Origin of the sequence: Croceibacter atlanticus HTCC2559, assembly GCF_000196315.1 — a bacterium.
Taxonomy (GTDB): domain Bacteria; phylum Bacteroidota; class Bacteroidia; order Flavobacteriales; family Flavobacteriaceae; genus Croceibacter; species Croceibacter atlanticus.
This window is the reverse complement of sequence record NC_014230.1, coordinates 1,260,001-1,375,343: the sequence shown is the minus strand read 5'-3', so window position 1 is coordinate 1,375,343 and position 115,343 is coordinate 1,260,001. Positions and strand designations below refer to the sequence as shown.

The following is a 115,343-nucleotide window of genomic DNA, read 5'->3' as shown; positions in this document are numbered from 1 at the left end:
TAATTTATTAATCTCTAATAAAGAAAATAAAAAGATTAAATACCTTGTATTAGATGTAGATGGTGTTTTTACAGATGGCGGTGTTTACTATGATGAAAATGGAGAAATGGCAAAACGTTTTGATATGCGAGATGGTATGGGATTAGAGATAATGAGAGAACACAATATTCAAGTTGTCATTATGACTAGCGAAGACTCTAAACTTGTAAGAAAGCGTATGGAAAAATTAAAACTTAAACATCTCTTTTTAGGTGCAAAAGACAAATACTCTTTATTAGAAAATTTTATACAAACACAACAAATAAGCAGATCTGAGATAGCCTATGTAGGAGATGATGTAAACGATCTAGCAAACCTATGTTCTGTAGGTTGGTCTTTTGCACCTAAAAATGCAACAAACCAAGTATTACCTTTGGTAGATGTTGTCCTTTCTAAAGATTCTGGAAACGGTGCAATTAGAGAAGCTACAGAATTTTTATTACAATATAACAACCGTCAATTTAAAGCCTAAAGGCCCAACTATGAAAGAAGAACTAAATAAATGCCTTAACGTATTAAAAAAAGGAGGACTTATACTTTATCCTACAGATACTATTTGGGGAATTGGTTGCGATGCTACTAACTACGATGCTGTTCAAAAAGTGTTTGAACTAAAAAAGCGCGCAGAAAGCAAGGCTTTAGTATGTCTGGTTCATGACTATAAAATGCTTAACCAGTATATTGAGAATATTCCAGAAGTGGCTTATGACATTTTAAAATATGCTCAAAAGCCGACTACCATAATTTATGACAAAGCTAAATTAGTTGCAGAAAATGTTGTGGGAGAAGATGAAAGTTTAGCAGTAAGAGTTGCAAAAGATAAGTTTTGTAATGATTTGGTTAAGAAATTTAAACGCCCACTAGTATCTACTTCTGCAAATATTAGCGGCAAACCATCTCCAAAAAACTTTAAAGAGATAAGCGATGAAATTTTAAAAGGCGTTGACTATGTCGTAAATTTGCATCAGAATAAAAATATGGCGAAACCTTCTGCTATCATTAAGCTTGGTAGTGATGGTATGGTAAAAGTTTTACGTAAATAAGCTTTTCAAATTGCTATATGAATAGCTTGACTTAATGCCTGATACACTTCAAAAAAATTATAAAGACGCCTTAACACATCCCGTTTTTAAAACTATTGCAACAGCTTCTGAAGAATTGGGGCTTTCCTCTTATGTTATTGGAGGATTTGTAAGAGATTTTCTTTTAAAACGAGGTAATGCAAAAGATATAGATGTTGTAACCATTGGTAACGGCATAGCATTAGCTAAAAAAGTAGCTAACCTGCTACCCAACAAACCTAAGGTAAAAGTCTTTAAAACTTACGGTACCGCTATGTTAGAAACTGGCGATATAGAAGTTGAATTTGTTGGCGCAAGGAAAGAAAGTTATTCTGAAGATAGTAGAAATCCAAGTGTTGAGCCTGGCACTCTAGAAGACGACCAGAACCGAAGAGATTTTACCATAAACGCCTTGGCCTTAAGTTTAAACAAAGAGAACTTTGGTGACATTCTAGACCCATTTAATGGTATTGAAGATCTTGCTAATGGCGTTATTAAGACACCTTTAAATCCAGACATTACATATAGTGACGATCCTTTACGAATGTTACGAGCTATTAGGTTTGCCTCACAGTTAGACTTTTTCATTCAAGAAGACTCTTTAAATGCAATTACCAGAAATAATGAGCGTATAAAAATAATTACCAAAGAACGTGTTGTTACTGAGATTAATAAAATATTATTATCCACCACACCTTCTAAAGGTTTTGCTCTTCTTAGAAAAACAGAATTGCTACCACATATACTTCCTGAGCTAACAGCGTTACAAGGTATAGATGAGAAAGAAGGCCAACGCCATAAAGATAATTTTTGGCATACCTTGGAAGTTGTAGACAATATTGCTAAACATACCGACAACCTTTGGTTACGTTGGGCTGCTTTATTGCACGATATAGGAAAAGCACCTACAAAGAAATTTCATAAGAAAATTGGATGGACATTTCACGGTCACGAGTTTGTAGGCAGTAAAATGGTATACAAGCTATTTAAGCGCTTAAAGATGCCATTAAATGACAAAATGAAATTTGTCCAGAAAATGGTATTAATGAGCTCTCGTCCTATAGTAATTTCTGAAGACCATGTTACAGACAGTGCTGTTAGGCGTTTAATTTTTGATGCTGGAGACTACATTGAAGATTTAATGACATTATGTGAAGCAGATATTACAACCAAAAACCCTAAACGCTACAGGCGTTATCATAGGAATTTTGAAGTTGTACGAACTAAAATAAAAGAAGTAGAAGAACGTGACCATATTCGTAATTTTCAGCCTCCTGTTTCTGGAGAAGAAATTATGGAAACCTTTAAGATTAAGCCAGGTCGCGAAATAGGACAGATCAAGGAATCTATAAAGCAAGCCATTTTAGATGGTAAAATTCCTAATGAATATGAAGCTGCTAAAGCTTATATGATTGAAAAAGGCGAAAGCTTAGGACTTAAGGCACACTAGTAGCTATGTACAGAACATTTCTCAAAATATCACTTATTCTTGTTTACCTTGTAATTATTGCTGGAGCAGTAGTTCGTATGACTGGAAGCGGAATGGGTTGCCCAGATTGGCCAAAATGCTTTGGGTATTATATACCACCAACTGAAGAGGCAGAACTTCAGTTTCAACCAAACAGACTATACGAAGAAGGTCAGGTTATAATTGTCGATGAAAGCTTAAGGGTTGCCAGCTCAGATTTCACATCTGGAACTACTTACAACGAGGAGAACTGGTCTACTTACGATCGTCATGACTATGCTATTTTTAATCCTTGGCACACATGGATAGAGTATGTAAATCGACTTTTAGGTGCATTAGCAGGTCTTGCAATGCTTATTATGACTGCTTTATCCTTTAAGTATTGGAAATCTGAAAAGCACATTACCATAGTTACCATAGTATCACTAATCCTAATGTGCATACAAGGTTATTTAGGAGCAAAAGTTGTTTACTCATTATTAGCTCCAGTAAAAATTACCATCCATATGGTTATGGCATTAGTAATTGTTGCTGTTCTTAATTACCTGGTACACGCTACAAGCACTAAACGCATTGCTCATTTTAAAAGACCATTTTTTCAAAATTTACTAATTATTAGTATTGTATTCACTTTAATCCAAATCATCCTTGGCACACAAGTAAGACAATTTGTTGACAATCAAATAGACATAGTTGGCTATACAGCAAAGGGACTTTGGCTAAAAGATCCTACTGTTAGTTTTTATATACATCGTACATTTTCTATTCTTGTAGTTCTTGTAAATGGTATGTTATGGTGGCAAAATAGAAAACTAGGTTATGGTTTTCAAAAACTAAACTGGGTATTGATTTTAATTGGGATTGAGATTATATCTGGAATTGCAATGTATTATATAGATTTTCCATTTGGAACTCAGCCATTACACTTAATTATAGCAACTGTATTATTTGGAGTACAGAGTTATATCCTAATGGAGTCTTTAAAAGCCACTAAGCTTCCTAAGATTGCAAAGTCTTAAATACCTAAAAGACTAAAAAAGGTTTAAAATCTTAATATAAGTTTTAGGCTTTCAATTTATTAATGATTTAAAAAAGGTTTAATTTTACTAAAAATTACAAACTGACTATGAGCACAAAAACTGAAAAAACAATTTTGTTGTCTGATATGATTCGCTTTAGAAAAAGTAAAGAAGCATTAGACGATTTAGACTTTACGTTTTTTGAAGATGTTGCAGAAGCACTAGAAATCTCTAAAGACGAATTAGAAGTTATATACGAAGGTACAAACTCTCCTACTCACCGTAAGGTATCAACAGAGCGTATCACACATTTTCATAGACTTTTATTAGCTATGGATATTGACAAAGAACCATCTACTAAAGATCTTGAAAAAGCTAAAAACTTTGGTTTTAGAATGGGCTTCCACGAATCTGCTATCGAACTTGTGATGGATAGTATGGGAGATTACCCAAACAAAGTACATACGCCAGGTGCGTTTCTTGAGATTTTCTCAGATTATTATGATAACGAGGAAGAGGAATAGTCTTTCTTTAAAAAAACAAAAAGCCTCCAAAATTGGAGGCTTTTTTTATGATTTAAATTTTTCTGCAAGTTTATTTAAATGTGCAATATCTCGTTCATTAACAATAGCACGTTGGGAGTCTTCCAATAGCGTTAAAGCTTCTTTATTAATAATCTCATCATAATCCTTATGTGGTGTTGGCTGAATTTTTAAATACTCAAACATTAAAAATAGCTTTTGCACTACAGTAATATCTTGTTTGCAATACGTTCTTATAGATGCCATAACTTGATACAACAACTCTTCTAAATCAATAGTATTTAACTTTACGAGTGGTGTTTCATCTTTTGTTATTATTGTTTCATCTCGCTTTCGCATACGTAATGCAAACAACTCAGTAAGATAATCTATAGCATTAAGTGCTGTTCCAGGATCATTAATTCCAGGAGACATTGCTTTTACAATAATCTCTGTAATTTGTTTAAACGCCAAGGCATAATTATCTGCAATTAACTCTCCTCTAGAAAAATTAAAATTCGCTCTTATATCATCTGCCTCTTCATCGGTAAGTTCATTTTTACTTTTAAAAGCTGGAATGTTATTTAACACAAAAATACCTTTAACAGGAAGAATATGAAGCCGGTTATCGTTCTCTTCACAGTGATCTAGTAGATTATTCATTGCTATGTTTTGAAAATAACCACTTTCCTTAATATTATATTCATACCAGTCTTCTGTGTCTTCAAAATCTGGTAGTTCCCCTTTATCATGTTCTGCATCAATCAGTTTTAATATTCTGCCTTTAGCTAGGATGAAGATGTTTTCAAGTATATTATTTATTTGAATACTTTGAGAGATATTGTGAATAAAGAAGATAAATGCGCAGATACAAACAATAGTAAATATGATGGACAACAAAATAGCTATTCCAGGCAAATCATATTTATCTCCAGAAGGCTCTATGGCAAACAAAATAAAGATGCTATACAGAATGGTTGCCAAGTAAATACCTAAAATTATCTGATGAACTTTATCTGAGATTAGTCCTGGCAATAAACGTGGCGAAAAATTACTAGAAGCCTGACTAAGCAAAAGCATAACCATTGAAAAGCTAAACACCATCATAGAAATTAATCCACCAATACACGCACTTATAATAGTTAATGCGGTATCTCCATCTTCAACTAATAACTGTGGGATTTTCTCAATTAGTGTTCTTGAAATTCCTTTCTTTTCTAGGAATAACATTAGGAAGGCAAAGTTAAAACCAAAGAAGGCTAACAATGTGGGATAAAAAGCAATCTTACTTTCAATAGTATTAAAGAAAGAAATTAGCCGGTTAAAGAGTTGTTTCATTCTTTAAATGTCTCACTATATACATAGAAAACGAAACACATTAACCTTTTTACAACAATTTTAGACAAAATGTCACCTTGTTTGTGTTCAAAACTGCCGTAATGTCATAATAATTGAGTTGGTATCTATATTGCTATATACCTACTGAATTTAGATTACAAATTTTTAAAACACATATATTATGACACTTACAAAAAGAACAGTAGACAACAATTGGTTACCATCTATGATAGATGATATGTTTAAAACAGATTGGCTAGGTGGCACAAGCAATGTAAATAACATTGGTGTAAGCATTCCTGCAGTAAACATTATGGAGAGCGATGACGATTTTTCTGTATTAGTTGCTGCGCCAGGAAAAACTAAGGAAGATTTTAATATTGAGTTAGATAATGATGTTCTAACCATTTCTTCTGAAGCCAAAGAAGTTAAAGACAACACTAGTGAAGATGGCAAGTTTACCAGAAAAGAATTTAGCTACAACAGTTTTAAAAGAGCATTTAGCCTACCAGAGACTATAAATAATCAAAACATCTCTGCTACTTACGAGCAAGGCGTTTTAACGATTACATTACCTAAAAAAGAGGAGTCTAAGGTACAGGCAAAACGTATGATAGAGATATCATAAGTTGAAAAGCTTCCCAATTATGCGAGCCGTTTCATCTCGCGGGAAGAATTGGTTTAGTTAGTTACGAGAACGGCATCAAATAATTTGGTGCCGTTCTTTTTTTATTTAACGGTTACCAAGTGGGCTCCAAACATAAATGAGTCCTGCAAGCGCTCTAGCTTGTCATGAAATAGAGTTGAACTCATAATATATTGACATTTGGGAATACTTTCTGGTATGCGGTTTACCAAAGACAATTGAGTTCCTCTTGTCAAGAACTCAGCATCATCTATAATGTACATTTGCAATTGCGTAACATTTATTCCTGTTCTCTGAAAAAGCTCTGTAAGTCTTTTTGGAGTAGCAATAACAATATCTACACCATCATAAATTTCATCTTTTTGATGATCAAAACGCTGCTCATCATAAGCCAAATACAATCTTAAATCTGTTGGTTTTAAAAAAGGAAGAAATTGTGATTCTAGCTCTAAAGCTTTCTCTTTGTTCTCCACAATTATTAATGCTCTAGGCGCATCTTCAAAAGCTGATTTTAGTTTTTGAATAACTCCTATAATTAATGCAGTGGTTTTACCGCAACCTTCTGGACCAATTCCAAACAGATTTACACCACTTTTAATTTTAGAAATAGCTTGTTTCTGAAATTTTGTAGGCGCTATAAATTCCTTTTCTGTAAGGACTTGCTTAATTGAAGGTTCTAATTTTTTAAATGACAAGTTGTATGTTTTAATGAGTAAGGTACAAACCTAAACTTTTTGATTCTCTTTTTTCTGCTGTAGCATTTTAATTTCATCTCTAAACCTAGCGGCTTCAATAAAATCTAATTCTTTAGCAGCTTTTTCCATTGCTTTCCTAACCTCTCTTATGCGCTTGTCTAGCTGATCTTCTGTAAAGTAAGCCACTTCTTCTTCCGCAGCTTTTAAAGTCGGTGCTTTTTCAAATTTATAAGGTTCTACTTTTTTGCCTGCCAATGCACTATCTATACCTTTTTTAAGAGCAGTTGGTGTAATGTTGTGCTTGGTGTTGTAGTTTATTTGTTTGGTTCTGCGGTATTCGGTTTCATCTATTGTTTTTTGCATACTGTCTGTAATCTTATCTGCATACATAATAGCTTTACCTTCTAAGTGTCTTGCAGCACGACCAATAGTTTGGGTAAGCGATCTGTTGCTACGCAAAAACCCTTCTTTGTCTGCATCTAAAATTGCTACTAAAGATACTTCTGGCAAGTCTAATCCTTCTCTAAGAAGATTAACACCTACAAGAACATCAAAAATACCCTTTCGTAAATCCTGCATTATTTCTACTCGCTCCAAGGTATCTACATCACTATGTATATACCTGCAGCGTATATCTATTCGAGTTAAATATTTTACTAACTCTTCTGCCATACGCTTAGTAAGCGTGGTTACCAATGTACGCTGATCTTTATCTACACGAGTTTGAATCTCCTCTATTAAATCATCTATTTGATTTAAGCTTGGGCGCACTTCAATAATTGGATCTAATAATCCTGTTGGCCTAATAACTTGCTCAACATAAACACCATCTGTTTTCTGTAGTTCATAATCTGCTGGCGTAGCACTCACATATATTACCTGATTTTGTAATGCCTCAAACTCTTCAAATTTTAAAGGTCTGTTATCCAAAGCAGCAGGCAACCTAAAACCATAATCTACTAGGTTTTCCTTTCGGCTACGGTCACCTCCATACATTGCATGTACTTGCGGAATAGTAACGTGACTTTCATCTACAACCATTAAATAATCTTCCGGAAAATAATCTAACAAACAGAATGGTCGTGTTCCGGGTTCTCTGCCATCTAAATATCTCGAATAATTTTCTATACCAGAGCAGTAGCCTAATTCCTTAATCATTTCAAGATCAAAATTAGTACGTTCCTCAAGACGTTTTGCCTCTAGGTGTTTCCCTATGTCTTTAAAATATTCGGTTTGTTTTCCTAAGTCTAACGCTATGTTGTCTATTGCTTTATGTAACACATCTGGCGAGGTCACAAACATATTGGCAGGATATATATTTAAGCGTTCATACTTTTCTATAACAGTATTTGTCTGCACATCAAACTGCTCAATATCTTCTATTTCATCTCCAAAGAAATGTATTCGAAACGCATCATCTGCGTAACTTGGATAAACATCTAATGTGTCTCCTTTAATTCTGAAGTTACCGTGATTAAATTCTCCAGTTGTTCTACTATAAAGACTTTGTACTAACTTCTTGAGCAATTCTGTTCTAGAAATTTGCTGATCCCTTTTAATAGAAATAACATTTTTCTGAAACTCAACCGGATTACCAATACCATATAGACAAGAAACTGAAGCTACCACAAGCACATCTCTCCTACCAGATAATAATGAAGAGGTTGTACTTAGTCTTAACTTTTCAATTTCTTCATTAATTGAAAGGTCTTTTTCTATATACGTTCCAGATGTTGGTATAAAAGCTTCTGGTTGGTAGTAATCATAATACGAAACAAAGTACTCAATTGCATTATGCGGAAAAAAGCTTTTAAACTCTGAATATAATTGTGCTGCCAATGTCTTATTGTGCGCCAATACTAATGTTGGGCGTTGCACTTCCTTAATAACATTTGCAACCGTAAATGTTTTACCCGAACCTGTTACACCAAGCAATGTAGAATATTGTTCATTTTCTTCAATATTAGACACTAATTGTTTTATTGCACCAGGTTGATCTCCTGTTGGCTTGTACTCAGATTCTATTGTAAACTTCATATCTTAAAATTACAGAAAAGATTATCTAATCAAGCTAAAATGACTGCGGTATTGGAAGCCATCTATAAATTCTGCTAAAAACCAGTAATCTGAAGCAGGCAAAGCCTTGCCATTAAACGTACCGTCCCAAGCAGATGCTGCAGAGTTTAGGGTAGTTAACAATTTACCATATCTATCAAAAATATAGATATGCTTCACTACTGGATTATTTCTATCTGCATTTAGCACACTCCATACATCGTTAAAACCATCACCATTTGGCGAGAAGAATTTTGGAAAATTAAGCACTCCAAAAGTAAACGGTGTGGTTCCACAAAACTCACTTCTCACAAATACGGTATGTTGTCCAGGTTCAACATTTTCAAAAACATTAGATTCCTGATACGGTCCACTACTATTATCCAATGCATAGGTATAATTTCCTTGCCCTTGTGCGTTAACCGTCACCGTTTGATTTGGGAAACCTCCACTTAAAGAAATTGAGATTTGTGCAGTAGAACCTTCTACAACTGATATTGTACGCGTTGCAGCACAACTTAATCCACTAGCATATGTATTTGTTACCGTAACAGTATAATCTCCAGCATTTGTTACAGATATCGTTGGTGTTGTAGCACCGTTAGACCATTGGTATGTTGCGTTTGCATTTGCCTGTACAACTCCAGCATCTAACATTACACTTGGTGTTTGACCGTCTGCACATAACGGCAAAATTTCATCATCCATTAAGATAGGTGTATCTCTTGAGAATAAGGTGACTTGTGAATTTTCGTAACACTCACTTGCATTTTCTATTACAACAATTAAAGTTTGCTGGTTTACAGTTTCATTTATAAATGTTGTCGTAGTTATCTCGTTTGTACCACTTGCAGCATCATCTGTCGTCCTAAAATAACTATAGGTAGAGTTTGGCATTGTTTCGGCATCAAACAACGCGTCTATCTCGGATATCTGAAACTCAGAAAAACCGTTTTCTCCACATATTTCATAGTCTTGTGGCGGCACTGTTGTTGCTGGTGTTGTGGTTAGTAATACTTCTGCAATAGACACACAACCAGATTGATTTCTTACACGAGCATATACAATTTCGTTTGGTGTAGAGTTTTCGTATTGTGACGGATTTGTAATTTGATCACTATTCATTTCTGCAGTTTCCAATGTTGGAAAAAACATTGTGATTTGAAGGCTATTATCTCCATTTATAACTTGTGGCTCTGAGCTAAACAAACTGTATACAGCAATACCATTTGCATTAACATCACACTCTGTAAGTGTAGCATTTTCAACGTTTGGAGGCGTATCATACTCAACTATAATTTCGTCTTCTTGTGAACACCCATTACCAATACTAACCTCAACACGATAGGTACCAGGTTGCGATACCAAAAATTCATTAGAGACTTCTGGTTGTAATATATTATCCTGAAACCATCTGTATGTATAAGTTTCTCCTGGTGGCGCCTCAATAGCAGTTAAAGTTGTTTCTTCATCTGTACACAATGCCATATTGTTAGAAATTAACAAGTCTGGTCCTAAATTTACGTTTAACCCAAAGCTGTTAGCTTCAAGAAATACAGCAGAATCAAACCTAAAGTTACCTTCGTCTGCAATTACTAATTTTATGTGGTATTGTGTATTTGGCACAACATCTGTTTCTGCAGTAAGTACAGCTGTTTGTCCATTAAAATTTATAGGCGCATTGTTGCCATTAAAACTTCCAAAAAACTGTTCATTAATTGCAGGACAGGCTTGTTCTCCATTTTCTATAATCTCTGGTCTTACAGTAGTCACTAGGACAGGTGTGTTTGTTCCAGGAATTAACGCAATGTTTTCATATTGACCGCCAACAGGTCTTATTAAGAATCCGAAAGCATCTGAAAAATTACATGTTGATGAATTGTTTGCTCTGTATTCTTCTGAAGCAAAAATATACCTAAAGCTTAAGCTACTTGACAATGGCGTAAAGTCAAACTCTATTACAGTGGCATTAATTGTATTGTTAATGTTAAGGGCATCTTCTAGGTCTTGATCACCATTCCAGCCGTTTGCGTCATCATCGCTTAATGTGGTATTTGGACCTGGCACATTATTTAACCTGCCTGTACTTAAAACTACACCTTCCTCAAAAGGAAAACTGCCACCATTATTTTGAAAATAACCGTAGCTTAAATCTTGTGAAAATTGACCACTTACCGTATTGGTTACCTGAACATTTTCCACACAACCCATACCTACCAACACATCTTCAATTAACTGTTGCGATGTAAAAGACTGAGCATCTACACTAATATTTTGCGCATTGGCATAACCTAGACACCACATGGCACAAATAAAAAGAAATAATTTATTGGGCACTTTCAATTTTTTTTTGCAAAAATACAACCTAGAACGTAGATTCTATGCAATTTAACAGGAGATTATAATCATTAATCATCGGGTTAAATACACCCAACCAACTTTAATATCTGTTTTTTCTGGGTCTAATTGTAGCCAATAAAAATAGGTGCCAACTGGTAAGCTCTTTTTGCCTATTGATGGCTGATTGCTAAAACCGTCCCAATCTGCTGTGTTTTTATTTCCTATATACACCAACGTTCCCCAACGGTTATAAATTCTTAGCTCATAGTTTTCGTAGAAATTGTCTAATCCGGCTATCGTAAACGTATCATTGGTTTGGTCTCCATTTGGAGAAAATCCTGTAGGCACTTCTATATCGCAGTTTTCTGTAGTAACCCTAAAAGTTTCAATAACAGAGCAATTCTCAAAACTAGGATTACTAATGTTAACATATACTGTACGTGGCAATGTTTCTGTTTGAAACGTTGGATTAAGACCTATAGCATTTTCTGCCTGTTCTGCGTCTTCTAGTGAAGTATAAAAAGACACAACTGCATTGGGATTATCATTCTCTATTTGCATTTGAATTACACTAAAATTAAAAGCCACACTATTAACATTCTCAAAATCACAACTTGTTACATCTTGTATTGCAACAGGTACTGGTGGCTCCACAACAGACACTTGAAAGCTTGAAGTAACGGCACACGTTGGGTCACTAATTGAAAAAACACTATAGAAAATGGTTTGCAAAGATTCTGTTATTTCGAGATCTGAAGGGTTTAAAATAGCATTAGTAGAAGCTTCAGCATCTTCTAAAGTTAAATAATAAGCTACCTCAACATTGCTTTGATTTCCTATCACATCTATTTCTTGTTGTGTAATATCTAAAAACACAGTTTGTCCTGAATCACATAACTCTACATCTAATGCTTCTGTAACTATTGCAGGTAGCAATAACTCATAAGGTGCTTCATCTATATTATTTAGCTCATTACTTTCTGTAACTGTACCTTCACCAAAACCATTATCATCAACAGATGCAATTACAGTAGCAGTGTTTGGGCTATTTTCAGGAATCATAACAGAAATTGAATATGTTTCACTACCACCAATAGGAATGTTATTTTGGGTTTCAGATGTTGCCACCAACTCATCTTCTATATAAAAAGCAATTGGCGTGAAGGCAGGCAGAACATCTGTACTATTGCTGTTAAAAACCGTGTAATTAAGATTCACAACTCTAGAAAAACAGTCTCGACTAATAGCATTTATTGCTATTGTAGCTTCTGGCAGTTGACTGTTTAATACTGTAATAACATTATTAATCATCACAAAATCTTGACCACTAGTAAGAGAAATCTCAGCACTTTGATCCCCTATTTCTATATTGTTCTGCAGGTCATATACATCTATATCCATATTATATAGATCTTGGTTTCCCGTAAAACTATTAGTGCCATTAAAAGCATTTGTACTAGGGTTTAGTGGTGGATTACCTATTACATTTCCATTTATCCTTAAAGATTCATTTACCGCTAAAGCCGAGTCACCTTCCCAAGCTACAAAACCTATTTTTGCACCTTCGTTATCTAAAACATTTAAATTATTAAGTGTTATGGTGAGCTCGTCTGGGACACTTTGTAATCCGTCATAGATATTTACTTGATTTAATGGCAATACATCATTTTCATACACTACAACTATTGCCCAACCTGCAAAATTTGTTCCTGAGGAACAGTATGGTCCTATAGCATCAGTAAGATCTAATTGACTTAATGTATAGTTTCCTGTTCCTGTATTAATTATTTGACCTGATACATCTGCAAATGCAGCAAAAAACTCCCGAGTAGCATCTAGGGAATCACTAAACGTACGCTCTGCAGTTATCTCAATATCGTTAAGCATTACATTAAAATCACCACTACCAGAACCAGCCCAATATAAGTACGCCGCTATTATTTGAGAAGAATCATTTATTGTTAGAGTTGCAGAAGATTCTGTATTAATAACACAAACACCATTAGCTCCATTTTCAAATTGGTTCATGGTATTTCCTATAGCTAAATAGTCATAACGCCCATTAAGTTGCTGCAACAAGGATATATCTTGCGCATTGGACATTAAAGAAACTAATACTAAGAAAGTTAAGATGTACCTCATAGACCAAATTGGTCTATAAAGTTAACGTTTTAGAGTAAAATTAGATCTGTATTGCGTGCCATCTTCTAAAATAATTTGAAACCAATAATCTCCGGATGGCATAGGATTACCATTAAAATTACCGTTCCAGGAACCTGTTCCTGCAGCAAAAGATTTTAGCAATTTACCGTAGCGATCAAAAATATTTACTCTGGCATTGGCTTCGCGTTGTCTTGACACACCTACTAGTCTCCACACATCATTAAAACCATCTGCATTAGGCGTAAAGAATGTCATAAAACCTAGTACTCCTATATCTAACCGAGCGCTAACACCACAACCATTTTTATCTCTCACAAAGATGTCATAAAAACCTGGTGGCACATTTGTAAATGTTGGGTCATCTTGAAATGGACCACTTTCAGAGTTTAGTGCAAACTCATAGTCTCCTATACTTTCTGTTCCCAAGTTGACCATAATTGTATTTTGCTCACTAAAATCTGAAATCTCGAACGTGATGTTTTGCGCTTGGTTTGAAGCGGTAATAGTAAATGATTTTTCATAACTACATCCAGTAATCGTGTTAGTAATTGTAACTGTATGAGTTACCAACTCTGTTGTAGAAATAGAAGGTGTTGTTTCATTACTTGGCTGCCATACAAATGAATAATCTTGTATCTCGGAAACTGGTATACCTGAGTTAAGTTGCACTGTTTCTGGTAAATCTTCTAAACAATAGATTATCTCTTCGTCATCTCCAAACTGAGAAATTGAGAATAGTTCAATTTCAAAACTTGTAGTATCAAAACAGTTTCTGTTATTAGTGTTTTCTACTCTTGCATAAATAGTTTGTAAGGTTTCTGATACTGTATAATTTATATTAATAGGGTTTAAACCATTTTCTGCATCTGCTTGATTACTGTGATAAGTCACCAAGAAGTTAGGATTTGTTTGTCCCGTTAAAATCTCTGCATTTTGAGCACCTAAATTATATTGTTCCTGGCCATCATTATCCTCATCACACAAACTTATATCCATAGGCATAGTAGCTTCAGGAGTTTCATAATAGGTAACTTCTGCAACACCAAACAATGGGCAATCTCCATTATTTAAGTCTATCTCTAATCTGTAATTTTCTGTATAAGGTAAGGTTTCGCCATTATTTGGTCTGGAAATTTGTAAAGTATTATCTGTTTCTCCAGCAATTAAAACATCGTCTTTATACCAGACATAATTAACACCAGGAATATTTTCTGTTACAAGTGTGTAGTTATCACTTTCACATAACTCTAAATGCTCCTCAGTATCATCTGTTGAGGCTGTGTTGTTAATTATATTTACTTTGCTCGTTAAAAAAGACTGTATAAACGGAGGCAGTCCTAGCCTAGCTTCACCACCTTGAAGGTTAATTGCGCCACCAGACACATCTGTTGCAAAATTTACATCGTTCCCTAATTCTTCAGGGTTATTAATTACCATTAAATTGTTTGAGCCGAATGAAGACACATAAATTTTCCCGTTTGGCGCTAATTGCATAGAAAACAAAGAACCACCACCAGAAGGTCCAAACAACTCAACTCTTGAATTCGGAATATTAGCCGCTGATAAATCCCATTGGTGTAAGGTTGAAAATAATTCTGGTGAGCTCATTGAGGCAAAAAGTCGTTCTGAGTTTGCTGAAAACTCAACACCATATGCTGAAGCACCTTGATATAACTCCTGATTATTAGAAACTACACCTGTATTTCTATCAAAATCATATAAATACACACCACCATCACCTTCATCTGAAACATTTGGAGGAAAATAAGTAAATGTATTATGTGCAACTGCTATACGGTTTCCATCTGGAGAAGCTTTCATATACCCCAAAGCTGCTCTTCTGTAATTTGATGTTGTAACAGCTGGACCTACTTCTGAAATTACTGGAGTAGTATCCAGACCACTTGAGTCTACCTTAAAAGCGTAAAACTTATTTATAAAATGTGTAATTACCCAAACCTCACCACAAACTGCACCTCTTACTGCAGTGACTTTTTCTGAACATTTAAATTTGGCTTGATTATTAAAATTTGGATTGAAGGTTTCTAACTGAATATTTTTTTCTGAAGCTACAACATCTCCCAATCCATTATTTAAAGACATATCTACTACAGAATATGTAAATCCATTATTAAACCCATCATCTATATTTGGAACACCATCATTTACATCTGTATAGTTTCCGTCTCCAGTAGGGTTACCATTTTGGAGTGCTGGACCTTGTCCTGGAAATGCAGCTGCGTTGTCGTGATGAGGCTCATCTACAGCAAAAATGTAATAAATACCATCTAAACCTGGATGCGGTACTATTAAGGCACTCGAGGTACTAGAAGGATCTCCTAATAAACCTTGTCCAGTGTTGTAGTCTCCATTAGACATCTTTTGGTGGTTTCTGTTCCATACAGAACGCCCATCAGAATAAAATTGAAGATTTCCATTAACATCTGATATGGTTGAGCACCCTTCGGTGGTTACCAATCTTCCATCTGTTAGTGCACTTGGTGGTGTAGTATTAAATGTAACTCCAGCATTACCACCAAAGTACCAGTTATTTGCCTCACCTTGGGCATGAAGAGTTACCCCTAAAAATAAGGAGCATAAAATTAAGATATATTTTTTCATAGCAAGTTTCCAAATATATCAAATAATTACGTTTATAGGTCTCGCTTTTTAAGTAATCCTAAAGACATCCATACAAATAAGAATATCCAAACAGATACTATAATAATTTGATACCAGTGAATATCATAATCTTTGGTAAACGCTTCTCCTAACTGGTTGGCTGCAGATTGAACTGCTCCTAGTCTCGAGAATGGCTCTTTTATTAGATTAGACATTGCCTCTAAAGGAAAAAACTGAACTATAGACTCTGCTGTGTTTGAACCTTTAAAAACCTGAAATTTCAATAAAGCATAGATAATACTTTCTGCTATCCACCACACAAAAAGAAACCCTAATGCAAAAGCAGAACGTTTAACCAACACACCTAAAAACATACAAAAAGAAAAGAATGCAGTGAGTTTAAAGAAATATGCCAGTAGGTAATCCATATCTCTTATAACGATGCTAAACTCTGTATAGTCTGAAAAGAAAGTTCCTAAAACAACAGATACCAAGAAAACAAATACAGTTGAAATTAAGGCAAACACCAAAACTGTATAAAATTTAGACAGCACAAATTCCTTTTTGCTCAACCCATCAATAAGGTTTTGTTTTAAGGTACGGTTACTATACTCATTACTCATCATAGATACAATTACAATTGCTAAAAACAATTTGAGCAATGCAGCTATGTAAGTGTTAAAATGCCATATAAATGGAAAATTGAAAATTCCTTGATCTGCAATTCTAAAATTTACATTCCCGAAATTAAACTCAATTGAAGCTATTAATGCTATAAAGGTGATTAATATAAAATAGATGATACTTAAGACACGTGCACTTTTGCTATATCTTAATTTTTGAAATTCAATATTTAAAAGTCGTAACATGTGGTTTAGCTAATTTGGTTTGTCAATTGTAGGAATTGTTCTTCTAGGCTTTCTTTTCTTTTATTTAAGTGAGATAACACTATACCATTCTCAAAGCATAATTTATTAAACTCAAATGACTCCATCGGTTCATTTAGGAATGCTATAAGCAATCCTTCTTCTTTCTTTATTGAGCCGAAAGCTGTGTTAGTTTTTAAGAAAGTTTCAAGCTTTGTAGTATCTTCTGCTTTAAGTTCGAAAAATCCGTGACTTGCATTCATTTCATCTACTCGTCCAGAGTAAAGTTTTACGCCTTTTCTAATTATAACCACGTGAGAGCATACTTTTTCAACCTCGTCTAATAAATGAGACGCTAGTAAAATGGTAGTGCCCATAGATGCTATTTTTCTTATAATCTCTCGTATTTGATGAATTCCTTGAGGATCTAATCCATTAGTTGGCTCATCTAAAATTAAAATTTCAGGATTATTTAATAACGCAGATGCAATTGCAAGACGTTGTTTCATACCTAAAGAAAAGGTACTAAACTTACTGTTCTTTCTATCTAGAAGGCCAACAATTTCAAGCTTCTCATCAATATTTGCGTGCTCTACATTTTTAATCTTACAAACCAGCTCTAAATTTTGTTTTGCAGTCATGTAAGGGTAAAAGTTAGGGCGCTCTATAATTGCTCCAACTTTCTTCAAGGCATTATGTGTTGTCATGTTACCATCAAACCACTGAAACTCTCCAGAAGTCTTATTAACAACATTTAGCACGATACCCAAAGTAGTAGATTTTCCGCTTCCGTTTGGGCCTAGTATACCATACACATTACCTTTTTCAATTGTAAAAGATAAATCGTTTACTGCTTTTACAGGTCCAAAATGCTTGGTGAGATTGTTAAGTTTAAGAATTGTTTCCAAAATAATATAGGTTGGTTTAACTGTATGACGTCCTACTTGTTAAATTGTTACAAGTAAGGTTTTAGGTAAAACTACAAGAAATTATAACGCCTCAGCAAAATTATAATCAGAGATTCCGCACAAGATTATTAGCATTAGTTTATTATTTAAGTATTGATATTTAAAAGAATTAATCGTATTATTTCAAGATGGTAGAGGAAAAATTAATGTCTAAGAAAAAGCCTACGTTTCCTATAAACGAAAAGCTACAGGCGTATTTAGAAAAGTATAGCAGAAGCATAAAGATTCCTGTGTTTTATGATGATCTTTTAAGGTTTCAAGGGAGTGTTGTCGTCTATGACCAACACGACGAAGACACCTATTGGGTACGTTGCTATTACGCAGATTATGAACGTGATAGCATAGATGAAAGTTTAAAGAAAATTTACACCATCTTACATTCTGATGGTAGTGACGACTCCTTTCAATATTTAAATATTGATGCTATAGATTATTGTACGTTTGGAAACTCTAAGCCATTTAGAATTAAGATTAGAAATGTTTTAAATGATAGTTTTACATACTTTTATGTAAAGAAGGCAGATGCCTCTAGAATTTACGGGCTAGAGTTTGAACACCTTCTATCTCCTCATCGAATTACATTTTTAGTTTATAAGGATACCTTAATTGAAGAACACATTGCAGGAATTCCTGGAGATGTTTTTATACAGAATGAGCTTCCGGAATGTGATGATCGCGCAAAAACACAAATTGCAAAACAGTTTGTAAAATTTAATGAGCGCTGCATGATTAGATTGCTTGGTGATATGAGAAGTTATAATTATGTAATTGTACCAACTCACGATTTTGATCACGTAGAATACCAAATTCGCGCTATAGATTTTGACCAACAATGCTTTGAAGGCAAACTTAAAGTGTATAGACCACAGTTTTTCAAAGAAAATTTCACAATGGTTGAACTGGTGACAGACCATCTTGAAAACACATCTATAGAGCAATATATTAAGGAAGAACGTTCCCTTATAGCAAAACGAATCATCTTATCTAAAGGCCGCTATAGAGAGCTTATGAGATGTATAAACAGTGATAACATTTCTAACAAAGAACATGTACATAAACTTAGAAAAGAGCTTTTAGATTTCACAAAGGATGTTAAGTTTAAACGAGCAAGATCTATGGGGCAAATATTAAAAACAGCTTTAGAGTTTGTGAAACGCAATTACGAAGATGTAAATATGCGCACTAAAATAAATTAATAGTTTAAGCTAATCTGCTTTTAAAATAGCATCACAGATAATAACGTTATCTTTACCGCTTCAAAAAATAAAACATAATACATGATTGCTTCCCAAATTACCTGGAATCCTTCTGAAGGTATCGACCTTGGTTTCTTCGTTATACGCTACTATAGCTTAATGTTTGTTATTGCCTTTACTATTGGCTGGTACTTAATGAAACGTATATATAACAGAGAAAATGTATCTCAAGAAAAATTAGACTCTATATTTATATATACAGTAATAGCCACCTTAATTGGTGCTCGATTAGGACATGTTTTATTTTACCAAACAGAATTACTTTGGGAAGACCCTTTAGCAGTTATACTACCAATACAAACACAACCTGAGTTTAGCTTTACAGGCTTTAGAGGCTTAGCAAGTCACGGTGCAGCCATTGCGGTAATTATAGCTATGTATTTTTATGCTAAGAATGTTCTTAAAAAACATGTGTTATGGGTGTTAGACCGTATTGTTATGCCTGTAGCAATTGGTGGTGTTTTTGTTAGATTAGGAAACTTCTTTAATTCAGAAATGATAGGTAAGCCAACCAATGGCGATTATGGTGTTATATTTGCTAAGTATGGTGAAACCTTTGCGCGTCATCCAGGTCAACTATATGAAGCAGCTGGTTATGTTATTGTGTTCATCATTCTAATGTTAGTATATTGGAAAACAGAAAAGCGCAAGCAAACTGGTTTTATCTTTGGTCTCTTTTTAACCTTACTTTGGTCTGTAAGATTTATTGTTGAATATATAAAAGTAGAACAAGTTACAGGTCGTGAAGATTGGGTCTTAGGATTAAACACTGGCCAACTGTTAAGTATACCGTTTATAATTGCTGGTATTTATTTTATGTTTTTTTATACACCTAAACACAAAACTACGGTCTAATGAAGTTTGCATATATATGCCTTTTAAGCTTAGTACTTATAGCTTGCAAAGATGAGCCAAAACCAAGTATAAGTGTTGAAGAACCACAATTTAAAAAAGAAGCTGAAGCATATTTAGTAAAAGCTACAGGTGATACTCTTACATCTTTAGATCTTGAGATTGCAGATGATGAGTACCAACGCCAAACTGGCTTAATGTACAGAAACTCGATGCAAGACAACCAAGGTATGCTCTTTGTTTTTCCTGATGAACAGTTGCGCAGCTTTTATATGAAGAACACACGAATACCTCTTGATTTACTTTTTCTAGATGAAAACTATAAAATTGTAGATTTTCAGGAAGATGTAAAACCTATGAGTGAAGCTTCATTACCTTCTAAAGTTCCTGCTAAGTTTGTTTTAGAGTTAAATGCAAAACAATCTGAAGCATTACAACTAGAAATTGGAGATTATCTTTTATTGAAAGATTAAACGCCCTGTAAAAAACTCTTCAACCTCAACAATAGGTGGTTGGTTTACAGAAATAACATCTCCTGTACTTCGTATTTCTCCACGTATAGACTGTTGTGGGTTTACAATAAATTTATTTGTACCTCTATGCAGAACACTTAAGTCTTGCACTATAAGGTTTGGTGCATCTAAACGACCATCACCACCATAAAAATTGGCCTGCATAGTAATTACAGTTCCAGACAGAAAGTAGTTTGTAATATTGTTGTTAACGAGTATGACTGTATCAGATTCAAGCTGCAATATAAAATCGCCATCTGTATTAAATTCATCTTCATTATTACCATCTTCAGATAACAAGACAAGGTTAGGGTAATCTAGAACACCTATACTTTCTAATGCATAACCACTACCGTTTCTAATACTTACTAAATTTGGAGAGGTTACAATAATTTTAACCTGCTCAAAATCTCTGAAAATATTACAACCATTTTCATTTTCTAAAAACAAAGTATTATCTACAACACTAACTTTTACATCATCAATTAAGTTTTCTCCCGTTTGAATTAAAACTTGTTGTTCTGGCCCGCTTTTCACAAAGACTTTAGTTCTGCTATTAGAAATAAGTTTGTCAAAAAACGGCACTTCGACTATTTGCTCAACAGCATCACCTTCAGACTTAAGACAATCATCTATGTTCTTAGGATTACACCCTAAAACAGTAATTGCTATAATAATTAATAGGAAGTGTTTTTTCATAATCTGTAACCTATTGAAAATTCTGCTGCTTCAGCTTTAGCACCATGAGAATGTACACTTACGCCTGCAAAAATGTGTTTTCCAAATTCACGCTGTAACCCTAATCTATTATAAACTCTGCCTTCAAAATCGTAAGGGTAATAAGCATAATATCCTAATTGAGATATAAATGACACTTTATTAAATGTTAGTAAGTGTCCTACAAAAACTCCAACTCTATTGGAGTCTTCATCTCCTTGAACACCTAGTTCTGGATAAGCTACAGATCTAAATTTTATTAAACTTTTAAGCATAGGAGATATAAATACTTCTGCTCCTGCTTGAAATGTACTTTTTCTATTAATCTTTTTATCTGCATAAGCAGAAATAGTGTAATGCATAAATTGGCCTAAACCTATAACATCACTAGAGTTTACACCAGTCCTAAATGCAAGGTTATAATGTATAGGCTCTGTATATTTTTCTTTTTCACCTTGTGGTATGTATTCCGGAAGCTCTTCGTAATCTAAATTGTAATTAGCACCTACATTAAACACCCAAGTATTTGTGCTGTTATTTGGTGCCTTAAGATTAGCGTTTGAATAATGAATTATTGAAAACCCTGCTTGTAGTCCTAAGCCTTTATAAATGTTTTCCTTTTTATAATTACCCATGATGTAGGTAGAGCTTAAAATAGATGATCCGTAGGCATTATTCCTAAAGTTAGATTCTTGGTCGTACGGGTTTGTGTTATAAGCAGCACCTTGACCAATACGCATCATTAAATGCCTATTAAAAAAATAAAAGTTAAAGTGTGCGTACACACCGTAGCTTTCCCCTAAAAACGTGTTTCCTAAATCTTGATAAATAAATGAGTAACCGTAATCTGGACTGTTATAACGTCTAGACCAATCTTCTAAACCAAATGTTTTAGTGTTATAACTTAAAATAACACCTTTTTGATGCTCTGTAATAAGATGTTGAATATCTGGATTATGCTCTAAGATTGTACCGTAAAAATAATTTACATCAAAAGAATGGTACTTTTTTGGGGTGTCTTGTGCATTTACAAAACTTACACAAAACAACACGATTACTAAAAGATACCTATACTGCATAATTGGGTTTACTCTAACAGTTACGAAGAAACAAAAATTAGGGTTTTAACCAACTGAGATTTCTGTATTTATTTTAACTAGTCTATAAAAATTACACGACCGGTATACAGTTCCTGAATATCCTGAATATCTGGACTATTATAACTATACACATTACCACTGCCTCTTAACTCGGCTGTTAAGCTTTCCTGAGGGTTTATGTACATATGATTGCTGCTTACATGTCTTATCGAAACATTTTGAGCTATTAAGTCTCTAGCTTCGAGTCTTGGTAACTCATCTGAGAAGCTAACATTTAAATTAGAAGTGGTTCCGTTTAAATAAAATACACTTGATCCGTTTGCGACAATAGAGACATCTTGCGCATTAAGTGTTAAATGAAAATCTCCATTCTTACGAAGATCAAATCCTGGTATTACTAAACTTCTTAAACGTAGTGTTGGGTAATTTAATGTACCTTCACTTCTTATTTCATAAGAGGATCCATTTATAATGTCCTCAATATTTGGAGAAGTTACTATGAGTTTGGTAACACCATAATCTCTAAATAAATTACACCCGTTGTTATCTCTAGCCACTAAAGTTTCATTATCTAAAAACACCTCAACGTCTGACCTAAGGTTTGCTCCTGTTTCTAAAATAACCTGTTGAGATTGCCCTTGTCTTAGTAATAATTGTACACCTTCTTCTATCCTAATTTTATTAAATCCTGCCAGAATAATTTCCTCTTGTTGCAATTGTCCTTCGGTTTGAAAACAATCATTTGCATCTTCAGAACTACAACTATTTAATAAAACAGTTGATGAGCCTAGTATTATAAATGATATTAAATGTTTTACAATCTGCTTCATAATCTATATCCTAAACTAAATTCTAATGCTTCTGCTTTTGCACCGTGAGATTTTACAGAGACAACACCAAATATGTGTTTGCCAAATGTTCTCTTTAAGCCTAACCTGAAATAAACTGGACCTTCAAAATCATATGGGTAATAATAGTAATATCCTGCATGTGTAATTGCAGAATACCGTGCAAATTTTAATTCGTGACCAATAAATACGCCTGCACGTTTATAATCTTCATCTCCTGTTGCTTGGTTTGGAAATGCTATAGATTGGTATTTAATTTCCTCTTCTAAAAATTTAGAAATAAAGAGTTCTGTACCTAAAACCAGCCTACTTTTTCTATTTAAAACTTTATCTACATATGCAGAAAAAATATAAAACGGATAGGTGCCGTGACCAACTTCGTCTCCTTCATTAAATCCGGTTCTAAACGCAAAATTTAGTTTTAGAGGTTCTGTATATTTCTCTTTAACCTTAGGCACAAAGTTTGGCACGTCTTCTTCATTAAACGTATATGTTGCCCCAACATTAAAAGTTAATGAATTTGTGCTTGTATTTGGTGATTTTACTGAAGCATTAGAATAGTGAATTACTGCTATTCCCGATTGTATACCAAAACCGCCCCAAAATGGTTTTGACTTATAATTGAGCATTAAATATGTTGAACTTAATAAATGAGAACCATAAGCTCTATTTCTAAAATTATCTTCTAAATTAAAGGGATTAGTATTATAGGCTATTCCTTGCCCTACCCTAAGCATGAGGTTACGTTTTAAAAAGTAAAAGTTATAATGACCATATACTCCAAAATTATTACCAAGCTCTTCACTTTTCATATCTTGATAAGCAAATGAAAATCCCCAATCTGGATAGTTGTAACGTGACTCCCAAGAATTAGCTCCAAAAGTCTTTCTATTATAACTTAATATTACGCCTGTAGGATGACCTTTTATAAGATGACTTATATCTTTATTGTGCAGAAGTATTGAGCCATAAAACACATTTGCATCAATCTCATGTACAGGTTTGTCCTGAGAAAAAACGTGGAGCCCACAAATAAGAAACACTAAAAGTAATAGATTTTTCACGTGACAAAAGTAACCCAAAATGATGGTATGTTTAGAAGGAGTTACTCAATAAAACCAACTGCTGCAGTATTATTTGTATGTTGATTTATTAATATAAACGCACCATTTTGTTTGTGTTCTGTGTAAGCATCACTATAAATAGGCTTATTTAACTGAAGACTAACTGAAGCTAAATCATTCATTTTTAAGGATTTCACTGTATTATCTTGGCCAGAAAAATCTGGTTCAATTTTATGGTTTATTTGTTTCACCTTAGCAAGTACTTTATTTACACCATGTTGTAACACATACTTAGAACCTTCTTGTAATGTATTGGCATCCATCCAAGAAAGTGTTGCGCTTAACTGCTTTTCTACCTTCGGTGCTTTATTTACTTTTACTAACATATCTCCTCGGCTAATATTTATATCGTCCTGAAGTGTTATAGAAACAGATGCTCCAGATAAAGCCTCTTCATATTGAGTATCATATTGATTTATGCCTTCTATTTTAGAAATTGTTCCTGAAGGCATGACCATAACAGAATCTCCTACCCTAAAAGATCCACCTTTTACTTTTCCTGCATAACCTCTATAATCATGATAGGCTTCTGTTTTCGGTCTAATAACGTACTGAACTGGAAAACGAGGTTGAACATGAGAACCTTCATTATTAGGCTGTAATTTCTCTAAGGCATTTAAAACAGTTTCACCTTTATACCAAGACATAGCCTCTGAAGGTTTAGCAACATTATCTCCTTTTAAAGCACTTATAGGCACAAAATTAATTTGCTGACTTTTAAAACTACTTTTCTCAATTATATCATTAAAAGATTGTTTAATCTCTGTAAAAACAGACTCAGAATAATTTACTAAATCCATTTTATTAACTGCTACAATAACATTAGAAACCCTAAGTAAATTATTAATGAAGAAATGCCTGTATGTTTGTTCACTCACACCATGTCTAGCATCTATAAGTATTATTGAAGCTTGAGAAGTAGAAGCACCAGTAACCATATTTCTAGTATACTCAATATGTCCAGGTGTATCTGCTATAATGTAACTTCGGTTTTCTGTTGAAAAATAAATATGAGCAACATCAATAGTAATACCTTGTTCTCGCTCTGCAACCAAACCATCTGTAGCAAGAGAAAAGTCTAAATAATCGTAACCATTTGTTTTACTTTTTTCCTCGATGGCCGCTAGCTTGTCTGTTGTAAGAGATTTTGTATCGTATAACAACCTACCTATTAACGTACTCTTACCATCATCTACACTTCCTGCTGTTGCTATTTTTAATACATCCATAGTATATTGGCTCATTACTAATGAGTTTTTTAAAGTTGATTTGATTTTTTTTAGAAGTAACCTTGCTGCTTGCGTTTTTCCATTGCAGCTTCAGAACGTTTATCATCTATTCTAGCGCCACGTTCTGAAATTGTTGACGCTTTTATCTCTTCAATAACAGACGTTATTGTTGTAGCCTCAGAAGCTACTGCTGCCGTACAGCTCATATCGCCTACAGTTCTAAAGCGAACCATACGTTTCTCTACTGTTTCATCTTTATCTCGAAAAACAACATCATCATCAACAGACCAAATAAGGCCGTCTCTAACAAATGTTTCTCGCATATGTGCAAAGTAAATAGTAGGAATGTCTATTTGTTCTTTAGCTATGTAGTTCCACACATCTAACTCTGTCCAATTTGAAATAGGAAATACACGTACATTTTGACCATGGTCTATCTGTCCATTAAGCATATCAAACACTTCAGGTCTTTGGTTTTTTTCATCCCATTGTCCAAAATCATCTCTCACAGAAAATATACGTTCTTTAGCTCTTGCTTTTTCTTCATCTCGCCTTGCGCCACCGATACATGCATCAAATTTATAGTCTTCTATAGCTTCTAAAAGAGTATTGGTTTGCAAGCTGTTTCTACTAGCATAACGACCTTGTTCTTCTTTTACTTTTCCTGCATCTATATCATCTTGAACGTGTCTTACTATTAGTTCGACACCTAGTTCCTTAACCAGGTTATCTCTAAATGTTATGGTCTCTGGGAAGTTATGACCCGTATCTATATGCATTAATGGAAATGGAATTTTCCCAGGATAAAATGCTTTTTGAGCTAATCTTACTAAAGTAATACTGTCTTTACCTCCAGAAAACAACAATACAGGTTTTTCAAACTGCGCAACCACTTCTCTAAAAATATAAATGGCTTCGTTTTCTAAAGGGTTTATTTGCGATGTATCTTTTATCATCTCTTAAGATTATTTATGAAGACCACATTCTCTATTTTCCAAAACCTTTGTAGGATCGTAATAAATGTGTTCATTGGGTAGATTGTGAAGATTTAAATAAGTGTCTAAATCTTCATCAGAAAAATTATAAAATGGACTCACTTTTACAATACCATTTGCATCTTGAGACACCATATCTATACTGTCTCTAAATGCTGTTTGACCTTTTCGTAAGTTGGTAAACCAAACATCTGGCTGGTGTTCTTGCATTGCTCTTGCAAAAGGCTCTAGCTTAACTTGCTGCGTAAAAAGCTTATGATTAGGGTCTGAAATATCTGGAATTCCCATAACTATATTTCTATAGCCAACTGTTTGTTTAGGAACATAAAGCTTGATATTTAGGTTTAACCTATTTATTAAATAATCTGCGTGCCTATATGTGTCTGGAGTATTATAACCCGTATCACACCATATAACATTAATATCTGGCTTTACAGTTGTTACAGCATGTAATATAGCAACCTCATATGGTCTAAAATTGGTTGTAATTACTGGGTTTCTTGAGTTACCTATAACGTAAGAAATAATTTCTTCTGTAGTTTTCCCTATTAAAAACTCATTTATTTCTTCAATAGTCTTATTCATTTTTTCCCCATTTTATTTGATTCCACGCACGTTCATGAAAGAAATACAACACCAGTTTAGAGATTAACTCTATGCCTCCTATTGAAAATGCAAGAGCTAATGTTCCTGTAATTATATAGGAAACCACAACCGTAGTTATAGTTCCTAGAGCACGCCAACTAAACGTTTTTAAAATACTTCTTTTTATATTTTCCTTTGGTAAGCTAGAAGCGTTTTCTACTTCATAAACATCTGCTTCTCCTGTTGTATAGTCTACAGTTTGACTCATTTTAATCTATTTTTACTATTACCCTATAGGATTAGTAGAGTATTATGCAAACTTAGTATTTTTATGTAGAACAGAAAACAAATAACTCTCTTTAAACTATTAGGTCTGCTAAAGATTTATTGTTGAAGATATCTAGAGTACTATCTCTAACTTCAATCATGAGTTTATGTACAGAACACGCGTGTTCATCTGGGCAATCATCACATTTTTCATAGTAATTTAAGCTTACACAAGGCACCATTGCTATTGGACCTTCTAACACTCTCATTACATTCACCATAGATATATCTTTGGCTTCTTTAAGTAAATAATAACCGCCACCTTTTCCTTTTTTTGAGCTTAGGATGCCGTTTTTCTTTAAGGTAAGTAATATACTTTCTAAAAATTTCTGAGAAATATTTTCTGCTTCAGAAATAGTAGCGATTTGAACTGGCGCCTGATTTTCTTGTCTTGCCAAGTGTGTTAGCGCCTTTATCCCATATTTAGTTTTCTTAGAAAGCATATTACAAAAGTACACAATTCTTACACTAAGCTTCAACCAATTTAAAAGTGTTAAGCTGCTTAGCTATTTTTAATATATCTGTTAAGATACCTCTAGCTGTAACCGCACTTCCAGCGCCAGCACCTTGTATAACTAATGGTTGTTCTTTATAAGATTCAGAAAAAATTTCGATGGCTGCATCTGCTCCTCTTAGTTGCCCAATTGCACTTGTTTTTGGCTCTAATACAAGTTTGGTTTGCAAGGTGCCATTTAAAACATCTAACTCTCCAATATATCTAAAGACATGGTTTGCTGATTTTTTTACTTTTAAATCTGAATAGTAACGATCTAATTCATTCAGCTTTAAATTGAAGTCATTCAAATAGTGAATTTCTTCTAATGAAGAAGGTATCAGAGACTCAACAGCTATGTCTGAAAGTTCCTTTTGTAGTCCTATTTCCCTAGCTAAGATTAGTAATTTTCTGGCTACATCTTTTCCAGAAAGATCTTCCCTAATGTCTGGTTCTGTAAAACCTTTTTGCTGTGCGCTTTGCAGCACCTCAGAAAACAACAGTTGCTTCTCTGAAAATGTATTGAATATATAACTTAACGATCCAGAAAACACACCTCTTATTTTATGGATTTGCTCGCCACTGTCTGAAAGCCTTCTTAAGGTTTCGATTATTGGCAAACCTGCACCAACATTAGTTTCATAGTTAAAATGTGTCCAATTATTTAAGATTGTTGTCCTAAGAGAATTGTAATAGTCTAATGATAATGTATTAGCAATTTTATTTGCTGTTACAATATGGTAGCCTTGTTGAAAAAATGCTTTGTAATGTTTTACAAATTTTCTGCTTGCTGTAGCATCTACAATTATAATATTACCAAGCTCCTCTTTTTGGATATAGCGTATAATATCATTTATTTTATAAGGAAAACCAAAAATCTCAAAATCGGTTTGCCAATTGTTTTTAATGCCATTTGTTTTAAAAAAAGCTGTGGTAGAGTTTGCTATAATTGGAATCTCTAAATTTAATCCTTGCTTTAAAGATATCGTAGCGTTTGTAGCTAGAACTTGCTTAATTAAAGTGCTACCAACATTACCTATTCCAAACAATATGATGTTTATGGTTGTGTTCATGAGTTTTAGTTTCAAAAATTGGTTTTAATATGTTTTGAAGTTGTGCTGTTTCAATTAAAAATGCATCGTGACCGTGAATGCTCTTTATTTCAGAAATAAACACATTATCCTTTTCTGTACAGAGATCTATATAGGTTTCCCAAATGTCTTCTGCCAAGAAAAACAAATCAGAATCTACACTTACAAGATGAATATCTGCTGAAATAACTTGAGCAAAGTCTTTAATCGAAGTGTAATTTCTAAGCACATTAGCGGTAGTTAACAGGTGATTCATTAATTTGTAACTGGCTAGTTGAAATCGGTTTTGCAATAGGTTTCCATGATACGAGAGCCAATTCTCTACTTTAAAAATTGAATCTTCATCTCTTTCTCTTTCAAACTTTTGTTTTAATGATCTTGGTGTTCTATAAAGTGTCATAGCATGCAACCGAGCATCATAAATTGGATTGGTTGAGTTATTAAGAATACTGTCCTGTATCTTACAGTTTGCAAGCAACCAATCTGTGGCTTTCCAATCTGTTGCAATAGGTATTATATGCGCAATTTTTATTGCTTTTAAAGCTGCCAACTCCCAAACCAGTTGGCCTCCTAAAGAACCACCAACCACTGCAAATAACTCATTAACACCCAAATACTCTAAAATCCTAACTTGTATTTTAGCAACATCTACAAGTTGCCAATCCTTATAGTTTTTAATAGTATAATCACTGTTTACATTAAAGCCATTACCTGGAACATCTATACTTAAAATGGTAAACCTTTGTGTGTCTATAACTTTGTTATCACCCACTATTGCAGACCACCAACCTTGTGCTCCTGTTACATTTGAGTTGCCTGTTAATGCATGATTAATTAATACAATAGGTGCTGTTCCTAAAGCTTTACCAAATTGTTGATAGGTGGTTTTCACTAAAGTTTTCGACCCAGATGTAAGCTTAAAATCTTCTATTATAAATTCTGATATCATTTTCCTAGAGTTTCAAAAATTGTAAAGCAACCTCAACCAACACAAATGATGGTTGAGGCATTTATAGCTTTAAAGAATTTTAAATTAAATGGTATTGTTAGTCTTAGTGTCCATTTAGACTAAATGCTTCAGCAGAAACCTTGGTGTCTAATTTTTGAAAAGCTTGAATTAAATCAGATTTCAAATCATCTAAATGCTCTAAACCTACACTTAATCTTATTAGATCTTTTGTAACTCCAGTAGACTCTTGCTCTTCATCTGTTAGCTGTTGATGAGTAGTACTTGCTGGATGTATTATTAAAGATTTAGAGTCGCCAATATTAGCTAACAATGAAAATATTTCAGTTTCATTTGCTATAATTTTAGCACTGTTATAACCACCTTTTACTCCAAAAGTTACAACGCCACTTTGGCCATCTGGCAAATATTTTTTTGCTAACGAATTGTATTTGCTAGACTTAAGTCCTGGATAGTTAACCCAAGTTACCTCTTCCTGTTCTTGAAGCCAAGTTGCAAGATTTAGTGCATTTTTGCTATGCTTTTCAAGCCTTATCTCTAAAGTTTCTAATCCTTGTAAAATTTGAAAAGCGTTAAATGGACTTAATGCTGCACCGTGATCACGCAAACCTTCTATTCTTACTTTTGCTATAAATGCTGCTTCCTGCAATGCATCGTGATACACCAAACCGTGATAACCTGGTGATGGCTCTGTAAACTCTGGAAACTTCCCACTAGACCAGTCAAAAGTTCCGGCATCTATAATAACGCCTCCTAATGCAGTACCATTTCCGTTTATGTATTTTGTAAGCGAGTGAATAACAATATTAGCACCATAATTTATAGGGTTTAATAATGCTGGAGTTGCCACAGTGTTATCTACAATTAGTGGTACTTTATAAGCTTTTGCTTCAATAGAAATTGCTTCAATATCTAAAACATCTAGTTTTGGATTTCCTAAAGATTCAATAAAATAAGCTCGTGTGTTTTCCTTGGAAGCTTTCTTAAAATTCTCAGGATTTTGAGGATCTACAAAAGTTGTCGTGATACCAAATCTTGGCAAGGTGACTTTAAGTAAATTGTAAGTGCCTCCGTATAACGAATTTGAAGCTACAATATGATCTCCAGCTTTTAAAAGTGTAAGCAATGTTGTATTAATTGCTGCTGTACCAGATGCTGTGGAGACTGCAGCAATACCACCTTCAATATCTGCTAGTCGTTTTTCAAGAATGTCATTTGTCGGGTTATTTATACGTGTATAAATAAAGCCTTCTTCAGATAGGTTAAACAAATTTGCAGCGTGGTCTGCATCTTTAAAAACATAACTTGAAGATTGGTAAATAGGAACCGCACGAGTGTTTCCGTTTGTTGCTGTGTCGTGCCCTGCGTGCAACGCTTTGGTTGCTAAAGATTGTGTACTCATTTTTCTAATTTTTGAGTTAAAAATAAATTGAACCCAAAGCCAAAAAGCTCTCGAGAGCGCCTTGATAGAAAAATGTTAAAAAGAAAAAATAGCCACATCCCAGAAAGGGATTGGTTGTGGGTTATCTATCTGTACAAACCAGAAATGATTGGCTGTACTGTAGAATGTAGCACCTTCTTTCTAAGTGAAAGGGTTGCTAAGGCTTCATAGGGTCTATTCCCTCAGCCTTTCTTGATAACATCTTCAATAAAAGTTTGAACTTTGAGCTACAAAGATGAAACGCAAACACGACATAACAAAATTTTTTTGAACTTATTTTCGTTTTTGAAAATGTATATACTACGTATATAAAGTTTAATTTTAATCGAGAAGGCTTATAACTATCGCTGCATCATTCATTTCTATTAAGACAATTAAAGAGATTAAATCTTATTTCATACTTTTGCATCTCAAAACGAGGAAAGATTTGACTGATTGCAACCTCGACTTCTGTTTTCAAAAACAGTAACACTTTGATTTTTAAGTGTTTTAAAATGCTAAAGCAGTATACTTCAAAATCCTATTAAATTAATAGGATTTAATGTAAACTCCTTACGGCAATCTCGTCAAATCTTCTGTAATATAATTTAAAACTAAGATTACGTTTATGGCGTATTTATTTACTTCAGAAAGTGTTTCTGAAGGACACCCAGATAAAGTGGCAGACCAGATTAGTGATGCCTTATTAGATAATTTTTTAGCTTTTGATCCAGACTCTAAAGTAGCTTGTGAAACCCTAGTTACAACAGGGCAAGTTGTACTTGCTGGCGAAGTAAAAAGCGACACATACTTAGATGTGCAGCATATTGCACGTGAGGTTATTAACAATATTGGTTACACCAAAGGTGCATATCAATTTAGCGGTGACTCTTGTGGCGTTATCTCATTAATACACGAACAATCTCAAGACATTAATCAAGGTGTCGATAGAGCTAACAAAGAAGAGCAAGGTGCAGGTGACCAAGGAATGATGTTTGGTTATGCTACCAAGGAAACAGAAAACTACATGCCTTTAGCATTAGATATTTCTCATAAAATCCTTATTGAACTTGCAGCACTAAGACGTGAAGAAAAAGACATTACTTACCTAAGACCAGATGCGAAATCTCAGGTTACTATTGAGTATAGTGATGATAATATTCCGCAACGTATTGATGCTATTGTTGTTTCTACACAGCACGATCAATTTGATGAAGATGAAGTAATGCTTTCTAAAATAAAGGAAGACATTATAAACATCTTAATACCTAGAGTTAAAGCTCAAATGCCAGAATATGTGCAACAGCTTTTTAATGATGATATTACCTACCATATTAACCCCACTGGAAAGTTTGTAATAGGTGGTCCTCACGGAGATAGTGGCCTAACAGGTCGTAAAATTATTGTAGACACATATGGTGGTAAAGGTGCTCACGGTGGCGGTGCTTTTTCTGGGAAAGATCCTAGTAAAGTAGACCGAAGTGCAGCTTACGCAGCAAGACATATTGCTAAAAACCTTGTGGCTGCAGGCGTTGCAGATGAAATACTCGTACAAGTTTCTTATGCTATTGGTGTTGTAGAGCCAACATCTATTTATGTTGATACTTATGGCTCTAAAAATGTAGCGCTTACAGATGGTGAAATTGCCAAGAAAGCTGCCGAAATATTTGATATGCGTCCAGCTGCAATCGAAAAACGTTTAAAACTTCGTAATCCTATTTATTTAGAAACTGCAGCTTACGGTCATATGGGTAAAGAACCAAAAACTGTAACAAAAGTATTTGAGTCTCCTTACTCTGGAAAAATTACTAAAGAAGTAGAGTTATTTACTTGGGAAAAATTGGATTTTGTTGATAACGTAAAGAAAGCGTTTAACCTTTAAGTTCAATTTTATTTAGACTTTTAAAAACCATCTGTATAAACAGATGGTTTTTTCTATTTTTATACAAATCATTTATCATGAAATTTACCTACTCATTTTTATTCCTATCAACATTCTTCTTAATTATTTCTTGTAAAACAAATTCTGAAGAAAAAGAGCAGGAAATACTTTGGACAGCCTATGATGAAACTTTAGAGCTTGAAATGCAACAGGAGCACCAAAACAGCCGCATGCAGTTTGAGTTAATACAATCAAAAGTTTTAGATAAAAATGAAGTATACCAACCGCTAAACAAGGAAGTTTCATCATTTACTAATGAAAGATATGAAGCCTTAAAGCCACTAATTTTAGAACAGGACATTCCTACAATTCAAAACCATATTAAAGAAAGGTCTTTAACTTATGAAGACCTTACACTGTTTTACCTAAAACGTATTTATAAATTCGAATTGGATTCAACCAAAACTTTAAATGCAATAATTGCTTTAAACGATGAGGTTTTAAATGAAGCCAGAGCTAAAGACAAAGACACTACCACCAACAAGCATCCTATATTCGGAATGCCAATTTTATTAAAAGATAATGTAAATACTAAAGGAATGGCCACTACTGCTGGTGCGGTAGCTTTAAAAGATAATTACACAACAGAAGATGCCAAGTTAGTTGAAAATTTAAAAGCAAACGGTGCTTTAATTTTAGGAAAATTAAACCTGAGTGAATGGGCATATTATTTTTGCGATGGCTGTCCTCTGGGCTATAGTGCAATTGGAGGACAAACACTTAACCCTTACGGAAGAAAAGCATTTGAAACTGGCGGAAGTAGCGCAGGAAGTGGTGTTGCAACTGCTGCTAATTATGCGGTTGCCACAGTTGGTTCTGAAACTGCAGGATCTATCATATCACCTAGTAGCCAAAACTCTGTAGTAGGATTAAAACCCACAATAGGCGTAATTTCTGGAGATGGTATTATCCCTATTTCACATACTTTGGACACTGCAGGACCTATGACCAAAAACGTAACTGATAATGCTATTGTTTTAGATGCTATGACCTCTGTTAATTATAAAAGCATTTTAGAGGAAAACGTATCCCTAACCACTAAAACATTCGGAGTATACAAACGCTTACTAAATGATTCAATTTATAAATCTACAGTTAAATTTATTGAAGATAGCGGTGCAACTATTGTCGAGCTTGATGAACCAGAGCTTCCATTAGATGGATTCCTAACTCTACTTAACCTTGAAATGAAAGATGATGTTCCTTCTTACTTAAGTTCATATGCATCTAAAGATATAACTGTTACATCTCTTGAGGATGTTATGGCGTTTAATAAGAAAGATAGTGTTTTACACATGCCATACAACCAAGAACTTTTTGATGGTATTATAGCAGATTCTACTTCTGTAGAAGAATTTGAAGCAATAAAATCCACTCTTTTAAGTAATGGGAACGCGTTTTTTCAAAATGATATGAAGGCACATCAATTAGACGCAATTCTATCTATTAATAATTACCATTCTGCTTATGCAGCTGTAGGATTTCATCCTTGTTTGGCAATGCCTATGGGTTATAAAGATACTGGAGAACCAATTGCATTAACTTTTATTGGAGCGCCAAATACAGAGCGAGAGTTATTAAAAATGGGCCTTGCGTTTGAAACTGCAAGACCCATTAGAGTGCTTCCTAAAAATTACAAGGACTAGTTAGTCGCTGAAATTGCTAAATTATTCAAGGCGTTAGTAATATCTTCTAATGTACTGTTTTGAGAATTAGAAATTAAGTGTCTAGATTTTAAAAAGTTTGGATTGTTGTAAGAAACTTTTACCTCTCCATTTTCATCTTCCCACACTAAGAATTTTTGTGGCAAATCTAATGCTGTAGTTTGAGAATCTTGCATTAGCGGTGTACCTAAATTTGGGTTGCCAAAAACTATAACACTTGTAGGCCTTAAGCTTAACCCTGCATTTTGGGCATTCTCTTGGTGGTTAAGTTCAAAAACCAATGATAAATTGGTATTATCTATGATAGAGTTTCTCAAATTATTATACGTGGTAGAAAAATTGTTTTGACTTACCAATGTAATAACACCTTGACCACTGTTTATACTCGCACTGGAGTTAGTAAGTACTTCATTTTGCGTAGTTGTATTAACAATACTCTCTAAAGCAGATTCAATTTGTGGTAAAGTATTAGCACTTTGCACTCCATATCTTGTAGACAAATAATTAACAGAGTTATATGAAGCAATAACCTCATTACTCGCATTTTCATACACTAAAATATGTTGAGGCAGATCTAAACCTGCTAATTGGTTTTCTTGCATTACTGGTGTACCTAAGATAGGATTTCCGAAAAAGATAATTCTTGTATTACGCAATGACTGGTTAACGCTTTGTGCATTTGCTGTATGGTTAACTTCTGCTAAAACAGAAATATTACTATTACTTTGTAACGTGGCTCTTATACCATTGTAAGTAGTAATAAAATCGCTTTGACTGTTAGAATATGACAAGCCAGCAGTTGTGGGCTCATTAAATGCATTAGGATCTCCATTATCGTCATCTCCACCACAGGAAACAAGTACAAAACAAAGACTTAAAATAGATAGGATTGATTTCATTTTTTTATTTAAATTTTGGATAAATGTAACGTAGTAGCTACTACTTTTAATAGTATTTAACCGCCTTTAACAAGCCGATGTTAAGGAACTATAAAATATCATTAAAGTATTGGCCTAGAATTTGTATTTTCAACTCCTATATGAGACTATTTATTCTATTATTTTTAGCGTTTTGCTTTTCTACTTATGCTCAAGACATTGCTGTAAAAGCAATTAGCAAAACTACCGTAGAGACAGATACTTTTGTTGGTGTAGATGAGTACAAGAGTTTATACCACATTAAGGATAATATTTTTTACAAAAAAGAAAGCGGAAAAACATACCAGTTTAATGATTTTCAATTGGGTGATCTTACACACGCAGATATATTAAACCCTCTTAAAATTGTATTGTTTTATGAGGATACAAACACCGCTGTAATTTTAGACAATACACTGTCTGAAATTAAACGAATTAATTTTAATCAGATTAATGAATTTAGAAACATACAATTTGCAACAACAGGCATAGATAGAAATCTTTGGCTATTTAATCTTGACTTACAACAGTTAGAACTTTATGATTATAATAGAGATGAGATTGTAGCTAATACACAACCAATTTCTGAAACTATAGAACTCCAAAAATCTAATTATAATTTTTGCTGGTTACTCACAAAATCTGGAATCCAGAAATATAACATTTATGGCAGCTTGATGAGCGATTTTAAATTGCAGGACGTCATCACCTTTAATGAAAAAAATGGAAACCTAGTAATTGCAAATACTACGTCTTTATATTATCTAAAAAAAGGGAACACAGAATTTCAGCTCATAAAGCTCCCAAAAATTGATGTTAAACAGTTGTTTTTGGATATTGAAAACCTCTATCTTTACGATGGTGAAACACTTCATCATTACCAATTACAACTACCAAAAAACTAGACCATTATGCACGTTGCCATTGCCGGAAACATTGGTGCTGGAAAGACCACGCTCACAAAACTACTTGCCAAACACTATAATTGGGAACCAGAGTTTGAAGATGTTTTAGACAATCCTTACTTAGAGGATTTTTATAACAAAATGGCCAGATGGTCTTTTAACCTTCAGATCTATTTTTTAAACAGTAGGTTTAGACAGGTTTTAGATATAAGAAAACATGGTAAAGATGTAATTCAGGATCGTACAATTTATGAAGACGCTTACATTTTTGCTCCCAACTTACATGCCATGGGATTAATGACAAATCGTGATTTTGAAAACTACAAATCACTTTTTGAGTTAATGGAGAGTGTTACAAAGGCACCAGATTTATTAATTTATCTGCGTAGTAGCATCCCTAATTTAGTAGGTCAAATACATAAACGTGGTCGTGATTACGAGAACACCATTTCAATAGACTATCTAAGCAGACTTAATGAGCGCTATGAAGCTTGGATACACGATTATGACAAAGGGAACCTACTTGTTATAGATGTAGATGATATTGACTTTGTTAATAGTCCTGAAGATTTAGGTGGCATCATAAATAAAATAGACGCACAAATTAATGGCTTATTTTAAGCTATTAATTTTAGTTGTTTTGCGTGTTCTAATACTTCTTCTGAATCTTTAAACAAGAGTACTGGTACGTTAGTGTAATCTTTAATTAGACGTTGTATACGCAACATTCTTTTTTTGTGATTTACCGTTCTTATATAAATAGCTTTTATCCTATTTGGAAAGTGCTTGACAATATCTAGGTAAATATCGATGTCATGTTCTCCAGCGTCACCAATTAAAACAAACTTTTTGTTAGGATAAGTTTTAATTATATTTTTTATCTCGTGTTCTTTATGAGATAATTTTCGTTTTTTAGTTTTATCAAATGGTGTTCTAAAATCTCTTAAAAGTATTGGCCCTTTAGGGAAGTTATTATGCTTTAAGAAATACTCTAAATACCTATAAAGATTCCAAGGGCTGTTACTTACATAAAAAATTGGATTTGCCTCTTCTCCACTTATACCTTGATGTAGTTTAGAATAAATAGTAGCTGCACCAGCAAATGCCATTCGGTTTTCTGCGTGCTTAAATAATGAATTTACAAGCACTTTCCATTTTAACTTTGAAACTACACCAGTTTCTAACAGTGTATCATCTATATCACTTATAACACCAAATTTTGATGATTCTGATGGTATGAGCATCTCTCCTGGAAATCTATTTTCAAGATTAATGAGCTTATCCTTAAACACATCATACGCTATTTCATAGTTTAACCAACCTTCTTCATTAATGCTATCTGTAAGATCATTTGTCTGCTCATCTACCAAATAATAACCTTCGCTATTGGTATCTGAGTACAACACCTGTTCGTTTGGTAGTTGAATTTTTAATGTCTCATGCCTTACCTCATCAGTTTCAAAACGTTTCCAAGTATTTCTTAAGAGACTGAAAAATCCTTTTTTAGATAAATCTATAGATTCGTCTTCGAGTGCTCTTCCTCTTAAATATAAATGAGTTTTAGTACCGTAACTCTGAAACGCTATAATTTGAAGTGGGTCTTTTTTAAACATGCAATGAAGATAGTTAGTCTATAGCATTACCAGCGAGTCTTTAAGAAAGCTATAATACAACTTTGATAAATTTTTTACATTTTACTACTAAAAAAACCGGTTGTTACATACAGTAACAACCGGCTATTAATTTAATTATAACGTGTAATTACTCTTTATCTTTCACCTTAATTTTAATACCATCTACATCTTTTAACTGAGAGCGTACTTCTTCTTCTGTACCTCTAAAAGACTTCTCTTCGATAGTTGTTTCGCCATTTACTGTTCTTCTAATTTCAACGTTAGCAACAACTTCTCCGGTAGCGTCATTTTTTACCATCTCCACTACAGTTTCAGTTTTGTTATTAAGGTCTTGAGTGCCTTCAATAATAACGTTTTCACTAACCTCAATAGTTTCAACTTCATCTATATCAGTTTCAGCTGAATGACCGCCTAATATAGGTGCTATCACTAATCCTATAAGACAAGTTAGCTTTATTAATATGTTCATTGAAGGACCAGAAGTATCTTTGAAAGGATCTCCAACAGTATCTCCAGTAACTGCTGCTTTATGAGCATCACTACCTTTATAGGTCATTTTTCCATTAATCATCACACCAGCTTCAAAAGATTTCTTAGCATTATCCCAAGCACCACCAGCATTGTTTTGGAAAATTGCCCAAAGCACGCCACTAACTGTAACACCTGCCATATAACCTCCAAGCATTTCTGCAATTGCTAAAGTGCTCATTCCAAAAAGCATTGGCACAAAAGCAATAATAAGTGGAAAGCCTATAGTTAATAAACCTGGCAACATCATTTCTTTTAAAGAAGCCTGAGTAGAAATTTCGACACATTTATCATATTGTGGTTTTCCTGTACCTTCCATAATTCCTGGAATATCTCTAAACTGTCTGCGTACTTCTTGTACCATTTGCATAGCTGCTTTTCCTACGGCATTCATAGCCAAGGCAGAAAATACAACTGGAACCATACCTCCTACAAACAACATTGCTAAAACCGGAGCTTTAAAAATGTTTATACCATCTATTCCTGTAAAAGTAACATAGGCCGCAAAAAGTGCTAATGAAGTTAATGCTGCAGAAGCAATAGCAAAACCTTTTCCTGTTGCTGCCGTTGTATTACCAACAGAGTCTAAAATGTCTGTACGCTCACGTACTATTGGTTCTTGCTCACTCATCTCTGCAATACCACCAGCATTGTCTGATATTGGTCCAAATGCATCAATTGCTAATTGCATAGCCGTTGTTGCCATCATTGCTGAAGCGGCTAATGCCACACCATAAAATCCTGCAAATGCATATGAAGCCCAAATGGCACCAGCAAATAACAATACAGATGGGAATGTAGAAATCATACCCGTTGCTAATCCTGCAATAATATTTGTTCCTGCACCTGTGCTAGACTGTTGTACTATTTTTAATATTGGTTTTTTACCAAGACCTGTATAAAATTCGGTTACAGAAGAGATAACTGCTCCTACAAAAAGACCTACTAAGGTTGCATAAAACACACGCATAGACGAAATATCTTGAAGGCCTTCACCAAAGAATTCCATTTTCATAGTTTCTGGCAACATCCAAGTCACTAATGCAAAACAAGAAATAGCCACCAATATAATTGACACCCAATTTCCTAAGTTTAACGCACCCATAACTTTATCTTCTTTAGCCTCATTGCTGTTAATTTTAACCAGCATAGTACCAATGATAGAAATGATAATACCAACACCTGCAATTGCCATTGGTAAAAGAATTGGGCCAATACCGCCAAAAGCATCTGTAATAGCGCCACCCATATCTTTTATCACATAGTTACCAAGAACCATTGCTGCTAGAACTGTTGCTACGTAAGACCCGAATAAATCTGCTCCCATTCCTGCAACATCTCCAACATTATCTCCAACGTTATCTGCTATTGTAGCAGGATTACGAGGATCATCTTCTGGAATACCAGCTTCTACCTTACCAACTAAATCTGCGCCAACATCTGCTGCTTTAGTATAGATACCACCACCAACACGAGCAAAAAGTGCAATAGACTCTGCACCTAATGAAAATCCTGCTAAGGTTTCTAATACTATTGTCATATCCATAGTATTGGTCCAAGAAGCGCCCATAAACGTATGGAAGAAAATGATAAAAAATGCTGTTAACCCTAACACTGCTAAACCGGCTACACCTAATCCCATTACAGTACCGCCACCAAAAGATATCTTAAGGGCTTGCGGCAAACTTGTTTTTGCTGCCTGCGTAGTTCTTACATTGGTTTTAGTAGCGATTTTCATACCTATATTTCCTGCGAAAGCAGAAAAGACTGCTCCAAATATAAATGCAACTACAATTAACCAATGGGTAGTAGGTACAACAATTGAAACTATAGCGAGCAGAACACTTACTACAACAACAAAAATTGTAAGTAATTTGTACTCTGCGCTAAGAAATGCTAGTGCACCTTCGTAGATATGGTCTGAAATTTCTTTCATCTTACCATCTCCAGCGTTTTGTTTCATTACCCAAGATTGTTTAACCCACATGTAGATTAAACCTAAAACTGCCATTGCAATTGGCATGTAAATCATAAATGACTCCATAATATATTTGATTAGTTATTTTTAAGAAAATCAAATGTAAGACAATGACATAAATAAAAAAAGCAATAATTTTTTGAGAATTATTGCTTTTTTTAACCGGTAATAAATGAATTATTTATTTTATACTAACTTCCTCTGCAGGAATATCACTTTCTTGATATCTTATGATACATTTAGAAACAATTTCTTTTGCTTCATTAACGTCTCCCCAACCACCAACATCTACTTTCTTCTCTTCTAAATCTTTATATACTTGGAAAAAATGCTCAATCTCCTTTATTAAGTGAGGATTAAGTTCATTTAGATCATTTACATTGTTTGCAATAGGATCACTTATTGGAACACAGATAACTTTCTCATCTGGTCCTTTTTCATCTGCCATATGAAAAACTCCAATTGGCTTAACCTCTATAACACAACCAGGAAATGTTGGCTCTGTTACAAGCACCAATACATCTAAAGGATCTCCATCTAATGCTAATGTTTCTGGCATAAAACCGTAATCTGCAGGATACATCATAGATGAAAATATCATACGATCGTAACGAATTTTCTTTAATTGAAAATCGTATTCATATTTGTTTCTGCTTCCTTTTGGAATTTCGATAAGCACATCGAAAGTTTTAATCTTACTTGCTGTCATTATGTTTTGTTTATAAACTTCGTCATTTTTGGGGGTGCAAAAATACGCATTTGTTTCAGAAGTAAAATCATACTTACACTTTATTATTAGGTTAAATAATATCTAAGTTGCAGTATGGCAAGTGTATTGAGATGTTTTAGTTATGAAACTTCATATAATTTAGAAGACAATGCAAAGTTTATAAGTTCAGACATTGTATTCATATGTAGTTTCTTTTTAATATTCTTTTTATGAACCTCAACTGTATGAGCAGAGATATTTAGATTATCTCCTGTTTCTTTTGCAGTTTTCCCAGACGCTAATACAATTAGCACTTGTTTTTCTCGCTTAGTAAGCTCCTCTATTTGTTCTGAATAACGAGCCACTTCCTCAATGCCTTCGACTTCTTTCTTGTAGTTAAGCATAGCAAGATCTATAGTTACTTTTAGCTGTACCTCATCAAACGGTTTAAGGAGGTATGCGAATGGCAGTACTTTTTTTGCTTTATTTATAATGTCCTGATCGCTATATGCTGTTAGGAACACCACAGGAATGCTTTTTATTTCTTTTAGTTGTGACGCTACATCTATTCCATCTTTTTCCTCATTCAAGTTTATATCTGTAAGTAAAAGTTGATAGTCGTTGACAGAGAACAACTCATAGGCTTGCTTAAAATTCTTAGCAGTATCTACCTTAATCTTGGCATACTTCTCTAAGGTTATCTTAATATCCTTTGCTATAATAAACTCATCTTCAACCAGAAGAATTCTTTTAATGTTTTCCATTATTTACAATCTATTTTAATGCTATTTACAACACCGTTATCGGTATTGGTTTCTAGGGCTCCATCCAATTGCGATACCATATCTGAAACCAATCCTACGCCCAAAGAGCTCGATTTAATTTCATCTAAGGTATATCCGCAACCATTATCTTCTAGTGTAATGAGTAATGTATGGTTTATTTTTTCACAAGAAATTTTCAAGTAGTTATCCTTATTATATGTTTTAAAGGCATATTTAAAGGTATTTGTAACCAGCTCGTTGAGAATTAACCCCAATAAGGTGGTATTAACTTCACAAAATCCTGTTCGCTTTAAGTTATAAATTATTTCGAACTTCATCAAACCGTCATCTGCTAAAAGCTGAAGTATTCTTGGCACAAACTCTTCAATAAACTTTTTAACGTTTATCTTTTTCTGGTCTATTTGAATTTCATTCTGAATATAAGCAATAGCTAAAATTCTATTTTTGGCTATTAACAAACTATCCTTTGCCTGGCTATCAACCGTGGCAGATTGTATATTTAACAAACTGGAAATTATCTGAAGATTGTTTTTTACTCTATGATTTAGCTCCTTCATAAGAAAGCTAATATTATCCTTTTGTTGAGAGGTTTTTTTATTGGCTTTTTCTAAAGCTTTATTTTTAAGCAATAAGTCTTGAGTGCGCTGATCTACCAACCTAGAAAGTTTTTCCTTATCTCTCTTTAAAGCATTAGTTTCTCTTAATACTATACACACCCCCATTGCAAAAATGCATAAGACAAGCAGTATTTTAAAAACTATAGTTTGGTACCATAATGGCTTAACAACTATGTTTAACACCTTAGGATCGCTCCATTGCCCTGTCATTTGTGAAGCAGATACATAAAATGTATACTCTCCAGGATTTAAATTTGTATACGTAGCGTTTTGACGTTGCGTAGACGGACTCCAACTTTCATCAAAATTATCAAGCTTGTACCTGTAAAATGTTTTTTCTGGGTTTAAATAACTTAATGATGAAAAATTAAGTGTGATTACATTTTCATCACTTTTAAAATATAAGGTGTCATTATTTCGCAGAGTAGATTCTATTGGAGCGTTAAACAACTCGACAGATTCAAAATATACTTTAGGTTGGTATGGATAATCCTTAATTTTAGATGGCTGAAACTTATTAAAACCATCTATACCTCCAAAGTAAAAATAGCCGTCTTTATCCTTATAGCCAGACTTCCCATTAAACTCATTATTTTGCAAACCATCCTCACTCGTATAGTTTTTAAACTCTTTAGTTTTGGAGTTTAAAACTGATATTCCCTTATTAGTAGAAACCCAAACATTATTAGCCTCATCGATTAACAAGCTATAAACAAAATCATTAGGAAACCCTTTTTGCTTTATAAACTTTTCTGTCTGTAAGGTGGTTGTGTTTAACTTAGTGATTCCAGAACTGGTACCTATCCAAATAAAACCGTTATTATCTTCATTAATTGCAAAGATTCTATTACTAGTCAAGCTCTTTTCCTTAGCAGCAGTTTCGGTAAAATGATGCTCAAACTCTAAGCTACTATTTAATTTATAAAGACCTTCATCTGTACCTAACCATAAATTACCTTTACTATCCTTAAGTGAAATTCTTGCTCTGTTTATTCGCTTACCATTTATTAATATAGGTGTAAATGTTTCTGTCTCCGTATTAAATTCAGAAATTCCGCCAGTCCAGGTACATAGCCATAACTTGTTATCTGGCATTGGTATTATTTCTAATACCTCATTATCGGGCAACGTGTTTTCTTTATAAGGATGTTTTAAATACTGCTTAAACCTATCTTCTGAAGGTATGTACTTTAAAAGTCCATCAAAAATACCTCCAGCCCAAAGTGTATTATTTTCATCTTTGGCAAACGCATAAATTATATTTGCATTTTTATGTTTATATAGTTTATAAGTGTTCTTGTAGGTGTTATGTTTTACAACTCCAAATGAGCTTCCCAACCATAATAATGAATCTGTATCCTTATAAAAAGGAAAAATATTAATGTTAGTAGACTTTAATACATCATTTAAACGAACTCTATTGGTTTCAAATTTTTTCTGAAAACTATTATAATGTACTACACCATCTCCTTCTGTACCAAACCAAGTATTTCCATTTTCATCTGAAACAATCTCATTGGCTGTAAAAGGCTTATAAATCTTTTTTGAAGTGTCTTTTACGATATAGGAAGTTACGCCATCAACTTCATTGAACTCTAACAACTTAACCTGAGTTGCTATAAAGAATGTGCCTTCAGATTTTTTCGAGATATGGTTTACAGAAACACCATCTACATATTTCTTTAGTGATTTAAATTGCTTGTCTACTGTATAAATTCCCGTTATGGTACCAATTAAAAAACCATCGACTAGGGCTTCAATTTGAGTGATAAGTTCTAAACCTTCAATTTTAAATGGTTTAACAATACCTGTTTTTATATTAAATACCAGTGGACCAGAAGCCGATGTCGTAAAGATGTACTCTGTCTCATTAATAGCATCTACATCTAGTACTCGACTTTCTCGGGAGTTAGTTGGCAGCTTTACTATTACCTCGCGTTTAGTTTTAGTATTGTAAACAGTTGCATAATTTTTAAATGAAAACAGTAAGAAGTCTTCATTTAACGGAAAGATACCATAGCTTATACCTAGGTTAAGGTTTTTATTATTTTTCTTTAAAGCAAAGAATGTATTTTTTGAGAGTTGGTACCCTAAAATACCTTTGGTGTTAGAGGCTATCCAAAGCGTATCTCCTTTTGCGTATAAACCTCTTATGTGATCGTCTTGAATAGAGTTAGAATCATTAGGGCTTGCAGTGAACAGTTTAAATTCATAGCCATTAAATCTATGAAGACCATCTTCTGTTCCTACCCATAAAAATCCGTTTTCATCTTGAGTAAGTGCGTTAGCATTTAATTGCACCAAGCCTTTATCTTGACCTAAGTGATTAACCATTAAAGTATCACTTAATATTTGAGAGACTCCTGTTTGGCAATGCATAAAAACACAAAGGCCAACTACAATTATTTTAAATATGCTGTAAGGAAACTTCAACTAAATTAAGGTAATGCTTAACATCATCGCTAATATAGTTGATTTATAAGTAATTATCTTCTAAATGCTGAAATTATAGCCCTATACAAGGCCTCTGTGACGCTCTCTTGCTAAAAGAGTGTTTTTCAACAACATAGCAATCGTCATTGGTCCTACACCACCAGGAACAGGTGTAATAAAGCTTGCTTTTTTGCTAACATTTTCAAAATCTACATCGCCAGTAAGGTAATATCCACGTTTTTTTGTTTCATCTGGAACACGTGTAATCCCTACATCAATTACCACAGCATCGTCTTTTACCATTTCTGCTTTTAAGAAGCCAGGCACGCCTAATGCTGTAATTATGATATCTGCTTGAGATGTAATTTGAGTAATATTTTTTGTGCGGCTATGTGTTAATGTTACAGTTGAGTTTCCTGGAAATCCTTTTCTACCCATTAAGATACTCATAGGTCTTCCAACAATATGACTACGACCAATAACAACGGTATGTTTTCCGCTTGTCTCTACCTCATAACGCTCTAACAGCTCTAAGATACCAAATGGCGTTGCAGGAATAAACGTTGTCATATCCAGCGCCATACGTCCAAAGTTTGTAGGGTGAAAACCATCTACATCTTTATCTGGATCTACCGCCATTAGCACTTTTTGTGTGTCTATTTGTTTTGGTAACGGTAATTGCACTATAAACCCATCTATATCTGAGTTTTCGTTAAGTTCTTTTATCTTTTTAAGCAATTCTGTCTCACTAGTTGTGGACGGCATTCTTACCATTGTTGACTCAAATCCTACACGCTCACAAGATTTTACCTTGCTATTTACATACGTTAAACTTGCACCATCGTTACCAACAATAATAGCTGCCAAATGAGGGACTTTCTCATTATTAGCCTTCATTTTATTAACTTCTTCAGTTATCTCTAACTTAATTTTTTCTGAAGTTGCTTTACCGTCTAGTATGGTCATTATATTTGGTTTATGTAGTAACTATGTGTGAACAATAACTCTTATTAATAGTACTTATTTAGGTTATTAATGAAACAACTGTAGGATAAGCTTAACGCATTTTACCCATCATTTGCATCATTTTCTTTCCGCCACCACCTTGCATCATCTTCATCATTTTACTCATTTGAGTAAACTGCTTTAACAGTTGATTTACTTCCTGAACACTAGTTCCGGAACCTTTAGCAACACGCTTTTTTCTACTAGAGTTTATAATACTTGGGTTTGATCGTTCTTCAGGTGTCATAGAATGTATTATAGCTTCAATACCTTTAAAAGCATCATCATCTATATCTATATCCTTCATCATTTTTCCAGCTCCAGGAATCATTCCCATAAGATCTTTCATAGACCCCATTTTCTTAACCTGTTGTATTTGCTTTAGGAAATCATCGAATCCAAATTGATTTTTAGCAATTTTCTTCTGTAGCTTTCTAGCTTCTTCTTCGTCATATTGTTCTTGAGCACGTTCAACAAGAGACACAACATCTCCCATTCCCAAGATACGATCTGCCATACGAGATGGATAGAAAACATCGATAGCATCCATCTTTTCTCCTGTACCAATAAATTTTATTGGTTTATCTACAACAGATTTAATTGAGATTGCAGCACCACCACGAGTATCACCATCTAATTTAGTAAGGATTACACCATCAAAATTTAAGGTATCATTAAACGCTTTTGCAGTATTTACAGCATCTTGACCTGTCATAGAGTCGACCACAAATAATGTTTCTTGCGGCTGTATAGCTTTATGAATGTTAGAGATTTCTGTCATCATCGCTTCATCTACAGCTAAACGACCTGCGGTATCAATAATCACAACATTATGACCATTTTGTTTAGCGTGCGCTATTGCAGCTTTAGAAATAGCAACAGGATCTTGGTTTCCCTCATCACTAAACACCTCAACACCAATTTGCTCACCTACGACGTGTAATTGATTTATTGCTGCTGGACGATAAATATCACAAGCAACTAATAAAGGTTTCTTTGTCTTTTTATTCTTAAGGAAGTTTGCTAGCTTACCGGAAAAGGTGGTTTTACCAGAACCTTGTAAACCAGACATAAGAATTATGCTTGGATTACCAGAAAGGTTTATACCTTCTACCTCACCACCCATAAGTTCAGTTAGCTCATCTTTTACAAGCTTAACCATTAATTGGCCTGGCTTAAGGTCTTTTAATACACCTTGTCCTAATGCCTTTTCTTTTACCGTAGAGGTAAATTCTTTGGCTATTTTATAGTTAACATCGGCATCAACTAAAGCACGACGTACTTCTTTTAATGTTTCTGCAACGTTTACTTCTGTAATTTGGCCGTGTCCTTTTAGGACGTGAAGGGCTTTATCTAACTTATCACTTAAACTATCGAACATATTCGGTCTTCCTTGAAATTTTTAGAGTGCAAATTTAGGGAAACCCATTAAGATTGTAAAGTTTTTAAGTCGTCATATTATTGACAAACATTAAACTATAGCCATTTAATTGAAAAATTAATATGCTTTAGCAAAAGTTACCAATTCTTAAACCTTTTTAATTTGAAATAAACTAATAAAAAAAGGAGACTACATTCTTACAGGAACCTGTATTCCCAATAAGCTAAAAGCATCTTTAATTAGTTCAGAAACTTTAAAAGACAATGCTACCCTAAAGGTTTTTAGCACCTCATCATCTGTTCCTAAAATTGTAACATTTTGATAGAAGGAATTAAACTCTTTAACCAAATCGTAAGTGTAATTTGCAATTAATGCAGGACTGTGTTGTTGCGCCGCCTGCTGAATAACTTCAGGGAATTGTAACATTATTTTTAACAACTCCTTTTCCTTTGGGTGTAAGCTCTTAGGTGTTTCTGCTACTGGAGCGTTTGTATCTAACTTAGATTTTCTTAGGATAGATTGTATTCTGGCATAGGTGTATTGTATAAACGGACCTGTATTACCTTGAAAATCGACTGATTCTTCTGGGTTAAATAAAATTCGTTTTTTAGGATCTACCTTTAAGATGTAATATTTTAATGCACCTAAGCCTATTGTTTTATAAAGTTCTTCTTTTTCTTCTGCAGAGTAACCATCTAGCTTTCCTAAATCTTCAGATAAGGTTTTAGCAGTTTGCGTCATATCTACCATAAGATCATCTGCATCTACAACAGTACCTTCACGAGATTTCATCTTTCCGCTAGGCAAATCGACCATACCATAGCTTAGGTGGTACAGATACTCTGCCCAAGAATATCCTAATTTCTGTAAGATTAAAAAGAGAACCTTAAAGTGATAATCTTGCTCATTACCTACTGTATAAATCATACCTCCTACATCTGGGTAATCTTTAACACGCTGTACTGCTGTTCCCAAGTCTTGAGTCATATAAACTGCAGTACCATCACTTCGTAATACAAGCTTTTCATCCAAACCATCTTCCGTAAGGTCACACCATACAGAACCATCTTCTTTCTTAAAAAACACACCTTTCTCTAGGCCTGTTTCTATAATATCTTTACCTAAAAGGTAAGTGTCACTTTCATAATAATACGTGTCAAAATCTACACCTAAATTAGTATAGGTTTCCTCGAAGCCTTTGTACACCCAACCGTTCATCATTTTCCAAAGATTTACTACATCTTCATCTCCTGCTTCCCACTGTTTAAGCATAGCTTGTGCTTCCAACAACAACGGTGCTTGTGTTTTTGCTTCTTTTTCTTCAGTGCCAGATGCTACAATCTCAGCTACTTGTTTCTTATATTCTTTATCGAACCTCACATAATAATTTCCAACTAGCTTGTCTCCCTTAAGGCCTGTACTTTCTGGCGTTTCTCCTTTACCAAATTTCTGCCAAGCCAACATACTTTTACAAATGTGTATGCCACGATCGTTTATAATTTGAGTTTTATAAACGTTCTTACCAGAAGCTTTTAATATTTCAGACACAGAATATCCTAACAGATTATTTCTTATGTGCCCTAAATGAAGTGGTTTATTTGTATTAGGTGAAGAATACTCTACCATTACAGCATCTCCTTCAGCTTTCTTAAATCCAAAATGTTTTTCTGAAAGTATCTCTTGAAAAGCAGCATTGTAATATAAATCTGATATTACAATATTTAAAAACCCTTTTACAACATTAAATGCCGAAACCTCTTCAACGTGTTCAACTAAATAGTCTCCAATTTGATTACCAATTTGGACAGGATTGCCTTTTACAACACGTAACATAGGAAACACCACAACAGTAATATCACCTTCAAACTCCTTTCTGGTAGCCTGAAATTCAACTGATTCTAATCTTGCATCATATAAAGATGATACTGCGTTTGTAACGTGAAGGTTTAAAGTCTCTTGAAGTGTCATTTACTTAGGGTTTTTCCGTTTGCAAAGATAGTATTTTCAGAAGGTTGAAAATATAAAGCTTAAACAGATTTTAAGAATTGGTAGATAATAGAAACTTTAGTTCAACTTTAAAATTTGTTTCATCATAATTAACGTGTTACTAATTATCTTTACGAGACTATGCTAAGAAACATTTCGTATAACAATCCTAAGATTAAAAAGGAAATTGAAGCCGCTATTGGTAAAACATTTACATTATCACAACGCTTTAAAATGAACGGTATAGGTTCTTCTAAACTATGGATTACAGCGACCAGCATTGAAATTCACAATTTACTCATATTAGACAAATACAATAATGCATGTAATATAGAGATGAGACCTAACGGTATTATTATTGGATTTAGAAGCTTGTTAGAATCTTACGGCTTAATTATACCGTATTGGAAACTTAAGATTTACAAAGGCAAAGCAGAAGAATACAGTTTATACTGCGACAAACATTTTATAAAAATTAGAGCCAAGAAGGACGACAAAAGCACCCATAAGTTTATTAAGAAAGTCATTAACTACAAAGCAGATCACCTACCTTCACAGATAGACGATTTATAGTTAGCGTTTTCTAAATGCAATACCACCAATTAGTGCTAAAATACCTAAGCCAATCATAGCATAAGATTGTGTATTATCTCCTTGTGCCTGAACTTGCAATGGACCAGCATCTAAAGAAACTTCTGGAGTTATGGCTGTATATAAACCGTATCCTATTAAAACGACTCCAGCAATTAAAAGCACAAATTTAAGCGTATTATTCATTATAAAAATCTTAGGTATTGTTTTATACCAAGATACGTATTTATTGTGTAACTTCTTTTAAAATTATCACTATGAAAATATTATTAACAGGCGCCAACGGCTACATTGGTATGCGATTGCTACCTCTACTATTAGAAAAAGGACATGATATTACGTGTGCCGTAAGAGACAAAAGCAGGTTGTCTGTTGATAAAGAGACGCTTAAACAAATTAAGATTGTAGAAGTAGATTTTTTAGAAGAGGTTAACACGTCAGAATTTCCACAAAATTTTGATGCTGCCTACTATTTAATACACTCTATGTCTGCCTCTACCTCAGATTTTGATGAACAAGAAGCTAAATCTGCAGAGCATTTTAATGCATATATGGCTTACGCAAATGTTACGCAAGTAATTTATTTAAGTGGAATTGTTAATGAGGAAAACTTATCCAAACACCTAGAGTCTAGAAAACAGGTTGAAAATACATTATATAAAGGTGATTTTAACCTAACTGTTTTGAGAGCTGCAATTATTGTTGGCTCAGGTAGTTCTTCGTTTGAGATTATAAGAGATTTATGTGAAAAACTTCCTCTAATGGTAACACCTAGTTGGGTAAAAACTAAAACGCAACCTATTGCTATTAGAGATGTACTTTCATTTTTAACTGGTGTTTTAGGCAATACTAAATGCTATAATGATTCTTTTGATATTGGCGGTCCAGATGTGTTGACTTACAAAACCATGATGAAACAATACACAGAAGTAAGAGGACTTAGCCTTACTATTATAGACACACCGTTTTTATCTCCAAAACTATCATCATATTGGCTATACTTTGTCACCTCTACATCTTATAAACTAGCTTTAAACCTAGTAGATAGTATGAAAATAGAAGTTATTACTAAAGACACAAGATTACAGGAACTATTAGATATACAGCCTATAAATTACAAAGAAGCCATACGCCTTGCTTTTGAAAAGATTGAACAAAATCAGGTTGTTTCTAGCTGGAAAGACTCTATGATTAGCGGTAGATTTTCTAAAAGCTTAAATAAATATGTACAGGTTCCTAAATACGGTTGCCTTAAGGATGCCCAGCAACAAGAAACAGATCATCCAGAAAGAGCTTTAGAACGCATTTGGTCTATTGGTGGAAAAACGGGTTGGTATTACGGCAATTGGCTTTGGAAAGTAAGAGGATATATTGACAAGCTTTTTGGAGGTGTTGGCTTAAGGCGTGGACGTACTCACGACACTCAAATATTTACTGGTGACTCGTTAGATTTTTGGCGAGTACTTTTTGCAGATAAAGACGAGAAACGTTTATTACTATTTGCCGAAATGAAAATACCTGGAGAAGCTTGGCTAGAATTCTGTATAGATGAAAATAACATAGTACACCAAACTGCGACATTTAGACCAAAAGGCCTTTGGGGCAGATTATATTGGTATGCTATGTTACCTTTTCATTTTTTTATCTTCAAAAATATGCTGAATAAGATTGTGAGGTAAATTAAGCTTGAGGCAAGAATACTTCTGCCATCATACAACGCGCACTTCCACCACCACACGTTTCTATTGTTGTTAAGTCGCTACTTAAAATTTGGCAGTGAGCTTCTATTTTTGAAATTTGATCTGCATTTAAACTATCATGAGCAGCTTTACTCATTACTAAGTACTTAGCATCCTTACCTTGTACTTGTAACATATTACCAGCAAACTGATGCATTTGAGCTTCTGAAATAGCAATGACTTCTTTACCGTCTTTTCTTAAGTGATCTAACACATTTTTACGCTCCTTCTTATCATCAATAGTATCTAAACATATTACTGAAAAGTTTTCAGCAAGACACATCATTACGTTGGTATGGTAAATTGCTTTTCGCTCACCATCTACAGTTTGGTTAGCAGTAAATATTACTGGAAATAATTCAAAATCTTCACAAAACTCTATTACTAAATTTTCATCTGCTCTATCTGAAAGAGCACAGTATACTTTCTCATTAACACGATCTATTAATAGGCTTCCTGTACCTTCTAAGTAAAGCGCTTCGTCTTCTGCAGAAGTATAGTCTACAATATTGTTAATCTTAAACCCTTCAGACTCTAATCGCGCAATAATATCTTCGCGACGTTCTCTACGTCTATTTTCAGCAAACATTGGGTAAAGTGCAACATCTCCGTTTTTATGAAATGACACCCAATTGTTAGGAAAAATTGAATCTGGTGTATCTAACTCTAATTTATCATCTTCAACAATAACATTTACACCTACAGCTCTTAATTTTTCTGCAAAAGCATCAAACTCGTCTTGAGCTTTTTTATTTATTTCAGCATTCTTAATGTCTAAGCTTTCCTGAAAGTAATTGTTTACTGCAGTTTCCTCATTCATTCTAAATTGAACAGGACGAATCATTAATATTGTATTGGTAATTTGTGACATAGTCTTTTATTTAATCTCTTATCAACGGCATTGTACTACAACGCAATAAACCTTCTTGTTTTGCTATTTCTGCATAGGGCACTTCTTCAACAGTAATTCCTTGTGCCCTTAGCCACGTATTTAATCTTGTAAAGTTTTTTTCTGAAATAACCACATCTTCTGAAATGCTGAAAATGTTGCTGTACATATGAAACATTTCATCTTTGGTTATTTCAAAAATATTGTCTTTTCCGAAGAAATTTACCAACCATTCATATTCTTCTGCTTCTAAAAACCCATTTTTATGAATAATCGCTTTTCCCTTTCCTACTGGCTGAAAGCAACAATCTAAATGCAGGGCATTATCTTGAGGAATGGTGTTAGATTTTCTTAGGTTAAACGATTTTACTGTTTTATTAGGAAATAACTCTGTTAGTGCCTTAACAGCTTTCATGTTTGTACGCGCTGTGATATAATTAGGATAGTCTTCTCCTCTATATGTTCCTATAAATATATAATCATCATACAACATAACATCACCGCCTTCGACATGAGCATCTTCAGGAAGTGTTATTCTATTTTCTTTTGGTACCTGAGACCATACATGCTCAATAGCTTCAATTTCTTTAGCCCTATCTGGTAAGATATTAGCTTTTACCATTTTATCATCAATTACAAATGCAATGTCTCGAGAAAATATTTGATTGTAATCTGTTATCACTGTAGGACGATAAACCTTTACATCGTATTTCTCAAATACGCTTGCTACAGCACTCATCTCCTCTACCATATCTTCTACCTTAGGGTAAGTGCCTGCCTTTATATGTAGTTTAGATTTAGGATCATAAGCTTCCTCAAGTGTTGGCGCAGGTCCATTACTTTTAGCTCTTCCTAATACAACTGCTCTTAACCGAGAGGTTTCATTTGTAACATGTAGTTTAAGCATAGATAAATTTTTTGCAAATATAATTAAATGAAAAAGCGTGCCGTTAAAAAAACAACACGCTATATGATTTTTTTTGAGAACTAATTAACGCTCATTTACAGCCTTAAACTCTCTATGGTTTTCACCAATGTATACCTGTCTTGGTCTTCCTATTGGCTCTTTACGCAAACGCATTTCACGCCATTGCGCTATCCAACCTGGTAAACGTCCTAAAGCAAACATTGCAGTAAACATTTCAGTAGGTATTCCTAATGCTCTGTAAATAATACCAGAGTAAAAGTCTACGTTAGGATATAATTTACGGTCTACAAAGTAACTATCTTCTAAAGCTTCTTTTTCTAAACCTTTAGCTATATCTAATACAGGATCCTCAATTCCTAAAGCACCTAATACATCATCTGCAGATTTCTTGATAATCTTAGCTCTTGGGTCGAAGTTTTTATAAACTCTATGCCCAAAGCCCATAAGACGAAAAGGATCTTCCTTGTCTTTAGCTTTCTCCATGAACTTATGAGTATCGCCACCATCTTCTTTAATAGCCTCAAGCATTTCGATTACAGCTTGGTTAGCACCACCGTGAAGTGGCCCCCAAAGCGCATTAATTCCTGCTGAAATAGAAGCAAATAATCCTGCATGAGAAGAACCTACTATACGTACAGTAGATGTAGAGCAGTTTTGCTCGTGATCTGCGTGTAGTATTAATAATTTATCTAACGCTTCAACTACTGTAGAAGACGCATTATATTCTCCATTAGGTTTCTTAAACATCATCTTTAAGAAATTCTCTACATACCCTAAAGAGTCATCACCATAATCTAATGGCTTACCAACTCGTTTTCTGTAGGCCCAAGCTGTAAGTACTGGAAATTTACCTAAAATCTTCACTATTGCGTTATACATTTCCTCTTCAGAATCTACATTAACTGAAGATGGATTAAATGCAATTAATGCATTTGTAAGTGAAGACAACACGCCCATTGGGTGTGCAGACTTTGGAAAACCGTCTAATATTTTCTTAATATCCTCATCTACGTGAGAGTGAGATTTAATATCTGTATGAAACTTTTCGAATTGTTCTTTAGTAGGAAGTTCTCCAAAAATTAACAGGTAAGCTGTTTCTAAAAAACTTGCTTTTTCAGCTAAATCTTCAATAGAGTATCCTCTGTAACGAAGAATTCCTTCTTCACCATTTAAAAATGTAATTGCACTTTCACAAGAGCCTGTATTTTTGTAACCTGGATCTATTGTAGTTAAGCCACCTGTAACACCTCTTAAGGTCTTAATGTCTATGGCAGATTCGTTTTCTGTTCCCGTAATTACTGGGAATTCGTACTTTTTTCCTTCGTATTCTAAAGTCGCATTCTTGGACATTCTTCTTCTAAATTTTATTGTTTTTCTGAATTCGCTAAGTTACGAAATCTACTGTTAAGAAACCATTAAACCATATCTTGAAAACATGGTTTTTTAATAAAATTATCATAAACATTTAGATCTGTATTATCATACTCTTATAAAAACCCTTGTTACATTACTTAATCCCGATGTTAGAATGATTTTCAATTATTGAAAAACTAATAATATATAGACTCATATAAAACATATATTTTCAGTAATAATGCTATCGAAAATAGATGCTTTTGGAAAAAGAACCCATATCACCAAACTTCAATTCGAGGTCTCCAGTACAATATATGTCTAAACCTACATAAGCTGATTAACAACCTTTAATACAGCTACTTATAATATTTAAAATGCCATTACAACATCGAATAAAAAAAGCCATTTATAAAAATTTGAATTCACACTTTATATTAACTACGAGACCTAAGCCTAAAAAAATTCAATTTTTTAAGTTAAAATACTGTTAATGAATTGATTGAATTTAAATGTTTAAACTATAATTACTAAAGATTTTATTTATTCTTTAGAAATAAAACAGTAAGAATAAGGCCCTGTTAAATCATATATAATTAATTTTTATTAAACCAACCATAAAATTTATCACTATATGAAATACTTTACACAAGCACACAAGCACACAAGCACACAAGCACACTAAAATTAAGTTTTTCTTTCTCATTGTTTTGCTTAGCCTAAGCACAACCCTGTTATCGCAAGAATATAAAAGCTTTTATTTAGAACTAGCTTCTGGCATTGGCGTGGATTTACTCGATGGGAGCCAAATAGTTATACAACCCGACCAAACCATAAAACTAGTTACAAATCAAACACATCCTATTTTTGATTTCCTAAATTCGAAACCTTTCTATTCTATAGAAAAAGCATTTCCAATGACTTCACTTCCTCGACTTAAAAAAGTATATATAATATCTATAAAAGATGATACTTTAGTGACTGACTTTGTTAATAACACAGGAATCACTTACTTTAAAGAGATAGATGATGATAATAATATATTAACTAGCACTACAACAGCAGTTAACAACACACAAATTTCGATACCAAATGATTACGAAGACTTACTTTATGGCGGCAATAATGCTTCTTTAGAATTAATTAATGCGCCATTAGCTTGGGCAATTACAACTGGTGATTCGAACATTTTGGTAGGAGTAGTAGACTCATCCTACGAGTTAAATCATCCCGATTTGACCGGGCAAATAGTTAACAATATTGAAGTCGTGCCAAGTAATTTTTCTCACGGAACAGCTGTAGCGAGCATCATAGCAGCAAATACCGATAACAATGAAGGACTATCAAGTCTTGGTAGAGATTTAAAGTTAGTAACTGCTACCTGTGGAGGTGGAGGTAACAATCTAGTTTCGGGTTTGGAAGAATTGGCAGATTATCCTGGTGTAAGAGTAATTAACTGTAGTTGGCGTATTTGCGAAGGCTCTCCTGTCAAAACTTATCTGGACGATGTTATGGATTATGTCCGTACAAAAGACATTTTAGTTGTAGCAAGTGCAGGCAATGGTGTTCAGGGAGATGGTACTGTAAAGGGTTGCGATTCAGACGGCAATGGTTATGGATATCCTGGCTCCTATGATGATGCGATTTCTGTTACAGGCGTTGGCCATAGATTTTCTATAGGCACTTTACAGGACAATATTCCTGGCCAAACTAAATCTTGGATTGACGTTCATAGGCAGCTACCTGACAACCCTAACAATTTTGCATCTCATACGCACAATGACAAAGTCAATGTTTCAGCTCCTGGTATTTACGTGCTATCTGCCACGGAAACATCCAACAATCAAACTGGATATACTGCAGGTATCGGTACGTCGTCATCAACGCCACTTGCTTCAGCACTGGCTGGATTAATTTTCTCCATTAATCCAAATTTCACAGCAACACAAGTTAAAGATATTATTGAATCTACGACAGATAACATATATGACATAGATTTAAATCAACCCTATATTGGCGAATTAGGAACAGGTCGCATCAATGCCTATGCTGCTGTTTTAAAAGCGCAATGTTTAACCAACCCTGAAAGCGGACTCGATCTTGCAATGCAAAATTCTCAACTCGACAATTTTGAAGAACCCGACACCTTAACAACACAACCATACCGAAGCAAGGATATATGGGTACGCAATCAAGATGATGGATTATTAGTAAAGGAGCATCAGAATCCTGAATATGACTCTAACAACCCCAATTACGTTTACGTAAGAGTAACCAATAGCAGTTGCGATAGCTCTACAGGATCAGATCCCTTAAAGCTCTATTGGGCTAAAGCCAACACAGCTTTATCTTGGCCAGACCATTGGGATGGCAGTTTAACAATGACAGATCCTATTACAGGAGAAGATATTCTTATGGGTGACCAGATTGGAACAGTTAACATTCCACCTTTAGATATTGGGCAGGAAGCCATATTGACTTTTGAATGGCTAGTGCCTAATCCCGAAGATTATGAAAATATCAACCCCAATCCCTGGCATTTTTGCCTTTTGGCTCGCATAGATACGCCTAACGACCCTATGACTACCCCTGAAAACGACAATATTGTCTTGAATGTGTGGAACAACAATAATATTGTATGGAAAAACACTACTGTTGTAGATGTCGTTGAAAATAGTTCTAATTATGGTGGTGTAGTCGCTGTGGGTAATTACAGTAATCAACAACAATCATTTGATCTCGTTTTTGTTAAAGATGCCAACGAAAAAGGGAAAGCTATTTATGAAGAAGCAGAAGTAGGTTTAGAAATGGACACCACCTTATATAATGCTTGGCAAGATGGTGGAAAAAGCCAATCGCAACTAAAATCTACCAAAGATGATTATAAGAAAATTCTCACCACCAACAATTCTAAACTAGGCAACATTATATTAGACGCTGGAGAAATTGGGACGTTATACGTTTCCTTCAACTTTTTTACTAACCAATCTACATCAAAGGATAAATTTGCATTAAGTGTTTTGCAACAGGATGCAACTACAGGTTCTCTTATTGGTGGTGAAGAATACATTATAAACAAAAAAACCAGCAGTAGTTTTAGGGCGAATGCCGGTGAAGATCAAGATATAAAAAAGGATGAGTTTATAGTACTTAGTGCTACACCCATAAATGAGGATGTCACTTTCAATTGGTATGACCAAAATAATACACTCCTCTATTCTGGTGAAAATGTATTGGTTAATCCCGAATTCACTTCAACCTATAAATTAGAAGTGATTTCAAACCTCAACGGATTTAAAGATTATGACCATGTAGACATTACTGTTAATCCTTTTTATCTCGAAAGTCTAATACCCAATCCTGCAAACAACCTAGTTACAGTGCAATATAAAGTCGATGAGGCAAGTTCTGCTTACCTATCAGTAGTTAATACTGCAACAGGACAACATCACAACTATATACTCGATACCACTCAAACCAGTAGACTTTTAGATATTTCTAATTTGAGTTCGGGGATTTACAGTATAATACTAGTGTGTGATGGCGAAATTCAAGACTCATTAAATCTTTCAAAACTATAAGTTATGAAAACCTTAATCATATTATTTTTTTTACTAACTACTTTATATTATGCTCAAGCCCAAGACTCGCAGCTTCTTGACAAAGAATGGACTTTAGATCATATAACACTCGATAATTTAAATTATTATCCTCCTTTTGAGAATGGTGAGGGTTCAGATTCTCAAATTGAATTTTATGATTCAGAAGTCAGTGAGTTAGTTGTTGTGTTTTGTTCATTTATAAGTGTCGTATATGAATTTTCTTCAACAAGCTCGGAATTCACAACGATAGGAAGCTGGGGAGGCTCTACTAATCAATGTTTTAATGAAGATAATCAAAATTATGAAGGTATGTACTACAATGATTTTTGGCTTACACATAACGATACCTCCAATAATACATTTTCTTATAACATTGTTACTGGAGATGATGGCACAATGATGCTCACTATCACCAACGAGAACGGCGATCAGGCCTTTTATAACAGTGCAGCACTTGGAGTTGAGGATAATGCAGGACAACAAATTACCATATTTCCTAATCCTGCGGAAGATGTGTTTCACATTATAAATGAGATGCCGTCTTCAATTTCTAGTTTGACTATATATAATATTAAAGGAAAACGGATCTTGCAAAAGGACAATATTTCCAAGAATGAAATAATAGATGTATCCTCATTACCATCAGGACTATATCTTGTAGATGTAAATAACACGGAAGGTCATCGTGAAGTTATAAAATTAGTAAAACGCTAAAGCCTTTCTTTAGCTAAAAAAAAGGCTTTCCTCATACTTACGGAAAGCCTTTTTCTATTGTGTCATTATAACACGCTCAATCGTCGTATTTGCACTAAATTTTAAACGCCAAGCGGCCTGGAAAATAAGCCGTATCACCCAATTCTTCTTCAATACGAAGTAATTGATTGTACTTAGCCATACGGTCACTACGAGATGCAGATCCTGTTTTAATTTGACCACAGTTTAGCGCTACAGCTAAGTCTGCAATAGTATTATCTTCTGTTTCTCCAGATCTATGAGACATTACACAAGTATAACCTGCATTCTGCGCCATATTGATTGCCGCAATAGTTTCAGACAATGTTCCTATTTGGTTTACTTTAATAAGAATTGAGTTGGCGATACCTTCTTTTATACCTCTAGAAAGTCTTTCAACATTAGTCACAAATAAATCGTCTCCTACTAATTGTACATTATCGCCTACTTTCTCAGTTAAAGATTTCCAACCATTCCAATCGTTTTCATCCATACCATCTTCAATAGAAATAATTGGATATTTTTTGGTAAGGTCTGCTAAATATTGAGCTTGTTCTTCTGAGGTTCTTGTAACTCCAGATTCGCCTTCAAATTTTTTATAATCGTATTTACCATCTACATAAAACTCTGCTGCCGCACAGTCTAATGCAATCATAATCTCATCACCAAAAGTGTACCCTGCATTTTCAACAGCTAGCTTAATACTGTCTAAAGCATCTTCTGTACCATCTAAAGTTGGCGCAAAACCTCCTTCATCTCCTACTGCCGTGCTTAAATTTCTTTCGTGAAGTACTTTTTTAAGGTTATGAAATATTTCAGAACCCATTTGCATTGCATGCGTAAAGTTTTTTGCTTTAACAGGCATTACCATAAATTCTTGAAAAGCAATTGGTGCATCACTATGTGAGCCGCCATTTATGATATTCATCATTGGTACTGGCAGTGTTTTAGCAGCTACGCCACCAACATATCTATACAATGGTAAGTTTAATTCATTTGCGGCAGCTTTTGCAACAGCCAATGATACTCCTAAAATAGCATTAGCTCCTAGCTTAGATTTGTTAGCTGTACCATCTATCTCACACATTTGTTTATCGATATATTCCTGCTCAAAAACAGAAACACCCATTAACTCTTGAGCAATGATTGAGTTTACGTTATCAACAGCTTTTTGCACGCCTTTACCCATATATGCTTTACCACCATCACGTAACTCTACCGCTTCGTGCTCTCCAGTTGAAGCTCCTGAAGGAACTGCTGCACGGCCAAGCACACCGTTTTCTGTAATAACATCTACCTCTACCGTTGGGTTTCCTCTTGAATCAAATATTTGTCTTGCTCTAATATCAATTATTATACTCATAATTTATAGGTTCTATTTTTCTGAAAATTACAGAAAAGGATCTTTAAAATAACTATTTTTTATAGGCTTTAACCTATAACGTTTTCGCCTTAAGCAGTTACTGGTTTTGAATTTTCTATTAATGTAATAAAATCATCAAACAAATATGTCGCGTCATTTGGACCTGGACTTGCTTCTGGATGGTATTGTACAGAAAAGCAGTTTTTAGATTTATGTTTTAAGCCTGCAATAGTATTATCATTGAGATGGCGATGAGTAACTTCGATATCTGGATGATTTTCTGCTTCCTCAATATTAATCGCGAACCCATGGTTTTGAGATGTAATTTCTCCTTTACCCGAAGTAAGGTTTTTAATAGGATGATTTATTCCACGATGACCATTATGCATTTTATAGGTTGAAACTCCAATTGCCAATCCTATAACTTGATGCCCTAAACAAATACCAAACAAAGGTTTGTTCTTTTCAATAATTATCTTAGCTAAAATTATGGCATCTTTTAATGGTTCTGGATCTCCAGGTCCATTAGACAAGAAATATCCGTCTGGATTAAATTTACTCATCTCCTCGTATGTAGAATTGTATGGAAAAACCTTAACGTAACAATCTCTTTTAGCTAAGTTTCTAAGTATGTTTTTCTTTACTCCAATGTCTAAAGCAGCGATTTTATATTTTGCATCTTTCTCTCCAATAAAATACGGCTCTTTAGTAGACACCTTAGATGCAAGCTCTAAACCAGCCATTGTAGGAACTTCTGCCAATTCTTTTTTAAGAGCGTCTATTTCATTTACACGTGTTGAAATTACAGCATTCATAGCGCCATTATCTCTTATGTATGCAACAAGAGCACGAGTGTCTACGTTCGAGATAGATAATAAGTTGTTTTCTTTTAAAAACTGCTCAAGAGACATATCACTACGTTGTCTTGAAAAATTATAACTAAAATTACGGCAAACTAAGCCAGCAATTTTAATATCGTCACTTTCTACATCATCAGAAAAAGTACCGTAGTTACCAATATGAGCATTGGTAGTTACCATAATCTGACCAAAATAAGATGGGTCTGTAAAGATTTCTTGGTAACCAGTCATACCAGTATTAAAGCACACTTCGCCAAAAGTGGTGCCTTCTACGTTTCCTACAGATTTACCATGAAAAATGGTGCCATCTGCCAATAAAATTAATGCGGGTTTATGATCTTGATATCTCATAGTATGTTTTCATTAAAGTTTTGCAAAAATATAAAAACCAAATATTGTTTTGGGTTTGTTTTAAATATGAGTCAAAAAAAAAGGACAAGTTTTTCAACTTATCCTTTTTTCCTATATAACTAAGTGTCGAGTCATTATTACTCTTCTTCTTTGTTTGCTTTAGTTTCTGTTGCAGCTGCAGCAGTTTTGCTACCTCCACCACGACGACTTCTACGAGTTTTCTTTTCTGGTTTACCAGCAGTATAAAGCTCATTAAAGTCAACCAACTCAATCATTGCCATATCAGCGTTATCACCAAGTCTGTTTCCAAGCTTAATAATACGTGTATAACCACCTGGACGATCTCCTACTTTTGGTGCTACGTCTCTAAATAATTCAGTTACTGCATATTTATTACGCAATTTACTAAATACTAAACGACGGCTGTGGGTAGTATCTTCCTTAGATTTTGTTACTAAAGGCTCTACAAACATTTTTAAAGCTTTAGCTTTAGCAACAGTTGTATTTATTCTTTTGTGCTCAATTAGGGAACAAGCCATATTAGCTAACATAGCTTTTCTATGAGCTGTTTTACGTCCTAAGTGATTTCCTTTTTTTCTGTGTCTCATGACAGGTTGTTTAAATCATCATCTTGCTGCAACTTATTTTTAAAGGAGCAAAATATGATGTATTACTAATCTTTATCTAATTTATATTTTGAAAGATCCATTCCAAAATTAAGTCCCTTGTTGTTTACAAGTTCTTCTAATTCTGTTAAAGACTTTTTACCGAAGTTTCTAAACTTCATTAAATCGTTCTTATTATAAGAAACTAAGTCTCCTAATGAATCTACTTCTGCAGCTTTAAGGCAATTAAGTGCACGTACAGAAAGATCCATATCTACTAACTTAGTCTTTAATAACTGACGCATATGTAAAGACTCTTCATCATAAGTTTCAGTTTGAGCAATCTCATCTGCCTCTAAGGTGATGCGCTCATCACTAAATAACATAAAGTGATGTATTAAAGTCTTAGCAGCTTCAGTTAAAGCATCTTTAGGATGGATTGAACCATCTGTTTGGATTTCAAAAACTAACTTTTCGTAATCTGTCTTTTGCTCAACACGGTAGTTTTCAATACTATACTTTACATTTTTTATAGGTGTAAAGATAGAATCTGTGAAAATTGTACCTATTGGTGCGTTACTTTTCTTGTTTTCTTCTGCTGGTACATATCCGCGTCCTTTTTCTATAGTAATTTCTATATTAAGGTTCACTTTTTTGTCCATATTACAAATTACCATATCTGGATTCAATACTTGGAATCCTGAAATGAATTTCTGAAAATCACCAGCAGTTAACTGCTCTTGACCAGAAATATTCATAGTTACAGTTTCATTGTCTACTTCGTCAATTTGTCTTTTAAAACGTACTTGTTTTAAATTTAATATGATTTCAGTTACATCTTCAACAACACCTGAAATTGTAGAAAATTCATGATCTACACCTTCAACACGTACAGAAGAAATTGCGAAACCTTCTAAAGAAGATAATAATACACGTCTTAGTGCATTACCTACTGTTAAACCATAACCAGGCTCCAACGGACGAAATTCGAATTTACCTTCGAAATCGGTTGAATCAATCATGATTACTTTATCGGGCTTCTGAAAATTTAATATTGCCATTTTTGTGTCTTCGTTTTAATTGTTATTAGGTTGCGCGGTTTAAAAGTTTGAAGAATACTTAAAAACCCTTTGGCCCAATACCAATGGATTAAATATTATTTAGAGTATAATTCGACGATGAATTGCTCATTAATGTTCTCTGGAATCTGAACTCTTCCTGGCACACTTACGTAAGTACCTTCTTTCTTTTCGTTATTCCAAGTTATCCATTCGTAAACAGTAGAGTTGTTTGATAAAGATGATTGGATAGCATCTAAAGATTTAGATTTCTCTCTTACACCTACAACATCACCAGCTTTAAGTTGGTAAGAAGGAATATTTACTAACTCACCATTTACAGTTATGTGTCTGTGTGATACTAATTGTCTAGCACCTGGACGAGAAGGAGAAATTCCCATACGGTAAACAACGTTATCTAGACGAGACTCACAAAGTTGTAACAACACCTCACCAGTAATACCTGTTGCAGCTGTTGCTTTCTTAAATAATCCTCTAAATTGACGCTCTAATATACCGTAAGTATATTTTGCTTTTTGCTTTTCTGCTAATTGTATAGCGTACTCAGATTTTTTGCCACGACGACGGTTATTACCGTGTTGACCTGGAGGATAATTTCTTTTTTCAAAAGATTTATCTTCTCCGAAAATAGCTTCGCCAAATTTACGAGCTATCTTAGTTTTTGGACCAGTATATCTTGCCATTTCTAAAGTTTGTGTAAAAGAGACTATGAATTAAGGTCTAAAGTTAATCCTTCGACAGTCTTAGGTCTTTTACTATTGATATTTATTAAACTCGACGTCTTTTTGGTGGACGACAACCATTGTGAGGCATTGGAGTAACATCAATAATTTCTGTTACTTCAATTCCTGCATTGTGAATAGAACGGATAGCAGATTCTCTACCATTTCCAGGACCTTTCACATATACTTTTACTTTACGTAAACCAGCTTCATGAGCAACACCACTTGCATCTTCTGCTGCTAATTGAGCAGCGTAAGGAGTGTTTTTCTTAGATCCTCTAAAGCCCATCTTACCTGCAGAAGACCAAGAGATTACATCACCTTTCTTATTGGTTAAAGAAACGATAATGTTGTTGAAAGATGCAGAGATATGTGCTTCTCCAAATGCTTCAACAGCAACTTTACGTTTTCTAGCTTTGGCTTTAGCTGCACCAGCTTTACCTTTTACTTGTTTTGCCATTACTACTTATTATTTAGTTGCCTTCTTCTTGTTAGCAACAGTTTTACGTTTTCCTTTACGAGTACGAGAGTTGTTCTTAGTACGCTGACCACGTAATGGTAAACCACTTCTGTGGCGAATACCACGATAACAACCAATATCCATTAAACGCTTAATGCTTAAAGACACTTCTGTACGTAATTCACCTTCAATAGTGAACTGACCTACCTGCTGACGAATTCTACTGATTTCCTCATCATTCCAGTCTGATACTTTTTTGTCTTCACTTACATTAGCATTCTTAAGAACTTCTTGGGCTCTACTTCTGCCAATTCCGAAGATATAGGTTAATGCTATAACTCCTCGCTTTTGTTTTGGTATATCAACACCTGCAATTCTTGCCATAATTATCCTTGTCTTTGTTTGAATCTAGGATTCTTTTTGTTAATCACGTACAATCTGCCTTTTCTGCGTACAATTTTGCAGTCGGCACTTCTCTTTTTAATGGATGCTCTAACTTTCATAATGAATGTTTAGTATCTATAAGTTATACGAGCCTTTGTTAAATCGTAAGGGCTCATTTCTAATTTTACTTTATCTCCTGGTAATAATTTTATGTAGTGCATACGCATCTTTCCAGATATATGAGCCGTTACCACATGCTCATTTTCTAACTCTACACGAAACATCGCGTTCGAAAGTGCTTCTATTATTGTTCCGTCTTGTTCTATCGGCGGTTGTTTTGCCATAATTTATGCTACTGCTTTTCTATTCTTACCTGTTTTCATTAACCCGTCATAATGCCTGTTCAACAAGTACGAGTTTATTTGCTGCATTGTATCTATTGCAACACCAACCATAATTAATAGTGATGTTCCTCCAAAGAACAATGCCCAACCTTGTTGAATACCTAATAATCCTCCTACAATTGCTGGAAAAATAGCAATTAGTGCAAGGAAAATAGATCCTGGAAGTGTAATTTGAGACATAATCTTGTCTAAGTATTCAGAAGTTTCTGTTCCAGGTCTTATTCCTGGTATGAAACCTCCACTTCTCTTTAAATCATCTGCAATCTTATTAGTAGGTACTGTAATTGCGGTGTAAAAGTACGTAAATACAATGATTAATAACGCAAATACTAAATTATACCAAAATCCGAAGATATCACTAAATGCTGCTGCAACACCTTGAGACGTTTCAGACTCTGATAATCCTGCTACTGCTGCTGGTATAAACATAATTGCTTGAGCAAAAATGATAGGCATTACACCAGATGCATTTAATTTTAGTGGTATAAATTGGCGTGAACCAAAAACATCTTTTTCATATCCTCCAGATTGTGTTCTTCTAGCATATTGTACTTGAATTTGTCGCACAGCCATTACTAACATTACTGAAGCAAATATGATAAAGAACCAAATTACTAGCTCTATAAGGATCATTATTAGACCACCGTTAGATTGATTTACTCTAGACACCCATTCTTGTGCAAATGCTTGTGGTAGAGTAGCAATAATACCAACCATAATTAATAATGATATACCATTTCCTATACCCTTATCTGTAATTTTTTCACCTAGCCACATTGCAAATATTGTTCCTGTAACTAAGATAATAACAGATGTAAAGTAAAATTGGAATGTTAATCCTAATACAAAGGCTTCTGTTGGCACACCTAATGCTGGTAAACTTGCTAAATAACCTGGTGCTTGCACCAAACATATTGCAATTGTTAACCATCTTGTAATTTGATTAATTTTACGTCTTCCGCTTTCTCCATCCTTTTGAAGCTTTTGTAAGTAAGGTATAGCAATACCCATTAACTGTACAACAATAGATGCTGAAATGTAAGGCATAATACCTAATGCAAAAATTGAAGCATTAGAAAATGCACCTCCAGTAAAAGCATCTAAAAGGCCTCCAATACCGCCACCTGCAAAATTTCCAGAAAACTGACCAAGTTGATCAGCATCAATACCTGGTAAAACAACTTGAGCACCAAAACGGTAAACTAATAACAAACCAAGTGTTACAAGGATTCTGTTTTTAAGTTCCTCAATCTTCCAGATATTTTTTAAAGTTTGGATAAATTTCATAAGGTGTATATATTATAAGGTTGTAGCTTCTCCGCCAGCTTTTTCGATAGCATCTTTAGCTGTCTTCGTGAATTTGTGAACAGATATTTTTAATGCTGTTTTTAATTCACCACGACCCATAATTTTTACTAGATCTTTTCTATTTGCCAAACGATTCTCAACAAGAACATCTAAAGTTACTTCATCTGTAATGCGACCTGAATCAACATACTCTTGAAGTGTATCTAGATTAATTCCTTTGTATTCCACTCGGTTTCTGTTTGTAAAACCAAACTTAGGAACACGACGCTGTAATGGCATTTGTCCACCTTCAAAACCAACTTTTTTAGAGTATCCTGAACGTGACTTTGCACCTTTATGACCACGAGTTGAAGTACCACCTTTACCGGTACCTTGACCACGACCTTTGCGCTTAGCTTTATTTTTAACTGACCCTTCTGCAGGTCTTAGTTTGTGTAATTCCATTTGTAATGTGTTATGCTTCTTCTACAGAAACTAAGTGAGACACTTTATTTACCATTCCAAGGATGTTTGGTGTATCCTCGTGCTCGACTACTTGACCTATTCTTCTAAGACCCAATGCTCTTAATGTAAGCTTTTGGTCTTTTGGTCTTTTAATGTCGCTTCTTACTTTGGTTACTTTAATCTTTCCCATTGTTCCTAAGAATTATCCGTTAAATACTTTGTCTAAAGAGACACCACGTTGTTTTGCAATTGTATCTGCACTACGTAATTGTAATAATGCATCAAAAGTTGCTTTTACCACGTTATGTGGGTTTGATGAACCTTGGTTCTTTGATAATACATCATGTACACCAACTGCTTCTAATACTGCACGTATTGCACCACCAGCAATTACTCCTGTACCGGTTGCTGCAGGCATAAGCAATACTCTAGCTCCACCATATTTACCCTTTTGCTCGTGTGGTAGTGTTCCTTTATTAAGAGGAATACGTACTAAGTTTTTCTTTGCATCTTCTACTGCTTTAGAAATAGCTTCAGAAACTTCTTTAGATTTTCCTAAACCTTGTCCTACAACACCAGATTCATCTCCTACAACTACAATTGCAGAAAAACCGAATGCTCTACCACCTTTAGTAACTTTAGTTACACGTTGTACGCCTACTAAACGATCTTTTAACTCTAATCCGCTTGGTTTAACAAGCTCTACATTTTTATACTTCTGATACATAATTTAGAATTTAAGTCCGGCTTCGCGTGCACCGTCTGCTAATGATTTAACTCTACCGTGGTATAAGTAACCACCTCTATCAAATGCAACTGCTTCGATACCAGCTTTTGTAGCTTTCTCTGCAATTGCTTTTCCTACTGCAGCAGCAACCTCCATACCGGTGCCTTCTGCGTTAACTTCTTTATCTCTAGAAGAAGCTGAAGCTAAAGTAGTTTCATTTACATCATCAATAATTTGAGCGTAAATTTCTTTATTGCTTCTAAATACTGCTAATCTTGGACGGCTAGGTGTACCGCTTAAATTTTTGCGTATTCTTCTTCTAATTCTAAGTCTTCTTGTTTCTCTTGAAAATGCCATAATACTGAATAATTATGCAGACTTACCTGCTTTTCTTCTTATTTGTTCTCCTACAAACTTAATACCTTTTCCTTTATAAGGTTCTGGCTTACGGAACGCACGGATCTTAGCCGCAACTTGTCCTACTAATTGTTTGTCGAAAGATGTTAAAATCACTATTGGGTTTTTACCTTTCTCAGATACTGTCTCAACTTTAATTTCTGGAGCAAGGTCTAACACAATATTGTGAGAGAAACCAATTGCTAAATCAAGCTTTTGACCTTGGTTTGAGGCTCTATAACCTACACCAACCAATTCTAATTTTTTAGTGAACCCTTGTGATACACCTTCAACCATATTCTGAATTAAAGCACGATATAAACCGTGTTTAGATTTATGGTCTTTTAATTCTGAAGGACGCTCCAAGATAACTTCGTTATCCTCAACTTTTACATTGATATCCTTAATCTCTTGATGGAGCTCGCCTAACTTTCCTTTAACTGTAATTACGTTATCATTTAAGCTAACGGTTACGCCATCTGGGATCGTCACTGGACTGTTACCTATTCTTGACATTGTTTTACCTTTTAATTGGTATTATTAACTTAGTATACGTAGCAAAGTACTTCACCACCAACATTCTCCTTACGAGCTTGTTTGTCTGTCATTACACCATGAGATGTAGAGACAATAGCAACTCCTAATCCGTTAAGGATTCTAGGAACTTCTTGTGAACCTGCGTACTTACGTAAACCTGGTTTACTAATTCTTTGAATCTTTTTAATAACTGGTTCTTTAGTAACCTTGTCATATTTTAAAGCTATCTTAATACTACCTTGAGCAGTTGTATCTTCAAACTTATAACTAAGGATAAAACCTTGATCAAAAAGAATTTTTGTAATTTCTTTCTTAAGATTAGATGCAGGAATTTCTACAACACGATGGTTTGCAGCATTTGCATTTCTAATTCTTGTAAGGTAATCTGCGATTACGTCTGTATTCATCTGTATGAAATTGCGGTGATGGTTTTCTTAAATAGAACCTTCCACCAATTTATATAATTTTTCTGCTTTTGCAGGAATTACCAAGATGCTTTTTTAACACCTGGAATTAAACCTTTATTTGCCATTTCACGAAACATTACACGTGAAAGACCAAATTGTCTCATATAACCCTTAGGTCTTCCTGTAATTTTACAACGATTGTGTAAACGAACAGGTGAGGCATCTTTAGGTAATTTTTGTAATGCATCATAATCTCCAGCTTCTTTAAGAGCCTTGCGCTTTTCTGCATACTTTTCTACCATCTTTTCACGCTTTCTTTCGCGTGCTTTCATTGATTCTTTAGCCATAATTAATTCTTTTTAAAAGGTAAACCTAATTCTACTAACAATGATTTTGCTTCTTTGTCTGTATTTGCAGTTGTAACGAATGTAATATCCATACCTGCAATTTTATTTACCTTATCAATATCTATTTCTGGAAAAATAATCTGCTCTGTAACTCCTAAATTGTAGTTACCTCTACCATCAAAACCTGTAGCTTTAATTCCGTTAAAATCTCTAACACGTGGAAGTGCAGAAGTTATAAAACGGTCTAAAAATTCATACATACGCTCACCTCTCAACGTAACTTTAACACCAATAGGCATTCCCTTACGTAGTTTAAAGTTAGCGACATCCTTTTTAGATATAGTAGATACTGCTTTTTGACCAGTTATTGCAGTTAATTCATCAATTGCATGATCAATTAACTTTTTGTCAGCTACTGCTCCACCAACACCTCTACTTACAACTATCTTAGTAAGTTTTGGCACTTCCATGATATTGCCATAGCTAAACTCTTCCTTAAGAGCAGCGATAACGCGCTCATTATATTCTGTTTTTAGTCTCGGTACGTAACTCATAACTAAATAGTGTCGTTTGTGGTTTTTGCAAACCTTACTTTTTTACCATCTTCCATTCTATATCCTACACGTGTAGTTTTTCCATTACCGTCTATTAATGACAGATTAGAGATATGAATAGCTGCTTCTTTTTCTTTGATACCACCTTGAGGACTAGATGCACTAGGCTTCTCGTGTTTCTTTACAAGGTTAACACCTTCAACAATTGCTTTGTTTTTTTCAACAAGAACTTTCTGGATTTTTCCTTCCTGTCCTTTGCTTGCACCAGCAATTACTCTTACAGTGTCTCCTACTTTTATTTTCAACTTTGTTGCCATCTTTTGTTTCAATTACAGCACCTCTGGCGCTAGTGATACAATTTTCATGAACTGCTTATCACGAAGTTCTCTAGCAACAGGTCCAAAGACACGTGTTCCTCTCATCTCACCAGTAGGATTCAACAATACACATGCATTGTCATCAAAACGGATATATGAACCGTCTGGTCTACGAACTTCTTTCTTAGTACGTACAACTACTGCTGTAGAAACGGCACCTTTTTTAATTCCACCGTTTGGTGTTGCCTCTTTTACACTGACAACAATTTTATCTCCTACAGACGCATATCTGCGTTTGGTACCTCCCAATACACGGATAGTCAAAACTTCTTTTGCTCCTGTATTGTCTGCTACTCTTAATCTAGATTCTTGTTGTAACATTATTTAGCTCTTTCAATGATTTCTACTAATCTCCAACATTTCGATTTGCTCATTGGGCGAGTTTCCATAATTCTTACAGTATCACCTTCGTTGCAATCGTTTGTTTCGTCGTGCGCTACATACTTTTTCGTTTTTAAAACGAATTTTCCGTACATAGGGTGTTTTACTTTCTTAATTTCAGAAACCACTATAGATTTCTGCATCTTATTACTTGTAACAACACCAACACGCTCTTTTCTTAAATTTCTTTTTTCCATTTCCATCAGAATTAAGCGTTTAGTTCTCTTTTTGTTAACTCTGTTGCAATTCTTGCAATAGACTTTCTCATACTTCTTAACTGCATAGGGTTTTCCAGAGGAGAAAGGCTATGCGCCATTCTTAATTCTGAATATGCTTTCTTAGACTTTACAAGTTCTTCTTGTAGCTCTTCTGTTGAAGCTTCTCTTACTTGTGGTTGTTTCATAACGCTCATAACTTAGTCTTTATAATCGTAATCTCTAGAGACAATAAACTTTGTTCTTACTGGAAGTTTCTGTGCAGCAAGACGTAATGCCTCTTTTGCTGTTTCCATATTAACACCACCAAGTTCAAACATGATTCTACCAGGTTTTACTACTGCTGCCCAATATTCAACTGCACCTTTACCTTTACCCATACGTACTTCAAGAGGTTTTTTAGTTATTGGCTTATCTGGGAATATCATAATCCAGATAGAACCTTCTCTTTTCATATAACGAGTAGCTGCAATACGTGCCGCCTCAATCTGTCTAGCTGTGATGAAGCTTGAGTCTAAAGACTTTAATCCAAATGTACCACTTGACAATCTGTGTCCTCTTTGGGCTAAGCCCTTCATACGACCCTTTTGCTGCTTGCGGTATTTTGTTCTTTTAGGCTGTAACATTGCTCTTTACTTTAAAATAATTATTTTCTACGACGAGATTTTCCTCTTTGACCACCAGATTTACCACCTTGCTTTTCAAGGCCTACTAATGGAGAAAGCTCTCTCTTTCCGTAAACTTCACCTTTCATGATCCATACTTTAATACCCAACTTACCATAAGTAGTTTGAGCTTCAACTAAAGCATAGTCAATATCGGCTCTAAAAGTAGATAAAGGAATACGTCCTTCTTTATAAGACTCTACACGTGCCATTTCAGCTCCGTTAAGACGTCCTGCAATCTGGATCTTAATACCTTCTGCATTCATTCGCATTGCAGCCGCAATAGCCATCTTGATTGCACGACGGTAAGAGATTCTGTTTTCAACTTGTCTAGCAACACTAGCTCCAACAAGATGAGCATCTAACTCAGGTCTTTTAATCTCAAAGATATTAATCTGTACTTCTTTACCAGTTAATTTCTTAAGCTCTTCTTTTAACTTGTCTACCTCTTGACCACCTTTACCGATAATAATACCAGGTCTAGCAGTAGTGATAGTAACGGTTACAAGTTTAAGCGTACGCTCAATAATTACTCTTGACACACTAGCTTTAGAAAGACGTGCATGGATGTACTTTCTAATCTTATCGTCTTCGGCAAGTTTATCACCGTAGTCATTTCCTCCGTACCAGTTGGATTCCCAACCTCTAATGATACCAAGTCTATTACCGATTGGATTTGTTTTCTGTCCCATATCTAACTTAGCTTTGTGTATTATTTTTAGCTCCTACAACCATTGTAACGTGGTTTGAGCGTTTTCTTATTCTATGTGCACGACCTTGTGGTGCTGGACGTAGTCTTTTTAACATACTACCACCATCCACTCTAATCTCTTGTACAAATAACTCAGCCTCTTCTACACTAGCATCCTCATTCTTTGCTTGCCAATTTGAAATGGCAGAAAGTAATAATTTCTCTAATCTTCTTGAAGCTTCCTTACTGTTAAACTTCAAAATATATAGTGCTTGTTCTACATCTTTACCTCTAACTAAATCTGCAACGATTCTCATTTTACGAGGTGATGTAGGGCAGTTATTCAACTTTGCAATAGCTAAGCTTTTCTTAGCCTCTTTCATTTGCTCTGCTCTTTCTCTTTTACGAACTCCCATAGCCTATTATTTTTTTCCTTTATTTTTCGCACCTACGTGTCCTCTAAAAGAACGTGTTGGTGAAAATTCTCCAAGCTTATGACCTACCATATTCTCAGTAACATAAACAGGTATAAATTGCTTCCCATTATGTACTCCTATAGTTTGTCCTACAAAATCTGGAGTTATCATAGAGGCTCTAGACCAAGTCTTAATAACTGTCTTTTTACCGCTATCCACATTTTGAGCTACCTTTCTCTCTAATTTATAGTGAACGTAAGGTCCTTTTTTTAATGAACGTGCCATATCTTATTTTTTCTTTCTAGTTTTTCTGCGTTCAACGATAAATCTGTTACTCGCTTTCTTCTTGTAACGTGTCTTATAGCCTTTTGCAGGTATACCATTACGTGATCTTGGGTGTCCTCCAGAAGATTTACCTTCACCACCACCCATTGGGTGATCAACTGGGTTCATCACTACTGGACGAGTTCTTGGTCTTCTACCCAACCATCTTGAACGACCTGCTTTACCAGATACAATTAACTGATGATCAGAGTTAGATACCGCTCCTATTGTAGCTTTACAAACAGACAAAATCATTCTAACCTCTCCAGATGGCAACTTAACAGTTGCATACTTACCATCTCTTGCCATTAACTGAGCAAAAGTACCAGCACTACGAGCCATAACAGCTCCTTGACCAGGATGTAATTCTATACAAGAAATTACAGTACCTAAAGGAATTGAAGATAACGGCATAGAGTTTCCAATTTCTGGAGCCAAGAAATCTTGACTTGAAATTACCTCTTGCCCAACTTCTAGTCCGTTTTGCGCAATGATATATCTTTTCTCACCATCTGCATAACTCAACAAAGCAATAAATGCTGTTCTGTTAGGGTCATACTGAATTGATTCTACTGTACCAGCTTGATCAAACTTATTACGTTTAAAATCAATGATACGGTAACGTCTTTTTGCACCACCACCACGGTAACGCATGGTCATACGACCAGAATTGTTTCTACCACCAGATCTTTTTCTCGGAGCCAAAAGGCTTTTTTCCGGCTTATCAGTTGTTACGGCATCATTTCCGTTAACAACTCTAAAACGCTGTCCTGGTGTTATTGGTTTTAATTTTCTTACTGACATTTTTTAGTCTTAAAGATTGCTATATAAATCTATTGTATCTCCGTCTGCAACCTTAACTACTGCTTTTTTATAAGCTGAAGTTTTACCAGTCACGATACCAGTTTTGGTATATCGCGTTCTGCGGTCTGGACGTACATTTAAAGTTCTTACTTGGTCTACATTAACGCCATAAGTACTTTCAACAGCTTCCTTAATCTGGATTCTGTTTGCCGTCTTAGCAACCTCAAAAGTAAAGCTATTTTCTAGCTCACTTAAACGGGTCGCCTTTTCTGTAATAATTGGTTTTATCAAGATGCTCATGACGATTGTTTAACTTAAGTTTGACTCAATTTCTTCTAATGAACCTTCTAAAAGCACTAAACTTTGAGAATTCATTATTTTGTAAGTGTTTAATTCTGAAACAGTTACGACATTAGAGCCTTTAAAATTTCGCGAAGACAAATATACGTTTTTATTTGTATCTCCCAAGACTATCAGCGATTTATTGTTTTCTATCCCTAAATTAGTTAAGAAATCAATATAGTTTTTAGTCTTTGGAGCGTCAAATGAAAAATTCTCAACAATTACAATTGCATTGTCTTGAGCTTTTTGTGATAACGCAGATCTACGCGCTAATTGCTTCTGTTTCTTATTTAATTTGAAACTGTAATTTCTTGGTCTTGGACCAAAAATACGTCCACCACCTCTAAATACAGGAGATTTAATACTACCTGCACGTGCTGTACCAGTTCCTTTTTGTTTCTTGATTTTGCGTGTACTACCAGCGATTTCAGCACGTTCTTTAGCTTTATGCGTACCTTGACGCTTGTTAGCTAAGTGTTGCTTTACATCTAGGTAAACAGCATGTTCATTTGGCTCAATACCGAAAACAGCGTCAGAAAGAGTAACCTTTCTACCTATTTCTTTTCCTTTGATATCTAAAACTGCTATCTCCATTACTTCTGAATCGTTACATAAGAGTTCTTGTGTCCAGGAACAGCACCTTTAACTACTATAAGGTTTTTGTCTGCAACAACTTTAAGTACTCTTAAATTTTGAACTTTAACTTTCTCGTTACCCATTTGGCCAGCCATTTTCATACCCTTGAAAACTCTTGCAGGGTAAGAAGCCGCACCAATAGAACCAGGAGCTCTTAAACGGTTATGTTGACCGTGAGTTGCTTGACCAACACCACCAAAACCGTGACGCTTTACAACACCTTGAAATCCTTTACCTTTAGAGGTACCGGAAACATCAACGAACTCGCCTTCTTTAAACATTTCGACAGTTACACTGTCACCTAAATTGAAATCATCTTCAAATTTCTTGAATTCCGCGACTTTGTACTTAGGCGATGTTCCTGCTTTCTTAAAGTGGCCTACAGCCGCATTAGATGCACGTTTATCTGCCTTGTCATCGAAACCAAGTTGAAGAGCTTTGTACCCGTCAACCTCAGAGGTTCTGACTTGGGTAACGACACAAGGTCCAGCTTGAATGACAGTACAAGGAATATTCTTCCCGTTTTCGTCAAAAATGCTGGTCATGCCGATTTTCTTTCCTATTAACCCAGACATATTTATTAATTATAAATTACTATTACTTATTAATTTGAAGGACTTTCCTTCTAATAAAACAACAGGGTCAAAAAACTTCAACCCTGTTGATTTTTTTTGATTCCGTTTTTCCCTTGCTAACAAGCTTGGGACATGTTAAAGAGTTACTCAAACTCTTTTGACATAAAAGTTAAACTTTTATCTCTACTTCAACTCCACTAGGAAGCTCTAATTTCATAAGAGCATCAATAGTTTTAGATGAAGAGCTATAAATATCTAACAGTCTTTTATAAGAGCTTAACTGAAATTGCTCTCTAGACTTTTTATTTACGTGCGGTGAACGCAATACTGTAAATATTTTTTTATGTGTAGGTAAAGGAATTGGCCCTGTTACTACAGCTCCTGTACTTTTTACCGTTTTTACAATCTTCTCAGCTGATTTATCTACCAAGTTGTGATCGTAAGACTTTAATTTTATTCTGATTTTCTGACTCATTTTCCTTGATATTAGTCGTTTGCTGTTCCTTTAGTTGCTGCGATAACTTCTTCAGATATGTTTGAAGGTGTTTGATCGTAGTGAGAGAATTCCATAGTTGATGTAGCACGACCAGATGATAATGTTCTTAATGTAGTTACATAACCAAACATTTCAGATAATGGTACTGTTGCTTTTACAACTTTAGCTCCTGCTCTATCAGACATATCACTTACTTGACCACGACGACGGTTAAGGTCACCTACGATATCACCCATATTTTCTTCTGGAGTAATAACTTCAAGCTTCATAATTGGCTCAAGGATAACAGAACCTGCACCTTTAGACGCAGCTTTATAACCCATTTTTGCAGCCAACTCAAAAGAAAGTTGATCAGAATCCACAGGGTGGAAAGATCCATCTTTAAGTGTTACTTTTAAAGTATCCATTTGGAAACCAGCTAGTGGTCCAGACTTCATTGCTTCAGTAAATCCTTTTTGTACAGATGGTATGAACTCCTTAGGAATACGACCACCTTTAATTTGATCTACAAACTGTAAGCCTTCGCCTTCAAAATCTGAATCTACAGGACCCATTTCAAAAACAATGTCAGCAAATTTACCACGACCACCAGATTGCTTCTTATAAACCTCTCTGTGCTCGTTAGCTCTTGTAACAGCTTCTTTGTACTCTACCTGAGGCTGACCTTGACTTACTTCTACCTTAAATTCTCTTTTAAGACGATCTACAATAATATCTAGGTGTAACTCTCCCATTCCAGAAATAACAGTTTGACCTGAAGCCTCATCTGTTCTTACTTGGAATGTTGGATCTTCTTCAGCTAATTTAGCTAAAGCCATACCTAATTTATCAACATCTGCCTTAGTTTTAGGCTCAACCGCGATACCAATTACAGGATCTGGAAAGTCCATAGATTCTAAAACGATAGGCGCATCTTCTGCAGATAACGTATCACCTGTTTTAATATCTTTAAATCCTACAGCCGCTCCAATATCTCCAGCTTCGATAAAATCGATTGCGTTTTGCTTATTAGAGTGCATCTGATATATTCTAGAAATACGTTCTTTTTTACCAGAACGGTTATTCAATACATAAGAACCAGCATCTAAACGTCCTGAATAAGAACGGAAGAATGCTAAACGTCCTACGAAAGGATCTGTAGCAATCTTAAATGCTAAAGCAGCAAATGGCGCCTTAACATCTGGCTTACGAAGTTCTTCTTTTTCTGTATCTGGATTTACACCTACAATACCTTCCTTATCTACTGGAGAAGGCAAGTAACGACATACACCATCTAACAAGAACTGTACACCTTTATTCTTAAATGCAGAACCACATATCATTGGTATGATAGCCATATCCATTACCGCTTCACGCAATGCTGCGTGAACTTCATCTTCTGTAATAGAGTCTTCATCTTCAAAGAATTTCTCCATTAACTCCTCATCATACTCAGCAACAGCTTCAATTAGCTCAGCTCTGTATTTTTTTACTTCTTCTTTCATATCCTCAGGAATCTCAATCTCATCGAAAGTAGCTCCTTGAGTTTCATCGTGCCATACAATTGCTTTGTTAGACACTAAATCTACAATACCTTTAAAGTCCATCTCTTCACCAATTGGCAATACAATTGGCACAGCGTTAGACTTTAACATATCACGTACCTGCTGACAAACTGCCAAGAAGTTAGATCCTTGACGGTCCATTTTATTAACAAACCCAATACGTGGTACTTTGTAGTTATCTGCTAATCTCCAGTTAGTTTCAGATTGTGGCTCAACACCATCAACTGCTGAAAAAAGGAATACCAAACCATCAAGAACTCTTAATGAACGGTTTACCTCTACTGTAAAGTCTACGTGACCTGGAGTATCAATAATATTAAAGTGATAAGGCTTTGTATCTGGAAGATCTTGCCCTTGATGTCTTGGAAAATTCCAAGTACATGTTGTAGCAGCAGATGTAATGGTAATACCACGCTCCTGCTCTTGCTCCATCCAGTCCATTGTAGCAGCACCATCATGTACTTCTCCAATTTTATGACTTACACCTGTATAAAAAAGAACACGCTCTGTTGTTGTTGTTTTACCAGCATCAATATGAGCAGCAATTCCTATATTTCTTGTATATTTTAAATCTCTTTGTGCCATTTTGGTTTTTTAGAATCTAAAGTGAGAGAATGCTTTGTTTGCTTCCGCCATTTTGTGAGTGTCTGTACGCTTTTTAACGGCAGCACCTTCTTCTTTTGCAGCTGCAAGAATTTCTGCAGCAAGCTTATTGGCCATAGATTTTTCATTACGCTTACGAGCGAAAGATATTAACCACTTCATTGCAGTTGACACCTTACGGTCTGGACGTATTTGCATTGGTATCTGAAATGTTGCACCACCAACACGACGACTTCTCACTTCTACGTGAGGCATCACATTTGATAACGCTTCTTTCCATACTTCTAAAGCAGATTTTTCGTCATCCTGCTTTTTTTCCTCTACTACCTCCATTGCGTCGTAGAAAATCTTAAACGCTACAGATTTTTTACCATCCCACATCATCATGTTAACGAAACGAGTCACTAACTGATCATTAAATTTTGGATCTGGTAAAAGAGGTCTCTTTTTTGCCTGTCTTTTTCTCATGTCTTCTCTTTAAAAAAAGTTTTTTGTTTTACTTCTTTGGGCGTTTTGCACCATACTTAGATCGACGTTGCGTTCTTCCTGCGACACCTGCGGTATCCAAGGCTCCACGAACAATGTGGTATCTAACTCCTGGCAAATCTTTTACCCTTCCACCTCTTACCAATACTATCGAGTGCTCTTGAAGATTGTGACCCTCACCTGGAATGTATGCGTTTACTTCCTTACCATTAGTCAAACGTACACGCGCTACTTTACGCATTGCAGAGTTTGGTTTCTTTGGTGTAGTTGTGTAAACACGCGTACATACTCCACGTCTCTGAGGACACGAATCTAAAGCAGCCGATTTACTCTTCTTGGTAATTTTGGCTCTTCCTTTTCGTACTAATTGTGAAATTGTTGGCATATTATTCTATACACTAATTATTAAAAATAAAATATCCCTATTTTTAGGGTTGGCAAATGTAGTACTATTTTTCAGTAAATCAAACGATAAGACATTAATTTTCTTCAGCAGTTTTAAAAAGCTTTCTCAACTCGCATAAATTACCTTATAATAACGTTATTTATATTCAGAAAATAAATCAGCATTGAAGAGAATAGTTTTTATTGTCCTTAATATATACCTACTAAATTTTAGTAATGTTTTTTCACAAGACCTAAAACTTCAAATTAAAGTTGAGGATACTTTAAATTTGAAACATTTAGACAACTCATTAGCACTGAAAAGATTCAAAAACTTTTCAAAGCTTTCTTCATCAATTGACTCTATTTTCAACAATCTTCAAAATAAAGGATTTATAAATCTGAAGGCAACACCTATACAAAAGGTTAACGACAGTATTTTTGAAAGCACTTTAAACTTAGGAAAACAGGTAGATTCAATATTTATTGATATTCCACAATCCACATTCACCCTGAAACAACTAAAATCTGTAGACCCAAACGCTAAAGAGTCAAGAATAAAAATACCTATAAGCAAAACGCAAAGCATATTAAACTATCTAAATAATTTACAAGCAAACTCTGAATCTCCATTTAGCTCACTAAGCTTAAAAAACATAAAAATTAACAAAACATCACTTTATGCAGATTTAAGTCTAGAAAGTACTAAACAAAGAACAATTGATAAGATAATTATAAATGGTTATGAAAAATTTCCTAATTCATTTATAAGGTATGGCGCAAGGCTAAAAGTTAAACAACCTTTTAATAGAGAAACATTAAAGCGAAAATCTAAACAGTTAGACAATTTAAGTTTTGCGACTACTAAAAAAGATCCTGAAATTCTATTCACTAAAGATTCCACTAGTGTCTATTTATATATAGAGAAGAAAAAATCTAATTCATTTGATGGGTTTTTAGGCTTTTCAAATAATGCAGAAACTGGCAATCTTGAATTTAATGGGTACCTAGATTTAAATCTTACTAATAATTTAGATTTTGGAGAATCTCTTAATCTAACCTATAAGTCTGACGGAAGGGAACAAGTACAATTTAAATCTGGCATTAATCTTCCATATTTACTCAAGACTCCAATGGGCTTATTGTTAGACCTTGAAATATTCAAAAGAGATTCTACGTTTGTTACTGTTGACCAAAATGCGCGACTAAATTATCAAATCACCAATAACTCTAATATTTATTTAGGCTACAAAGGAACAACATCCAGCAACCTTGAAGAGGAACCAATTGCAGGTACCACCATTGTAGACTACACTTCTAACTACGTAGATTTTGGAGGTAAAACAGAACAACTTTCATCCAACAAGCTATTCCCGACTACATTTCACGTTAGCCTAAACAGTTTAGTGGGGAAAAGATCTACCGAATTGCTAGAGGACACCCAAGTTAGAGGTTCTATTAATTCTCAATACAATTATCAACTTAGTGACAGAAGTTATTTGTTTGCAAAAAACTACGCTTCAATACTATTAACAGAAAACTACATAACAAATGAACTGTTTAGGTTTGGAGGCATTCAATCAATTAGAGGATTTGAAGAAAATAGTATAGATGCATCTCTTTTAAATTCATTTCAGTCTGAATTTCGCTATATCTTATCTCCAAATCTTTATACGCACTCTGTGTTAGATTATGCTTATTATGAAAATGATGTGTTAGGCATAAAGCAGCAACTCGTGAGTATTGGTTTTGGTTTAGGGCTTTACACCAATTCGGGTTTATTAAAAGTTGTTTTTGCTAATGGAAAAACAAGCGATCAGTCATTTAAATTCGACAACACGAAAGTACACCTAAGCTTTTTTACAAAATTTTAACCAACAAATGTTAAAATATGTTAAAAGCAAATAATAGTGTTCATAAACATTGCAATTATTAGGTTTATTGCTGAGTTTCGTGCCGGCTAATTCAAATAAATTATAAGATGAAAACAAAGTTTAGTGGAATTTTAACGCTAATCCTAGCGTTTGTCGTGCAATTTTCTTTTGCACAGGACAAAACCGTAACAGGTGTGGTTACAGATAATTCTGGCTTACCACTACCAGGTGTTACAATTATTGTAAAAGGGACCTCTAATGGAACCCAAACAGATTTCGATGGAAATTATTCTATCAACGCAAGCTAAACAAGTACTTTAGTGTACTCTTTTATTGGTTTCAAAACACAAGAACAGCTTGTAGGAAGCAAAACCAACATTAACGTTACCCTTGCAGAAAGCACAGCAGAGCTAGACGAAGTAGTAGTTGTAGCATTTGGACAACAAAATAAGCGTAAGCTTATACAAAGTGTTTCTGTGGTAGACGAAGAGGCTTTAAGAGACATTCCCGCAAATTCTCCTCAAGAATTGATTCAAGGCCAGGCAGCTGGTGTACAAGTAGTACAATCTTCTGGTGTTCTTGGAGCTGCTCCAACAATTAAAATTCGTGGTGTTGCATCAGTTTCATCTGGAGCTAGACCTTTATTTGTTGTAGACGGTGTACCATTAAATGATACAGACCTTACATCAAACCAAGGTGCGAACCAAGGACTTAACCCTTTAGCAAACATAAACCCTAATGATATTGCATCTATCTCAGTACTAAAAGATGCATCGGCAACTGCTGTATACGGATCAAGAGGATCTAATGGTGTTGTATTAATTACAACTAAGACTGGTAAGAAAGGGCAAGATACTAGAGTAACATTAAATATGAATACTGCTTTCAGCGAATCTACAGACACATTTGATATGATGACTGCAGACGAGTTTAGACAATATGCAGTTGATGCAGGTTACTTCGCAGGAGTAACTTCTCCAGACGACTTACCTCAAGGTGATTTTGATTGGGTAGATGGTGTTACAAGAACTGGAATCTCTAAAAATATAGATGCCTCTGTAAGTGGTGGTAGTGAAAAAACTTCATTCTTTATTAGTACAAACTTTAAAAATGAAGAAGGATTTATTATTGGAAACGGACTTAAAAGAACTGCTGGCCGTATAAACATTAACCACGAAGCTAATGATTGGTTGGATGTAGGTGCAAACATTGGTGTTAGTTTAAACGAATTTGACAGAGTAGGTGCAGAGAACAGTACGTTTGCTCCACTTACATCTGCTTATTTAATAAGACCTTGGGTTGAACCAAGAGATGAAAATGGACAGTTTGTAAACACTGGCTTTATTGCAAACACAATAGCAATTGAATCTTTAGACATCAACAAATCTGATCAATCGAGATTAACAGGTAACTTTTTCGCAACTGCCGGAATTACAGATTACTTAAGTTTTACTTCAAAATTTGGTGTAGATAGAGTTTTAATTGAGGAGCAGCAACGTTCTTTTGACATTAACACTCCTGGTGGCTCAGCTTCTAACAGCTATGCTCAAGATAATAGAGTTCTTTTAACTAACTCTTTAAACTTTGACAAAACGTTTAATGATGTACACTCTGTTGGTGCAGTAGTTGGTATCTCTTATGAAGAGAACAAAATTAGAACATCTACAGTAGCTGGTACTGGTTTCGTAAGTGACGCAAGTATAAACGTAGTTTCTGCTGCAGAAAAAACAACTACTACATCTGGTGCAACAGAAAACAGATTAGTAGGTTATTTCGGAAGAGTAAACTATGCTTACGACAACAAATATGTAGTAGAAGGATCTTTAAGAAGAGATGGATCTTCTCGATTTGGAGCTAATGAGCAGTTTGGTACATTCTACGCAGTAGCCGGTGGATGGAACATCTCTGAAGAAGCATTTTTAGAAGATGTTGATTGGTTAAACAACCTAAAGCTTAGAGCAAGTTATGGTACAACAGGTAATGACAGGATTGGTAACTTTAGCTCTTTAGCATTATACCAAGGTGGTGTAATTGGTCAATATAATGGTTCTGCTGGTTTAGCACCAGATTCACCTGGAAACCCAGATTTAAGATGGGAAGAGTCTAAATCTTACGACTTAGGTTTTGCAACATCTTTGTTTAACAATAGAATATCTTTAACTGTTGATTACTACAACAAAGTAACATCAGACCTTATATTAAACGTACCATTATCAGTTGCTGCTTTCCCAGGACAAAATTCAAGACCAGAAAACATTGGTGAGATTGAAAACACTGGATTTGATATCAGCTTAACTACTGATAACGTTAGAAATGACAACTTTACATGGACAACTAGTATAAATGTTGGTATTAATGAAAATAAAGTTAATTCATTACCAGGTGCTGCAGTAGATGACCAAGGCAGAGAATTTGTTGCTGGATCTGCATCTCAAAGAGCAATTGTAGGTGAGTCTGTAAACACATTTTATCTAATAAGATATGTTGGTGTTAACCCACAAACTGGAGATGCTGAATGGTTAGATAGAGATGGGAACGTTACAACTACACCAACTGCAAGCGATAGAGTTGTTGTTGGAGATGCAAACCCAGATTTTGTTGGTGGTATTACAAATACCTTTAGATACAAAAACTTCGATCTTAACTTATTAGCAAACTTTAGTGTTGGTAATGATATTTATATTGACGGTTTAAGGTTTACTGATAATGCAGCTTCAGGAAGTTTCAACAACAGAAGAGCGTTATTAGACGTTTGGCAACAACCAGGTGACAATGCATATGTACCTGCTTTTGACAGCCCAACATTCTCTACATTCGATCAGAGATCAACATTACAGTTAAGAGATGGTTCTTATTTTAGAATGAAAAATGTAACTCTAGGATACTCTATCCCAGAAACATTTATGGAAAAAATTGGTTTAGTAAAAAGCGTGAGACTTTATGCAACAGCTACTAACCTATTTACTATAAAAGCAGACAACTTAGAAGGTATTGATCCTGAAGTTACAGACACAAGCTCTGCTTTAGGACAAGGTGAAACATTTTTTACACCACCTCAGTCTAAGTCATTCTTATTCGGAGCAACACTAACATTTTAATTGAAAAAAGAAAAGACATGAAAACATATAAATATTTATTTATTCTAATCACAGCTTTAGCATTTACAAGCTGCGAAGATGAATTGAATGTACTTCCTGAAGATGACCAGTCTACAGAACAAGTATTTTCAAGTGAAGCAGGTGCTCAAGGAGCATTAGTTGGTGTATACAGTTTTGCACAACAAGACGATGTTCTTAATGGTACATCTACATTAGCTACAGAGTGGCAAGCAGATAATGTTGATTTTGTAGGCTCATTTCCAACATTTAACGACATAAGAACATACGAAACACAAGCAGACAACACTTCAATATTTGCCATTTATGATGACAACTATGAAGTTATTGGTGCAGCAAACAACGTAATTGCATTCGTTCCTACAATTGAAGATGAAAACTTCACAGAAGAAGAGCGTGCTCAAGTGATTGCTGAAGCTAAATTTATGCGTGCATTAGTATACTTTAAATTAGTTAATTTATTTGGTCAGCCATTACAAGTTGGTGGCGGAACTACATTAGCTGTTCCTTTAGTTACTGAACCATTCTCAATTTCTGGAGAAGCAAATCCTCCAAGAAATACAGTTAATGACATACACGCACAAATTGAGCAGGATTTAACAGAAGCTATACCGTCATTAACAAATGCAGACAACTCAAGAGCTACTACTGGTGCTGCGCAATTATTATTAGCGCGTCTTTATTTATACCAAGAGCGTTTTGGCGAAGCAGCAACTTTAGCAAATGATGCTATTAGTAACGATGAGTTTGTATTAGCTACAAACTATACATTCTACAATACGCAATCAACTGAGTTCTTTTTCACATTAGTCAACACACCTGCAGATGGTCAAGATAGTGGCCAAGGTTTTTCAGGCTTAACAAATCCTGCTCCAGCTGGTCGTGGTGACGCTCCTTTTACTGATAATTTAATTGAAGCTTACCAAGAAGAAGCTGGTGATTTAAGGTTCACACTTACTCAAACAGGTACGTCTGCTTCAGGTGAAGACAGATTATTTACAAGTAAATTTCCTGATGGGAACACAAACTCAGATAATGCACCTGTTTTAAGAGTTACTGAAGCATATTTAACTAGAGCTGAAGCTAACTTTAGAAACGGAAGTACTATTGGTGCCGCCCCACTTGATGATATCAATGACTTAAGAGACAGAGCAAATTTACCACCATTAGGTGCTTTAACACTAGACCAGATCTTAAATGAAAGACGTAAAGAATTAGCATTTGAAGGACAACGTAGAATGGATCTTTTAAGAAACGGTTTAAACTTGAGACGTCCAGGCATGCCTAATGAGGCTGAGTCTGCACCAGGTCAAAACAAGACTATTTTACCTATTCCAGCAAGAGAAGTTGACTTAAGTGGATTAGAGCAAAATCCAGGTTATTAACAAAACCTTTTTAAAGTAAAATTAACGCCACCTTAAAAGGGTGGCGTTTTTTATTACACAAAATTCATTGAAACCACTTATAAACTGAAAGATTGGTAAAGCTTAATCTAAATTTTAAAAAATTAATATTTTCCTAATATATATTGCATATTTAAGTTTTTATTAGCACTTTTGGCGTTGGCTAATTCAAATAAATTATAAAATGAGAACAAAATTTAGTGGAATTTTAACGCTATTCTTAGCGTTTATGGTGCAAATGACCTTTGCACAATCAAAGACGATTACCGGTACGGTAACCGATGGTAGCGGCTTACCGCTTCCAGGTGTAAACGTCATTATTCAAGGTACTTCAAATGGTACTCAAACAGACTTTGATGGTAATTATTCTATCTCAGCGTCTACAGGAGACATTTTAGTATTTTCTTACATTGGTTTTACTACACAAAATCAAACTGTAGGAGCAAGTAACACAGTTAATGTTAAACTTGAAGCTGGTGAGGAACTGGACGAAGTTGTTGTAACTGCCTTAGGTATTAAGCGTAAGCAGGATGAGATTACAACTGCTAACCAGGTTGTGAAGAGTGAAGAACTTACTCAAGCACAAAACCCTAACGTAGCTCAAGGTCTTGCTGGTAAGGTATCTGGTCTTCAAATTAATACTACAAACAGTGGTGTAAACCAAAATGTACGTATTAACTTGAGAGGTAACAGATCTTTAACTGGTGACAACCAAGCTTTAATTGTAATTGATGGTGTAATTTCTTCATCTCAAGTACTTACTGCTTTAGATCCTAACATTATCGAGGATATTAACATTATTAAAGGTGCAAACGGTGCTGCACTTTACGGTTCTAGAGGTTCTAACGGTGTATTTATCGTTACAACTAAAAAAGGATCTGGTGGAGACAAGCTTACTGTAGCAGTAAACTCTGCAACTTCTTTTGAAGAAATCGCTTACATCCCACAACGTCAGACTAGATATGGTCAAGGTTGGAATGGAGAGCACGTAAACTACGAGAATGGTGGTTGGGGACCAGAATTTGATGGTTCATTACAACCAGTTGGTCTTCCTCAAGAAGATGGTTCTTACAGATTTTTCCCTTATGTATCTTTAGGTGATAACATTAGTGAATTTTTCCAAACAGGACGTACATTCCAAAACACTGTATCTTTAAGTGCTGGTAACTTAGAAGATGGTTATGTATTCTTATCTGCTAACAAGACAGACACAGAATTCGTAATTGCAGATGACGTTTCAGAAAGAAACACATTCAACTTTAAAGGTGGTAAGAAAATTGGAAACTGGACATTAGAAGGTAATGCTACTTATTTAACTAGCAAAACTACACAGTCAACAGGTACTCTTTACTTAGAGTTACTTCAAACTGCAACTAACATTCCAGTACAAGAATTTTCTGAGCCTAATAACGCTACACACTGGACATCTTACTACAGATCTCCATATTGGATTAGAGATAACGAAAGAACAACAGACAGATACGATATCTTTAGTGGTATTGCTAACGTAAGCTACCAATTTAACGATCATATTAGTATTGGTTACAACGCTAACATCAGAACTCGTCAAAGAAGTGGTTTAAGCTACGTAAATGGTGATGTTGATACTGCTAATATTGGTGGTGGAGATTACACTACTATCTCTAGCTTTGATACTTATGCAGATACACAGAGAAACTACTACGGTGATTTAATCATTAACTTTAATGATTATAACATTACTGATGATATTACGTTTAGTGCTAACATCGGTCAGAACTTACAGGATAACTTATTTACTCAATCTACAAATGGTGGAGATAACTTAACAATTCCTGGTTTCTACAATGTAGATAACATTACTGGAACACCAAGAGTATCTAACACTATCTTAAGATCTCGTCGTATGGGTCTTTTTGCAAACTTAGATTTTGGATATAAAGATTTCTTATTCTTAAACGTTACAGGTCGTAATGACTACGTATCTACATTAGATAAAGAGAACAATTCATTCTTTTACCCAAGTGCTGGTATATCTTTCATTCCTACTAAAGCATTCCCAAGCTTAAAAGGTGATGTATTAAACTTCGCTAAGATTGCAGTTAGTGCTGTAAAAGTTGGTAACGACGGTAGTATTGGAGCTTATGAAACAGTACCTGTTTTCGAACAAGCTGCTAACTATCCTTACGGAACGTTAAACTCTTTCAGACAAGATAGAACTATTACAGACCCATTATTAGAGCCTGAATTTGTAACGTCTTATGAAGGTAACTTAAACTTAGGTTTCTTTAAAGATAGATTAACTTTTGACGGTTCTTACTATTTCTCTAAAAACACAAACCAAATTGCTAATACATCTACGTCTTCAGCATCTGGTATTAGTTCTTCGAGAATTAACATTGGTGAGACTGAAACAAGAGGTTTTGAAATTGACTTAGGATTTACACCTATCAAAACTGAAAACTTCCGTTGGGATGCTAGAATTTCTTATTCTACAAACGAGACAAAAGTTATCAAGATTAGTGATGATACAGATGAGATTGCATTACAATCTTTCCCAAACAATGCTAACCCAGTTGGTGTATTTGCTGTTGTTGGAGAAACATTCCCTACTATTAAAGGAACATCTTACTTAAGAGATCCTCAAGGCAGAGTGTTAATTGATCCTACTACTGGTACTCCTAGAGTATCTTCAGACCTTACTAACTTAGGTACTTCAAACCCTGATTATATCATTGGTTTAAATACTTCTTTTGAATATAAAGGTTTCCGTTTAGCAGGTGTATTTGATTACAGAACTGGTCACCAATTCTGGTCAGGTGCTAAATCTTGGTTATCTTGGTCTGGTCACTTAATCGAAAGTGCTGAAAACGGACGTGGTGGTTTTATCTACCCTAACTCTGCTATTGAAACTTCTCCAGGTGTATTCGAAGAAAACACTAACGTAATTACAGGTGGAACAACGTATTCTAACTACTTAAACTACTTCTCTAACGATTACTACACAGTAACTGAGAACTTTGTTTTAGATGCGACAGCTTTCAAAGTAAGAGAACTTTCATTAACTTATACTTTACCACAAGATTATTTAGCTAAAACACCACTTACTGCTGTAACTGTAGGTGTAAATGCTAGAAATCCATTTACTGTGTTACCAAAAGAAAACAGAGGTTATAACGACCCTGAAACTTCTAACACAACTGGTAACGGTCAAGGTTTAGCGGCTATCAACCAATACCCAGTAACAAGATCTTACGGTCTTAACCTTAACATTAAGTTTTAAACATATATCATAATAACATGAAAAAAATAATTTATTTATTTACATTAATCTTAGCCGTTGGAACATTCCAATCGTGTGAAGATTACTTGGACATCAATGATCCATTAAACGATCCTATTGAATCTCAGGTAACACCAGACTTAATATTAGCTGGCGCTATGACAGGTTCATTCCCATCTCAATCTAATAACATGAACCGTTTAGGTAATGTTATGATGAACAACTGGGCTGGTAACATTAACGCCTTTACAGGTGGTTTTAATGAAGAGTACCAATTAATTATTACAAGTACTTTCTATAACTTTATCTGGGATGGTATCTACTTAAACGTTGCTAATTTCCAAGCAATGATTGATGCAGATTTCGAAAACTACGAAAATCACAAAGCTATTGCTAAGATTATGAAATCTTACTACATGCAATATGTTGTTGACCTTTACGGTGATGCTCCTTATACTGAAGCTTTCCAAGGTGGTGATAACCCAACTCCTACTTATGATGATGACATGGAAATTTACCGTGCATTAATTACAGAAGTTGATGAAGCATTAGCATTAATAGACAATAATACTGACCTTACAAACCCTGTAGGTTCTGAAGATGTTGTTTACAATGGTAATATGACAAACTGGGTAACTTTTGCAAATACTCTTAAGTTACGTATCTTAATGAGACAATCTACATTAGCTGAAACTGATGGAGAAACTGCTTCTTATTTAGCAACACAGTTCCAAGCATTACAAGATGCTTCTTTCATCACAACTACAGCTGCAATTAATCCAGGTTATGCTAACGATACAGGAAGACAAAATCCTTTCTATGCTACTTACGGATTTAACGTAGATGGTTCTCAAACAACTTCTAACCGTTTTATCGTTGCTTCTCTTTATGCTGAGCAATATTTAGATGGTACATTAACTGGTATTCTTGATCCAAGAATTAACGAGTTATATACTCCGGTTGATGGTGAAGTACAAGGTGTACAACAAGGTGTTGATAGTAATGATCCTAGTGTTCCAGACGAAATTTCTCCACTTGGTGAAGGTCTTTTAGTTGATGCTAGTCAAGATGGTGTATTATTTTCTGCAGCAGAAAGCTTTTTCTTACAGTCCGAAGCTGTATTTAGAGGATATATCGCAGGAGATGCTAAAGGTTTATTCCAAGACGGTATCAGAAGTTCTTTTGACCAATTAGGAATAGGAGCTCAAGCAGAAGCATACATTACTAACAGTGATGGAGTTGATGAAATTGGTTGGGATGGTAGTGCTAACAAAATTGAAGCTATCATGACTCAAAAGTGGATTGCTACTAACGGAATTAATGCTATTGAATCTTTCATAGATATGAATAGAACTAACTTCCCAGAAGTACCTTTAGCAATCAACGCGCAACGTGATAAAAAACCAACGCGTTTATTATACCCATCATCTGAATCTATCGCAAATGCTGCTAATAAGCCAGCACAGGAAACTGATGATGCTTTTAATACGTATATATTTTGGGATTCAACACAGAATTAATTAAAAAAAAAGCAATATGAAAAATTTAAAATTTTTAGCCCTTACAGTGTTCTGCTCAACGATGTTTACATCTTGTTTAGTAGATGATACTGATGAGACTTTAGAAGCAGTAGCTAACACTCCATACACAATTGGATTTAGCCAACAAGTAGCAAACGAAAGTTATTTTGAGGATATAGGACCTATTGAAGCTGGTTACAACGTAGTTGTAATCGGTGGTCAAGATGGTAGTGATCCTTCACAGGACATTACAGTATCTTACACTGTAAACACTGAATTATCTTCTGCAACAGAAGGTGTCGAGTTTGACTTTGTTGATAACAGCGGTTCTTTAACAATTCCAGCTGGTAGTGATTTTGGAAGATTTAATTTATTAATTAACACTGGTGGTCTTAATGAGACAATGCCAACAAGATTAGTTTTAGATCTTACTGCTGCAGATTCTACTGGAGCTCCTGCTGTAGTTGCAGCTAGTAATAGCAGAATTGCAATTACGTTTGTTGGTTGTAACTCTCAATTAGCTCAGGAGGATAATAACTTCACAGACTATTTTGTACAGTTAACTAGAGAAGATGGTGGTAGCTACAATGGTAACGAAGTAATTGAGTGGATTGCTCCAAACCAATTCCTTACTGAAAGTACTGGATTTTGGGGTGTAAACACTATTGCTCCAGATACATCAATGAACTTTGAAGTTATTTGTGGTGAAGTATTTGTACCTAACCAAGGTCTTGCTCAAGGATTTTACAGTAACGAAGTTTACGGTGTTAACTTAGATGGTCCTGATGGATTAGTTGACTTAGAAACATTAAACTTTGACATGTCTTACATCATTACTTTTGGATCAGGTCCATTAAGACACGATGTAACTTATACAAGACTATAACAAAACATAACATAAAACATGAAAAATACATTTAAGAATATATTATTACTTTCAGCTTTATCTATTTTTGCTGTAGGTTGTATGGATGACGATCAAAGTTATCCAGATCCAAACAAACCAGAAGTTAATGTAGTAAACCAGAGCATCACAATTGATGAAGCTGGAGATGCTGCAATCATTAACCTTACTGTTAGTCGTGCAATTGGAGATCCAATTGATTTAGTACTAACTCCAGTAAGTGGTGATGCTGTTGTTGCAGATTATAACGTATCAGGAAACGGAACGTTCAACTCACCAGATGATGGTGTTGGAGCAACTCCATCTTTTGATATTGTAATTCCTGCTGGACAAACTTCTCACGAGATTCCAGTAAGCGCTATTATCGATTTAGATACTAATGCTAGCGAATCTGTTGTTTTTGAATTAAGAAGTACAGGAAGTGGTCAAAGTTTTGTAAACCCATCTACTTCTACTATTACTGTTAACATCAACAACGCAGCTAACACTAGTTTTGGTGCATTACTTGAATGGGAAGGTGATGTTACTTACAGTTTCTTAAACGCAGATAATGAAGAAGAATCTTTAACTGAAGGATTATGTGATCACGTAGATTTCGATTTATTCCTTAATCCAGTTGGTTATGTTGCAGGTTCTGCAGCTTGTCCAGAAGTTAACTATGCTTTTGGTGAATTAGCTGATGGTGATTACCAAGTATTTGTAGATCTATATGATGTAGCGCCAGGTGAAACTCCTCTTGCTCCATTTGCTATTCCTTTCAAGTTAACTTTAGGAAAAGTAGGTGTAATCTCTACAACTTTAGAGTACAATGTATATACTTCAGATAGCCCAACTAGTGCTCCTGCTGGATTAAACGATGGTTTATTCTTAGCTGCTACAATAAACGTAGCTGGCGGAAATTATACTATTGCTGATGCAGAAGGTACCGTAGTTGCTGCTGAGTAATTACACTCATTTTTATAATACTAAAACACCTCTTTTTAAGAGGTGTTTTTTTTTATCTTTATACCCTATGACAGAAGACACTAAAATATACGGATTAAGAGCAATTATTGAAGCTATTGAAGCCGGTAAGGATATTGAAAAGGTATACCTTCAAAAAGAATTAGAAGGAGATCTTTTTAAGGAGTTAGAATCACTAATAAAATCTAAAAGAATAAGCAGTTCTTATGTTCCTGAAATTAAAATTGAAAAGTTAAGTAAAGGAAGGAACCATCAAGGTGCTGTAGCTAAAGTGGCACCTATATCATTTCAGGATTTTGAAATAACTATAAATAGAATAATAAAGGATATTGAGTCTCCAATCTTTTTAATGTTAGATCAAATATCAGATACTCGTAATTTTGGTGCTATTGTAAGAACCGCAGAATGCACTGGTGTTTCTGCTATTATAATTTCTAAAACAGGCTCTGCTCCTATCACTGCAGATGCAGTAAAAACATCGGCAGGAGCTATTTTTAATATTCCTATATGTAAAGTAGATCATATTAAAGATGCAATCTATTATTTACAAAGTTGTGATGTGAAGATTGTAGCTGCTACTGAAAAGACAGACAATACAATATACGATGTACCTTTAACAGGTTCTCATGCTTTAATAATGGGTAGTGAAGGTCGTGGTATAAATCCTTCAGTTTTAAAGATAGTAGATTACAAAGCTAAACTACCACTATTGGGTAAAATTGAATCTCTAAATGTATCTGTTGCTACTGGTGCATTTCTTTATGAAGCTATAAGACAAAGACAGTAATTAACTGTCTTTTTTGTTTTCTATATAATGGTACTCAATATCTAAGTCTTCATCTTCTGTTTCTGTTTTTTCAACAAAATTCCCAGACTCATCAAAATGTGACATAAACTCATCTTCTTCTTCATTGTAATCTGGCTTTTCCCAAATAAACTTTTCCTTTTTTAAAGACACTCCTTTAAAGATTAAAGCTCCAAAAATTCCAGTTAATAATCCAGATAAGTGACCTTCCCAAGAAACATTTTCTGCTACTGCATTAGGTAAAGTACCCCATATTAAACTTCCGTAAATAAAGATTACAACTAATGACAGAGCAATTAATCTGTAATGTTTAGACCAAATACCCTTAAAAAACAAGAAACTACTCAGAAAGTAAATAACACCACTAGCACCAATGTGATTAGATGGTCTTGCTATTAGCCAAGTTATAAGTCCCGTAATTAGTAATCCAAAAATCATAATTTTTATAGCCTTGGACCTATAAAAATAAAATAATGCTGTACCTAATATTAAAATGGGTAACGTGTTATGCCATAAGTGACTTAGATCACTATGTATAAATGGTGAGAATATTATACCTCTTAATCCCTTTAATGTTTGTGGCTGAACTCCAAAATTATTGAAATTAAAATTAAATCTAATTTCAAACCAAAACACCACCCACATTAGTAGCACAAAACTTAATGGAACAAGAATTGTATATAGTGAAAAAGTAAGTTGGCCGTTTCTATTCATAAGGTTACACTAGCAAAAGTATTACCAATTTAAACATTCTGTAATAATGTCACGAATACTTACTTTTGCGTTTATGAATACACCTTTAGCAGAACGGTTAAGACCAAAATCTTTAGATTCTTATATTAGCCAAAAGCATTTAGTAGGACAAGACGGCTCTTTATCTAAACAAATTAAAGCAGGCGTTTTACCCTCATTAATTTTTTGGGGTCCACCAGGCGTCGGAAAGACAACATTAGCTAATATTATAGCTAATGAAAGTGATCGCCCATTTTATAGCTTAAGTGCAATAAATAGTGGTGTAAAAGATGTTAGGGAAGTTATTGAAAAAGCTAAAAAGAGTGATGGCTTGTTTAGTAGTAAGAACCCTTTATTATTTATAGATGAGATTCATAGATTTAGTAAATCTCAACAAGATTCTCTTTTAGGCGCTGTAGAAAAGGGTTGGGTAACATTAATAGGAGCAACTACAGAAAACCCTAGTTTCGAGGTTATACCTGCACTATTATCTAGATGTCAGGTTTATGTCTTAAAGCCTTTCAGTAAAGAGGATCTATTACAATTAATTAATAAAGCTATAATTGAAGATCCTTATATTTCTAAAAAGAACATAGAACTAAAAGAAACAGAAGCATTATTAAGACTTAGTGGTGGCGATGCTAGAAAGCTACTTAATATATTTGAACTTCTAGTTAATACCTCAGCATCAGAAAAAGTTGTAATCACAAATGATTTTGTTTTAAAAAATGTGCAGCAAAATACTGTTCTGTATGATAAAACAGGAGAACAACATTACGACATAATTTCAGCCTTTATTAAATCTATTAGAGGAAGTGATCCTAATGCGGCTGTATATTGGCTTGCTAGAATGGTTGAAGGCGGCGAAGATGTAAAATTTATTGCAAGACGCCTTATAATTTTAGCATCTGAAGATATAGGTAATGCTAACCCTACAGCATTGGTAATTGCTAATAATACGTTTCAAGCTGTTACTACTATCGGTTATCCTGAAGCCCGCATAATACTAAGTCAATGTGTTATTTACTTAGCAACTTCTGCTAAAAGTAATGCGAGTTATATGGCTATTAAGAAAGCGCAAAGTTTAATAAAGCAAACTGGAAACTTACCGGTGCCATTAGAGCTTAGAAATGCGCCCACACAACTTATGAAAGAGCTTGGCTATTCTAAGTCCTATAAATATGCACATGACTATGAAGGTAATTTTGTTCAAGCTAATTTTTTACCTGAGGAATTAAAAGGCACAGTACTATTTAAGCCTGGTAATAATGCAAGAGAGTCTGGGATTAAAGAGTTCTTAAAACAACGCTGGTCTTCACATTATAGCTATTGAAGCTCATAACTAAGAGATACCAAAACATTGTCTGAATCTAAATACTCAATATTTAGGTTACCATTTATTGAAAAATATGCGATACCCTTAGTGTTCATATCTTTTAAATAATGAAACACATTGTCCTGGCCACTAATTAATAAACTAGCAATTATTTTGTTGTTTAAATTTGAAGCTCTTAATTCAAAACCACCATCTGTCTTTATTAAGCTTACTATAGAATCTCCTCGTTTATATTTGGTAACTCCAAGAGGCTTTACAACTTCAACTTTTTCTTCTGCAATCGTACTTTCTGCTTTATTCGCTTTAGGTTCATTTACATCTATATCTTGCTCAGCTGCAATCTCCTTAACTGTAAACTTTGGTGTGGAATCTTTGTTAGAGTTTGAAGTTTTTTCTTCGTTATAAGAATAATTTAAGGTTTCTAAGCTTTTAAAAGCTTCTCTTGTAGAGATTATATAAGCTTGTCCCTTACGCTTATCCTTACTTGTTCCTTCGTCTGTAATATATACAAGGTCTCCATTACAATCCAGCAGCTCTATACTAACTTTTGTTACAAATAATCCAGAATTACCTATAGCGTTAGCATACAATGCCAAACATCTATCTTCAGCAAGATCTGTAGGATAATTATCACCTTCCATGATAGTATTAAAACCGTGTTTCTCAAATAAAAACTTTGAAAGCGAATTTAGTTGGTATTGGTCCTGCTCTTGTGAGAATTCGTAAGATTTAGGAACCACTACATACTTATAATCATTTATAGAAGTTTGTGCAATTAATGTCATGCTAAGAAACACGAACATAAAGCTTAAGATATATTTCATCACTTTTTAGTTATAATAAATTGAAAACCTAATTGTAAAGATAAGGCGTTTGCTTTGGCAAGATTTCTATAACTCAATAAATTATCTGCAGCTATGTAAAAATTAAACGTCTTACCGGTTACCGCAATTAAAGCTCCTATATTAGTGTATGAAAAGGCGTCTATAGTATAGGTAAGCTTACCTCTTAAACCATTTGTAATACGTTTGTCATAATACAGAGTAGCAGCTCCAGAAAAAGCTCTTGGTCGTTTTACAGCATATAACTGAAGACCGACATTGTTATCATAAAGCTCATCTCCTGTAGCATAACAGTTACAAGCTCTATAAGTATTGCTAAAGCCATAGTTAAGTCCTGCATTTAATTTTACTGGTCTTAATGTTGTATAATTAGTTGTTAATGTATCAATTGGTACTGCAGCTTCAATAGCATCACTAAGTTGTTGATAATATGGAGGTGCAGGATCATTGTTATTTTCAGGAAACTCTAGCTCTATACCATCAAGTTCATAACTTCCTGAAGCTCTATAAGTCTCTACATTTTTTGTGTGAGAAATAAAACCCAAATCAAGCACACTTGCAGATAAAGACCACGCATCGTTAAGAGTATACGTTAAGCCTAAGTCTACGCCAAGTCCTAGATTTCCTCCAAAAAAATAACGTCCAGCTAATACACCAAAAACATCTTTTGGTGTACTTCCTTCTGGTAAATCATCTAATTCTGAATACCCAGATGTTTGTATTTTTACATTTGCATTTAATAATGAGTGCTTGTAAAAATTAGGACCGTTTGGGGTTTCTTCTGTAATAAATGTTCCTTTATTATCTGTGCTCCTAAAATCTACAAGACTTGAATAAATCTTAAAACGACCGCCCAATCTCAAGTCTTTAGAAACTTTTTTATTGACCCCAAAATGCCAAACAGCTACTGCTTCACCTTGTGCTTTAATTTCGTTAAATGAAAAGGGCTTGCCAATATTACTTCCTGCATTACCTTGGTAACCCAATAATGCAAAATTTTTAGGCAAGTAAGAAATAGCATCTACCTCTTGATATAGACCACCAGAAAAATAATAGTTTTTATTGTTTTGCCAGCCAAAGGATAGTATTTCAAATTGCTGATTAACCTCAACAAAATCGTTTGTTGAAATTCTATTTAATACGTTTAAAATTCTTTGGTTTATTGAAACTACTTGAGAGTCTTCAAAAATATCGAAAGCATTAATGCCTGTTGAACCAAAATTTACATGAATTTGAGAGAAAAAGGGAATCCCTATATGTTTATTAAAAGTAATATTACTTCCTGGATTAAGCATTAAGGTTTGCGGTAAACCATCTACGCCATATAGTAATTGCTTATTCTGAGCAGTTAAAAAACTACTTAATACACATAAACAAAGTAGGATTACACATTTTTTCATCCGCCAGTACTTTCTCCTCCAACTTCTAAAGTAAAATCTGCTTTAGATCTTAAGCTTAAATCACCTTGAATTGGCATACCATTATCTATCAACTCAATTTCAACCTGTAATTTAATAGATTGCCTTATGCTATCTAACATATTTACTGGCACTTGCTCTATATGTATAGTTTGCTCTACAGTACCGTCTGGGCTTCCGTTTATCACAAAATTAATTGGATATTTTTCTTCATCTGCTTCAGACAAAAACGTAAGTGTGGTATTAAAGTCTTGGGAAAAGGTGTTGTTGTATTCTATATAAAGCTCTAACGCCACTAAATTTTCTTGAATAAAGCCATCATCTAGAAAATCTAATCTAGTTACATCTGTTACGTAACCATTGTTTACTGGGTTTGTAAAATCTAAATCATCTACCTCAAAAAAGACTAGAGAGATTGTATTGTTTTGGTAAAATGTAAATGCTTCTCCTTGTTCAAAATCTACATCATCTACACAAGATGAGAGGTTAAAACAAAGACATAACATTACCAAAACTATGATGTAACGGGACCTTAGCATAGTTTAACAAGATATATGTTTAATAAAACTTACCTAATTAAAGAAACGTTATAATACTTAAAAGATTGTCTACTTTAATCTGAGTATCAGGCACATTATCGTTATGCACGTCATAGTAAATAGATGTTATACCTAGGTTATTTGCGCCCAAGATATCTGCTTCATAACTATCACCAATCATTATACTATTATTTACAGTAGCGTTTGCCTGCTCAAGTGCATATTCAAAAATCTTTGGATCTGGCTTCTTTACACCTACCATTTCACTAGTGACAATCACATCAAAATAATCGTTTATTTTACTGTTATGCATTTTCTTTTGCTGCACCTCATTAAAACCATTTGTGATTATATGCAATTTATAATTTGGTTTTAAATAGTTTAAAAGTTCAAACGTGCCTTCAAAAAGATGGTTAAATGATGAAAGATGCTCTATATAATCATTAGATAATTTATAAATAAGGGTGTCATTTATAGTGTAACCTAATTTATCAAACGTTTTTTTTAATCTACCATACCTTAATTCTTCTTTAGAAACTTGGTTGGTTCTGTACAATCTCCAATATTCAAAATTAATTGGACTGTAAACATTTATAAAATCATTAAATGATAGGTTTACTTTATTTGAATTGAAAATATGCTGAAATGTAAGTGCAGAGTTTTTTTCAAAATCCCAAAGGGTATGATCTAAATCGAAAAAAATATGCTTTTTATCTTTAAGTTTCATTAAGTTGAATTATTAAATCAAGATAAGCATTTGCTGTCGTTTGCGTTGAAAAATCTATATTATTAAACACCAAGTTCATTTCTCCTTCTAGCCTATTAATTGCAGATTTAACTTGTAGCAATTTTTCTGAAACTTCTTTGAAATTTTCTGGACTTACACATAAACTATTAAACACATAAGGATGAAGCCTTACTGGTGTAACACGCTCTAAATTTATATCATAAAACAGGAATGGAGAACACGTATTTGCTCTAAAACCAACATACTCTGGATATCCCATTGAAAATGTATGAGGAATTTCTAAATCTGCAATATGGTTTTGAGTTTCCGGTAAGTTCATAGGATACTTTGCATTAAGCATAGATTTAAGTGGCCTATTCATAATATTTTCCAAGCGTTTCTTTTCTTTTCTAAGCACAGATTTTTCGATAGTAGAGTTATGCCCAGATAACAATCCGACCTCATTATAATCTGCCATAGATTTTATAAGGGAATGAAAGTTTTTTCTGTTGTGGTTTACATTTCTATCCTTAGCAGAAAAGTCACTAAGCTGAAACATATATTTAAACTTGACATTATGTTTTTTAGAAAAATCTACTAGCTTCTCAAACACATCATAATCATCTTTCTTTAAAAACAAGAGGGTTCTCAACCTATTAAAAACTGAGCCTAGCCTAAGAGTCACTAAATCTCTCAAACCTCCTACAACAGACCTCATTATGCCTTTTCGCTTGTATTTGTATGCTTCTTCTACAGCAACAATTGTACTAAGCTTAAATAATTTATTTTTAAATGTTATTGTATTAAAGCGTTCTTTTAGTACAGACCTAAAACGTTCGACCCAAAAATCGACTACAGGTTGATGAATAAAATTAGATTTATAAGCTAAACTTTCTGTAGCAGGAAAACGGCCTTCACTATCCTTTACATGCGGTGAGTATTCTTCATAACGGCTTAATAAATAGAATGATGCTGCAAAAATATCATACGGCAATGCACTCTTGTCTGTTACCTTAAAAAACCCGACTGTACTGCCCCATTCTTGTACTGCAGGCTCTATATCACTAAAACCTTGTTCAAATAATAAGGGTACGTTTTGAAAAAATAATTCATTTCCTAAGGGTTGTCTTCCGTAAGACATTTTAGGACCGTCATGACCAATAAAATCTTCTATTTTTGATGTAAACTTTACCTCTACTCCAAGCATATGGGTACAGATATGCTTAAATGTATAAACTATTCTTGGCGTTTGTTTTTTGGTGAAGACTAATAACATTGCGAACTATAAGATACCATTGTCGGCAAAGCTAAAATACGCCTTTTGGGTTACAATTACGTGGTCTAATACTTTAATGTCTAGACTCTGTCCTGCAAGTTTCAATTTCTCAGTAAGTTGCTTATCTGCTTGGCTTGCTTTTAAAGTGCCACTAGGATGGTTATGAACCAAAATTATTGCAACTGCACCTACTTGTAAGACCATTTTAAATAACAGCCTAACATCTACCAAAGTACCCGTAATTCCTCCTTTGCTTAATTGCGTTTGTTGAATTACTTTATTGCTATTATTTAAGTATACAACCCAAAACTCTTCATGATCTAAATCTCCTATTATAGGTTGCATAAGCTCAAAGACAGAGGCGCTTGATGTTATAACCTTACGCTCCAAAGCAGCTTCAAAACGTCTTCTTCGTCCTAACTCCATAGCCGCTACAATTGATATTGCTTTTGCTTCACCAATGCCTTTATAACTTGTTAAGGTTTCTACAGATTGCTTACCTAACTCGTTTAAGTTATTATGAAAGTCTGCAAGTATACGTTTGCTTAACTCTACAGCACTTTCCTGTCTGTTTCCTGAGCCAATAAGTATTGCAATAAGTTCTGCATCACTTAATGCTGTTTTTCCTTTTAGGAGTAGTTTTTCTCTAGGGCGATCATCTAAGGCCCAAGTGGTAATAGGAAATGAAGATTTTCCTTCCATAATTAAAATTGCTTGTTTTAAAGATATGAAATTTATGAATGACTACATTTACACTAGTTTTACCTAAACAGTTATAGTTTTAATTAATTATGAGTTATCCACCTAAGCATTATCAGGAAACTAATTTTAATCACGTTATTTCTACTATTAAAGCCTATCCTTTAGCTACTGTGATTTCTGTAAAAGACGCCAAGGTATTAGTGACGCATTTACCACTAACCTACAAGGAAACCAAACAAGGCGCAGGCAAATTAATTGGTCATATAGACAAAGCAAATCCGCAAACCTCATTACTATCTAATGGCAATCCTTGTACAATTATCTTTAATGGCCCAGATTCATATATTTCACCAAGTATTTTTGAAAGCAAACAATTACCTACATGGAATTACATTAAAATACATATTGAAGGTAGTGTAAGTAAAATTGAAAATGCTTATGATGTAAAAGAATCAATAGTAAATATGACTGCTCAACTAGAAGGTTTGGAACAAAAGTTTGTTTTAGACAAAAACGATGTAAGAATGGAGCGTTTAATAGATTTCATTGAAGGTTTTGAAGTAGACATTACTTCTTGGGAAGGCAAATTTAAAATAAGCCAAGACAAACCTAACGCTGAACAAATGCTTGCTAAAAGTGCTTTAGAAAACTCTGAACCAACACACAAACTAAATTACATTAACTCAATTTTTGACAGTTAACTGTACTCTATATTACAGACTTTAGCTCATTAAAATCTAAACCACCATAATTACCACTACTCATTAATAGTAGTACACTATCCTTAAAGTCTTGTGCATATAAATACGTTTTAAAATCTGCTGGATTTGTAAAAATTACCAAGTCATCTCTTTTAAAAGCTTCATTAATCTGCTCTGCCTTCACCTCATCTAGCTGCTTAATTTGAACAGCATCTGGTGAGTAAAACACAATAGCTTTGTCTGCAGCATCTAAAGCTCCTTCATATTGGTCTAAAAATTCAGCATTTAAACTACTGTAGGTGTGCAACTCTAAACAAGCTACTAATTTGCGGTCTGGATATTGATTTTTTACAGCTTTTGTGGTTGCACTTACTTTACTAGGACTATGGGCGTAATCTTTATATACAACGGCATTATTATTTTCTGTAATTTTCTCAAGACGTTTAGATGCACCTTTAAAAGTTGATATTGCTTCGTAGAATTCGTCTTCGTCTACGCCCATATGTTGGCATATCCATTTGGCACCTGCTAAATTATTAAGGTTATGAGCCCCAAATATTTCAATTGGCATAGGGCCTTCAGGAGTTTCTAATAATGTTTTACCATTCTCCACAGAGTAAGCTGCTGTTGTATACGCATGTTTGCGAGTTGGAGCTGTAGCCTCTTCTGCAACTTGCTTTACAGTTGGATCTTCTTCGTTGTATACTAAAATACCACCTCGAGACATTGAATCTGCAAAGATTTTAAATTGCTCTACGTAGTTTTCAAATGTTGGAAAAACATTTATATGATCCCAAGCAATACCGCTAAGTAATGCTATGTTGGGTTTGTATAAGTGAAATTTTGGTCGTCTGTCTATAGGTGAAGATAAATACTCGTCTCCTTCTAACACGATAAAATCATTTTCTTCTGTTAAGTGCACCATAGTATCAAAGCCTTCTAATTGCGCACCAACCATATAATCTACCTCTTTATCATGGTAGTTCATAACATGCAAGATCATAGCTGTTATGGTAGTTTTACCGTGTGAGCCACCAATAACTACACGTGTTTTTTGTTTAGATTGTTCGTAAAGAAATTCTGGGTAGGAGTAAATTTTAAGTCCTAATTCTTTTGCTTTTAATAATTCTGGATTGTCTGCTTTTGCGTGCATTCCTAATATTACAGCATCTAAAGAATTGGTTATACGTTCTGGGAACCACCCAAATGTTTCTGGCAGTAAATTATGCTTACTTAATCTAGATTTTGAAGGCTCGAAAATAGTATCGTCACTTCCTGTAACCTTATATCCTTTATGGTGTAATGCTAAGGCTAAATTGTGCATAGCACTTCCTCCTATTGCAATAAAGTGAATATTCATAATTTACAATTTGTTATATGATGATGTAAAAATAAAAAATGCAAGAGGGATTGAGCGCGTGTTTAAACTCTTTTTGCATTTGTTTGCAAAAAAGTGAGTAGCGAAAGCCCGACGCCATTTATAAATGGCGGCTTGCCCAACTACATATCTAGAATTAGTGAGCGTTCTTGTAGTGCTTCTTTAAAGTCTGAACGATCTTTTAAAGCTTCCTGAATCCAATATGAGGCTTTGCTCCTATTACCCATATGCCTATACATTTGTGCTTTTCGTAAATACGCCCAGTCTAATGGTACGCCATCTTTTATAGAGTGATTTTGTATATATCTGTCTGCATACACCAAACCAGTTTGTGGCTTAATATTATATTGGGCACAAATTTTTGCAATTTGGTAATTAAGTTGATTCCTGTCATATTTTTTCAAGCTGTCTTCCAATGTATTTACAGCTTTTTCTGGCTCATTGTTTTCCTCGTAAAGTTTAGTTAGTTTCTCGTACGTGTGAGGTGAGCCACCAATCTCTATAGCTTTTTTATAGTGTACTTCTGCATCTTTAGGTCTGTTACTGTATTCTGCTATATATCCTCTAGACAAGTGCCCATCTACAGGACTAATTTTATAAAGCTGCTCTGCATACTCCTGAGATTTAGACTCGCTTCCACCCAATATGCCTGGCAACTGTATATAAAGCTCAACCAAAGCCCATCTTACTTCTATATGGTTAGGGTCCAGTTTAGCTGCTTCATTTAAGTGGTACTTAATATCATCTATATAAAACACAGCTTTAACTTTATTCATCTCAAGACATTTAAGCCCTAGTGAACCTCCATATTTAAAGTGATAATTGGCATTTTTTGGAGACGCGTCTAAAAGCTCTTTATAATAATCTAAAGCGGTGTCCCAATCTTTAGAGTGACCAGCAATATCACCAAGGTATTCCTTTGTTTGTTTGTGATTTGGATTTTCTTTGAGATAAGCCTGAAAGTAAGATTTAGCTGTATTATAGTTCTCTTTGTTAAATGATTGCAGTCCTTTTTCATAATTAGATTGCGCAACACCATTTAGCGAGAAGCAAAGTATGATTGCTAAAATTATATATCTCATAGGTTTCTTAACGTAAATTGGGGATAAGTATTTTAAATAACTAATACAGATTATTCTTTAGGTGGATAGCTTTTAAGCATTTTTGAAATTAATTTCTTAAAGTAATTTAACCTGTATTCTGGAGAGGTGTTTAAATTAAACTTTTGTTCTGAAACTGCTTGCCAAATAAGATTATCTGTAGATTCATCTATTATATCCAGCGTAAGTTTAAGAAAGTTGACTCTACTCTTACCTAACGGAATGCCACCAGAAACGCCAACGCCTACATTACCGCCACCACCAAAACCAATACCAATTGTGTTTGGGTTTACATCTTCATACTGTATAGTATATACATTTATATAAAGATCTGGAAATCTTGATTTAGTAATTCCTTTTTCCTTTAAAGCATCATCTAAAGCACTATATAATCGCTTTTCATCTAACTGGCTCAAGTTTGTTTGTATGTCTGGAAAAATATTATACGTCGTAAAGGTTGAAAAATTTGCTTCACTATCATAATCTACAATCGGCTTAGGACCACCGCAAGACATTACTAATAGTGCAACAAAAAGTAAACTTAAACCTCTCATAGTTTTTAATTTTTAGTAAATGTATTCAAAAATTAAACCAAGATTGTTTAATCTTTTATTATTCGTTTTATAAATTTTTCTTGCTGGGTTGTAACTGTCACAAAGTAAATACCTTTAGTTAGAGAAGTTAAATTAATAGAGGTGTTCTTTGATGTTAATAAACGTTGCCCCGTTAACGTTGTTACTACTATTGATGTGACTGTATTACCTGAAACAGTTTCTACATTTAAATACGAATTTACTGGATTAGGATAAATCAATATATTTTCGGGCATACTAGTTTCTGGGACACTAAGTGGCGCCACTACCTCTGTAGTTACAGTGTTGGTGATGATTGGCTCATTAAAATCGAAAAAGATATTTGCAGTATTTTCTACAGACTCTCCAATTGTAAGGCTTGCTACTGGCTTTATTCTAAATGCAACATACCCGTTACTACCTTCTGAGTCATCTTGTTCTGCAGGAAGAAATATATCTTCAAAAATAAATTTTACAATGTTTCCATCTTCTACCTCTAATCTGTACTCATGACTAGAAGCTACTGCTTTTAAAGTTCCCCATTGTAAATTATTAGATAATGTATCTGTTACTGTTATATTTACAGCACTTGCTGTACCTGTATTTTGGAAACGAACCAGGTAATCTAAATAATTAGGCACTTCTGCTTCTAAAATACTTTCACCTTGTGTTACTTGCTTGTCATTTGGATCAAAAGAATTTACTACTATTTGCTCGAAAACCTGACTATTATCTTCTGGAATAGCATCATTTGAGTTTGGAGATATTGTTACTGTATAGCTTAGGATATCGTCTCCATTAACTGTTGGTGGCTGAAAAATGTCTGTAGTAAACACAATAGAGCCACTTTGAAATGGCTGCAAGTTGCTAAAACTCCAAGTTACCATATTACTAGTTACTGAAGTCTCTTGAGGTGTACTACTAAGGTAATTCATCTTAGTATCTTCAAACATTAAAGTTATAGTGGGATTTAAAACTGTAGTTCCGTTATTCTCAAAATTGATTAAATAATCTGTTTCAAAACCTGGTCGTGCTTCTTCTAATGGAAAAATTGAAACTGCTAGGTCGTCATAAGAACTTGAAGATGTTAGGCAGAAATCTGCAGTTACCTCTGTTTCAGATTCTGTGAATAAAACAGTTTGACTTGCAGGAGAAAACGAAACATCACTTGGTAAAGATTGTTCATTTATATATACCGTATATTCATTATCAGATAATAATAACACATAGTTACCATTACTATCTGTAAGTGTTGATAGTATTCCGTTTGAATTTTCTACACTAACAAGTATGCCTTCTGATGGTGTGTTTCCTGTACTACAGCCATTGTTATCTATATCGAAAGAAATAGTTCCTGTAAGAGAGTTAACAACACCTATACAGCCTTGTTCAATTTCTTGTAATGAATTACAACCTGTTGCGTTATTGGCAATATTAAAATTTGTATTTCCTGCTGCAATGGCCAGACAAAAGCTCTCTATACTACAATTAGACAACGCGGCATTATCTATAATTTGCACATTTCCTACTACAGTTGCATTTTCCAAGCTATTAATATTAAATAATAAAGGGTTTCTTTCAATACTAATAGAACTAACTTGAGTTGTAGTTTCTAACCCATTTAAGTTTGTGATATTAGGATTATCTTCAATAGCTATGCTAGATGTTACAGCTATTGAACCTTGCGTTAATGGTTGTTGTACATTAGGACTAAGTGTAAGCCTTAATGCTGCAACCTGTATATCACCAACACCATTTAAATTAACCATTGTCTCGTTAAGACCTACGGTAAGTGACTCAACATATTGAAGGCTAGTTAAACCATTCAAGTTGGGTAACATATCGTTAGTATTTATAATAAAGGAATTTTGAACGCTCTCTAAATTTTGCAACCCATTTAGTGATGTTATACCATTTCCGCTAAGACCGATAAATGAGGTTGAAACAATATTCTCTAATCCAGTTAGATCTGTTAACAGAGCATTGTCCACTATTTCAATTTCTTGCATCCCTTCAAGTTCACTTGTTAATGCTATTGAAGACATTGATGGATTATCTGTAACAGCTAACTCTTGAATAGTAGTGCTACCCAAACCATCTAAGTTAATCAAATCCTCATTAAACTCTACAACTAATGTCATTACACTCTGTAAATTGGTAAGGCCTGTAAGGTTAGGTAATATAATATTAGAAGCTATAGTTAAAAACCCTGTTACCTCAGTTAAATTTTCTAAGCCCACTAAAGAAGAAATAGTATTGCTACTAATTGAGACATTACTTAAGCTTGTTGTTGTTTCAAGTCCTTGTAAGTTATTTAGGTCGTCGTTTAACAAAACCTGCAAGCTTTCTGTCACCTGTAATGTATTTGTTGTCGCAATTTGCTGTAGTACAGGATTATTGCTTATAAGGACAAAAGACAAGGTAGCATCAGGCAATCCATTAAGGTTAGTTAGGCTACTATTATTATTAACTTCTAAACTTTCTATAATTCCTAAATTATCTAAACCTGTAAAGTTTGTAATATTTGGAGATTGTATAATTCTGAAAAAATCACTTATCTCCACAAGATTATTTAATCCAGTAAATGATGTTATGGCGTTGTTTGAAAGGCGAAGATCTTGAAGGTGAGTTGTCTCTTCTAAGCCAGTAAAATTATCCAAGGAAGTATTATTATTCACTTCTAAATTTACAGTAACATTTATGCTCGTCGTTGTAGAAATTTCAGACATAGCAACATTAGAGCTTATACCTAAATTATCAACAGTAAGCATTCCAACTCCATTTAAATTTTGAAGATTATTATTTTGGTTTACACTTAATCCGCGAGCTAAGGTTAAGCCTCCAAGACCAGATAAGTTTAATAGAGCGTCATTGTCATTAATTGCTGCAGAAAATGTTACAGTTGTGAGATTATCTAATCCTGAAAGAGAAGTTATAGGGTTATTACTAATCTCTAAAACTTGTAACATTGTTGTTCCTTCAAAACCTTCTAAACTAACTAATGAGGGATTATCAAGAATTCTTAGTTGAGAGGTGACTTCAATTTGACTAGTAGAAATGCTTTGTAAAGATTCATTTTGAGTAATAGTAAGATTCTCTACAGTTATATTTCCTAAACCGTTTAAGTTTAAAAGATCATCATTTTCTATAACTAGTAAGTCTTGAACAGTAGTTAATGAAGAAAGTGGCGAAAGGTCTGTAATTTGATCTGTAGATACTGCAGTTGTCCCTATTCTTAAATCAATAAGTGTGGTACAGTTTGGAAAGTTGGCGCCAAAATCATCGACATCGGCTTGTGTTCTTAAATCTGCAAAATTTCCTGTAGGACATTGTGCATAAAATATTGATGTAAAAAGAAGACTAATTAAAAGTAGTATTTGTTTCATATGCTAAGTTAATTAGCATACAAAATACAAACTCAAATGTTAAAAAAACCTTAATTTAATACAACAAGTTAATTATTAAGCATTTGCCACAGCTTGTCTTTAAGTTGTTGTAGCCCTTGTTGCGCAACAGATGAAATAAATAAATAAGGAACGTTATTAAATTTACCCTTAATTGAAGCGTCTAACTCTCCTTTTAACTCTTCATCTAACATATCGCTTTTAGATATTGCAATAAGCTTGTCTTTATCTAACAGTTCTGGGTTGTAACGGCGTAGCTCATCTAACAATACCTGATACTGCTCAACAATATCTGGAGCGTCTGCAGGTATTAAAAATAATAGGGTTGAGTTGCGTTCTATATGTCTTAAAAAGCGATGCCCTAAACCTTTTCCTTCTGCAGCACCTTCAATAATTCCAGGAATGTCTGCCATTACAAAGGTCTGGTAATCTCGGTACTCTACAATACCCAAACTTGGCTTTAAGGTTGTAAACTCATAATTGGCAATCTTAGGTTTTGCAGCAGTAATTACAGACAATAATGTAGACTTTCCTGCATTTGGAAAACCTACCAAACCAACATCTGCTAGTATTTTAAGCTCAACAGTAACATCTATTTCTTCGCCTTCTAAACCAGGTTGTGCGTACCTAGGAGTTTGATTTACACTGTTCTTAAAGTGTGTGTTGCCACGGCCGCCTAAACCTCCTTTTGCAATAATTATTTCTTGGCCATCATTAATGACTTCATGAAGAATTTCTTCTGTTTCTTTATCTCTTATAACCGTACCTAGAGGCACGTCTATATATTGATCCTCACCATCTGCGCCAGACATTTCTTGTTTTCTACCATGTTCTCCATGGCCAGCACTAATGTGTCTTTTAAACTTAAGGTGGTATAATGTCCAAAGGTTTTTATTTCCTTTAATAATAACGTGACCACCACGACCACCATCACCACCATCTGGGCCTCCTTTTTCTATATACTTTTCTCTGCGCATGTGTGCAGATCCTTGTCCGCCTTTACCAGATTTAAGGTGCAGCTTTACATAGTCAACAAAATTTCCTTCAGTCATTGGGTGATAGTTTATAGTGATGAATATTTAATATAAGAAGTAAACTTCATCATACCATATTCGAAATAAAAAATTCGATATTTTTAAAGCTTATCTATAGCTTTACTTAGTCTTTCTGTAATTTCATTAATACTACCTACACCATTTATACCATGGTATTTATCTTTCTTTTGGTAGTAATCTTTTAAAATTGCAGTTTCATTATAATACACTTTAATTCGGTTTCGTATAACATCCTCATTGGCATCATCTTTTCTGCCTGAAGTTTTACCGCGTTCTAATAGGCGCTGTACTAAAACTTCATCTTCTACCTCTAAAGCAATCATAGCATCTATTTGCGAGTCTTTTTCATCCATTAATTTAGAAAGAGCTTCTGCCTGTGCTTCTGTTCTTGGAAAACCATCAAAAATAAAACCGTTTGCGTCTGCATTTTTATCTACTTCGGCATTAAGCATTTTAATAGTAACTTCATCTGGAACTAGGTGTCCTTTATCCATATAAGATTTAGCAAGTGTTCCTAATTCTGTAGCATTTTTAATATTATAGCGAAATACATCTCCTGTAGATATGTGTACAAGGTTATATTTTTCCTTTAATACTTCTGCTTGAGTTCCTTTTCCTGCGCCTGGAGGGCCAAATAGAACGATGTTAGTCATTTTTGTTGGTTTATGTTTATATATATCTTTTAGGTTTCTGCCTAGACCTTTATAATCTAAACCGTATCCTACAATAAATGTATTATCTATTTCTAAGCCTACATAATCTAATTTGTAATGCTTACCGTATGCAGATGGTTTATAACAAAGAGTTGCTATTTTTATAATTTCTGCACCTTCATTATCAAGAATCTGCATAATAGCTTCAATCGTATTACCAGAATCTACAATATCCTCAACTACTACAACTGTACGTCCTTTAAGAGAAGGCTCTGCACCCATTACTGTTGTGATTTCGCCCTGTTGCATTCCTTCATAAGACGCTACCTTTATAAAGCTTAATTCACACTCATAATTAAAGCGTTTTATTATTTCTGCAGAAAACAAAAATGCGCCATTTAATACTGTTAAAAATACAGGTCGTTTATCCTTTAGCTCATCATTTAATTTTACAGCAATGCCATTGATAGCGTGATTAATAGCATCATTGCCTATAAATTTCTCAAACTGTTTGTCGTGTAATTTTACCATAGAGACGGCAAAGATAATGATTACGGCTTTTACCTCATATTCATTCGGCTATTCCTTTAGAAAGAATTATTTTTACGCAAGACATTTAAGCTATGAACAACTACTTTTCTTCAGATTTTACTATAGGTATTCTTGGCGGAGGCCAGCTAGGTAAAATGTTATTATACGAAACACGTAAATACGATATTAGGACTCATGTACTAGATCCTAATCCTCAAGCTCCTTGTAAAATTTCATGTAATAAATTTACAGAAGGTAGTTTAATGGATTATGACACAGTTTATAACTTTGGAAAACAAGTTGATGTCTTAACTTTTGAAATAGAAGCTGTTAATGTTGAAGCGTTAGAAGCATTAGAAAAAGAAGGAAAAACAGTATATCCTTCTGCTCAAACACTTAGAAAAATACAGAACAAGGGTGTACAAAAAGAGTTTTACGAATCTAATGGTATACCTACAGCTCAATTTAAACGCTATGAAACCAAACAACTCTTAACTGAAGCTATAGTTAGAAAAGAACATAGTTTTCCTTTTGTATGGAAAAGTTGTGAAGGCGGTTATGATGGTAAAGGTGTGAGCGTTATTAGAGATGATGAAGATCTTATACCGTTACCCGAGGTTTCTTGTATAGCAGAGGAAATGATTCCCTTTAAAAATGAACTTGCAGTAATTGTTGTAAGAAATCCTAAAGGTGATGTTAAAACATATCCCGTAGTGGAAATGGAATTTCATCCTGAAGCTAACCAAGTAGAATATGTTATATGTCCTGCAAGGATAGAAAAAACTATTGCAGACAAAGCTAGAACTGTGGCTAAAAAAGTCTCTGAGTCTTTTGAGCACGTGGGTATTTTAGCTGTAGAGTTATTCCAGACACATAACGATGAGATACTAGTAAATGAAGTAGCGCCAAGACCACATAACTCAGGTCATTTTAGCATAGAAGGTAGCTTCACAAATCAATTTGAACAACACTTAAGAGCTATCTTAAATTTAACTTTAGGAAGTACAAAAAGTAAAGTTGGGAGTGTTATGGTAAACCTTGTTGGTGAGGAAGGCTATACTGGCCAAGTGTATTACGAAAATATTGAGAACATCATGAGTTTAAATGGTGTAACGCCACATATATATGGTAAACGTGAAACACGACCATTTAGAAAAATGGGACACGTTACTATTATAGATGAGGACATAAATGAAGCAAGACGAGTTGCTGAAAAAGTAAAACAAAAAATTAAAGTTATTTCTAAATAAGTCATTATGCCAAAAGTTGGAATTATCATGGGAAGTACTAGCGATATGCCAGTTATGCAAGACGCTATAGATATTTTAAGGGAATTTAATATAGATATTGAAGTTGATATTGTTTCTGCTCACAGAACACCAGAGAAGTTATTTGATTACAGTAAGAATGCTCACAATCGGGGCATAAATGTAATTATAGCTGGTGCTGGTGGTGCAGCACATTTACCAGGAATGGTTGCTTCACTTTCACCTTTACCTGTTATTGGTGTTCCTGTAAAATCAAGCAATTCAATTGATGGTTGGGATTCTGTTCTTTCTATTTTACAAATGCCTGGAGGCGTACCTGTAGCAACAGTAGCTCTCAACGGAGCTAAAAATGCAGGAATACTCGCCGCTCAAATTATAGGTAGTAGTAATTCTGAAATACTTGAAACAATTATTGACTATAAAGAAAGTTTGAAACAAAAGGTAATTGATGGCGCAAAATCCATAAGTACTAATAAGTAAACTAATATATGACACAAGACAAAAATCCTTTATTAGAACAATTTGAAGAAGCTCCTTTTTCTCGAATAAAAGATGAACACTTTAAGCCAGCAATAGAAGCACTAGTTAAAGAAACAAAAGCAGAAATTGATGTAATTACTTCCAATAAGGATGAACCAACTTTCAAAAATACTATAGAAGCTTTAGAGTTTAGCGGAATGCAACTTGATAGAGTTACTAGTATCTTCTTTAATTTAAATTCTGCAGAAACATCTGAGAATCTTCAAAAAATAGCTCAAGAGATCTCTCCACTATTATCGGAATTTGGAAATGATATAACTTTAAACAAAGCATTATTTGAACGCGTTAAAGCTGTTTATAATAACAAATCGAAATTCAACTTAAGTGAAGAGCAAGAAATGTTATTAAATAAAAAATATAAAAGCTTTACACGTAATGGTGCAAACTTAAATGCTGAAGATCAAAAAAAGCTTAGAGAGATAGATAATGAACTCTCAAAGTTAAAATTGAAATTTGGAGAAAATGTTTTAGCAGAAACTAACAACTTTCAATTACACATTACAGACTTAGAAAAATTAAAAGGTTTACCTGAATCTATTTTGAATGATGCTAAAGAATTAGCTAAATCACAAAATAAACCAGGCTATATATTTACTCTTCATTACCCAAGCTATGTTCCTTTTATGAAGTACGCTTCTAACAGGGAACTCAGAAAAGAAATGTCGTTAGCATATGGCTCTCGATGTTATAAAAACAATGAGTATAATAATGAGGAAAATGTTTTAAAAATTGTTTCTCTAAGATATAAAAGAGCAAAGTTATTAGGATACAAAACACATTCTGATTATGTATTAGAAGAACGAATGGCAAAAGATCCAGATACTGTGTATAGCTTCTTAAATGATTTATTAGAAAAAGCTAAACCTGTCGCCATTAAACAATTCAAAGAATTAGAAGATTTTGCTAGAAAATTAGATGATATAGATCAGCTTCAAAAATGGGATGGTGCATATTATACAGAAAAATTAAAAAAACAGAGCTTCAGTTTAGATGATGAAGAACTCAAACCATATTTCAAACTTGAAAATGTAATTAGTGGAGTTTTTAAAATTTCAGAAAAACTATTTAATCTAACATTTGAAGAAGTATTTAATATTGAAAAATATCACGAAGATGTAAAAACGTTTAAGGTTTATGAAGAAGGTAAGTTCAAAGCACTATTTTATGCTGACTTCCATCCTAGATCAGGTAAGCGACCAGGTGCTTGGATGACCTCTTTTAAGTCTCAATATATTAAAGATGGTATTAATCACAGACCTCATATTTCTAATGTTTGTAATTTCTCAAAACCATCTAAGGACAAACCTTCATTATTAACTTTTAATGAAGTAACAACACTATTTCATGAATTTGGTCATGCACTTCATGGAATATTAGCAGACACAATTTATCCAAGTTTATCAGGGACGTCAGTATCTTGGGATTTCGTAGAACTACCTAGCCAATTATTAGAAAATTGGTGTTATGAAAAAGAGGCACTAGAATTATTTGCGTTTCATTATAAAACTGGAGAAATTATACCCACAAGGTTTATTAACAAAATTAAAGAATTAAATAAATTTCAAGAAGGGTTTCAGACCTTAAGACAAATTAGTTTTGGTATTTTAGATATGGATTGGCATAATATTAATCCAAATAAAATAAAACTTATTAGTGAGCAAGAGTTTAATTCTTTTAAAACAACAAAACTATACCCTGAAACAACTGATAACTTAATGAGTACTTCTTTTGCACATATTTTTCAAGGAGGTTATTCCTCTGGCTATTATAGTTATAAATGGGCTGAAGTATTAGATGCAGATACATTTGATTATTTTAAAACTAAAGGAATATTTAACCCTGATTTATCTTTTAGCTTTAAAGAAAATATACTTTCAAAAGGAGGGACAATATCTCCCGAAATTCTTTATAAAAAATTCAGAGGTAAAAACCCTTCAAATAAAGGCTTAATTGAAAGGGCAGGATTAAATTAAATGATATTTAAAAAAAGACCGAAGAAAAATCTTCGGTCTTTTTTTCATAATAATCGTAAACAAAAAAAACTCCCCTACCAATAAAGGAAGGGGAGTCAAGAAAGGCGGCGACCTACTCTCCCACTGGATAGCAGTACCATCGGCGCTGGCGGGCTTAACCGTCCTGTTCGGGATGGGAAGGGGTGCGCCCCGCCGCCACAGCCACCTCGTGCTGTTTGTTCCTTCGACCTTCACAATGGAAGGCATCAGGACATATCAATATCTTGACATATTCGGAATTCACGTAATATTGATGATTAGAAAAGAGTTCAAGAGAACGCTTTGTTGGCGCAAGCCGTACAGGCTATTAGTACCACTCGGCTGAGACATCACTGCCTTTACACCTATGGCCTATCAACGTGGTCGTCTCCCACGGCCTTTAAAAAGAAACCTCATCTTGTGGCGGGTTTCGCGCTTATATGCCTTCAGCGCTTATCCCATCCGGACGTAGCTACCCTGCAATGCTCCTAGCGGAACAACAGGTACACCAGCGGTCCGTCCAACCCGGTCCTCTCGTACTAGGGTCAGGGCCACTCAAGTTTCTTGCGCCCACTGTAGATAGAGACCGAACTGTCTCACGACGTTCTGAACCCAGCTCGCGTGCCACTTTAATGGGCGAACAGCCCAACCCTTGGGACCTTCTCCAGCCCCAGGATGTGACGAGCCGACATCGAGGTGCCAAACCCCCCCGTCGATGTGAGCTCTTGGGGGAGATCAGCCTGTTATCCCCGGAGTACCTTTTATCCTTTGAGCGATGGCCCTTCCATGCGGAACCACCGGATCACTATGCCCTACTTTCGTACCTGGTCGGCCTGTATGCCTCTCAGTCAAGCCCCCTTGTGCCATTGCACTCCACGCACGGTTGCCAAGCGTGCTGAGGGGACCTTTGGAAGCCTCCGTTACTCTTTGGAGGCGACCACCCCAGTCAAACTGCCCACCAAACAATGTTCCCATAAAATGGGTTAGATCCTAAGCAAGTGAAGGGTGGTATTTCAACAACGGCTCCCCGATGCCTAGCGACACCGGCTCATAGCCTCCCACCTATCCTACACGTCACTTGCCCAGAAGCAATGTTAAGCTACAGTAAAGGTTCACGGGGTCTTTTCGTCCCACAGCGGGTAACCGGCATCTTCACCGATACTACAATTTCACCGAGCTCATGGCTGAGACAGTGTCCAGATCGTTGCA

General features: G+C 34.5%; 111 protein-coding genes, 2 rRNA genes and 1 riboswitch (2 of these 114 only partly in view). Of the genes, 31 read left to right on the top strand and 82 right to left on the bottom strand.

The window, feature by feature from the left end; translation table 11 throughout:
* The 5 genes from CA2559_RS06135 to CA2559_RS06115 all read left to right on the top strand — a co-directional run.
* Positions 1 to 511 carry the final stretch of a cytidylyltransferase domain-containing protein gene (locus tag CA2559_RS06135; protein WP_041240933.1) on the top strand. 617 nt of this gene lie to the left of the window's left edge, so only the last 511 of its 1,128 coding nucleotides appear in the window; its start codon lies beyond the left edge, outside the window; it ends in the stop codon at positions 509 to 511.
* 10 nt (positions 512 to 521) lie between these two features.
* Entirely contained in the window at positions 522 to 1,082 is a 561-nt protein-coding gene (locus tag CA2559_RS06130; protein ID WP_013186983.1) for an L-threonylcarbamoyladenylate synthase, read from the top strand.
* A 34-nt stretch (positions 1,083 to 1,116) separates the two neighbouring features.
* Complete coding sequence (locus CA2559_RS06125) at positions 1,117 to 2,550, top strand: CCA tRNA nucleotidyltransferase (protein ID WP_013186982.1); 1,434 nt, start codon at positions 1,117 to 1,119, stop codon at positions 2,548 to 2,550.
* A gap of 5 nt (positions 2,551 to 2,555) precedes the next feature.
* Entirely contained in the window at positions 2,556 to 3,587 is a 1,032-nt protein-coding gene (locus tag CA2559_RS06120) for a COX15/CtaA family protein (protein ID WP_013186981.1), read from the top strand.
* A gap of 107 nt (positions 3,588 to 3,694) precedes the next feature.
* Entirely contained in the window at positions 3,695 to 4,111 is a 417-nt protein-coding gene (locus CA2559_RS06115; protein ID WP_013186980.1) for a hypothetical protein, read from the top strand.
* Between the two features lie 45 nt (positions 4,112 to 4,156).
* Here the strand turns inward: CA2559_RS06115 and CA2559_RS06110 are convergent, their stop codons facing one another.
* A complete protein-coding gene (locus CA2559_RS06110) occupies positions 4,157 to 5,446 on the bottom strand; it encodes a DUF2254 domain-containing protein (protein ID WP_013186979.1) in 1,290 nt (429 codons plus the stop codon).
* A 181-nt stretch (positions 5,447 to 5,627) separates the two neighbouring features.
* On the opposite strand from CA2559_RS06110, the gene CA2559_RS06105 reads away from it, so the two are divergent.
* Entirely contained in the window at positions 5,628 to 6,074 is a 447-nt protein-coding gene (locus tag CA2559_RS06105; RefSeq protein ID WP_013186978.1) for an Hsp20/alpha crystallin family protein, read from the top strand.
* Positions 6,075 to 6,175: 101 nt separating this feature from the next.
* Here the strand turns inward: CA2559_RS06105 and CA2559_RS06100 are convergent, their stop codons facing one another.
* The 7 genes from CA2559_RS06100 to CA2559_RS06070 all read right to left on the bottom strand — a co-directional run bounded on the left by CA2559_RS06100 (position 6,176) and on the right by CA2559_RS06070 (position 17,741).
* The gene (locus CA2559_RS06100; RefSeq protein ID WP_013186977.1) at positions 6,176 to 6,787 is read right to left on the bottom strand and encodes a DEAD/DEAH box helicase; all 612 of its coding nucleotides are present in this window, start codon (positions 6,785 to 6,787) and stop codon (positions 6,176 to 6,178) included.
* Positions 6,788 to 6,817: 30 nt separating this feature from the next.
* The gene (gene uvrB / locus CA2559_RS06095; RefSeq protein ID WP_013186976.1) at positions 6,818 to 8,824 is read right to left on the bottom strand and encodes an excinuclease ABC subunit UvrB; all 2,007 of its coding nucleotides are present in this window, start codon (positions 8,822 to 8,824) and stop codon (positions 6,818 to 6,820) included.
* A gap of 21 nt (positions 8,825 to 8,845) precedes the next feature.
* Complete coding sequence (locus tag CA2559_RS06090; RefSeq protein WP_013186975.1) at positions 8,846 to 11,146, bottom strand: choice-of-anchor L domain-containing protein; 2,301 nt, start codon at positions 11,144 to 11,146, stop codon at positions 8,846 to 8,848.
* A 108-nt stretch (positions 11,147 to 11,254) separates the two neighbouring features.
* Positions 11,255 to 13,324: a gliding motility-associated C-terminal domain-containing protein gene (locus CA2559_RS06085; RefSeq protein ID WP_049787196.1), complete on the bottom strand. Its 2,070-nt coding sequence runs from the start codon at positions 13,322 to 13,324 to the stop codon at positions 11,255 to 11,257.
* Between the two features lie 21 nt (positions 13,325 to 13,345).
* The gene (locus CA2559_RS06080; protein ID WP_013186973.1) at positions 13,346 to 15,967 is read right to left on the bottom strand and encodes a T9SS type B sorting domain-containing protein; all 2,622 of its coding nucleotides are present in this window, start codon (positions 15,965 to 15,967) and stop codon (positions 13,346 to 13,348) included.
* A gap of 32 nt (positions 15,968 to 15,999) precedes the next feature.
* Positions 16,000 to 16,836, bottom strand: a complete 837-nt coding sequence (locus CA2559_RS06075) for an ABC transporter permease (RefSeq protein ID WP_013186972.1) — start codon at positions 16,834 to 16,836, stop codon at positions 16,000 to 16,002.
* Positions 16,837 to 16,841: 5 nt separating this feature from the next.
* A complete protein-coding gene (locus CA2559_RS06070; RefSeq protein ID WP_013186971.1) occupies positions 16,842 to 17,741 on the bottom strand; it encodes an ABC transporter ATP-binding protein in 900 nt (299 codons plus the stop codon).
* Between the two features lie 188 nt (positions 17,742 to 17,929).
* Between CA2559_RS06070 and CA2559_RS06065 the strand changes: the two genes are divergently transcribed.
* The 3 genes from CA2559_RS06065 (at position 17,930) to CA2559_RS06055 (ending at position 20,382) form a co-directional block, all read left to right on the top strand.
* Positions 17,930 to 18,997: a hypothetical protein gene (locus CA2559_RS06065; protein WP_013186970.1), complete on the top strand. Its 1,068-nt coding sequence runs from the start codon at positions 17,930 to 17,932 to the stop codon at positions 18,995 to 18,997.
* 81 nt (positions 18,998 to 19,078) lie between these two features.
* Positions 19,079 to 19,912 (top strand): prolipoprotein diacylglyceryl transferase, encoded by an 834-nt coding sequence (gene lgt, locus CA2559_RS06060; RefSeq protein ID WP_013186969.1) that lies wholly within the window; start codon positions 19,079 to 19,081, stop codon positions 19,910 to 19,912.
* The gene (locus tag CA2559_RS06055; protein ID WP_013186968.1) at positions 19,912 to 20,382 is read left to right on the top strand and encodes a DUF192 domain-containing protein; all 471 of its coding nucleotides are present in this window, start codon (positions 19,912 to 19,914) and stop codon (positions 20,380 to 20,382) included. Before lgt ends, CA2559_RS06055 begins: the two co-directional genes overlap by 1 nt.
* Here the strand turns inward: CA2559_RS06055 and CA2559_RS06050 are convergent.
* From CA2559_RS06050 to CA2559_RS05995, 12 genes are all read right to left on the bottom strand, one after another.
* Positions 20,368 to 21,120 carry a head GIN domain-containing protein gene (locus tag CA2559_RS06050; RefSeq protein WP_013186967.1) on the bottom strand — a complete coding sequence of 251 codons (753 nt, stop codon included), beginning with the start codon at positions 21,118 to 21,120 and terminating at the stop codon, positions 20,368 to 20,370. The two genes, CA2559_RS06055 and CA2559_RS06050, sit on opposite strands and share 15 nt — an antisense overlap.
* Complete coding sequence (locus CA2559_RS06045; RefSeq protein ID WP_041240932.1) at positions 21,117 to 22,217, bottom strand: acyloxyacyl hydrolase; 1,101 nt, start codon at positions 22,215 to 22,217, stop codon at positions 21,117 to 21,119. Before CA2559_RS06045 ends, CA2559_RS06050 begins: the two co-directional genes overlap by 4 nt.
* A gap of 77 nt (positions 22,218 to 22,294) precedes the next feature.
* A complete protein-coding gene (locus tag CA2559_RS06040; RefSeq protein WP_013186965.1) occupies positions 22,295 to 23,068 on the bottom strand; it encodes a head GIN domain-containing protein in 774 nt (257 codons plus the stop codon).
* A complete protein-coding gene (locus CA2559_RS06035) occupies positions 23,065 to 24,150 on the bottom strand; it encodes an acyloxyacyl hydrolase (RefSeq protein ID WP_049787195.1) in 1,086 nt (361 codons plus the stop codon). The genes CA2559_RS06040 and CA2559_RS06035 overlap by 4 nt, the downstream gene beginning before the upstream one ends.
* A gap of 41 nt (positions 24,151 to 24,191) precedes the next feature.
* Positions 24,192 to 25,439 (bottom strand): sulfate adenylyltransferase subunit 1, encoded by a 1,248-nt coding sequence (locus CA2559_RS06030; RefSeq protein ID WP_013186963.1) that lies wholly within the window; start codon positions 25,437 to 25,439, stop codon positions 24,192 to 24,194.
* 50 nt (positions 25,440 to 25,489) lie between these two features.
* Positions 25,490 to 26,395: a sulfate adenylyltransferase subunit CysD gene (gene cysD / locus CA2559_RS06025; protein WP_013186962.1), complete on the bottom strand. Its 906-nt coding sequence runs from the start codon at positions 26,393 to 26,395 to the stop codon at positions 25,490 to 25,492.
* A gap of 9 nt (positions 26,396 to 26,404) precedes the next feature.
* Positions 26,405 to 27,019 carry a phosphoadenosine phosphosulfate reductase domain-containing protein gene (locus tag CA2559_RS06020; protein WP_013186961.1) on the bottom strand — a complete coding sequence of 205 codons (615 nt, stop codon included), beginning with the start codon at positions 27,017 to 27,019 and terminating at the stop codon, positions 26,405 to 26,407.
* Positions 27,012 to 27,287, bottom strand: a complete 276-nt coding sequence (locus CA2559_RS06015; RefSeq protein ID WP_013186960.1) for a DUF2061 domain-containing protein — start codon at positions 27,285 to 27,287, stop codon at positions 27,012 to 27,014. The genes CA2559_RS06020 and CA2559_RS06015 overlap by 8 nt, the downstream gene beginning before the upstream one ends.
* Positions 27,288 to 27,378: 91 nt before the next feature.
* Positions 27,379 to 27,789, bottom strand: coding sequence for an RrF2 family transcriptional regulator (locus CA2559_RS06010; protein ID WP_013186959.1), 411 nt, complete (start codon positions 27,787 to 27,789; stop codon positions 27,379 to 27,381).
* Positions 27,790 to 27,814: 25 nt separating this feature from the next.
* The gene (locus tag CA2559_RS06005) at positions 27,815 to 28,912 is read right to left on the bottom strand and encodes a homoserine dehydrogenase family protein (RefSeq protein WP_013186958.1); all 1,098 of its coding nucleotides are present in this window, start codon (positions 28,910 to 28,912) and stop codon (positions 27,815 to 27,817) included.
* Entirely contained in the window at positions 28,872 to 29,879 is a 1,008-nt protein-coding gene (locus tag CA2559_RS06000; protein WP_013186957.1) for an alpha/beta fold hydrolase, read from the bottom strand. Before CA2559_RS06000 ends, CA2559_RS06005 begins: the two co-directional genes overlap by 41 nt.
* A gap of 103 nt (positions 29,880 to 29,982) precedes the next feature.
* Positions 29,983 to 31,299 carry an O-acetylhomoserine aminocarboxypropyltransferase/cysteine synthase family protein gene (locus CA2559_RS05995; protein WP_013186956.1) on the bottom strand — a complete coding sequence of 439 codons (1,317 nt, stop codon included), beginning with the start codon at positions 31,297 to 31,299 and terminating at the stop codon, positions 29,983 to 29,985.
* Between the two features lie 118 nt (positions 31,300 to 31,417).
* Positions 31,418 to 31,540: riboswitch (SAM riboswitch) on the bottom strand.
* Between the two features lie 405 nt (positions 31,541 to 31,945).
* Here CA2559_RS05995 and metK point away from each other — a divergent pair.
* Together metK and CA2559_RS05985 are read left to right on the top strand one after the other, a co-directional pair.
* Complete coding sequence (gene metK, locus CA2559_RS05990; RefSeq protein ID WP_013186955.1) at positions 31,946 to 33,199, top strand: methionine adenosyltransferase; 1,254 nt, start codon at positions 31,946 to 31,948, stop codon at positions 33,197 to 33,199.
* A gap of 77 nt (positions 33,200 to 33,276) precedes the next feature.
* Positions 33,277 to 34,905, top strand: a complete 1,629-nt coding sequence (locus CA2559_RS05985; protein WP_013186953.1) for an amidase family protein — start codon at positions 33,277 to 33,279, stop codon at positions 34,903 to 34,905.
* Here the strand turns inward: CA2559_RS05985 and CA2559_RS05980 are convergent.
* Positions 34,902 to 35,822 (bottom strand): DUF302 domain-containing protein, encoded by a 921-nt coding sequence (locus tag CA2559_RS05980; protein ID WP_013186952.1) that lies wholly within the window; start codon positions 35,820 to 35,822, stop codon positions 34,902 to 34,904. The genes CA2559_RS05985 and CA2559_RS05980 overlap by 4 nt on opposite strands.
* Before the next feature lie 140 nt (positions 35,823 to 35,962).
* Between CA2559_RS05980 and CA2559_RS05975 the strand changes: the two genes are divergently transcribed.
* Complete coding sequence (locus tag CA2559_RS05975; RefSeq protein ID WP_013186951.1) at positions 35,963 to 36,745, top strand: hypothetical protein; 783 nt, start codon at positions 35,963 to 35,965, stop codon at positions 36,743 to 36,745.
* Positions 36,746 to 36,751: 6 nt separating this feature from the next.
* A complete protein-coding gene (locus CA2559_RS05970; RefSeq protein ID WP_013186950.1) occupies positions 36,752 to 37,366 on the top strand; it encodes a deoxynucleoside kinase in 615 nt (204 codons plus the stop codon).
* On the opposite strand, the gene CA2559_RS05965 is transcribed toward CA2559_RS05970, so the two are convergent.
* The 8 genes from CA2559_RS05965 to argS form a co-directional block, all read right to left on the bottom strand.
* Positions 37,363 to 38,358, bottom strand: coding sequence for an App1 family protein (locus CA2559_RS05965; protein WP_013186949.1), 996 nt, complete (start codon positions 38,356 to 38,358; stop codon positions 37,363 to 37,365). The two genes, CA2559_RS05970 and CA2559_RS05965, sit on opposite strands and share 4 nt — an antisense overlap.
* 148 nt (positions 38,359 to 38,506) lie before the next feature.
* Positions 38,507 to 40,951, bottom strand: a complete 2,445-nt coding sequence (locus CA2559_RS05960) for a sodium-translocating pyrophosphatase (protein WP_013186948.1) — start codon at positions 40,949 to 40,951, stop codon at positions 38,507 to 38,509.
* Positions 40,952 to 41,066: 115 nt separating this feature from the next.
* Positions 41,067 to 41,594 carry an inorganic diphosphatase gene (locus CA2559_RS05955; protein ID WP_013186947.1) on the bottom strand — a complete coding sequence of 176 codons (528 nt, stop codon included), beginning with the start codon at positions 41,592 to 41,594 and terminating at the stop codon, positions 41,067 to 41,069.
* A gap of 140 nt (positions 41,595 to 41,734) precedes the next feature.
* Positions 41,735 to 42,358, bottom strand: a complete 624-nt coding sequence (locus CA2559_RS13560) for a response regulator (protein WP_013186946.1) — start codon at positions 42,356 to 42,358, stop codon at positions 41,735 to 41,737.
* Positions 42,358 to 45,429, bottom strand: a complete 3,072-nt coding sequence (locus CA2559_RS05945) for a ligand-binding sensor domain-containing protein (protein ID WP_148232785.1) — start codon at positions 45,427 to 45,429, stop codon at positions 42,358 to 42,360. Before CA2559_RS05945 ends, CA2559_RS13560 begins: the two co-directional genes overlap by 1 nt.
* 81 nt (positions 45,430 to 45,510) lie before the next feature.
* Entirely contained in the window at positions 45,511 to 46,395 is an 885-nt protein-coding gene (locus CA2559_RS05940; protein ID WP_013186944.1) for a bifunctional 5,10-methylenetetrahydrofolate dehydrogenase/5,10-methenyltetrahydrofolate cyclohydrolase, read from the bottom strand.
* Positions 46,396 to 46,486: 91 nt separating this feature from the next.
* Positions 46,487 to 47,815 carry a signal recognition particle protein gene (ffh, locus tag CA2559_RS05935; RefSeq protein ID WP_013186943.1) on the bottom strand — a complete coding sequence of 443 codons (1,329 nt, stop codon included), beginning with the start codon at positions 47,813 to 47,815 and terminating at the stop codon, positions 46,487 to 46,489.
* A gap of 189 nt (positions 47,816 to 48,004) precedes the next feature.
* Positions 48,005 to 49,783 carry an arginine--tRNA ligase gene (argS, locus tag CA2559_RS05930; protein ID WP_013186942.1) on the bottom strand — a complete coding sequence of 593 codons (1,779 nt, stop codon included), beginning with the start codon at positions 49,781 to 49,783 and terminating at the stop codon, positions 48,005 to 48,007.
* A 159-nt stretch (positions 49,784 to 49,942) separates the two neighbouring features.
* Between argS and CA2559_RS05925 the strand changes: the two genes are divergently transcribed.
* Complete coding sequence (locus CA2559_RS05925; protein WP_013186941.1) at positions 49,943 to 50,374, top strand: hypothetical protein; 432 nt, start codon at positions 49,943 to 49,945, stop codon at positions 50,372 to 50,374.
* Here the strand turns inward: CA2559_RS05925 and CA2559_RS05920 are convergent, their stop codons facing one another.
* Positions 50,375 to 50,578: an LPXTG cell wall anchor domain-containing protein gene (locus CA2559_RS05920; RefSeq protein WP_013186940.1), complete on the bottom strand. Its 204-nt coding sequence runs from the start codon at positions 50,576 to 50,578 to the stop codon at positions 50,375 to 50,377.
* 71 nt (positions 50,579 to 50,649) lie between these two features.
* On the opposite strand from CA2559_RS05920, the gene CA2559_RS05915 reads away from it, so the two are divergent.
* Entirely contained in the window at positions 50,650 to 52,071 is a 1,422-nt protein-coding gene (locus tag CA2559_RS05915; protein ID WP_013186939.1) for an SDR family oxidoreductase, read from the top strand.
* A 1-nt stretch (position 52,072) separates the two neighbouring features.
* On the opposite strand, the gene ctlX is transcribed toward CA2559_RS05915, so the two are convergent.
* The 3 genes from ctlX to CA2559_RS05900 all read right to left on the bottom strand — a co-directional run bounded on the left by ctlX (position 52,073) and on the right by CA2559_RS05900 (position 55,298).
* A complete protein-coding gene (ctlX, locus tag CA2559_RS05910; protein WP_013186938.1) occupies positions 52,073 to 53,002 on the bottom strand; it encodes a citrulline utilization hydrolase CtlX in 930 nt (309 codons plus the stop codon).
* A 10-nt stretch (positions 53,003 to 53,012) separates the two neighbouring features.
* On the bottom strand, positions 53,013 to 53,927 hold the full coding sequence (locus CA2559_RS05905) for a dimethylarginine dimethylaminohydrolase family protein (protein WP_013186937.1): 915 nt from the start codon (positions 53,925 to 53,927) through the stop codon (positions 53,013 to 53,015).
* An 84-nt stretch (positions 53,928 to 54,011) separates the two neighbouring features.
* Positions 54,012 to 55,298, bottom strand: a complete 1,287-nt coding sequence (locus CA2559_RS05900) for a citrate synthase (protein WP_013186936.1) — start codon at positions 55,296 to 55,298, stop codon at positions 54,012 to 54,014.
* A gap of 920 nt (positions 55,299 to 56,218) precedes the next feature.
* On the opposite strand from CA2559_RS05900, the gene CA2559_RS05895 reads away from it, so the two are divergent.
* A complete protein-coding gene (locus tag CA2559_RS05895; RefSeq protein ID WP_148232784.1) occupies positions 56,219 to 58,882 on the top strand; it encodes a S8 family serine peptidase in 2,664 nt (887 codons plus the stop codon).
* Between the two features lie 3 nt (positions 58,883 to 58,885).
* Positions 58,886 to 59,617 carry a T9SS type A sorting domain-containing protein gene (locus CA2559_RS05890; RefSeq protein WP_013186934.1) on the top strand — a complete coding sequence of 244 codons (732 nt, stop codon included), beginning with the start codon at positions 58,886 to 58,888 and terminating at the stop codon, positions 59,615 to 59,617.
* Positions 59,618 to 59,711: 94 nt separating this feature from the next.
* Here the strand turns inward: CA2559_RS05890 and eno are convergent, their stop codons facing one another.
* The 34 genes from eno to rpsL all read right to left on the bottom strand — a co-directional run bounded on the left by eno (position 59,712) and on the right by rpsL (position 79,523).
* Positions 59,712 to 60,998: a phosphopyruvate hydratase gene (gene eno, locus CA2559_RS05885; RefSeq protein WP_013186933.1), complete on the bottom strand. Its 1,287-nt coding sequence runs from the start codon at positions 60,996 to 60,998 to the stop codon at positions 59,712 to 59,714.
* Between the two features lie 89 nt (positions 60,999 to 61,087).
* Complete coding sequence (gene carA / locus CA2559_RS05880) at positions 61,088 to 62,209, bottom strand: glutamine-hydrolyzing carbamoyl-phosphate synthase small subunit (protein ID WP_013186932.1); 1,122 nt, start codon at positions 62,207 to 62,209, stop codon at positions 61,088 to 61,090.
* Positions 62,210 to 62,346: 137 nt separating this feature from the next.
* Positions 62,347 to 62,817: a 50S ribosomal protein L17 gene (rplQ, locus tag CA2559_RS05875; RefSeq protein WP_013186931.1), complete on the bottom strand. Its 471-nt coding sequence runs from the start codon at positions 62,815 to 62,817 to the stop codon at positions 62,347 to 62,349.
* Positions 62,818 to 62,882: 65 nt separating this feature from the next.
* Complete coding sequence (locus tag CA2559_RS05870; protein WP_041240931.1) at positions 62,883 to 63,875, bottom strand: DNA-directed RNA polymerase subunit alpha; 993 nt, start codon at positions 63,873 to 63,875, stop codon at positions 62,883 to 62,885.
* A 95-nt stretch (positions 63,876 to 63,970) separates the two neighbouring features.
* The gene (gene rpsD, locus CA2559_RS05865) at positions 63,971 to 64,576 is read right to left on the bottom strand and encodes a 30S ribosomal protein S4 (RefSeq protein ID WP_013186929.1); all 606 of its coding nucleotides are present in this window, start codon (positions 64,574 to 64,576) and stop codon (positions 63,971 to 63,973) included.
* 85 nt (positions 64,577 to 64,661) lie between these two features.
* Positions 64,662 to 65,075 carry a 30S ribosomal protein S11 gene (rpsK, locus tag CA2559_RS05860; protein WP_013186928.1) on the bottom strand — a complete coding sequence of 138 codons (414 nt, stop codon included), beginning with the start codon at positions 65,073 to 65,075 and terminating at the stop codon, positions 64,662 to 64,664.
* A 9-nt stretch (positions 65,076 to 65,084) separates the two neighbouring features.
* Positions 65,085 to 65,459: a 30S ribosomal protein S13 gene (rpsM, locus tag CA2559_RS05855; RefSeq protein WP_013186927.1), complete on the bottom strand. Its 375-nt coding sequence runs from the start codon at positions 65,457 to 65,459 to the stop codon at positions 65,085 to 65,087.
* 2 nt (positions 65,460 to 65,461) lie between these two features.
* A complete protein-coding gene (gene ykgO, locus CA2559_RS13675; RefSeq protein WP_010519235.1) occupies positions 65,462 to 65,578 on the bottom strand; it encodes a type B 50S ribosomal protein L36 in 117 nt (38 codons plus the stop codon).
* 9 nt (positions 65,579 to 65,587) lie between these two features.
* A complete protein-coding gene (infA, locus tag CA2559_RS05850) occupies positions 65,588 to 65,803 on the bottom strand; it encodes a translation initiation factor IF-1 (protein WP_013186926.1) in 216 nt (71 codons plus the stop codon).
* Between the two features lie 3 nt (positions 65,804 to 65,806).
* Positions 65,807 to 67,150 carry a preprotein translocase subunit SecY gene (secY, locus tag CA2559_RS05845; protein WP_013186925.1) on the bottom strand — a complete coding sequence of 448 codons (1,344 nt, stop codon included), beginning with the start codon at positions 67,148 to 67,150 and terminating at the stop codon, positions 65,807 to 65,809.
* Positions 67,151 to 67,162: 12 nt separating this feature from the next.
* Positions 67,163 to 67,615 (bottom strand): 50S ribosomal protein L15, encoded by a 453-nt coding sequence (gene rplO, locus CA2559_RS05840; RefSeq protein ID WP_013186924.1) that lies wholly within the window; start codon positions 67,613 to 67,615, stop codon positions 67,163 to 67,165.
* A gap of 10 nt (positions 67,616 to 67,625) precedes the next feature.
* Entirely contained in the window at positions 67,626 to 67,805 is a 180-nt protein-coding gene (gene rpmD / locus CA2559_RS05835; protein ID WP_013186923.1) for a 50S ribosomal protein L30, read from the bottom strand.
* Between the two features lie 12 nt (positions 67,806 to 67,817).
* Positions 67,818 to 68,342, bottom strand: coding sequence for a 30S ribosomal protein S5 (rpsE, locus tag CA2559_RS05830; protein WP_013186922.1), 525 nt, complete (start codon positions 68,340 to 68,342; stop codon positions 67,818 to 67,820).
* A gap of 3 nt (positions 68,343 to 68,345) precedes the next feature.
* A complete protein-coding gene (gene rplR / locus CA2559_RS05825) occupies positions 68,346 to 68,699 on the bottom strand; it encodes a 50S ribosomal protein L18 (protein WP_013186921.1) in 354 nt (117 codons plus the stop codon).
* A 12-nt stretch (positions 68,700 to 68,711) separates the two neighbouring features.
* A complete protein-coding gene (rplF, locus tag CA2559_RS05820; RefSeq protein ID WP_013186920.1) occupies positions 68,712 to 69,254 on the bottom strand; it encodes a 50S ribosomal protein L6 in 543 nt (180 codons plus the stop codon).
* A gap of 29 nt (positions 69,255 to 69,283) precedes the next feature.
* Positions 69,284 to 69,682, bottom strand: coding sequence for a 30S ribosomal protein S8 (gene rpsH, locus CA2559_RS05815; protein WP_013186919.1), 399 nt, complete (start codon positions 69,680 to 69,682; stop codon positions 69,284 to 69,286).
* Positions 69,683 to 69,759: 77 nt separating this feature from the next.
* On the bottom strand, positions 69,760 to 70,029 hold the full coding sequence (gene rpsN, locus CA2559_RS05810; RefSeq protein ID WP_013186918.1) for a 30S ribosomal protein S14: 270 nt from the start codon (positions 70,027 to 70,029) through the stop codon (positions 69,760 to 69,762).
* A gap of 2 nt (positions 70,030 to 70,031) precedes the next feature.
* Complete coding sequence (gene rplE / locus CA2559_RS05805) at positions 70,032 to 70,583, bottom strand: 50S ribosomal protein L5 (protein WP_013186917.1); 552 nt, start codon at positions 70,581 to 70,583, stop codon at positions 70,032 to 70,034.
* A gap of 2 nt (positions 70,584 to 70,585) precedes the next feature.
* Entirely contained in the window at positions 70,586 to 70,900 is a 315-nt protein-coding gene (gene rplX, locus CA2559_RS05800; RefSeq protein WP_013186916.1) for a 50S ribosomal protein L24, read from the bottom strand.
* Between the two features lie 12 nt (positions 70,901 to 70,912).
* On the bottom strand, positions 70,913 to 71,281 hold the full coding sequence (gene rplN / locus CA2559_RS05795; RefSeq protein ID WP_013186915.1) for a 50S ribosomal protein L14: 369 nt from the start codon (positions 71,279 to 71,281) through the stop codon (positions 70,913 to 70,915).
* Positions 71,281 to 71,538 (bottom strand): 30S ribosomal protein S17, encoded by a 258-nt coding sequence (rpsQ, locus tag CA2559_RS05790; protein ID WP_041241134.1) that lies wholly within the window; start codon positions 71,536 to 71,538, stop codon positions 71,281 to 71,283. The genes rplN and rpsQ overlap by 1 nt, the downstream gene beginning before the upstream one ends.
* A gap of 11 nt (positions 71,539 to 71,549) precedes the next feature.
* Positions 71,550 to 71,744, bottom strand: a complete 195-nt coding sequence (rpmC, locus tag CA2559_RS05785) for a 50S ribosomal protein L29 (protein WP_041241133.1) — start codon at positions 71,742 to 71,744, stop codon at positions 71,550 to 71,552.
* 12 nt (positions 71,745 to 71,756) lie between these two features.
* Entirely contained in the window at positions 71,757 to 72,182 is a 426-nt protein-coding gene (rplP, locus tag CA2559_RS05780; protein ID WP_013186912.1) for a 50S ribosomal protein L16, read from the bottom strand.
* 20 nt (positions 72,183 to 72,202) lie between these two features.
* Positions 72,203 to 72,913: a 30S ribosomal protein S3 gene (rpsC, locus tag CA2559_RS05775; RefSeq protein ID WP_013186911.1), complete on the bottom strand. Its 711-nt coding sequence runs from the start codon at positions 72,911 to 72,913 to the stop codon at positions 72,203 to 72,205.
* A 7-nt stretch (positions 72,914 to 72,920) separates the two neighbouring features.
* Complete coding sequence (gene rplV, locus CA2559_RS05770; RefSeq protein ID WP_013186910.1) at positions 72,921 to 73,328, bottom strand: 50S ribosomal protein L22; 408 nt, start codon at positions 73,326 to 73,328, stop codon at positions 72,921 to 72,923.
* Between the two features lie 6 nt (positions 73,329 to 73,334).
* Positions 73,335 to 73,613 (bottom strand): 30S ribosomal protein S19, encoded by a 279-nt coding sequence (gene rpsS / locus CA2559_RS05765; RefSeq protein WP_013186909.1) that lies wholly within the window; start codon positions 73,611 to 73,613, stop codon positions 73,335 to 73,337.
* 3 nt (positions 73,614 to 73,616) lie between these two features.
* The gene (gene rplB / locus CA2559_RS05760) at positions 73,617 to 74,456 is read right to left on the bottom strand and encodes a 50S ribosomal protein L2 (RefSeq protein WP_013186908.1); all 840 of its coding nucleotides are present in this window, start codon (positions 74,454 to 74,456) and stop codon (positions 73,617 to 73,619) included.
* A gap of 9 nt (positions 74,457 to 74,465) precedes the next feature.
* Positions 74,466 to 74,756 (bottom strand): 50S ribosomal protein L23, encoded by a 291-nt coding sequence (gene rplW, locus CA2559_RS05755; RefSeq protein WP_013186907.1) that lies wholly within the window; start codon positions 74,754 to 74,756, stop codon positions 74,466 to 74,468.
* A gap of 9 nt (positions 74,757 to 74,765) precedes the next feature.
* Positions 74,766 to 75,392, bottom strand: a complete 627-nt coding sequence (gene rplD, locus CA2559_RS05750) for a 50S ribosomal protein L4 (RefSeq protein ID WP_013186906.1) — start codon at positions 75,390 to 75,392, stop codon at positions 74,766 to 74,768.
* The gene (gene rplC / locus CA2559_RS05745; protein WP_013186905.1) at positions 75,392 to 76,009 is read right to left on the bottom strand and encodes a 50S ribosomal protein L3; all 618 of its coding nucleotides are present in this window, start codon (positions 76,007 to 76,009) and stop codon (positions 75,392 to 75,394) included. Before rplC ends, rplD begins: the two co-directional genes overlap by 1 nt.
* Before the next feature lie 169 nt (positions 76,010 to 76,178).
* The gene (rpsJ, locus tag CA2559_RS05740) at positions 76,179 to 76,484 is read right to left on the bottom strand and encodes a 30S ribosomal protein S10 (protein ID WP_010181931.1); all 306 of its coding nucleotides are present in this window, start codon (positions 76,482 to 76,484) and stop codon (positions 76,179 to 76,181) included.
* A gap of 11 nt (positions 76,485 to 76,495) precedes the next feature.
* Complete coding sequence (gene fusA / locus CA2559_RS05735) at positions 76,496 to 78,634, bottom strand: elongation factor G (RefSeq protein ID WP_013186904.1); 2,139 nt, start codon at positions 78,632 to 78,634, stop codon at positions 76,496 to 76,498.
* 9 nt (positions 78,635 to 78,643) lie between these two features.
* Positions 78,644 to 79,120 (bottom strand): 30S ribosomal protein S7, encoded by a 477-nt coding sequence (gene rpsG, locus CA2559_RS05730; RefSeq protein WP_013186903.1) that lies wholly within the window; start codon positions 79,118 to 79,120, stop codon positions 78,644 to 78,646.
* 28 nt (positions 79,121 to 79,148) lie between these two features.
* Positions 79,149 to 79,523 carry a 30S ribosomal protein S12 gene (rpsL, locus tag CA2559_RS05725; protein WP_006795815.1) on the bottom strand — a complete coding sequence of 125 codons (375 nt, stop codon included), beginning with the start codon at positions 79,521 to 79,523 and terminating at the stop codon, positions 79,149 to 79,151.
* Between the two features lie 289 nt (positions 79,524 to 79,812).
* Between rpsL and CA2559_RS05720 the strand changes: the two genes are divergently transcribed.
* The 9 genes from CA2559_RS05720 to rlmB all read left to right on the top strand — a co-directional run bounded on the left by CA2559_RS05720 (position 79,813) and on the right by rlmB (position 93,351).
* A complete protein-coding gene (locus CA2559_RS05720; protein ID WP_148232783.1) occupies positions 79,813 to 81,396 on the top strand; it encodes a BamA/TamA family outer membrane protein in 1,584 nt (527 codons plus the stop codon).
* Positions 81,397 to 81,503: 107 nt separating this feature from the next.
* Positions 81,504 to 81,704, top strand: a complete 201-nt coding sequence (locus CA2559_RS13555; protein WP_013186901.1) for a carboxypeptidase-like regulatory domain-containing protein — start codon at positions 81,504 to 81,506, stop codon at positions 81,702 to 81,704.
* Positions 81,705 to 81,716: 12 nt separating this feature from the next.
* Positions 81,717 to 84,494 carry a SusC/RagA family TonB-linked outer membrane protein gene (locus tag CA2559_RS05715; protein ID WP_013186900.1) on the top strand — a complete coding sequence of 926 codons (2,778 nt, stop codon included), beginning with the start codon at positions 81,717 to 81,719 and terminating at the stop codon, positions 84,492 to 84,494.
* A 17-nt stretch (positions 84,495 to 84,511) separates the two neighbouring features.
* Entirely contained in the window at positions 84,512 to 85,897 is a 1,386-nt protein-coding gene (locus tag CA2559_RS05710) for a RagB/SusD family nutrient uptake outer membrane protein (RefSeq protein WP_013186899.1), read from the top strand.
* 202 nt (positions 85,898 to 86,099) lie between these two features.
* The gene (locus CA2559_RS05705) at positions 86,100 to 89,177 is read left to right on the top strand and encodes a SusC/RagA family TonB-linked outer membrane protein (RefSeq protein ID WP_013186898.1); all 3,078 of its coding nucleotides are present in this window, start codon (positions 86,100 to 86,102) and stop codon (positions 89,175 to 89,177) included.
* A gap of 17 nt (positions 89,178 to 89,194) precedes the next feature.
* A complete protein-coding gene (locus CA2559_RS05700; protein WP_013186897.1) occupies positions 89,195 to 90,697 on the top strand; it encodes a SusD/RagB family nutrient-binding outer membrane lipoprotein in 1,503 nt (500 codons plus the stop codon).
* A gap of 16 nt (positions 90,698 to 90,713) precedes the next feature.
* Complete coding sequence (locus CA2559_RS05695) at positions 90,714 to 91,583, top strand: hypothetical protein (protein ID WP_148232782.1); 870 nt, start codon at positions 90,714 to 90,716, stop codon at positions 91,581 to 91,583.
* An 18-nt stretch (positions 91,584 to 91,601) separates the two neighbouring features.
* Positions 91,602 to 92,546 carry a hypothetical protein gene (locus CA2559_RS05690; RefSeq protein WP_013186895.1) on the top strand — a complete coding sequence of 315 codons (945 nt, stop codon included), beginning with the start codon at positions 91,602 to 91,604 and terminating at the stop codon, positions 92,544 to 92,546.
* A 67-nt stretch (positions 92,547 to 92,613) separates the two neighbouring features.
* Positions 92,614 to 93,351, top strand: a complete 738-nt coding sequence (rlmB, locus tag CA2559_RS05685; protein WP_013186894.1) for a 23S rRNA (guanosine(2251)-2'-O)-methyltransferase RlmB — start codon at positions 92,614 to 92,616, stop codon at positions 93,349 to 93,351.
* Here the strand turns inward: rlmB and CA2559_RS05680 are convergent, their stop codons facing one another.
* Entirely contained in the window at positions 93,352 to 94,083 is a 732-nt protein-coding gene (locus CA2559_RS05680; protein ID WP_013186893.1) for a rhomboid family intramembrane serine protease, read from the bottom strand. It lies immediately after the preceding gene.
* Positions 94,084 to 94,156: 73 nt separating this feature from the next.
* Here CA2559_RS05680 and CA2559_RS05675 point away from each other — a divergent pair, with 73 nt between their 5' ends.
* Positions 94,157 to 95,434, top strand: a complete 1,278-nt coding sequence (locus tag CA2559_RS05675; RefSeq protein ID WP_013186892.1) for a replication-associated recombination protein A — start codon at positions 94,157 to 94,159, stop codon at positions 95,432 to 95,434.
* On the opposite strand, the gene CA2559_RS05670 is transcribed toward CA2559_RS05675, so the two are convergent.
* From CA2559_RS05670 to radC, 6 genes are all read right to left on the bottom strand, one after another.
* Positions 95,428 to 96,261 carry a hypothetical protein gene (locus CA2559_RS05670; protein WP_041240930.1) on the bottom strand — a complete coding sequence of 278 codons (834 nt, stop codon included), beginning with the start codon at positions 96,259 to 96,261 and terminating at the stop codon, positions 95,428 to 95,430. The two genes, CA2559_RS05675 and CA2559_RS05670, sit on opposite strands and share 7 nt — an antisense overlap.
* A complete protein-coding gene (locus tag CA2559_RS05665) occupies positions 96,261 to 97,679 on the bottom strand; it encodes a DUF5723 family protein (RefSeq protein ID WP_013186890.1) in 1,419 nt (472 codons plus the stop codon). The genes CA2559_RS05670 and CA2559_RS05665 overlap by 1 nt, the downstream gene beginning before the upstream one ends.
* Positions 97,676 to 98,203, bottom strand: coding sequence for a hypothetical protein (locus tag CA2559_RS05660; RefSeq protein ID WP_013186889.1), 528 nt, complete (start codon positions 98,201 to 98,203; stop codon positions 97,676 to 97,678). The genes CA2559_RS05665 and CA2559_RS05660 overlap by 4 nt, the downstream gene beginning before the upstream one ends.
* Positions 98,204 to 98,273: 70 nt before the next feature.
* Entirely contained in the window at positions 98,274 to 98,963 is a 690-nt protein-coding gene (locus tag CA2559_RS05655; RefSeq protein ID WP_013186888.1) for a YjjG family noncanonical pyrimidine nucleotidase, read from the bottom strand.
* Complete coding sequence (locus CA2559_RS05650; RefSeq protein ID WP_041240929.1) at positions 98,953 to 100,239, bottom strand: polysaccharide deacetylase family protein; 1,287 nt, start codon at positions 100,237 to 100,239, stop codon at positions 98,953 to 98,955. Before CA2559_RS05650 ends, CA2559_RS05655 begins: the two co-directional genes overlap by 11 nt.
* Before the next feature lie 6 nt (positions 100,240 to 100,245).
* Positions 100,246 to 100,941, bottom strand: coding sequence for a RadC family protein (gene radC, locus CA2559_RS05645; protein WP_013186885.1), 696 nt, complete (start codon positions 100,939 to 100,941; stop codon positions 100,246 to 100,248).
* Positions 100,942 to 101,030: 89 nt separating this feature from the next.
* On the opposite strand from radC, the gene CA2559_RS05640 reads away from it, so the two are divergent.
* Complete coding sequence (locus CA2559_RS05640; RefSeq protein ID WP_013186884.1) at positions 101,031 to 101,642, top strand: FMN-binding negative transcriptional regulator; 612 nt, start codon at positions 101,031 to 101,033, stop codon at positions 101,640 to 101,642.
* A 7-nt stretch (positions 101,643 to 101,649) separates the two neighbouring features.
* On the opposite strand, the gene CA2559_RS05635 is transcribed toward CA2559_RS05640, so the two are convergent.
* From CA2559_RS05635 to CA2559_RS13670, 6 genes are all read right to left on the bottom strand, one after another.
* Complete coding sequence (locus CA2559_RS05635) at positions 101,650 to 103,002, bottom strand: UDP-N-acetylmuramate--L-alanine ligase (protein ID WP_013186883.1); 1,353 nt, start codon at positions 103,000 to 103,002, stop codon at positions 101,650 to 101,652.
* A 140-nt stretch (positions 103,003 to 103,142) separates the two neighbouring features.
* Entirely contained in the window at positions 103,143 to 104,102 is a 960-nt protein-coding gene (locus CA2559_RS05630) for a tetratricopeptide repeat protein (protein ID WP_013186882.1), read from the bottom strand.
* Between the two features lie 50 nt (positions 104,103 to 104,152).
* Positions 104,153 to 104,674 carry a DUF4136 domain-containing protein gene (locus CA2559_RS05625; RefSeq protein WP_013186881.1) on the bottom strand — a complete coding sequence of 174 codons (522 nt, stop codon included), beginning with the start codon at positions 104,672 to 104,674 and terminating at the stop codon, positions 104,153 to 104,155.
* A 47-nt stretch (positions 104,675 to 104,721) separates the two neighbouring features.
* Positions 104,722 to 108,078: a DUF7619 domain-containing protein gene (locus tag CA2559_RS05620; RefSeq protein ID WP_013186880.1), complete on the bottom strand. Its 3,357-nt coding sequence runs from the start codon at positions 108,076 to 108,078 to the stop codon at positions 104,722 to 104,724.
* Positions 108,079 to 108,146: 68 nt separating this feature from the next.
* Complete coding sequence (gene obgE / locus CA2559_RS05615) at positions 108,147 to 109,148, bottom strand: GTPase ObgE (protein ID WP_013186879.1); 1,002 nt, start codon at positions 109,146 to 109,148, stop codon at positions 108,147 to 108,149.
* Between the two features lie 83 nt (positions 109,149 to 109,231).
* The gene (locus tag CA2559_RS13670) at positions 109,232 to 110,335 is read right to left on the bottom strand and encodes an adenylate kinase (protein WP_013186878.1); all 1,104 of its coding nucleotides are present in this window, start codon (positions 110,333 to 110,335) and stop codon (positions 109,232 to 109,234) included.
* Between the two features lie 92 nt (positions 110,336 to 110,427).
* Here CA2559_RS13670 and CA2559_RS05605 point away from each other — a divergent pair, with 92 nt between their 5' ends.
* The 3 genes from CA2559_RS05605 to CA2559_RS05595 are packed head-to-tail and all read left to right on the top strand — an operon-like array spanning position 110,428 to position 114,116.
* Entirely contained in the window at positions 110,428 to 111,585 is a 1,158-nt protein-coding gene (locus tag CA2559_RS05605; RefSeq protein WP_013186877.1) for a 5-(carboxyamino)imidazole ribonucleotide synthase, read from the top strand.
* Positions 111,586 to 111,591: 6 nt separating this feature from the next.
* Positions 111,592 to 112,083 (top strand): 5-(carboxyamino)imidazole ribonucleotide mutase, encoded by a 492-nt coding sequence (gene purE / locus CA2559_RS05600; protein WP_013186876.1) that lies wholly within the window; start codon positions 111,592 to 111,594, stop codon positions 112,081 to 112,083.
* A gap of 8 nt (positions 112,084 to 112,091) precedes the next feature.
* Positions 112,092 to 114,116 (top strand): M3 family metallopeptidase, encoded by a 2,025-nt coding sequence (locus CA2559_RS05595; RefSeq protein WP_013186875.1) that lies wholly within the window; start codon positions 112,092 to 112,094, stop codon positions 114,114 to 114,116.
* A 99-nt stretch (positions 114,117 to 114,215) separates the two neighbouring features.
* Here CA2559_RS05595 and rrf read toward each other — a convergent pair.
* Positions 114,216 to 114,325: ribosomal RNA gene (gene rrf, locus CA2559_RS05590) — 5S ribosomal RNA — on the bottom strand.
* Between the two features lie 116 nt (positions 114,326 to 114,441).
* Positions 114,442 to 115,343 (bottom strand): 23S ribosomal RNA (locus CA2559_RS05585) (it continues 1,922 nt past the right edge of the window).

Excerpts from the sequence above, each read along its gene's own strand:
- rpsN (WP_013186918.1), bottom strand. The coding sequence starts at position 70,029 with ATGGCTAAAGAATCAATGAAAGCACGCGAAAGAAAGCGTGAAAAGATG.
- rplO (WP_013186924.1), bottom strand. The coding sequence starts at position 67,615 with ATGGAATTACACAAACTAAGACCTGCAGAAGGGTCAGTTAAAAATAAA.
- CA2559_RS06130 (WP_013186983.1), top strand. The coding sequence starts at position 522 with ATGAAAGAAGAACTAAATAAATGCCTTAACGTATTAAAAAAAGGAGGA.
- carA (WP_013186932.1), bottom strand. The coding sequence starts at position 62,209 with ATGAGATATCAAGATCATAAACCCGCATTAATTTTATTGGCAGATGGC.
- CA2559_RS05635 (WP_013186883.1), bottom strand. The coding sequence starts at position 103,002 with ATGAATATTCACTTTATTGCAATAGGAGGAAGTGCTATGCACAATTTA.
- CA2559_RS13560 (WP_013186946.1), bottom strand. The coding sequence starts at position 42,358 with ATGGAAAACATTAAAAGAATTCTTCTGGTTGAAGATGAGTTTATTATA.
- CA2559_RS06115 (WP_013186980.1), top strand. The coding sequence starts at position 3,695 with ATGAGCACAAAAACTGAAAAAACAATTTTGTTGTCTGATATGATTCGC.
- CA2559_RS06110 (WP_013186979.1), bottom strand. The coding sequence starts at position 5,446 with ATGAAACAACTCTTTAACCGGCTAATTTCTTTCTTTAATACTATTGAA.
- ctlX (WP_013186938.1), bottom strand. The coding sequence starts at position 53,002 with ATGTCACAAATTACCAATACAATATTAATGATTCGTCCTGTTCAATTT.
- rpmD (WP_013186923.1), bottom strand. The coding sequence starts at position 67,805 with ATGGGAAAGATTAAAGTAACCAAAGTAAGAAGCGACATTAAAAGACCA.
- rplN (WP_013186915.1), bottom strand. The coding sequence starts at position 71,281 with ATGTTACAACAAGAATCTAGATTAAGAGTAGCAGACAATACAGGAGCA.
- CA2559_RS06105 (WP_013186978.1), top strand. The coding sequence starts at position 5,628 with ATGACACTTACAAAAAGAACAGTAGACAACAATTGGTTACCATCTATG.
- CA2559_RS05900 (WP_013186936.1), bottom strand. The coding sequence starts at position 55,298 with ATGTCCAAGAATGCGACTTTAGAATACGAAGGAAAAAAGTACGAATTC.
- CA2559_RS06030 (WP_013186963.1), bottom strand. The coding sequence starts at position 25,439 with ATGGATGTATTAAAAATAGCAACAGCAGGAAGTGTAGATGATGGTAAG.
- CA2559_RS06055 (WP_013186968.1), top strand. The coding sequence starts at position 19,912 with ATGAAGTTTGCATATATATGCCTTTTAAGCTTAGTACTTATAGCTTGC.
- rpsQ (WP_041241134.1), bottom strand. The coding sequence starts at position 71,538 with ATGGAAAAAAGAAATTTAAGAAAAGAGCGTGTTGGTGTTGTTACAAGT.
- rpsE (WP_013186922.1), bottom strand. The coding sequence starts at position 68,342 with ATGTATCAGAAGTATAAAAATGTAGAGCTTGTTAAACCAAGCGGATTA.
- rplW (WP_013186907.1), bottom strand. The coding sequence starts at position 74,756 with ATGAGCATCTTGATAAAACCAATTATTACAGAAAAGGCGACCCGTTTA.
- ykgO (WP_010519235.1), bottom strand. The coding sequence starts at position 65,578 with ATGAAAGTTAGAGCATCCATTAAAAAGAGAAGTGCCGACTGCAAAATT.
- argS (WP_013186942.1), bottom strand. The coding sequence starts at position 49,783 with ATGACACTTCAAGAGACTTTAAACCTTCACGTTACAAACGCAGTATCA.
- CA2559_RS13670 (WP_013186878.1), bottom strand. The coding sequence starts at position 110,335 with ATGGTAAAATTACACGACAAACAGTTTGAGAAATTTATAGGCAATGAT.
- CA2559_RS05705 (WP_013186898.1), top strand. The coding sequence starts at position 86,100 with ATGAGAACAAAATTTAGTGGAATTTTAACGCTATTCTTAGCGTTTATG.
- CA2559_RS05670 (WP_041240930.1), bottom strand. The coding sequence starts at position 96,261 with ATGAAATATATCTTAAGCTTTATGTTCGTGTTTCTTAGCATGACATTA.
- CA2559_RS05625 (WP_013186881.1), bottom strand. The coding sequence starts at position 104,674 with ATGAGAGGTTTAAGTTTACTTTTTGTTGCACTATTAGTAATGTCTTGC.
- CA2559_RS05955 (WP_013186947.1), bottom strand. The coding sequence starts at position 41,594 with ATGACAGCAAGTAAGATTAAAACTTTCGATGTGCTTATCGAAATTCCA.
- eno (WP_013186933.1), bottom strand. The coding sequence starts at position 60,998 with ATGAGTATAATAATTGATATTAGAGCAAGACAAATATTTGATTCAAGA.
- rpsD (WP_013186929.1), bottom strand. The coding sequence starts at position 64,576 with ATGGCAAGATATACTGGTCCAAAAACTAAGATAGCTCGTAAATTTGGC.
- CA2559_RS05650 (WP_041240929.1), bottom strand. The coding sequence starts at position 100,239 with ATGTTATTAGTCTTCACCAAAAAACAAACGCCAAGAATAGTTTATACA.
- ffh (WP_013186943.1), bottom strand. The coding sequence starts at position 47,815 with ATGTTCGATAGTTTAAGTGATAAGTTAGATAAAGCCCTTCACGTCCTA.
- rpsJ (WP_010181931.1), bottom strand. The coding sequence starts at position 76,484 with ATGAGTCAGAAAATCAGAATAAAATTAAAGTCTTACGATCACAACTTG.
- uvrB (WP_013186976.1), bottom strand. The coding sequence starts at position 8,824 with ATGAAGTTTACAATAGAATCTGAGTACAAGCCAACAGGAGATCAACCT.
- CA2559_RS05680 (WP_013186893.1), bottom strand. The coding sequence starts at position 94,083 with ATGAATAGAAACGGCCAACTTACTTTTTCACTATATACAATTCTTGTT.
- CA2559_RS05905 (WP_013186937.1), bottom strand. The coding sequence starts at position 53,927 with ATGCTTAAACTACATGTTACAAATGAAACCTCTCGGTTAAGAGCAGTT.
- CA2559_RS05970 (WP_013186950.1), top strand. The coding sequence starts at position 36,752 with ATGCACGTTGCCATTGCCGGAAACATTGGTGCTGGAAAGACCACGCTC.
- rpsS (WP_013186909.1), bottom strand. The coding sequence starts at position 73,613 with ATGGCACGTTCATTAAAAAAAGGACCTTACGTTCACTATAAATTAGAG.
- rplB (WP_013186908.1), bottom strand. The coding sequence starts at position 74,456 with ATGTCAGTAAGAAAATTAAAACCAATAACACCAGGACAGCGTTTTAGA.
- CA2559_RS05925 (WP_013186941.1), top strand. The coding sequence starts at position 49,943 with ATGCTAAGAAACATTTCGTATAACAATCCTAAGATTAAAAAGGAAATT.
- CA2559_RS05995 (WP_013186956.1), bottom strand. The coding sequence starts at position 31,299 with ATGAGTACACAATCTTTAGCAACCAAAGCGTTGCACGCAGGGCACGAC.
- CA2559_RS06005 (WP_013186958.1), bottom strand. The coding sequence starts at position 28,912 with ATGAACACAACCATAAACATCATATTGTTTGGAATAGGTAATGTTGGT.
- rplD (WP_013186906.1), bottom strand. The coding sequence starts at position 75,392 with ATGGAGATAGCAGTTTTAGATATCAAAGGAAAAGAAATAGGTAGAAAG.
- CA2559_RS05940 (WP_013186944.1), bottom strand. The coding sequence starts at position 46,395 with ATGACCATACTAGACGGTAAAGCAACTTCAGAAAAAATTAAGTTAGAG.
- CA2559_RS05980 (WP_013186952.1), bottom strand. The coding sequence starts at position 35,822 with ATGAAATCAATCCTATCTATTTTAAGTCTTTGTTTTGTACTTGTTTCC.
- CA2559_RS06075 (WP_013186972.1), bottom strand. The coding sequence starts at position 16,836 with ATGTTACGACTTTTAAATATTGAATTTCAAAAATTAAGATATAGCAAA.
- CA2559_RS06000 (WP_013186957.1), bottom strand. The coding sequence starts at position 29,879 with ATGATATCAGAATTTATAATAGAAGATTTTAAGCTTACATCTGGGTCG.
- CA2559_RS05985 (WP_013186953.1), top strand. The coding sequence starts at position 33,277 with ATGAAATTTACCTACTCATTTTTATTCCTATCAACATTCTTCTTAATT.
- lgt (WP_013186969.1), top strand. The coding sequence starts at position 19,079 with ATGATTGCTTCCCAAATTACCTGGAATCCTTCTGAAGGTATCGACCTT.
- CA2559_RS05620 (WP_013186880.1), bottom strand. The coding sequence starts at position 108,078 with ATGAAACAAATACTACTTTTAATTAGTCTTCTTTTTACATCAATATTT.
- infA (WP_013186926.1), bottom strand. The coding sequence starts at position 65,803 with ATGGCAAAACAACCGCCGATAGAACAAGACGGAACAATAATAGAAGCA.
- CA2559_RS06090 (WP_013186975.1), bottom strand. The coding sequence starts at position 11,146 with ATGTGGTGTCTAGGTTATGCCAATGCGCAAAATATTAGTGTAGATGCT.
- CA2559_RS06080 (WP_013186973.1), bottom strand. The coding sequence starts at position 15,967 with ATGAAAAAATATATCTTAATTTTATGCTCCTTATTTTTAGGGGTAACT.
- CA2559_RS05895 (WP_148232784.1), top strand. The coding sequence starts at position 56,219 with ATGACTTCACTTCCTCGACTTAAAAAAGTATATATAATATCTATAAAA.
- CA2559_RS05630 (WP_013186882.1), bottom strand. The coding sequence starts at position 104,102 with ATGAGATATATAATTTTAGCAATCATACTTTGCTTCTCGCTAAATGGT.
- rplQ (WP_013186931.1), bottom strand. The coding sequence starts at position 62,817 with ATGAGACACAGAAAAAAAGGAAATCACTTAGGACGTAAAACAGCTCAT.
- CA2559_RS06125 (WP_013186982.1), top strand. The coding sequence starts at position 1,117 with ATGCCTGATACACTTCAAAAAAATTATAAAGACGCCTTAACACATCCC.
- CA2559_RS05595 (WP_013186875.1), top strand. The coding sequence starts at position 112,092 with ATGACACAAGACAAAAATCCTTTATTAGAACAATTTGAAGAAGCTCCT.
- cysD (WP_013186962.1), bottom strand. The coding sequence starts at position 26,395 with ATGATAAAAGATACATCGCAAATAAACCCTTTAGAAAACGAAGCCATT.
- rplV (WP_013186910.1), bottom strand. The coding sequence starts at position 73,328 with ATGGGAGTTCGTAAAAGAGAAAGAGCAGAGCAAATGAAAGAGGCTAAG.
- CA2559_RS05675 (WP_013186892.1), top strand. The coding sequence starts at position 94,157 with ATGAATACACCTTTAGCAGAACGGTTAAGACCAAAATCTTTAGATTCT.
- rlmB (WP_013186894.1), top strand. The coding sequence starts at position 92,614 with ATGACAGAAGACACTAAAATATACGGATTAAGAGCAATTATTGAAGCT.
- CA2559_RS05665 (WP_013186890.1), bottom strand. The coding sequence starts at position 97,679 with ATGAAAAAATGTGTAATCCTACTTTGTTTATGTGTATTAAGTAGTTTT.
- purE (WP_013186876.1), top strand. The coding sequence starts at position 111,592 with ATGCCAAAAGTTGGAATTATCATGGGAAGTACTAGCGATATGCCAGTT.
- radC (WP_013186885.1), bottom strand. The coding sequence starts at position 100,941 with ATGGAAGGAAAATCTTCATTTCCTATTACCACTTGGGCCTTAGATGAT.
- CA2559_RS05960 (WP_013186948.1), bottom strand. The coding sequence starts at position 40,951 with ATGGAGTCATTTATGATTTACATGCCAATTGCAATGGCAGTTTTAGGT.
- CA2559_RS05655 (WP_013186888.1), bottom strand. The coding sequence starts at position 98,963 with ATGAAACTTAAAGATAAAAAGCATATTTTTTTCGATTTAGATCATACC.
- CA2559_RS06050 (WP_013186967.1), bottom strand. The coding sequence starts at position 21,120 with ATGAAAAAACACTTCCTATTAATTATTATAGCAATTACTGTTTTAGGG.
- secY (WP_013186925.1), bottom strand. The coding sequence starts at position 67,150 with ATGAAATTTATCCAAACTTTAAAAAATATCTGGAAGATTGAGGAACTT.
- rplF (WP_013186920.1), bottom strand. The coding sequence starts at position 69,254 with ATGTCAAGAATAGGTAACAGTCCAGTGACGATCCCAGATGGCGTAACC.
- metK (WP_013186955.1), top strand. The coding sequence starts at position 31,946 with ATGGCGTATTTATTTACTTCAGAAAGTGTTTCTGAAGGACACCCAGAT.
- CA2559_RS05695 (WP_148232782.1), top strand. The coding sequence starts at position 90,714 with ATGAAAAATTTAAAATTTTTAGCCCTTACAGTGTTCTGCTCAACGATG.
- rpsG (WP_013186903.1), bottom strand. The coding sequence starts at position 79,120 with ATGAGAAAAAGACAGGCAAAAAAGAGACCTCTTTTACCAGATCCAAAA.
- CA2559_RS13555 (WP_013186901.1), top strand. The coding sequence starts at position 81,504 with ATGAAAACAAAGTTTAGTGGAATTTTAACGCTAATCCTAGCGTTTGTC.
- CA2559_RS06065 (WP_013186970.1), top strand. The coding sequence starts at position 17,930 with ATGGTAGAGGAAAAATTAATGTCTAAGAAAAAGCCTACGTTTCCTATA.
- rpmC (WP_041241133.1), bottom strand. The coding sequence starts at position 71,744 with ATGAAACAACCACAAGTAAGAGAAGCTTCAACAGAAGAGCTACAAGAA.
- rpsK (WP_013186928.1), bottom strand. The coding sequence starts at position 65,075 with ATGGCAAAACAAGTAAAAGGTAAAGCTGGTGCAGCTAAAGCCAAAGCT.
- CA2559_RS05915 (WP_013186939.1), top strand. The coding sequence starts at position 50,650 with ATGAAAATATTATTAACAGGCGCCAACGGCTACATTGGTATGCGATTG.
- CA2559_RS06015 (WP_013186960.1), bottom strand. The coding sequence starts at position 27,287 with ATGAGTCAAACTGTAGACTATACAACAGGAGAAGCAGATGTTTATGAA.
- CA2559_RS06020 (WP_013186961.1), bottom strand. The coding sequence starts at position 27,019 with ATGAATAAGACTATTGAAGAAATAAATGAGTTTTTAATAGGGAAAACT.
- rpsH (WP_013186919.1), bottom strand. The coding sequence starts at position 69,682 with ATGAATACAGACGTAATCGCAGATTACCTTACAAGAATTAGAAATGCA.
- CA2559_RS05975 (WP_013186951.1), top strand. The coding sequence starts at position 35,963 with ATGAGACTATTTATTCTATTATTTTTAGCGTTTTGCTTTTCTACTTAT.
- rpsL (WP_006795815.1), bottom strand. The coding sequence starts at position 79,523 with ATGCCAACAATTTCACAATTAGTACGAAAAGGAAGAGCCAAAATTACC.
- CA2559_RS05870 (WP_041240931.1), bottom strand. The coding sequence starts at position 63,875 with ATGGCAATATTAAATTTTCAGAAGCCCGATAAAGTAATCATGATTGAT.
- CA2559_RS06120 (WP_013186981.1), top strand. The coding sequence starts at position 2,556 with ATGTACAGAACATTTCTCAAAATATCACTTATTCTTGTTTACCTTGTA.
- CA2559_RS05965 (WP_013186949.1), bottom strand. The coding sequence starts at position 38,358 with ATGTTTAAAAAAGACCCACTTCAAATTATAGCGTTTCAGAGTTACGGT.
- CA2559_RS06040 (WP_013186965.1), bottom strand. The coding sequence starts at position 23,068 with ATGAAGCAGATTGTAAAACATTTAATATCATTTATAATACTAGGCTCA.
- rplE (WP_013186917.1), bottom strand. The coding sequence starts at position 70,583 with ATGAGTTACGTACCGAGACTAAAAACAGAATATAATGAGCGCGTTATC.
- CA2559_RS06010 (WP_013186959.1), bottom strand. The coding sequence starts at position 27,789 with ATGCTTTCTAAGAAAACTAAATATGGGATAAAGGCGCTAACACACTTG.
- CA2559_RS05890 (WP_013186934.1), top strand. The coding sequence starts at position 58,886 with ATGAAAACCTTAATCATATTATTTTTTTTACTAACTACTTTATATTAT.
- obgE (WP_013186879.1), bottom strand. The coding sequence starts at position 109,148 with ATGACTGAAGGAAATTTTGTTGACTATGTAAAGCTGCACCTTAAATCT.
- CA2559_RS05605 (WP_013186877.1), top strand. The coding sequence starts at position 110,428 with ATGAACAACTACTTTTCTTCAGATTTTACTATAGGTATTCTTGGCGGA.
- fusA (WP_013186904.1), bottom strand. The coding sequence starts at position 78,634 with ATGGCACAAAGAGATTTAAAATATACAAGAAATATAGGAATTGCTGCT.
- CA2559_RS06045 (WP_041240932.1), bottom strand. The coding sequence starts at position 22,217 with ATGCAGTATAGGTATCTTTTAGTAATCGTGTTGTTTTGTGTAAGTTTT.
- rpsM (WP_013186927.1), bottom strand. The coding sequence starts at position 65,459 with ATGGCAAGAATTGCAGGTGTTGATATACCAAAACAAAAGCGAGGAGTT.
- CA2559_RS05710 (WP_013186899.1), top strand. The coding sequence starts at position 84,512 with ATGAAAACATATAAATATTTATTTATTCTAATCACAGCTTTAGCATTT.
- CA2559_RS06085 (WP_049787196.1), bottom strand. The coding sequence starts at position 13,324 with ATGAGGTACATCTTAACTTTCTTAGTATTAGTTTCTTTAATGTCCAAT.
- CA2559_RS05700 (WP_013186897.1), top strand. The coding sequence starts at position 89,195 with ATGAAAAAAATAATTTATTTATTTACATTAATCTTAGCCGTTGGAACA.
- rpsC (WP_013186911.1), bottom strand. The coding sequence starts at position 72,913 with ATGGGACAGAAAACAAATCCAATCGGTAATAGACTTGGTATCATTAGA.
- CA2559_RS05920 (WP_013186940.1), bottom strand. The coding sequence starts at position 50,578 with ATGAATAATACGCTTAAATTTGTGCTTTTAATTGCTGGAGTCGTTTTA.
- rplX (WP_013186916.1), bottom strand. The coding sequence starts at position 70,900 with ATGGCAACAAAGTTGAAAATAAAAGTAGGAGACACTGTAAGAGTAATT.
- rplR (WP_013186921.1), bottom strand. The coding sequence starts at position 68,699 with ATGGCATTTTCAAGAGAAACAAGAAGACTTAGAATTAGAAGAAGAATA.
- CA2559_RS05640 (WP_013186884.1), top strand. The coding sequence starts at position 101,031 with ATGAGTTATCCACCTAAGCATTATCAGGAAACTAATTTTAATCACGTT.
- CA2559_RS05660 (WP_013186889.1), bottom strand. The coding sequence starts at position 98,203 with ATGTTATGTCTTTGTTTTAACCTCTCATCTTGTGTAGATGATGTAGAT.
- rplC (WP_013186905.1), bottom strand. The coding sequence starts at position 76,009 with ATGTCTGGGTTAATAGGAAAGAAAATCGGCATGACCAGCATTTTTGAC.
- rplP (WP_013186912.1), bottom strand. The coding sequence starts at position 72,182 with ATGTTACAGCCTAAAAGAACAAAATACCGCAAGCAGCAAAAGGGTCGT.
- CA2559_RS05690 (WP_013186895.1), top strand. The coding sequence starts at position 91,602 with ATGAAAAATACATTTAAGAATATATTATTACTTTCAGCTTTATCTATT.